The organism is Gluconobacter albidus (assembly GCF_002723915.1).
In the GTDB taxonomy this organism is placed as follows: Bacteria; Pseudomonadota; Alphaproteobacteria; order Acetobacterales; family Acetobacteraceae; genus Gluconobacter; species Gluconobacter albidus.
The window spans coordinates 171,373-283,991 of sequence record NZ_BEWL01000003.1 but is presented as its reverse complement, the minus strand read 5'-3'; the positions used below and the strand labels follow the sequence as shown (position 1 = coordinate 283,991).

105 protein-coding genes and 2 tRNA genes (1 of these 107 running past the window's edge) are annotated in these 112,619 nt (G+C 62.1%); 60 read left to right on the top strand and 47 right to left on the bottom strand.

What is annotated here, in order from left to right:
• Positions 1–2 precede the first annotated feature (2 nt).
• The gene (pstS, locus tag GAL01_RS06430; protein ID WP_062029221.1) at positions 3–1,031 is read left to right on the top strand and encodes a phosphate ABC transporter substrate-binding protein PstS; all 1,029 of its coding nucleotides are present in this window, start codon (positions 3–5) and stop codon (positions 1,029–1,031) included.
• 148 nt (positions 1,032–1,179) lie between these two features.
• Positions 1,180–2,427, top strand: coding sequence for a multidrug effflux MFS transporter (locus GAL01_RS06425; protein WP_062029219.1), 1,248 nt, complete (start codon positions 1,180–1,182; stop codon positions 2,425–2,427).
• A gap of 54 nt (positions 2,428–2,481) precedes the next feature.
• Here GAL01_RS06425 and GAL01_RS15660 read toward each other — a convergent pair whose 3' ends face one another.
• Together GAL01_RS15660 and GAL01_RS06420 are read right to left on the bottom strand one after the other, a co-directional pair.
• Positions 2,482–2,619, bottom strand: a complete 138-nt coding sequence (locus GAL01_RS15660; protein ID WP_156474507.1) for a hypothetical protein — start codon at positions 2,617–2,619, stop codon at positions 2,482–2,484.
• Between the two features lie 283 nt (positions 2,620–2,902).
• Complete coding sequence (locus tag GAL01_RS06420) at positions 2,903–3,400, bottom strand: DUF2721 domain-containing protein (RefSeq protein WP_062029217.1); 498 nt, start codon at positions 3,398–3,400, stop codon at positions 2,903–2,905.
• A gap of 138 nt (positions 3,401–3,538) precedes the next feature.
• Here GAL01_RS06420 and GAL01_RS06415 point away from each other — a divergent pair, with 138 nt between their 5' ends.
• Entirely contained in the window at positions 3,539–4,396 is an 858-nt protein-coding gene (locus GAL01_RS06415) for a creatininase family protein (RefSeq protein ID WP_062029215.1), read from the top strand.
• Positions 4,393–5,619: a YncE family protein gene (locus GAL01_RS06410; RefSeq protein ID WP_062029213.1), complete on the top strand. Its 1,227-nt coding sequence runs from the start codon at positions 4,393–4,395 to the stop codon at positions 5,617–5,619. The genes GAL01_RS06415 and GAL01_RS06410 overlap by 4 nt, the downstream gene beginning before the upstream one ends.
• Positions 5,620–5,658: 39 nt before the next feature.
• Here the strand turns inward: GAL01_RS06410 and GAL01_RS06405 are convergent, their stop codons facing one another.
• From GAL01_RS06405 to GAL01_RS06385, 5 genes are all read right to left on the bottom strand, one after another.
• A complete protein-coding gene (locus GAL01_RS06405; protein WP_062029211.1) occupies positions 5,659–6,399 on the bottom strand; it encodes an RNase A-like domain-containing protein in 741 nt (246 codons plus the stop codon).
• 2 nt (positions 6,400–6,401) lie between these two features.
• On the bottom strand, positions 6,402–6,626 hold the full coding sequence (locus GAL01_RS06400) for a hypothetical protein (protein ID WP_062029209.1): 225 nt from the start codon (positions 6,624–6,626) through the stop codon (positions 6,402–6,404).
• Between the two features lie 15 nt (positions 6,627–6,641).
• On the bottom strand, positions 6,642–6,950 hold the full coding sequence (locus GAL01_RS06395) for a hypothetical protein (protein WP_062029207.1): 309 nt from the start codon (positions 6,948–6,950) through the stop codon (positions 6,642–6,644).
• 222 nt (positions 6,951–7,172) lie between these two features.
• Complete coding sequence (locus tag GAL01_RS06390; RefSeq protein ID WP_082790681.1) at positions 7,173–9,572, bottom strand: mechanosensitive ion channel family protein; 2,400 nt, start codon at positions 9,570–9,572, stop codon at positions 7,173–7,175.
• Positions 9,573–9,735: 163 nt separating this feature from the next.
• Positions 9,736–10,125, bottom strand: a complete 390-nt coding sequence (locus tag GAL01_RS06385) for a winged helix-turn-helix transcriptional regulator (RefSeq protein ID WP_062029205.1) — start codon at positions 10,123–10,125, stop codon at positions 9,736–9,738.
• Between the two features lie 151 nt (positions 10,126–10,276).
• Here GAL01_RS06385 and GAL01_RS06380 point away from each other — a divergent pair, with 151 nt between their 5' ends.
• The 3 genes from GAL01_RS06380 (at position 10,277) to GAL01_RS06370 (ending at position 13,849) form a co-directional block, all read left to right on the top strand.
• The gene (locus GAL01_RS06380) at positions 10,277–11,341 is read left to right on the top strand and encodes an SDR family oxidoreductase (RefSeq protein ID WP_062029265.1); all 1,065 of its coding nucleotides are present in this window, start codon (positions 10,277–10,279) and stop codon (positions 11,339–11,341) included.
• A gap of 126 nt (positions 11,342–11,467) precedes the next feature.
• On the top strand, positions 11,468–13,579 hold the full coding sequence (locus GAL01_RS06375; RefSeq protein ID WP_082790685.1) for a protein-disulfide reductase DsbD family protein: 2,112 nt from the start codon (positions 11,468–11,470) through the stop codon (positions 13,577–13,579).
• A gap of 36 nt (positions 13,580–13,615) precedes the next feature.
• Positions 13,616–13,849: a hypothetical protein gene (locus GAL01_RS06370; protein WP_099253142.1), complete on the top strand. Its 234-nt coding sequence runs from the start codon at positions 13,616–13,618 to the stop codon at positions 13,847–13,849.
• A gap of 157 nt (positions 13,850–14,006) precedes the next feature.
• Here the strand turns inward: GAL01_RS06370 and GAL01_RS06365 are convergent, their stop codons facing one another.
• From GAL01_RS06365 to GAL01_RS06355, 3 genes are all read right to left on the bottom strand, one after another.
• Complete coding sequence (locus GAL01_RS06365) at positions 14,007–14,537, bottom strand: cupin domain-containing protein (RefSeq protein WP_082790680.1); 531 nt, start codon at positions 14,535–14,537, stop codon at positions 14,007–14,009.
• A 100-nt stretch (positions 14,538–14,637) separates the two neighbouring features.
• Positions 14,638–16,992, bottom strand: coding sequence for a TonB-dependent receptor (locus GAL01_RS06360; protein WP_062029199.1), 2,355 nt, complete (start codon positions 16,990–16,992; stop codon positions 14,638–14,640).
• Positions 16,993–17,184: 192 nt separating this feature from the next.
• Positions 17,185–18,108: a LysR family transcriptional regulator gene (locus GAL01_RS06355; protein WP_062029197.1), complete on the bottom strand. Its 924-nt coding sequence runs from the start codon at positions 18,106–18,108 to the stop codon at positions 17,185–17,187.
• Positions 18,109–18,282: 174 nt separating this feature from the next.
• On the opposite strand from GAL01_RS06355, the gene GAL01_RS06350 reads away from it, so the two are divergent.
• The 5 genes from GAL01_RS06350 to GAL01_RS06330 are packed head-to-tail and all read left to right on the top strand — an operon-like array spanning position 18,283 to position 22,920.
• Positions 18,283–19,743, top strand: coding sequence for a SidA/IucD/PvdA family monooxygenase (locus GAL01_RS06350; protein WP_062029261.1), 1,461 nt, complete (start codon positions 18,283–18,285; stop codon positions 19,741–19,743).
• A gap of 14 nt (positions 19,744–19,757) precedes the next feature.
• Positions 19,758–20,657, top strand: coding sequence for an allantoinase PuuE (puuE, locus tag GAL01_RS06345; protein WP_062029195.1), 900 nt, complete (start codon positions 19,758–19,760; stop codon positions 20,655–20,657).
• Positions 20,654–21,178, top strand: coding sequence for a 2-oxo-4-hydroxy-4-carboxy-5-ureidoimidazoline decarboxylase (uraD, locus tag GAL01_RS06340; protein ID WP_062029193.1), 525 nt, complete (start codon positions 20,654–20,656; stop codon positions 21,176–21,178). Before puuE ends, uraD begins: the two co-directional genes overlap by 4 nt.
• Positions 21,175–21,507 (top strand): hydroxyisourate hydrolase, encoded by a 333-nt coding sequence (uraH, locus tag GAL01_RS06335; protein ID WP_062029191.1) that lies wholly within the window; start codon positions 21,175–21,177, stop codon positions 21,505–21,507. The genes uraD and uraH overlap by 4 nt, the downstream gene beginning before the upstream one ends.
• A 9-nt stretch (positions 21,508–21,516) precedes the next feature.
• Entirely contained in the window at positions 21,517–22,920 is a 1,404-nt protein-coding gene (locus GAL01_RS06330; protein ID WP_062029189.1) for a nucleobase:cation symporter-2 family protein, read from the top strand.
• Between the two features lie 119 nt (positions 22,921–23,039).
• Here GAL01_RS06330 and GAL01_RS06325 read toward each other — a convergent pair whose 3' ends face one another.
• From GAL01_RS06325 to GAL01_RS06310, 4 genes are all read right to left on the bottom strand, one after another.
• Positions 23,040–24,017 (bottom strand): DUF3034 family protein, encoded by a 978-nt coding sequence (locus GAL01_RS06325; protein WP_062029186.1) that lies wholly within the window; start codon positions 24,015–24,017, stop codon positions 23,040–23,042.
• 178 nt (positions 24,018–24,195) lie between these two features.
• A complete protein-coding gene (gene guaD / locus GAL01_RS06320) occupies positions 24,196–25,548 on the bottom strand; it encodes a guanine deaminase (protein WP_169926405.1) in 1,353 nt (450 codons plus the stop codon).
• A 10-nt stretch (positions 25,549–25,558) separates the two neighbouring features.
• Entirely contained in the window at positions 25,559–26,800 is a 1,242-nt protein-coding gene (locus tag GAL01_RS06315) for a DUF6056 family protein (protein ID WP_062029184.1), read from the bottom strand.
• Entirely contained in the window at positions 26,784–27,269 is a 486-nt protein-coding gene (locus GAL01_RS06310) for a hypothetical protein (protein ID WP_062029182.1), read from the bottom strand. The genes GAL01_RS06315 and GAL01_RS06310 overlap by 17 nt, the downstream gene beginning before the upstream one ends.
• Positions 27,270–27,436: 167 nt before the next feature.
• On the opposite strand from GAL01_RS06310, the gene trhO reads away from it, so the two are divergent.
• On the top strand, positions 27,437–28,378 hold the full coding sequence (trhO, locus tag GAL01_RS06305; protein ID WP_062029180.1) for an oxygen-dependent tRNA uridine(34) hydroxylase TrhO: 942 nt from the start codon (positions 27,437–27,439) through the stop codon (positions 28,376–28,378).
• Between the two features lie 45 nt (positions 28,379–28,423).
• On the opposite strand, the gene GAL01_RS06300 is transcribed toward trhO, so the two are convergent.
• Complete coding sequence (locus GAL01_RS06300) at positions 28,424–29,065, bottom strand: TrmH family RNA methyltransferase (protein ID WP_255308574.1); 642 nt, start codon at positions 29,063–29,065, stop codon at positions 28,424–28,426.
• A gap of 241 nt (positions 29,066–29,306) precedes the next feature.
• Here GAL01_RS06300 and GAL01_RS06295 point away from each other — a divergent pair, with 241 nt between their 5' ends.
• Positions 29,307–29,741 (top strand): hypothetical protein, encoded by a 435-nt coding sequence (locus tag GAL01_RS06295; protein ID WP_062031078.1) that lies wholly within the window; start codon positions 29,307–29,309, stop codon positions 29,739–29,741.
• Between the two features lie 30 nt (positions 29,742–29,771).
• Here GAL01_RS06295 and uvrA read toward each other — a convergent pair whose 3' ends face one another.
• Complete coding sequence (gene uvrA, locus GAL01_RS06290) at positions 29,772–32,816, bottom strand: excinuclease ABC subunit UvrA (protein ID WP_062031080.1); 3,045 nt, start codon at positions 32,814–32,816, stop codon at positions 29,772–29,774.
• A gap of 132 nt (positions 32,817–32,948) precedes the next feature.
• Here uvrA and ssb point away from each other — a divergent pair, with 132 nt between their 5' ends.
• Positions 32,949–33,548, top strand: a complete 600-nt coding sequence (ssb, locus tag GAL01_RS06285; protein WP_062031082.1) for a single-stranded DNA-binding protein — start codon at positions 32,949–32,951, stop codon at positions 33,546–33,548.
• A gap of 140 nt (positions 33,549–33,688) precedes the next feature.
• Here the strand turns inward: ssb and GAL01_RS06280 are convergent, their stop codons facing one another.
• Positions 33,689–36,766 carry a Hint domain-containing protein gene (locus GAL01_RS06280; RefSeq protein WP_062031254.1) on the bottom strand — a complete coding sequence of 1,026 codons (3,078 nt, stop codon included), beginning with the start codon at positions 36,764–36,766 and terminating at the stop codon, positions 33,689–33,691.
• Between the two features lie 287 nt (positions 36,767–37,053).
• On the opposite strand from GAL01_RS06280, the gene gyrA reads away from it, so the two are divergent.
• From gyrA to GAL01_RS06265, 3 genes are read left to right on the top strand one after another with little or no spacing between them, the layout of a single operon-like run.
• The gene (gene gyrA / locus GAL01_RS06275; RefSeq protein ID WP_082790755.1) at positions 37,054–39,852 is read left to right on the top strand and encodes a DNA gyrase subunit A; all 2,799 of its coding nucleotides are present in this window, start codon (positions 37,054–37,056) and stop codon (positions 39,850–39,852) included.
• Positions 39,833–40,363: a pantetheine-phosphate adenylyltransferase gene (gene coaD, locus GAL01_RS06270; RefSeq protein WP_062031083.1), complete on the top strand. Its 531-nt coding sequence runs from the start codon at positions 39,833–39,835 to the stop codon at positions 40,361–40,363. The genes gyrA and coaD overlap by 20 nt, the downstream gene beginning before the upstream one ends.
• 31 nt (positions 40,364–40,394) lie before the next feature.
• On the top strand, positions 40,395–40,880 hold the full coding sequence (locus tag GAL01_RS06265) for a peptidylprolyl isomerase (RefSeq protein ID WP_062031085.1): 486 nt from the start codon (positions 40,395–40,397) through the stop codon (positions 40,878–40,880).
• 151 nt (positions 40,881–41,031) lie between these two features.
• Here the strand turns inward: GAL01_RS06265 and GAL01_RS06260 are convergent, their stop codons facing one another.
• A complete protein-coding gene (locus GAL01_RS06260; protein WP_062031086.1) occupies positions 41,032–43,674 on the bottom strand; it encodes a TonB-dependent receptor plug domain-containing protein in 2,643 nt (880 codons plus the stop codon).
• A 343-nt stretch (positions 43,675–44,017) separates the two neighbouring features.
• On the bottom strand, positions 44,018–44,440 hold the full coding sequence (gene arfB, locus GAL01_RS06255; RefSeq protein ID WP_062031087.1) for an alternative ribosome rescue aminoacyl-tRNA hydrolase ArfB: 423 nt from the start codon (positions 44,438–44,440) through the stop codon (positions 44,018–44,020).
• A 171-nt stretch (positions 44,441–44,611) separates the two neighbouring features.
• Between arfB and GAL01_RS06250 the strand changes: the two genes are divergently transcribed.
• Positions 44,612–44,687, top strand: a tRNA-Lys gene (locus tag GAL01_RS06250).
• 111 nt (positions 44,688–44,798) lie between these two features.
• Positions 44,799–44,960 (top strand): hypothetical protein, encoded by a 162-nt coding sequence (locus GAL01_RS15655; RefSeq protein ID WP_167369322.1) that lies wholly within the window; start codon positions 44,799–44,801, stop codon positions 44,958–44,960.
• 22 nt (positions 44,961–44,982) lie between these two features.
• Here GAL01_RS15655 and GAL01_RS06245 read toward each other — a convergent pair whose 3' ends face one another.
• Positions 44,983–47,637, bottom strand: a complete 2,655-nt coding sequence (locus tag GAL01_RS06245; RefSeq protein WP_062031088.1) for a 2-oxoglutarate dehydrogenase E1 component — start codon at positions 47,635–47,637, stop codon at positions 44,983–44,985.
• Between the two features lie 129 nt (positions 47,638–47,766).
• Positions 47,767–48,729: an alpha/beta hydrolase gene (locus GAL01_RS06240; protein ID WP_062031262.1), complete on the bottom strand. Its 963-nt coding sequence runs from the start codon at positions 48,727–48,729 to the stop codon at positions 47,767–47,769.
• A 175-nt stretch (positions 48,730–48,904) separates the two neighbouring features.
• On the opposite strand from GAL01_RS06240, the gene GAL01_RS06235 reads away from it, so the two are divergent.
• The 4 genes from GAL01_RS06235 (at position 48,905) to GAL01_RS06220 (ending at position 51,922) form a co-directional block, all read left to right on the top strand.
• Positions 48,905–49,228, top strand: coding sequence for a hypothetical protein (locus GAL01_RS06235; protein ID WP_062031266.1), 324 nt, complete (start codon positions 48,905–48,907; stop codon positions 49,226–49,228).
• Positions 49,229–49,308: 80 nt separating this feature from the next.
• Complete coding sequence (locus tag GAL01_RS06230; RefSeq protein ID WP_062031091.1) at positions 49,309–49,947, top strand: 2OG-Fe(II) oxygenase family protein; 639 nt, start codon at positions 49,309–49,311, stop codon at positions 49,945–49,947.
• Positions 49,948–49,970: 23 nt separating this feature from the next.
• On the top strand, positions 49,971–51,038 hold the full coding sequence (locus tag GAL01_RS06225; RefSeq protein WP_062031092.1) for an aspartate-semialdehyde dehydrogenase: 1,068 nt from the start codon (positions 49,971–49,973) through the stop codon (positions 51,036–51,038).
• Positions 51,035–51,922 carry an N-acetylmuramic acid 6-phosphate etherase gene (locus tag GAL01_RS06220; RefSeq protein ID WP_062031094.1) on the top strand — a complete coding sequence of 296 codons (888 nt, stop codon included), beginning with the start codon at positions 51,035–51,037 and terminating at the stop codon, positions 51,920–51,922. Before GAL01_RS06225 ends, GAL01_RS06220 begins: the two co-directional genes overlap by 4 nt.
• Before the next feature lie 78 nt (positions 51,923–52,000).
• Here GAL01_RS06220 and GAL01_RS06215 read toward each other — a convergent pair whose 3' ends face one another.
• A complete protein-coding gene (locus GAL01_RS06215) occupies positions 52,001–52,423 on the bottom strand; it encodes a host attachment protein (protein WP_062031097.1) in 423 nt (140 codons plus the stop codon).
• A 458-nt stretch (positions 52,424–52,881) separates the two neighbouring features.
• Between GAL01_RS06215 and hemH the strand changes: the two genes are divergently transcribed.
• Both hemH and GAL01_RS06205 read left to right on the top strand, forming a co-directional pair.
• On the top strand, positions 52,882–53,913 hold the full coding sequence (gene hemH / locus GAL01_RS06210; RefSeq protein WP_062031271.1) for a ferrochelatase: 1,032 nt from the start codon (positions 52,882–52,884) through the stop codon (positions 53,911–53,913).
• Positions 53,914–54,303: 390 nt separating this feature from the next.
• Positions 54,304–55,614: a glycoside hydrolase family 68 protein gene (locus tag GAL01_RS06205; protein ID WP_062106689.1), complete on the top strand. Its 1,311-nt coding sequence runs from the start codon at positions 54,304–54,306 to the stop codon at positions 55,612–55,614.
• A gap of 128 nt (positions 55,615–55,742) precedes the next feature.
• Here the strand turns inward: GAL01_RS06205 and GAL01_RS06200 are convergent.
• The 7 genes from GAL01_RS06200 to metK form a co-directional block, all read right to left on the bottom strand.
• A tRNA-Pro gene (locus GAL01_RS06200) sits at positions 55,743–55,819 on the bottom strand.
• Positions 55,820–55,879: 60 nt separating this feature from the next.
• Complete coding sequence (lepB, locus tag GAL01_RS06195) at positions 55,880–56,599, bottom strand: signal peptidase I (protein ID WP_062031099.1); 720 nt, start codon at positions 56,597–56,599, stop codon at positions 55,880–55,882.
• A 136-nt stretch (positions 56,600–56,735) separates the two neighbouring features.
• On the bottom strand, positions 56,736–57,641 hold the full coding sequence (locus GAL01_RS06190; protein ID WP_062031101.1) for an FAD-binding protein: 906 nt from the start codon (positions 57,639–57,641) through the stop codon (positions 56,736–56,738).
• A complete protein-coding gene (locus GAL01_RS06185; protein ID WP_062031103.1) occupies positions 57,641–58,390 on the bottom strand; it encodes an electron transfer flavoprotein subunit beta/FixA family protein in 750 nt (249 codons plus the stop codon). The genes GAL01_RS06190 and GAL01_RS06185 overlap by 1 nt, the downstream gene beginning before the upstream one ends.
• Before the next feature lie 106 nt (positions 58,391–58,496).
• Entirely contained in the window at positions 58,497–60,137 is a 1,641-nt protein-coding gene (locus GAL01_RS06180) for an electron transfer flavoprotein-ubiquinone oxidoreductase (protein WP_062031105.1), read from the bottom strand.
• Positions 60,138–60,186: 49 nt separating this feature from the next.
• Positions 60,187–60,882 (bottom strand): tRNA (guanine(46)-N(7))-methyltransferase TrmB, encoded by a 696-nt coding sequence (trmB, locus tag GAL01_RS06175; protein ID WP_082790757.1) that lies wholly within the window; start codon positions 60,880–60,882, stop codon positions 60,187–60,189.
• A 15-nt stretch (positions 60,883–60,897) separates the two neighbouring features.
• Positions 60,898–62,082: a methionine adenosyltransferase gene (metK, locus tag GAL01_RS06170; protein WP_062031109.1), complete on the bottom strand. Its 1,185-nt coding sequence runs from the start codon at positions 62,080–62,082 to the stop codon at positions 60,898–60,900.
• Between the two features lie 323 nt (positions 62,083–62,405).
• Between metK and GAL01_RS06165 the strand changes: the two genes are divergently transcribed.
• A complete protein-coding gene (locus GAL01_RS06165; protein WP_062031111.1) occupies positions 62,406–63,194 on the top strand; it encodes an SDR family NAD(P)-dependent oxidoreductase in 789 nt (262 codons plus the stop codon).
• Between the two features lie 78 nt (positions 63,195–63,272).
• On the opposite strand, the gene dapB is transcribed toward GAL01_RS06165, so the two are convergent.
• Positions 63,273–64,019 (bottom strand): 4-hydroxy-tetrahydrodipicolinate reductase, encoded by a 747-nt coding sequence (gene dapB / locus GAL01_RS06160; protein WP_062031113.1) that lies wholly within the window; start codon positions 64,017–64,019, stop codon positions 63,273–63,275.
• A gap of 24 nt (positions 64,020–64,043) precedes the next feature.
• Entirely contained in the window at positions 64,044–64,481 is a 438-nt protein-coding gene (locus tag GAL01_RS06155; RefSeq protein ID WP_082790758.1) for a winged helix-turn-helix transcriptional regulator, read from the bottom strand.
• 91 nt (positions 64,482–64,572) lie between these two features.
• On the opposite strand from GAL01_RS06155, the gene GAL01_RS06150 reads away from it, so the two are divergent.
• On the top strand, positions 64,573–65,178 hold the full coding sequence (locus tag GAL01_RS06150) for an FMN-dependent NADH-azoreductase (RefSeq protein ID WP_062031114.1): 606 nt from the start codon (positions 64,573–64,575) through the stop codon (positions 65,176–65,178).
• Positions 65,179–65,369: 191 nt separating this feature from the next.
• Positions 65,370–66,224, top strand: a complete 855-nt coding sequence (aroE, locus tag GAL01_RS06145) for a shikimate dehydrogenase (RefSeq protein ID WP_062031116.1) — start codon at positions 65,370–65,372, stop codon at positions 66,222–66,224.
• A 59-nt stretch (positions 66,225–66,283) separates the two neighbouring features.
• Here the strand turns inward: aroE and dnaJ are convergent, their stop codons facing one another.
• A complete protein-coding gene (dnaJ, locus tag GAL01_RS06140) occupies positions 66,284–67,426 on the bottom strand; it encodes a molecular chaperone DnaJ (protein WP_062031118.1) in 1,143 nt (380 codons plus the stop codon).
• Positions 67,427–67,571: 145 nt separating this feature from the next.
• Entirely contained in the window at positions 67,572–69,476 is a 1,905-nt protein-coding gene (dnaK, locus tag GAL01_RS06135; RefSeq protein ID WP_062031120.1) for a molecular chaperone DnaK, read from the bottom strand.
• Between the two features lie 270 nt (positions 69,477–69,746).
• Between dnaK and GAL01_RS06130 the strand changes: the two genes are divergently transcribed.
• The 8 genes from GAL01_RS06130 (at position 69,747) to murA (ending at position 78,084) form a co-directional block, all read left to right on the top strand.
• Complete coding sequence (locus GAL01_RS06130; RefSeq protein WP_174694453.1) at positions 69,747–70,901, top strand: hypothetical protein; 1,155 nt, start codon at positions 69,747–69,749, stop codon at positions 70,899–70,901.
• A gap of 151 nt (positions 70,902–71,052) precedes the next feature.
• Positions 71,053–71,433, top strand: coding sequence for a hypothetical protein (locus GAL01_RS06125; protein WP_062031122.1), 381 nt, complete (start codon positions 71,053–71,055; stop codon positions 71,431–71,433).
• Positions 71,433–73,652 carry a pyrroloquinoline quinone-dependent dehydrogenase gene (locus GAL01_RS06120; RefSeq protein WP_062031124.1) on the top strand — a complete coding sequence of 740 codons (2,220 nt, stop codon included), beginning with the start codon at positions 71,433–71,435 and terminating at the stop codon, positions 73,650–73,652. The genes GAL01_RS06125 and GAL01_RS06120 overlap by 1 nt, the downstream gene beginning before the upstream one ends.
• Positions 73,653–73,844: 192 nt before the next feature.
• Complete coding sequence (locus GAL01_RS06115) at positions 73,845–75,029, top strand: glycosyltransferase family 4 protein (RefSeq protein ID WP_062031126.1); 1,185 nt, start codon at positions 73,845–73,847, stop codon at positions 75,027–75,029.
• Entirely contained in the window at positions 75,019–75,198 is a 180-nt protein-coding gene (locus tag GAL01_RS06110) for a hypothetical protein (RefSeq protein WP_062031128.1), read from the top strand. The genes GAL01_RS06115 and GAL01_RS06110 overlap by 11 nt, the downstream gene beginning before the upstream one ends.
• Positions 75,199–75,222: 24 nt before the next feature.
• Positions 75,223–76,131: a DMT family transporter gene (locus GAL01_RS06105; protein ID WP_062031131.1), complete on the top strand. Its 909-nt coding sequence runs from the start codon at positions 75,223–75,225 to the stop codon at positions 76,129–76,131.
• A 94-nt stretch (positions 76,132–76,225) separates the two neighbouring features.
• Positions 76,226–76,777, top strand: a complete 552-nt coding sequence (gene dcd / locus GAL01_RS06100) for a dCTP deaminase (RefSeq protein ID WP_062031134.1) — start codon at positions 76,226–76,228, stop codon at positions 76,775–76,777.
• A 50-nt stretch (positions 76,778–76,827) separates the two neighbouring features.
• A complete protein-coding gene (gene murA, locus GAL01_RS06095) occupies positions 76,828–78,084 on the top strand; it encodes a UDP-N-acetylglucosamine 1-carboxyvinyltransferase (RefSeq protein WP_062031137.1) in 1,257 nt (418 codons plus the stop codon).
• An 85-nt stretch (positions 78,085–78,169) separates the two neighbouring features.
• On the opposite strand, the gene GAL01_RS06090 is transcribed toward murA, so the two are convergent.
• Positions 78,170–79,645, bottom strand: a complete 1,476-nt coding sequence (locus GAL01_RS06090) for a mannitol dehydrogenase family protein (RefSeq protein WP_062031140.1) — start codon at positions 79,643–79,645, stop codon at positions 78,170–78,172.
• 220 nt (positions 79,646–79,865) lie between these two features.
• Here GAL01_RS06090 and GAL01_RS06085 point away from each other — a divergent pair, with 220 nt between their 5' ends.
• Positions 79,866–80,342: a GAF domain-containing protein gene (locus GAL01_RS06085; RefSeq protein ID WP_062031287.1), complete on the top strand. Its 477-nt coding sequence runs from the start codon at positions 79,866–79,868 to the stop codon at positions 80,340–80,342.
• A 37-nt stretch (positions 80,343–80,379) separates the two neighbouring features.
• Here the strand turns inward: GAL01_RS06085 and GAL01_RS06080 are convergent, their stop codons facing one another.
• The 3 genes from GAL01_RS06080 to dinB all read right to left on the bottom strand — a co-directional run bounded on the left by GAL01_RS06080 (position 80,380) and on the right by dinB (position 83,368).
• Entirely contained in the window at positions 80,380–80,934 is a 555-nt protein-coding gene (locus tag GAL01_RS06080) for an LOG family protein (protein ID WP_062031290.1), read from the bottom strand.
• A 32-nt stretch (positions 80,935–80,966) separates the two neighbouring features.
• On the bottom strand, positions 80,967–82,160 hold the full coding sequence (locus tag GAL01_RS06075) for an MFS transporter (protein ID WP_062031143.1): 1,194 nt from the start codon (positions 82,158–82,160) through the stop codon (positions 80,967–80,969).
• 116 nt (positions 82,161–82,276) lie between these two features.
• Positions 82,277–83,368, bottom strand: coding sequence for a DNA polymerase IV (gene dinB, locus GAL01_RS06070; protein WP_062031147.1), 1,092 nt, complete (start codon positions 83,366–83,368; stop codon positions 82,277–82,279).
• Between the two features lie 50 nt (positions 83,369–83,418).
• Here dinB and GAL01_RS06065 point away from each other — a divergent pair, with 50 nt between their 5' ends.
• Positions 83,419–84,009, top strand: a complete 591-nt coding sequence (locus GAL01_RS06065) for an NUDIX domain-containing protein (protein WP_062031151.1) — start codon at positions 83,419–83,421, stop codon at positions 84,007–84,009.
• A 66-nt stretch (positions 84,010–84,075) separates the two neighbouring features.
• Positions 84,076–84,600 (top strand): hypothetical protein, encoded by a 525-nt coding sequence (locus tag GAL01_RS06060; protein WP_145995607.1) that lies wholly within the window; start codon positions 84,076–84,078, stop codon positions 84,598–84,600.
• Between the two features lie 3 nt (positions 84,601–84,603).
• On the opposite strand, the gene GAL01_RS06055 is transcribed toward GAL01_RS06060, so the two are convergent.
• The 3 genes from GAL01_RS06055 to GAL01_RS06045 all read right to left on the bottom strand — a co-directional run bounded on the left by GAL01_RS06055 (position 84,604) and on the right by GAL01_RS06045 (position 86,217).
• A complete protein-coding gene (locus GAL01_RS06055) occupies positions 84,604–84,897 on the bottom strand; it encodes a putative quinol monooxygenase (protein ID WP_062031158.1) in 294 nt (97 codons plus the stop codon).
• An 81-nt stretch (positions 84,898–84,978) separates the two neighbouring features.
• Positions 84,979–85,356, bottom strand: a complete 378-nt coding sequence (locus GAL01_RS06050) for a hypothetical protein (RefSeq protein ID WP_062031162.1) — start codon at positions 85,354–85,356, stop codon at positions 84,979–84,981.
• Positions 85,357–85,407: 51 nt separating this feature from the next.
• Entirely contained in the window at positions 85,408–86,217 is an 810-nt protein-coding gene (locus tag GAL01_RS06045) for a PadR family transcriptional regulator (RefSeq protein ID WP_197458988.1), read from the bottom strand.
• Between the two features lie 190 nt (positions 86,218–86,407).
• Here GAL01_RS06045 and GAL01_RS06040 point away from each other — a divergent pair, with 190 nt between their 5' ends.
• The 13 genes from GAL01_RS06040 to GAL01_RS05980 all read left to right on the top strand — a co-directional run bounded on the left by GAL01_RS06040 (position 86,408) and on the right by GAL01_RS05980 (position 99,480).
• The gene (locus GAL01_RS06040; RefSeq protein ID WP_255308573.1) at positions 86,408–87,118 is read left to right on the top strand and encodes a TVP38/TMEM64 family protein; all 711 of its coding nucleotides are present in this window, start codon (positions 86,408–86,410) and stop codon (positions 87,116–87,118) included.
• 51 nt (positions 87,119–87,169) lie between these two features.
• On the top strand, positions 87,170–88,438 hold the full coding sequence (locus GAL01_RS06035) for a multidrug effflux MFS transporter (protein ID WP_062031170.1): 1,269 nt from the start codon (positions 87,170–87,172) through the stop codon (positions 88,436–88,438).
• A 13-nt stretch (positions 88,439–88,451) separates the two neighbouring features.
• Positions 88,452–88,802 carry a response regulator gene (locus GAL01_RS06030; protein WP_062031175.1) on the top strand — a complete coding sequence of 117 codons (351 nt, stop codon included), beginning with the start codon at positions 88,452–88,454 and terminating at the stop codon, positions 88,800–88,802.
• Positions 88,803–88,891: 89 nt separating this feature from the next.
• Positions 88,892–89,431, top strand: coding sequence for an adenine phosphoribosyltransferase (locus tag GAL01_RS06025; RefSeq protein ID WP_062031179.1), 540 nt, complete (start codon positions 88,892–88,894; stop codon positions 89,429–89,431).
• A gap of 23 nt (positions 89,432–89,454) precedes the next feature.
• Entirely contained in the window at positions 89,455–90,285 is an 831-nt protein-coding gene (locus GAL01_RS06020) for an NADPH-dependent oxidoreductase (RefSeq protein WP_062031184.1), read from the top strand.
• A 130-nt stretch (positions 90,286–90,415) separates the two neighbouring features.
• Positions 90,416–92,926 carry an ATP-dependent helicase HrpB gene (hrpB, locus tag GAL01_RS06015; protein WP_169926407.1) on the top strand — a complete coding sequence of 837 codons (2,511 nt, stop codon included), beginning with the start codon at positions 90,416–90,418 and terminating at the stop codon, positions 92,924–92,926.
• A 75-nt stretch (positions 92,927–93,001) separates the two neighbouring features.
• Positions 93,002–94,258, top strand: coding sequence for a S1C family serine protease (locus GAL01_RS06010; RefSeq protein ID WP_062031186.1), 1,257 nt, complete (start codon positions 93,002–93,004; stop codon positions 94,256–94,258).
• Positions 94,251–94,460 (top strand): hypothetical protein, encoded by a 210-nt coding sequence (locus GAL01_RS06005; protein WP_062031189.1) that lies wholly within the window; start codon positions 94,251–94,253, stop codon positions 94,458–94,460. Before GAL01_RS06010 ends, GAL01_RS06005 begins: the two co-directional genes overlap by 8 nt.
• A 101-nt stretch (positions 94,461–94,561) precedes the next feature.
• Positions 94,562–95,242: a winged helix-turn-helix domain-containing protein gene (locus GAL01_RS06000; protein WP_011252400.1), complete on the top strand. Its 681-nt coding sequence runs from the start codon at positions 94,562–94,564 to the stop codon at positions 95,240–95,242.
• A 6-nt stretch (positions 95,243–95,248) separates the two neighbouring features.
• Positions 95,249–96,667, top strand: coding sequence for a HAMP domain-containing sensor histidine kinase (locus GAL01_RS05995; protein ID WP_062031192.1), 1,419 nt, complete (start codon positions 95,249–95,251; stop codon positions 96,665–96,667).
• Positions 96,668–96,725: 58 nt separating this feature from the next.
• Positions 96,726–97,070 (top strand): hypothetical protein, encoded by a 345-nt coding sequence (locus GAL01_RS05990; RefSeq protein ID WP_062031196.1) that lies wholly within the window; start codon positions 96,726–96,728, stop codon positions 97,068–97,070.
• Between the two features lie 58 nt (positions 97,071–97,128).
• Entirely contained in the window at positions 97,129–97,866 is a 738-nt protein-coding gene (locus GAL01_RS05985; protein ID WP_062031201.1) for an SIMPL domain-containing protein, read from the top strand.
• A 99-nt stretch (positions 97,867–97,965) separates the two neighbouring features.
• Positions 97,966–99,480, top strand: a complete 1,515-nt coding sequence (locus GAL01_RS05980; RefSeq protein ID WP_062031206.1) for a tetratricopeptide repeat protein — start codon at positions 97,966–97,968, stop codon at positions 99,478–99,480.
• Between the two features lie 78 nt (positions 99,481–99,558).
• Here GAL01_RS05980 and infC read toward each other — a convergent pair whose 3' ends face one another.
• The 5 genes from infC to GAL01_RS05955 form a co-directional block, all read right to left on the bottom strand.
• A complete protein-coding gene (gene infC / locus GAL01_RS05975) occupies positions 99,559–100,080 on the bottom strand; it encodes a translation initiation factor IF-3 (protein WP_011252394.1) in 522 nt (173 codons plus the stop codon).
• 153 nt (positions 100,081–100,233) lie between these two features.
• A complete protein-coding gene (gene thrS / locus GAL01_RS05970) occupies positions 100,234–102,171 on the bottom strand; it encodes a threonine--tRNA ligase (RefSeq protein ID WP_062031208.1) in 1,938 nt (645 codons plus the stop codon).
• Positions 102,172–102,284: 113 nt separating this feature from the next.
• Positions 102,285–103,340 (bottom strand): glycosyltransferase family 2 protein, encoded by a 1,056-nt coding sequence (locus tag GAL01_RS05965; protein WP_062031210.1) that lies wholly within the window; start codon positions 103,338–103,340, stop codon positions 102,285–102,287.
• Positions 103,337–104,257 carry a glycosyltransferase family 9 protein gene (locus tag GAL01_RS05960; RefSeq protein WP_062031213.1) on the bottom strand — a complete coding sequence of 307 codons (921 nt, stop codon included), beginning with the start codon at positions 104,255–104,257 and terminating at the stop codon, positions 103,337–103,339. Before GAL01_RS05960 ends, GAL01_RS05965 begins: the two co-directional genes overlap by 4 nt.
• Positions 104,258–104,337: 80 nt before the next feature.
• A complete protein-coding gene (locus GAL01_RS05955; protein ID WP_174694452.1) occupies positions 104,338–105,003 on the bottom strand; it encodes a nucleotide exchange factor GrpE in 666 nt (221 codons plus the stop codon).
• A gap of 162 nt (positions 105,004–105,165) precedes the next feature.
• Here GAL01_RS05955 and GAL01_RS05950 point away from each other — a divergent pair, with 162 nt between their 5' ends.
• Positions 105,166–105,936 (top strand): response regulator transcription factor, encoded by a 771-nt coding sequence (locus GAL01_RS05950; RefSeq protein ID WP_062031216.1) that lies wholly within the window; start codon positions 105,166–105,168, stop codon positions 105,934–105,936.
• A gap of 156 nt (positions 105,937–106,092) precedes the next feature.
• Positions 106,093–107,793 (top strand): stimulus-sensing domain-containing protein, encoded by a 1,701-nt coding sequence (locus tag GAL01_RS05945; RefSeq protein ID WP_373317668.1) that lies wholly within the window; start codon positions 106,093–106,095, stop codon positions 107,791–107,793.
• A 134-nt stretch (positions 107,794–107,927) separates the two neighbouring features.
• Here the strand turns inward: GAL01_RS05945 and GAL01_RS05940 are convergent, their stop codons facing one another.
• Entirely contained in the window at positions 107,928–108,299 is a 372-nt protein-coding gene (locus tag GAL01_RS05940) for a UrcA family protein (protein WP_062031220.1), read from the bottom strand.
• Between the two features lie 169 nt (positions 108,300–108,468).
• Positions 108,469–108,819, bottom strand: coding sequence for a RidA family protein (locus GAL01_RS05935; protein WP_062031224.1), 351 nt, complete (start codon positions 108,817–108,819; stop codon positions 108,469–108,471).
• A 92-nt stretch (positions 108,820–108,911) separates the two neighbouring features.
• Here GAL01_RS05935 and GAL01_RS05930 point away from each other — a divergent pair, with 92 nt between their 5' ends.
• The 5 genes in view from GAL01_RS05930 to ptsP are tightly spaced (at most 47 nt apart) and all read left to right on the top strand, a layout consistent with a single transcriptional unit that may run on beyond the window.
• Positions 108,912–109,373: an HPr kinase/phosphorylase gene (locus GAL01_RS05930; RefSeq protein WP_082790760.1), complete on the top strand. Its 462-nt coding sequence runs from the start codon at positions 108,912–108,914 to the stop codon at positions 109,371–109,373.
• A 47-nt stretch (positions 109,374–109,420) separates the two neighbouring features.
• Positions 109,421–110,401 carry an RNase adapter RapZ gene (rapZ, locus tag GAL01_RS05925; RefSeq protein WP_062031228.1) on the top strand — a complete coding sequence of 327 codons (981 nt, stop codon included), beginning with the start codon at positions 109,421–109,423 and terminating at the stop codon, positions 110,399–110,401.
• The gene (locus tag GAL01_RS05920; RefSeq protein ID WP_062031232.1) at positions 110,398–110,838 is read left to right on the top strand and encodes a PTS sugar transporter subunit IIA; all 441 of its coding nucleotides are present in this window, start codon (positions 110,398–110,400) and stop codon (positions 110,836–110,838) included. The genes rapZ and GAL01_RS05920 overlap by 4 nt, the downstream gene beginning before the upstream one ends.
• Before the next feature lie 14 nt (positions 110,839–110,852).
• Positions 110,853–111,143, top strand: a complete 291-nt coding sequence (locus tag GAL01_RS05915; protein WP_062031235.1) for an HPr family phosphocarrier protein — start codon at positions 110,853–110,855, stop codon at positions 111,141–111,143.
• Positions 111,121–112,619, top strand: partial view of a phosphoenolpyruvate--protein phosphotransferase gene (gene ptsP, locus GAL01_RS05910; protein ID WP_062031239.1) — the 5' portion only. Its footprint extends 379 nt past the window's final position; only the first 1,499 of its 1,878 coding nucleotides appear in the window; it begins with the start codon at positions 111,121–111,123; the stop codon falls past the right edge of the window. The genes GAL01_RS05915 and ptsP overlap by 23 nt, the downstream gene beginning before the upstream one ends.

Genomic DNA, 112,619 nt, shown 5'->3' with positions numbered 1-112,619 from the left:
CCATGATCAAGAGCAGAGCTCCGCTATTCGGTCTTCTCGTCGCCACGGCCCTTGGCACTGTTGCCATGACCCCGTTCGTGTCGTCGGCGCAGGCTGCGGACATCACTGGCGCAGGATCCAGCTTCGCCGCACCGATCTATGGTGCATGGGGCACGGCTGCCAAGAGCCAGGCTGGTATTTCCGTGAACTACCAGAGCGTGGGGTCCAGCGCCGGTCAGGATCAGGTCATCGCCCGTACGGTTGATTTCGGGGCGTCCGACAAGCCGATGAACGGCGAGCGTCTGGCCAAGGAAAAGCTGTACCAGTTCCCGACCGTCATGAGCGGCATCGTGGTTGTGGCGAACGTGCCGGGTCTGGCTCCGGGCCAGCTCCGTCTCGATGGTCCGACGCTGGCCGCGCTGTATGACGGTGAGATCACGACCTGGGATGACGACCGCATCAAGGCCCTGAACCCGGGTCTGAAGCTGCCGGATACGGATGTGGCTCCGATCCACCGCGCCGATGGTTCTGGCACGAGCTTCGTGTTCACGTCCTATCTGTCGCAGGTTTCTCCGACCTGGAAGCAGAAGCTTGGTGCCGGCACGTCCATCGCCTGGCCGGGCGGTTCGGGTGCACGTGGCAATGATGGCATTGCCGCCATGGTGCGTCAGACCGAGGGTGGCATTGGTTATGTCGAGTATTCCTATGCCGCGCAGAACCACCTGAACATTGCCAGCATGAAGAACCACAGCGGTGCTTTCGTAACGCCGACGCTGGCCAGCTTCACGGAAGCCGCCAAGGCTGCCGACTGGGTTCATGCCGATCATTATGCCGTGAACCTGCTGGACACGGATGGCGCGTCTTCCTGGCCGATCGTGACGGCGACGTTCGTTCTGGTGCCGGTTGATGCGGTGCAGAAGGAGTCCGGCAAGGCCGTTCGTGACTTCTTTACCTGGGGTTTCCAGCATGGCGATGCGGACAATGCCCGCCTTGACTATGTCGGTCTGCCGCAGAGTGTGAAGACGGACATTCTGGCCAACTGGCCGAAGTAAGTCCTGCGTCTGTATCCGTAATGACGGGCCGGCCCTGAATTTCAGGGCTGGTCAGTCAGGATAAAAAGGCGTTGAGTATGGAACGGGCTTCTCCTGTGCGGGAGAGGCCCGTTTTCTGTTTTCCGCTCTGTTTAGTCATGGTGCCTGCGTGTCCGTTACGTCGCTTTCCGAACAGACGTCCCCACAGGGGATGAATGGCCTGACCCGGGTGCTGATCGGTATGGTCTTTATTCTGGGGCCTGTTTCGACGGATATGTATCTTCCGGCGTTTCCGGCGCTGGAGCATGATCTGGGGCATGGGGCGGGATCCGCGCAGCTGACGCTGACGGCGTGGCTGGCAGGGCTGGCGATCGGGCAGTTCACGCTTGGGCCGCTCTGCGACCGGTACGGGCGCAAGCTGCCGCTGATGTGTGGACTTGTGGTGTATGCCCTTGCCTCGGTCGGGCTGGCGCTGACGACCAGTTTTCACATGTTCTGCGCACTGCGCTTTGTGGCGGCTCTGGGAGGTGCGATCAGTTCCGTGGCGCCACGGGCAATGGTGCGCGATGTCGCGACCGGCTCGGCGGGTGTGAAGCTCATGTCGCAACTGATGCTGATTTTTGGTCTGGGGCCTCTGCTGGCGCCGTCGATCGGGAGTTTTCTGCTGGACTGGGGAAGCTGGCGGCTGATTTTCTGGGCGAATGTCGTTTTCGGCGTCGTGATGTTCTTCTGCACGTTGTTTCTGCTGCCCGAGACATTGCCCCTGGACCGGCGTTTTGCGTTGCCGGTCAGCGGGATGGTGGCGCGTTACCGGGATCTGCTGCGCGAGCCACTGTTCTGTTCTGCGGTGATGGTCGTGAGTTTTGCGACCTTCACGATGTTTGCCTATCTGTCGAATGCGCCGGCGCTGTTTGAGAACATTCTGCATTTCTCGCCGCATCTGTTCGCCATTTTCTTCGGGCTGAACGGGATCGGCTTTATCATTGGTTCGCAGGTGAATGCGAAGCTGGCGAACCGTTTCCTGTTCACGCGGGTGATGGAGACAGCGATGCTGGCGGTTCTGCTGTTCTGTGCGCTGGCGGTGGTGGTGTGTCTGAGCGGATTTGCGGGGCCGCAGAATCCGTGGATTTTGTGTGCGCTGATCTGGTGCACGACATTTTCGCTGGGGTTCATCGGACCGAATGCGGGCATTCTGGCGCTGACGCATCATGGGCATCAGGCGGGCGCGGCTTCGGCGCTGATGGGAACGATGAACTGGACGATCGCTGGTCTGGCGGGCGTGATGATGTCGTTTCTGCCGACGCACTGGGTCGGGTCGACATCGGTCGGAATGCTGGTGGGGATCAGCTTCTGCTGGCTGTGCGATCTGTGGCGCCGCCGGCTGGATCCGCAATCCTATCTGTCTGTCCGGCAATAAGAGCCGGAGCGGGACGCCCGGCGCGAGGCCGGGCTTGTCCCGAGAAGACTGTGATCAGCTCTCGGAAACGCGGTCAGCAGCAACCGTAGCGATCATCAGGGCGCCGATCATCGGAACGAAGGCAACCATCGAGAACTGTGCGAGAAGGCTGGTGGGAAGGCCGATCAGGTGGATCAGGGTCATGGACGTCATCTGGAAAATCTCCGTGTGGTTCTGTGTGCCGTTTTGCGGCGTGCAGCGGGAGAAACTCCAGAATCGGTGTCAGAAGCAACAAATACAGATGCAGGGTCAGACCTGCATTTCCTGCATAAATGCTTTTTAAACTTTCGCCTTCTTTGCGGAGGGAGTGATTTTGTTACGAATTCGCGATTATTTCAGCGCGAATAAAGTGATGCGAGATCCGGGGTGTTGCCCGGATTTCTTTCGGGAAACAGTACCATTCCCGGTGGTTTTTGAAATAAAATTGCGTGACGGCTTATTCCGCGTCGAGGCTCAGATCGCTGTCGTGGCGCAGTCCGTGCCAGCTCAGGAGGGTGTCGGCGAGGAAGAACATGAGCGATCCGACGGTGCAGGCGAGAGCTATGCCAAAAAACGCCAGCAGCCATGCCGAGGTCGAAGCATCGCGAAGGGAGCCTACAAACAGCGCCATGGCCGCGCCGCAGGTGGAGGCGCCGCCGATCCCGTTCAGGAGAATCGCGGCGTCCAGAACGAAGACCCGACGGTGCAGGCGGGCCTGCTGGTTGCGCAGGCGGGCGGGCGTGTCGATGGGATCGACGGGGGTATCGTCCGTTTTCGGGGTACCGAGTTTCTTGCGGACGTCTTCAAGGTGGTCCGTGACGCGGGCCAGACGGGTGTTGAAGACGTTGATGAGGGTGCCGATGCCGGAGAGCATGAAAACGGGCGTGAGCGCGACCTGGATCAGGTGGGCGGCGCTGTCGACAGGATCGGGATCGTAGGAAATCGGAAAAGGCATGATGTCTTATACTGCATGATGCGTTTGCGAAAAGACCGGCGTGTTCTGAAAGGGCCGCTTTGGAAACGCCGCCTCTGGAACAGGAAGGGGAAGATGGGGTAGGGAAGGGCAGCCATTGCCAGAGGTGTTCCGGCCCTGATGTTCAACCTGCTTCGCCTGTCGTGTCGTTCTGCCCTGTTCTGTGTGGGGATCGGGCTGTCTGCGGGTTTCGCACAGGCGCAGGGTGTGGCCGGGGGGGGCGCGCACTGCACCGGGCTTGCGCTTCAGGCCGAGTTTGCGTGCCGGAGCTGGACCGAGGTGGCGCAGGATGTGAAGACGGGGACTGATACCGTCATTATCCCTGTCGGCGGGACCGAGCAGAGCGGGCCTTATATTGCGGTCGGCAAGCATAATGTGCGGGCTGAGGTTCTGGCGGATACGATTGCGGTTCAGGCCGGGCATACGCTGGTGGCGCCTGTTGTGGCCTATGTGCCGGAGGGCTCGACGAGCCCGCGCACGTCTCACATGAAGTTTCCGGGCACGATTTCCGTGCCGCCTGCCGTGTTCGAAGGGCTGCTCAAGGGCGCTGCGGAGAGTTTCCGCGTTCAGGGTTTCCGGCGCATCGTGCTTCTGGGCGATCATGGTGGGTACCAGTCTTTCATGGCGCAGGTGGCGCAGGAACTGAACCGGGCCTGGAAGGGTCAGGCCGCCGTGCTTTATGTGCGCGATTATTATGAAGTCGTGCCCCATCACTATGCCGATGCCCTGCGTGCGCAGGGTTATGGCGCGGAAGTGGGGCTTCATGCGGAGCTGAGCGATACGTCGCTGATGCTGGCGGTTGATCCGTCGCTTGTGCGTCAGGATGCGTTGCGCAAGGCTTCGAAACCGGGTGTGGCCGAGGGCGTCTATGGTGGCGATCCGCGGCGGGCATCGGCCGAACTCGGCAGGATCGGCACGGACATGCAGATCCGGACCGCGGTTGCGGCAATCCAGTCTTTTCAAAGGAGCCATCCATGACATTCAAGACTCCTCTTCTGGTGGCGATGACGCTGCTGGGAGCTGCCGCGGCCCATGCGCAGGAATATTCCCCGAGTGCGCCGATGGTGCCGGTTCCGGCCGATGCGTCCGCGCCGGTCGCGGCTTCGGCCCCCGTTGCGGCGTCCGGCATCCAGACGATTCCGGGTATGCCGCCGGTGATTGATCCGAAGAACATCTACAGCGAGACGACCCCGTCCCATATTTCGCCGGCGATCGCGCAGGACCCGGCGCGCGTTTATGTGCCAAACCTGCGCGGGGACAGCGTTTCCGTTATTGATCCGGCGTCTTTTCAGGTTGTGGACACGTTCCCGGTCGGGCATTCGCCGCAGCATGTGGTGCCGTCCTGGGATCTGCGGACGCTGTGGGTGACGAATAACAGCGAAGGCCGTCCGGACGGGTCGCTCACGCCGATCAATCCGGCGACGGCCAAGCCGGGCCCGTCCATTGCCGTGGATGATCCGTACAACATGTATTTCACGCCGGACGGGAAATACGCGATTACGGTGGCCGAGGCGCACAAGCGTCTGGACTTCCGCGATCCGCACACGATGGAGCTGAAGGGCTCGGTTGAGACGCCGGAATGCAAGGGCGTCAATCACGCCGATTTCTCCATTGATGGGAAATACGCGATCTTCACCTGCGAGTTCGGCGGTTATGTCGCCAAGGTCGATACGGTGAACCTGAAGATGATCGGGATGCTGAAGCTGTCCAAAGGCGGGATGCCGCAGGACATTCTGACGGCGCCGGATGGTCACAAGTTCTATGTCGCGGACATGATGGCGGATGGTGTGTTCGTTGTGGATGGGGATTCCTTCAAGGAAACCGGCTTCATCCCGACGGGTATCGGCACGCATGGCCTGTATCCGAGCCGTGATGGCAAGGTGATGTATGTCGCCAATCGCGGATCACATCGCATTCATGGTCCGAAACACGGGCCGGGTGGCGTGTCGATCATCGATTTTGCGACGGACAAGGTCATCAAGACCTGGATGATCCCCGGTGGCGGCAGCCCGGACATGGGCAATGTCAGCGCGGACGGCAAGCTGCTCTGGCTGTCGGGCCGGTTCGACGATGTGGTCTATGCGATCGATACCGATACGGGTGCGATGCGCAAGATCCCGGTCGGCGCGGAGCCGCATGGCCTGACGGTCTGGCCGCAGCCGGGACGCTACAGCGTCGGCCATACGGGGATTTTGCGGTAAGGTTTGAAAAGGGGGAGCGGTCTGCTCCCCCTTTTTTTGTCAGGCGTAGATCCTGATGGTCTCGATGTAATAGGCCATTCCGCGGAGTTCGCGCTTGGTCAGGGTGACGGACAGTGTTTTGCCGGGTGTCGGGCGGCGATCCTGCTCCGTGATGACGATGCCGACGCCTTCGGGAAAATCCTGCTCGAAGCTCTCGCGCATGCCGTCAGGTGCTTCGGCACGCCATGCGTCGATTGAATTCCCATTGCTCTGAAGCGTCTGGAGGATGGCACGCTCTGCGTCTTCCTTTGTGTGGAAGAAAGAAACAGACCGGAGTTTTTCGTAGGTAAATCGCTCTTCGATGTCGGCGTCTGTCAGGGCGATATGCCGCTCCATAACGTAGCCTCCGAGCTGGCGGTCTGAAGTGTCCGGCCAGGGAGGAGGTCCGATTTCGAGGCTCTTTAACAGGGCTGTCCAGAAATCGCGGAGGCTGGGAAACGGGGCCGAATGTTCCGGGAGCCAGGTAGTCTGGTCATTGAACCGGGCGACCGGATCGAAAGCGATCAGAGCCCGGGTGACCCGGGCCAGATCGGTATCGTTGCAGGCCAGCAGGGTTCCGAGTTCGCGGATGGCGGCGGCCCGGGTGAGGAAAGTCCGGGTCTCCGTCACGTCCTGAATAACGTCCATCAGGGTTTCGCCGAATGTGTCGACATCCTCCCCGAACGGACCGGCGCCGTAGCTGGCCAGTTGTGGAAAGAGGCGGCGACATTCCCGATCCGGCAGGTCTGATGGGATGGTCATTCTTATTGGCTCGGGGATTTTCTGGTGAACATGCGGTCGATTGCGGGGCCGATGAAATAGCCGATGATTCCGGTGATCAGGACGGAGGGCCAGGCCCAGCCGGCGTAATCCTTGAAGAAATCCTGATTTTCCAGATAGGTCATCACGGCGATGTCGATCAGGACGAGGGTCCACAATGTCGTGGACAGGAAGGGCTGCAGCCAGGCGTGGCGGATTGTGCGGGTCATGGGTGTCTCTCCGGCTTACGAGATCGAGACGTGGAAGACGAAGATCATCCCGCAGATGAAGGCGCCGAACAGCGGCAGCCAGCAGGTGTGCAGGTGGTTGTGGTTGTCCATGTAAGAGTAGGCCAGCGCAAGTGCGACATAGACATGCGCGAAGACGAGGCCAAGGACCATGCCGATGAAGCGCTTTTTCAGAACCTGCTCTTCCTGACGGTTCTTTTCGGCGAGAGCGGCGGGATCGGGCCGGTCCATGGGGGTTTCGGAGGCGGCCGTGAGGGGCGTCTGATCGGGGGCTGACGGCTCTGGTGAGACCAGGACAAGAGACATCGCTGGATTCCTTGGCATGATCCTCGCCGATCGGCGGGCGATGCGGGGCCGCGGGAGGATCGGGCCGGGAAATCGTCTGCGGGGAACCGGGAGGAGGGTTCTCGATAATGTGGGGGCAGAATGAGCCTGTCCGCACGGCAATGCAAGACTTTATTTAAATGATTAAGAATTGAGGTGTCCGGTCGTGGAAAACCGGCTCCCGGGTCAGGAGCCGGTTCCGGATCAGGTCTGGTTGGGGGCGTCGTTGGCCGGGATGGGCAGCGGGGCGTCCGTGGTGATGCGCATGGCGTTGCCGGGGGGCGTCGTGAAGTAGGACGTGCCGGTGTAGAACTTGATGCTGGCGGCGGCGAGCTGGTTGGTGATGCGGCGGTAGAACTCGCGCTTGACCTTCCATTTCATCATCGGTGCCGTGCGGAAGCTGCCGAGGAGGGTGGCGCCGCCGCTGTCGCTGTTATCCACGCCCAGATCGTTATAGTCCGACAGGATCATGGGGCCGAAGACGGCGTCGTCTCGCATGTCCTTGAGGGTTTTTGTCATGATGGCTGTCACGCGCGGCAGGTCTTCGGACAGGTCGAGCTGCTGTTTGACGATGACCTGGTTGTAGCCGCGGGCGGTGTTGGCGATGGAGGAGACGGACGAGAACGGGATGATGTGAAGGTCGCCGTTGATGTCGCGGACCTTCACAGTGCGGATCGAGAGGTTTTCCACCGTTCCCGAAACGCCGCCGGTCGTGACCCAGTCACCGACCTGGATGGCATCTTCGACGAGCATGAAGAAGCCCGTGATGAAGTCCTTGACCAGGCTCTGCGAACCGAAGGCGATGGCGGCACCCATGATGCCTGCACCGGTGAGCAGCGGGGTGACGTTGATGCCGATCTGCGAGAGGGTCGTGACTGCGACGATGATGATGATGATGGCCAGCAGGACGGTGCGGATGATGGGCAGGACCGTGCGGAGGCGGGTGGCGCGGGAGAGCTGGTCCGAAGTTTCGAAACGGGTGAGCTGCTGGCTGAGGAAGGCGTTGATGATTTCCCAGATCGTGACCGCGATGCTCAGGGCGACGAGCATGGTCAGGACGGCGTCGAGCAGGTGGCGGCCGACGGCGTTTTTCATGAAGAAGCCGAACGTGGGCAGGCCCCAAGCTTCGGTCATGGCGATCAGGGTCAGGAAGAGAATGGCGCCGGTCAGGATGCGGCGGGCGAAGGGGTAATAGCGGTCGGCGCGTTTCTGGATGTCGGGGAAGCGTTCGGTCAGGACGGGATTGATGCGGAAGAAGCGGTCCTGAAGGCCGTAAGCGAGCACGGCGATCAGGCGGGAGGCGACGAGAATGCCGATCGTGATGCCGGTGGTGTCGAGAATCCAGCGATAGCCACCCGGAAGATGGGCGGCCCAGACGATCCAGAGGGAGGCATCGAGGAACATGGCCGGGACCCACCACAGGCGCGTGATGGCGACAATGAAGGTCCACATCGCGGTGTCGGGGACGGCGCGCGGCTGAAGCGCGCTGCTGACGAGGTGTCGGACTCGCCAGATGAAGACGGCGATCAGAATATGTTCGATCAGGATTATGCCGCGGATCATCGCATCCGTGCCGCGGGGCGAGAGATTGAACTGGCTGCCCAGTGTGGACAGGCAGAAGACGATGGCGGGGGCTGCGACCAGCACGTTCCACCAGCGGGTCAGCAGGAAGGCTGTGGCGTCCGTGGCGGGCAGGAGGCGGATCGTGGGGGAGCGGGGCGCGAATCCGGTTTCGACGAAAAGATAGAGAATCCGGGCGGCGGCGTAGCAGTTGGCGAGCGTCATGATGACGTTGTCGGTCTTGGTGCTCCAGGGGAGGACAAGAACGGCCAGATAGGCGACGGCCAGAAAGACGAGAACCGGGATGGCCTTCAGGGCGAAATGCCCCAGCGCGTAAGGGACGCGGGACAGGAAGCGCAGGGTTTCGACCTGACGCCGCTGGTCGGCGGCGCGGGTTTCGCTGGAGCCGTCGACGATGGGGTCATGGGCGGCGGCGTCTTCGTCCGCGAGGGTGTTGCGCTGCTCCCGGTTTTCGGCGTTCTGGGTCAGCTGGACCAGCGGCTTGTGCAGGCTCAGGGCGACAATCCGCTCCAGGGCCACGCCACAGAGCATGACCACGAGGCCGCCTGCGAAGGCGTGAAGGATTGTGGTGCGGGTATCGGCTGAAGCGAGGGTCGTGTGGGCCCAGTGACCGACAATGCCGAGGTCGCTGAACAGGCCGAGGAAGTTGTGCAGATAGCCCAGCGCCTGCAGGCGGATGCTGCTCAGGCCGGTGTGGATGTCGGGTGGGACGTCGGCGACGGTTTTGGCGGGGGCGGCTTTCGCAGGGGCTGCGGCAGGAGCTGCTGCGGGAGCTGCGACCGGCAGGCCGCGGGCCATCAGGTCAAGGGTGTGGGTGAAGGCGTCCCGTTCCTTGGGATTGTTCAGGACGTTGAGGAGTTGCTGCGCTTCCTGCTGGCTGAGGGGATGGGCGCTGTCGGCGGCTTTTGCCGGCAGGAGGGGCGTCAGAAGGCCGAGGAGCAGAAAGAGGCAGAGGCCGAGGACGGCGCGTCCGGTTCGCGGGTGGGGTGAGGCGGACGGCTCGGGACGGGGGATCGACGGCATCGCTCTGTTGGGTCCTTGATGTTACGCGGGGATGTTACGCGGTGGAATTACGGTGTCTGGGGCGGGATGTGAGGCCTGCGCCGGGTGGTCCGCCGAGGGCGGTTGTTGTGTGCGAACATGGCACAGGGTGGCAGCCCTGTCCTACCCTCTTCCTGCGGGTGTTTTATTCGGACAGGGGCATGTCGTCGGGCATCAGCCGGTCGAGGGCCTCGGCGTTTCTGATGGCCCAGTGATAGAGAAGCTCCACGGGTTCCACGAAGGTCTGACCCAGATCCGTCAGGCTGTAATCGACATGGGGTGGCATGATCTGCCGGACGTTGCGGCGGATGAGGCCCTGCGTTTCGAGCTCGCGCAGGGTCTGGGTCATCATTTTTTTCGACAGGCCGGGGATGCTGCGCTGGAGCTTTCCGGGACGTGCCGTGCCGCCCAGAAGATGCAGCGTGTGCAGGATCATGGTGGTCCATTTTCCGCTGAAAAGCCTCAGGATCCGGCGGGGCGCGCAGTCTTCGGCAAAAGGCGCCTGACGGTAGTGTTCGGGCAGCGGCGGGGTCATGGAGTGGGCACCTTCTGGTCACCAGGGCACGAAAAGGTGCCGTCTGGCGGAAATGCGGATGGTCTTCCAGATGTGGAGCAGACCCTGTTTTCTGCAAAGGAAAAATCCCATGACATCTTCTGTTCCTGCCATGGTGCCGTCTGGAGTAGCACTGGCCCGGACCGCGCTGGTCGTCGGGGCGACCGGTATTGTTGGCCAGAACATTGTGGCGCGTCTCGTGGCCGAAGGCTGGACCGTGCATGGTCTGGCGCGGAGGCCGCGTCATGACATGGCGGGCGTGCTGCCGGTTGAGGCCGATCTTCTGGATCTGCCAGCGCTGACCCATGCGCTGCGGGATCTGCGGCCGAGCCATGTGTTTTTCTGCTCCTGGCTGCGTCAGGAGACGGAAGAAGAGAACTGCCGCGTCAATTCCGCGATGATCCGCAATGTGTTCGCCGCTCTGCCGGAGCCGGGACTTCTGGCTCATGCGGCGCTGACGACGGGCATGAAGCATTATCTTGGTCCGTTCGAATCCTATGCGTCCGGCGAGCCGCCGGTGACGCCGTTCCGCGAAGACGCACCCCGGCTGGATCTGCCGAATTTCTATTACGATCAGGAAGACGCGCTTTATGAAGCCGCCGCACGACACGGGTTTTCGTGGAGTGTGCATCGTCCGCATACGGTGATCGGCTATGCGGTTGGCAATGCGATGAACATGGGCAGCACGCTTGCGGTCTATGCGACGATCTGCCGCGAGACCGGGCGGCCTTTCGTTTTTCCGGGATCTCCCGTGCAGTGGAACGCCCTGACGGATCTGACCGATGCGCGGCAACTGGCGCGGCAGCTTTTCTGGGCCTCGACCGAGGCGGGGGGACGCAATCAGGCGTTCAATATCGTGAACGGGGATGTGTTCCGCTGGAAATGGCTCTGGCCGCGTCTGGCGGAATGGTTCGGAATCGAGGCTGCGCCGTATCCCGGCCATGCGACGTCCCTCGAAGAGACGCTTGCGGGGGATGCGGCGCTCTGGGAACGGATTGCCGCAGAATACGGGCTTGCGGAAAGCCGGATCGAACGGCTGGCTTCGGCCTGGCATACGGATGCCGATCTGGGGCGGCCGGTCGAATGTGTGACGGATATCAGCAAAAGCCGCCTCGCAGGCTTTGCGGGATATCAGTACACGCCGGACTCTTTCACCGATCTGTTCACGAGGCTGCGGGCTGAGAAGCTGATCCCGTAACACGGGGTTTGCAGGGCCTTTCGGTTTCACAACCGGAAGGGTCCTGCTTTTCGTTTCAGTCAGTGATATGGTGAAGGCTGTCTTCTGAAAACGTGGAATGAGCCTGTCTTGCATCGAATGTTCAGCATGTCGGCCCTGCTCCTGGCAGGGGTTCTGGGTCTGGGATCCGTGTCCGCGCGGGCGGCGGAAAGCGCGCCGGTTGCGTCCGCGAACGATACCGCGACGCTTGTCACGGATCGCGATGCGGTCGGGCCGGACCAGCATCTTCGGGTCGGGCTCCGGCTTCAGCTCAAGCCGGGCTGGCATACGTACTGGATCAATCCGGGCGATGCCGGGGACACGCCGACGCTGGATGTGACGGCGGACGGGGATGCGACGGGCAAGGGCGGTCCGATCCACTGGCCGGTGCCGGTGCGGATCAGTGAGGGCGGCCTCATGTCCTATGCCTATGTCAATGAGGTGACGCTGCCCGAGGAGCTGGTTCTCAAGGGTTCCGGCGGGACAACGCTGCATGCCCATGCGGAATGGCTTGTCTGTGCGCAGGTCTGCATTCCGGAGAGCGGTGATTTCACACTGACGCTGCCGGCTTCGACCGGTGATGTGTCGGAAGGCGGGGCGCAGGCGGACCTGTTCCGCAAGGCGGAAGCTGCAACGCCGGTGGCGTCGCCGTTTGCGGCCAGCGTGTCGGCGGCCAATGGTTCTGCGGGCGGCGTGCTGACCCTTTCGGGCAAGGGGCTGTCTGCGGCGTCCGTGTCGCAGGCGTGGTTCCTGCCGCAGGATGGGGGCGTGATTGATCAGGTCGCGGAACAGCCGCTGCATGTCTCTGATGGCCAGCTGACGCTCGGGCTGAAATTCCTGAAAGCGGCGCATCGGGACAAGCCGCTTGTGGGCGTGGTCGTGCTCAAGGATACGGCGGGGCAGGAAAGCCCGTTGCAGATCGAGGCGCGGCCGGTTGGGGGGGCTGCTGCTGCGGCTCCTGTGCAGGCGGATGCGGCACCGGCTTCTGATGTGCCGACGGGCGCGGGTTGGCTGCGGGTTCTGCTCTTTGCGTTTGTGGGCGGGCTGATCCTGAACCTGATGCCGTGTGTGTTTCCGGTTCTGGCGATGAAGGCGCTGTCTCTGGCGAAGATGGGCGGTGCCGGACGGGGGGCGCAGCTTCAGAGCGCACTGTTCTACACGCTGGGCGTGACGGGAGCGTTCGCGGCGCTGGGCATTGTCATGATCGGGCTGCGTCTGGCCGGGTCTGCGGCGGGATGGGGCTTTCAGTTCCAGTCGCCGGGATTTGTGGTGGGCGTGTGCTGGCTGCTGTTCCTGATGGGGCTGAACCTGCTTGGTGTGTTTGAAGTCAGCGCCGGGCGTCTGGGTCAGGTGCAGACGGGCGGCGGTCGGAGCGGGGACATGATGACGGGCCTGCTGGCGGTTATTGTGGCGACGCCCTGCACGGCGCCGTTCATGGGCGTTGCCATTGCCGGGGCTCTGGGTGGGCCGCCGGTGATGGGGGTTCTGGTGTTCCTGTCGATGGGGCTTGGGCTGGCATTTCCGTATATTCTCGTGGCCGGTGTTCCGGGTGTGGCATCGCGGATGCCGAAGCCGGGGGCCTGGATGGGTATTCTCAAGCAGGTTCTGGCGTTTCCGCTGTTTGCGACCTGCGTATGGCTGCTCTGGGTGGCGGCAATTCAGCGGGGCGTGACGTTTGTGGCGCTGACGGCCGGGGGCGTTGTGCTTCTGGGGTTTGCGGGCTGGATTTATGGTGTTGGGCAGCGTCGGTCCATGCTGGAGGGCGGCCGTGGGACGGTGGCGTTCTGCCGGATCGTGGCTGTGCTGTGTGTTGTGGTTTGTGGGGCCGCGCTGGCGCAGGGGCTGCGGGCCGCGCCTGCTCCTGTGGTTACGGGCGCTTCGGAGGCCGGGATCGAGCCGTTCTCGGAGGCGCGTCTGGCCGAGCTTCGGGCGCAGGGCAAGCCGGTGTTCATCGACATGACGGCGTCATGGTGCATCACCTGCATGGTCAATGAGCGTGTGGCGCTGGATGTGCCATCCGTTCAGCAGGCGTTCCGGGACCGAAAGATCGTGTTCCTCAAGGGGGACTGGACGAACCGCAATGCGGCGATCGGTGCGTTCCTCAAGGCGCATGGGCGCGATGGTGTGCCGTTCTATATCTATTATGCGCCGCATCAGGATGGCGTTGTGCTGCCGCAGATCCTGACGCCGGGCATCGTGCTCTCGACGATCGGGAAATGATGTCAGGGCAATGAGACAGGCTCGGGAGGAATGGTCATGAAGACATGGGTGTTTCTTCCGGGACTGTTTCTGACTGCGCTGATGCCTGTCCTTGGTGTGGCGCAGATTCCCCCGACAAATCCGTTCAATGCCGTGAAGATCCTGCCGGGAAACCTGTTCGGGACGCAGGGCGCGGCAGGTTCGGGGACGGGCGAAGAAATTCGCGTTATGGGACATCGCCGGGCTCCGCCGGTTTTTTTTCGCCTCCCCGATCGTGACCCGCTACTTTGAAGACGGTCATACGGAGAGCCGGGTCACCCTTTGGAAGGGTATGACGGCTCATCTGAAATTTGGGCGGGATCTGGATCATGATCCCGTCACAGGCACCAATACGTCGCGGTTTGGCGAGGCCTATGCCACGTCCTCGCCGTTGTGGCCGCGATAGGGCTTAGCGCCCCGTGTTGCGCGGGTCGTCCTGCGGGTTGACGTAGGCCATGCTGAACGGCCCCGTTCCTGAAACCTGAAGCACGGCGCCCTGGCTTCCCGCCTTGATGGCATGGGGTACGTTGACCGGCAGATGGACAAAGCCACCCGGTCCGAGCGCGCGCCGCTGCGTCGTGGCGATGTTCTGTCCTACGAAATGCTGGATGTTGCCGCTGATGACGGTCAGCATTTCGTCCAGATTATGGGTGTGGGGAGGGATGAACGATCCGGCGGGCATCATGACCCGCAGCGTAAAGGGGCCGGGTTTTGTGGTGTCACCGGTCAGGATGGCGATTTTCGTTCCGTGCGGGAACATGGGGGGCGCGGGCTGCCAGGTGACGGCATCCGAACCCTCAATGATCGTTACGCCGGGGTTGTCCTGCGGGGTTTCGGTCGGGATGGGGGCGGCGTGAGCGACCGAAAAGAGCGTAAGCGCTGCGCCGAGAAGCAGGGCCGAACTGGCGGACTGTTTTCTGGAAATCATGCCAAAGGGCATTGGGGGTCTCCTCCGTTCCACAGGGATGTGGGGCCGTGTTGCGGGAACGCAGCGGAGGAGACGTGGTTTTGGGACGAGGCGCGTGCCCCGTCCCTTCCCGTCAGAAGGCGGTGGAGACCGTTCCGGTCATGGTGAAGCGCGGGGAGACCATGAAGGAGTTTCCGTAGCCGGTATAGGGCGCCAGATTGCCGCTGTGGACCGTGCTGGGGTCCCGGGCGCTGTAGACCGCGCCCATGGCGCCGGTGCGGACGATGGAGCCGGTGAGGTTGGTGAAGTTCAGGCGGAAGGTCGGGGACTGCGCGAACATGAAGGGCTTGAAGTGATAGCCCATCGAGAGCGTGTCGGTGACGTAGCCCGGAATGCGCTGGTCGCCCGCGATGCTGACGGATTGCGGGCCGGTATAGTGGACCGAGCCATTCGCGAAGAAGCCCTTGTAGGTGTAGGTCAGCCCGAAATTCGCGATGACATGCGGGGCCATGACGGCCTGCGTGCCCTTGGAGTGCAGCATCGTGTTCAGATACGGATCGAAGACGTTGCTGTCCTGTGAGGCGTGCAGGTATTCGACGGAGGCGTAGGGGCTGAAGCCGTGGATCGGGCGTGCAGCGACCATGACGTCGAAGCCGCGCATCTGCTGGCTGCCGATATTGAACGGCTTGTAGCTGTTCATGCCCACATACTGGTCCACGATGCGGTTCGTGACGTTGTAGTTGAAGAACGCAACGTCCGCGATGATGTGGTCGTCGTGGTAGCGGTAGCCGAGTTCTTCCTTGATGGAATACTGGTTCTTGGGGATCGCGACGCTGGTGTAGAGCCAGCCGAGGTCGACTGCGCTGGGCTGGCGGTAGTCGCCTTCCACGTTCAGGTAGACCTGGCTGTGGTTATCAATGCGGTAGCCGATCGAAAGCTGCGGCAACGGTGCTGTGCGGTTCGCTTCCTGACGGCCGTAATAGTCCTTGTTCCAGATGTTCGTCATGACGAACTTGAACCCGGCGTCCACCGTCAGGTGGTCATTGAAATACTTGGCCGTGTCATGCACGAACAGGGACTGGATTTCGTAACCGGCCGTCTGTTTGTCGCCGGCGGAAATCTGGTACGCGGCCCAGTTGGGGCTTGGTGCGTTGCCGTCCGCCATCTGGTAGCTGGTGGGGTAGGACTGGATCGTCTGGGTGTTTTCATACCAGTAGCCGACCGAGAACGTGTTGTGGCGGTCGATTTCCCAGTTGAGTTTCGCGACCGTACCGACCGAGCGGTATTCGTTCTGCAGGAAGTAGTTCGTCAGGCCGCGCGTGGCACCGGTGGCATCGGTCGTGGTGCCGCCCGGAGACGCGTCCCAGCCCTGTCCGAAGCTGAAATAGGGGTGGATGTCGAGCGACAGGCGTGAGGGCAGCGCGATATGGACCGGAGCCGAGATGAAGATCTGGTTCCAGTGATCGTTGTTGTTGCCCCAGTAGTTGTTGCTCTTGCGATCGTCCGTGCGACCGTAGCCCTGTCCGGTGTGCTTGTAGCGGAAGAACTGGTCAGAGGTGGGGTAGTTGTCGATGATGAAGTCGGCGGAGTTCCAGGACAGGAAGAACTTGGCGTTGGAGCCGTTATGCCAGTCTTTCTGGAGGCCGAAATCAATGTGTTTGCGCTGGTTGGTTCCGGCACCCATCCATGAGCGGGCATGGGTGTTGGAAAACGAGAAATAGCCGCGTACGCCGCTATGGCCGATTTCGCCGGATTCGAGGCGCAGGAACTCGCGCGAGAGGTTGTTGGTGCCGTAAGAGAAGTCGATCAGGCCGCCGCGCTTTTGCGAAGGGGTGCGTGTTTCCTCGTTCATGACGCCACCGGCGGCGGACATGACGGGCAGATCCGTCGCCGAGGAGCCGGGCGTGACGCTGACGCTCTCGACATTTTCGGAATCGACGTTTTCGCTCAGATATTTTGCCGCCGCTGCCGGGGCGCCGTCCACCAGAAGGCCCATGTCGAGATCCGTCAGGCCGCGGGACTGGATCTGTCCGCCTTCCATGCCTGACGAATCCGGCGTCGTGACATTGAGGCTCGGCAGGTTCTGGATCAGGTCGAGCGCCGTGCTGGTCGGCGCGCGCATGTCGATGAATTCCTTGGTGACGGTCTGCACCGCATGGGGGGCGGTTTCGACGCGCATCATACCACCACCGCCGTTCAGGGCGCGGCGCGAGGACGTGACGGAGACCGTTTCGGCAGCCGAGGCATCAAGGGCGTGGGCGCGGGGCGCTGCGGTTGCACGCGAGGGTGTCCGGGCCGTTTTTGGAGTATTGCGGCTGGAGGTCTGATGGCGCGGCGTGTGGTGTTTCGAGGGCTGTGCGGCGCGGGCTGGCGTTGCGAAGGCGGCGAGCACGCTGCCGGCAAGGCAGGTGACCGCAAGGAGCTGACGTCTGTAGCCCAGTGAGCCAGAGCGTGATCCGGAGCCGCGGGACTGATGGTTGTCTTTCATGCTGCCGGGCTCCTGGTCTGTTGGAAAGAAAGGTTCACTTTGGAAACGGTATTTATTCGAAACGTGGATGTAAAACGGATGGCCTATCTCCATCAAAGATAAAATGCAGACCGGGGCATTGCCGTTTTTAGGTTGGTGCAAAAATGTGACAGTCTATGTCTCCCGTATGACGCGGTTTTTCGGGGCTGGAAATCAGGACGCGGGGTGGGGCTGTGTGGCGGGGGAGAGGAACTCTTTTTCGAGTTCGGAAATCACCAGTCGGGCGGCGCCGGAAAGCTGCCGGGAATGGTCCACGCACAGCGCGAGCGTCAGAGGCGCGAGATCGTGGTTGGAAATCGGGATGAAGGCCAGTTCACCGCGCGTGACCTCTTCCATGACGTCGAGCGCGCTGAGGATGCCGAGGCCGATGCCTTCCCGGACCAGAGACTTGATCATCTGGATATTGTCGGAGGATGCGGCGGCGTGAATGTCGAGATTGCTGTCGATCTGAAGAATTTCGATCTGGCGGTGCAGGGCGAGCGGGGGCTCGGGCATGATCATGGGATAATTCATCGCCAGACTGAAACGGGCGTTTTTGCGTTCGGCGACGGGATGGTTCGGCAGGCAGACGAAGCCGAGCGGAAAGTCCTTGTGCGCGCGGACCAGAAGGCCGCGGGCATGGGTCGGGTTAAGCAGCAGAGCGAGATCGACCGAACCGCCGATCAGGGTGTCCTGGATGCGGCTGTTGTCGAGAACATGGGTGCAGATGGTAATGCCGGGATGGGTCGTGCGCATGGCGCGGAGAAGGCGGGGAAGGAAGCCACGGGTCAGGGCGTCGGGGACCGCGATATCCACCTGTCCCCGGCGCAGGCCGCGCATATCCTCGATCTGGACGCACATATTGGTCAGGTCCCGCGACCACTGTTTGCCGTGCGCATAAAGCAGTTCGCCGGTTGCCGTCAGGCGCAGGCCGGTGGGCAGACGCTCGAACAGCGGCGTGCCGAGGGATTCCTCGCCCTGAAGGATCTGCCGGTCGATGGCGGAGGCGGCGATGCGCAGATGTTCGGAGGCGCGGCGGATGGAGCCGTGCTGGGCGACGGCGAGGAAGTAGCGCAGGAAGCGTGAGAAGACAGGCATGGAAGAACTGCTCTCTTTTTGCGAACGGGAGGAGCGTTTTTATGGAGTATACGACCTTGAGGCGGTGTGAAACTATCCCGGCCGACAGGTGACCTGTCGCTTTTGTTGCGGAAAGACACTCCGGCACCCACCGGAGACTGCCCTGTCCGTGCCGGTTCTTTGGGGTTTGACCACATGACATCCACCGTTTCTCCCGTCGATGCTCCGGCTATGGAGGCTTTGGCTGCCCTTTCGGGGCGTGTGCGGGAGGATCTGGCGAAAATCCGTTATGCGACGGGCAACTGGAGCCTGACGCAGGACCGGGACGGGGAAGCGGTTCTGGATGTGGCGATCATCGGTGCGGGGCAGGGGGGCATCACGTCATGCTTCGGGCTGCGGCGGCAGGGTGTGACCAATGTGCAGGTCTTTGAAAAAGCGGCGAAAGGCGGCGAAGGTCCGTGGGTGACGTTTGCACGCATGATCACGCTGCGCACGCCCCGGCATGTCACCGGGCCGGATCTGGGCATTCCCAGCCTTACGCCCCAATCCTGGTTCGAGGCGCGGTATGGCGCGAAGGCCTGGGAAGATCTGGACAAGATTTCCCGCCATGACTGGCAGGCCTATCTGGACTGGGTGCGGCAGACGCTCGACATTCCGGTCGTGAACGATCAGGAACTCGTGCATGTCGGCTGGGACGAGGGGCTGCTGCGGCTGACGTTCCGCAATGCGGCCGGTCAGGAGACGGTGCGTCTGGCGCGGCGGATGGTTCTGGCGACGGGCATTGAAGGCGGGGGGACGTGGCATGTGCCGTCCTTCATTTCCGAGACGCTGCCGAAATCCGTTTATGCGCACACGCATGAAGACATTGATTTTGAAGCCCTGAAGGGCAAGCGGATTGGTGTTCTGGGGGCCGGGGCCTCCGCGTTCGACAATGCGGCGACGGCGCTGGAAAAGGGCGCGGGTCGGGTGGATCTGTGCCTGCGTCGGGCAAAGATCCCGGCCATCAATCCGTATCGCTGGATGGAAAACGCGGGCTTTCTGGCGCATTTCTCGGAACTGCCGGACCTGACGCGCTGGCGTTTCATGCGGCAGATTTACAGCCTGAACCAGCCACCGCCGCAGGACACGTTCTGGCGCTGCCGCCGTCATGAAAACTTCGCCTTCCATCCCGGAACGCCCTGGACGGCAACGCGGATGGATGGCGACGAGATCGTGGTGACGACGCCGCAGGGCGAGATGCGCTTCGATTTCCTGATTATCGGGACAGGGTTCACGATCGACCTGTCGCAGCGTCCGGAAACGCGGGATTTTGCGTCTTCGGTTCTGTTGTGGCGCGATCATTTCACGCCGCCCGCCGGGGAAGACAGTGCGCTTCTGGGGAGCCATCCTTACCTGGGTGCGCGGTTCCAGTTCCTGCCGAAGGAGGCGTCTGATCCCAAAGCGCCGATGCTGGCGGCGATCTACAATTTCACGTTCGGGGCCATGCCGAGCATGGGGCTTTCGGGCGCGTCCATCAGCGGGATGCGTTTTGGCGTGGAGAAGCTGGCGCGGGGCATTGCGCGCGATCTGTTCGTCGAGGACGGCGACAGGCATCTGGCGAGCCTGCTGGCCTATGACACGGAAGAACTCGTCAGCCTCGATCCGCCGGTGCTTTGAGAAGGGAAACGCCCATGACGCAGGACAGCTACCCGCGGGACATGATCGGCTATGGCCGCACGCCGCCTGATGCAAAATGGCCGAATGGCGCGCGCATCGCCGTGCAGTTCGTCATCAATTACGAGGAAGGGGCGGAGAATTCGGTTCTGCATGGGGATGCGGGATCGGAAGCATTCCTGTCCGAAATGGTGGGTACGAAATCCATTATCGGCGCGCGCTGTGCGCAGATGGAGAGCCTGTACGAATATGGCAGCCGGGCCGGGTTCTGGCGGCTGCGGCGTCTGTTCGATGAAGCCGGGATGCCGGTGACGGTGTTTGGTGTGGCGAAGGCTCTGGCCCGTAATCCGGATGCGGTGGCGGCCATGAAGGAGAGCGGCTGGGAAATTGCGTCCCACGGTCTGCGCTGGATTGATTATCAGGATTTCCCCGAGGACGTGGAGCGGGCGCATATCCGCGAGGCGATTGCGCTGCATACCGAAGTGACGGGGGAGCGGCCGCTGGGCTGGTATCAGGGGCGTACTAGCCCGAACACGGCGAGTCTGGTCGCGGAGGAAGGCGGGTTTGTTTACGACGCCGATTCCTATGCGGATGACCTGCCGTATTATGACCGGACCCACGGCCGGGCGCAGCTGATCGTGCCCTACACGCTCGATGCGAATGACATGAAGTTCGCGGCGCTCAACGGCTTTACGGAAGGCGAGCAGTTCTTCGTCTATCTGCGCGATGCGTTTGACATGCTGTACCGCGAGGGCGGCCGGATGATGTCGATCGGGCTGCATTGCCGTCTGGCGGGCAAGCCAGCGCGGGCGCTGGGGCTGCTGAAATTTCTGGAGCATATCCGCAAGCATGAGGATGTGTGGGTGGCGACGCGGCTGGATATCGCGCGGCACTGGCAGTCTGTGCATCCGGCATGAAGATTTCGGACGTCAATGCGCTGTCAGCCGAGGCGTTTGTTGCGCAGTTCGGTGGGCTTTACGAACATTCGCCCTGGGTGGCGGAAGGGGCGTTGAAGGCGCGGCCTTTTGCGGATGTGGATGCGATGCTGTCCGCGTTTGCGCAGGTTGTGCGGTCTGCGGGGGCGGAGGCACAGCTTGCATTGGTGCGAGCGCATCCGGAGCTGGGGCATCGGGCCGGAATTGATCCGGATCTGACGGAACATTCCGCATCAGAACAGGCTTCGGCGGGTCTGGATCGGCTGACGCCTGCGGAATATGAGCGGTTCCGGGGGCTGAATGACGCGTATCGCGCGCGGTTTTCCATGCCGTTCGTGATCTGCGTGCGCAAGGTCGCTGCACCCGGAAAAGCGGCGAAAACCGTGATTATGGATGAAATGGAGCGCCGTCTGGCTGGCGCTCCCGAACAGGAACTGACCGAGGCGCTGACGCAGATTGATGCGATTGCAGGGCTTCGTCTGAAGGATCTGGTGACGGCATGAGTTCTCTGTCCACGCATGTTCTCGATACGGTGTCCGGCAAGCCTGCCGCGGGTGTGAGCCTGCGTCTGTTACAGGAGGATCGGGTTCTGTTTGAAGGTCAGACGAATGCGGACGGGCGTTGCCCGGAGCTGCGGGATGTTGCAGTTTCGAAAGGGACGTATTGTCTGGAATTCCGGATTGGCGATTACTTCCGCAAAGGCGGGCAGGTTCTGTCTGATCCGCCGTTTCTGGATGTGGTGCCGATCGTGTTCGGGCTGGCGGCGGAAACACATGCACATGTGCCGCTGCTGGCGGCGCCGTTCGGATATTCCACCTATCGCGGAAGCTGAGGGCTTTTCATGACTGCCGAGAATGCCGCGATGACCGGTCTGCATCCCGTTGACGAGAAACTGCCGGTCTGGCGGCTTGGGGCCTATGGGTTGCAGCATGTGCTGGCGTTCTATTCGGCGGCGGTCATTGTCCCGATCCTTGTGGCGGGGGCGCTGCATCTGCCGCGCGAGACGCTGATCCATCTGATTGATGCGGATCTGTTCACCTGCGGTATTGCCTCGCTGCTTCAGGCAGTAGGGTTCGGGCCGGTTGGGGTTCGGCTGCCGCTGTTGCAGGGTGTGACGTTCACCGCCGTGGGGCCGATGATTGCCATTGGCTCTGCCGTGGGCGGCGGGACGCCGGGGCTGTTGTCCATTTACGGGTCGGTCATCGTGGCGGGGTTCGTGACGTTGCTGATGGCGCGGCATTTCGCCGGGCTGGTGCGGTTTTTCCCGCCCGTCGTGACGGGGTCCATCATTCTCATCATCGGTCTGGCGCTGTTGCCGGTGGCGGCGAATGATATTGTCTCGGGGGCCAGTCCGTCCGTGATGCAGGACCATGTTCCGTTGCGGAGCATCTGGTATGGGCTGGGGACGCTGGCGTCCATTCTGGTGATCCAGCGGCTGTTTCGCGGGTTTATTGCCACGATTGCCGTACTGATCGGGCTTGTGCTCGGGACGGTGGTGGCCTGGATACTGGGCGATGCGAATTTCGGGGAGGTGTCGTCCGCGCCGCTTCTGTCCATCACGCATCCCTTCTATTTCGGGATGCCGACGTTTCATCCGGTCTCGATCCTGTCGATGGTGATCGTCATGACGATTTCCATGATCGAGACGATCGGCAACGTCTATGCGACCGGTGAAATCGTGGACAAGCCGATCACGTCCGAAGACATCGCCCGCACGCTTCGGGCTGATGGAATCGCGACCATGCTGGGCGGCGTGCTCAACTCGTTTCCCTATACGTGCTTTGCCGAAAATGTCGGGCTGGTGCGGATGACGGCGGTGAAGAGCCGCTGGGTCGTGGCGGCGGCGGCGGTCATCATGATGCTGCTGGGCTGTCTGCCGCGTCTGGGTGCGCTGGTGGCTGCGGTGCCGCTTCCGGTTTTGGGTGGTGCTGCGCTGGCGATGTTCGCAACCGTGGCTGTGGTGGGTGTGCAGACGCTCTCGCGGGTGGATTTCAACCGGCAGAGCAATGTCATTATTGTGGGGACCAGCATCGGGCTGAGTATGCTTGCGACGGCGCAGCCGCATATCTCCGATACGTTTCCGATGTGGGCGAAGATCGTGTTTGGAAGCGGGATTACGCTTGGATCGCTGTCGGCGATTTCACTGCATCTGATTTTCAATGTGAAGCGGACGATTCATGAGGCAACGCATGCGACGGATGTTCCGCGTGAAGCGCTGATTGACGAGCGTATTAGGGAAGGGTGAGGCTCAGGGCTCTGCCCTGAAACCCGCCAAAGGCCGGGGACCTCTGGACACCGATTCATGTAATCAGGGTGCAGGGATCGAGATCCCTGCCGGGTCCGGGCAGCGCCCGGAACGCCCAGTCAGAAACCGGTCTGGGCAGAAAAATAAAAGCCCGTCTGGTTTTTGAACGTTGCGATCGTGCCAAGTGACACATAGGCGAGCGTGATGTTCAGGTGCTTGTTGATGAAATAGCTGGTGTAGACGTCAAACCAGTTGCTTTCGTCGGTGAAGCGCTGGTTACGGGGCTTGGTGCGGTATTCCACGCCGACGATGAGGCCGGGCAGGAAGGGCGGCAGATAGCCGAGAGAGCCTTCGAACTGCGGGTGGTAGCTGTTGTCGAGGTCGCCGCCGAAGCCGATGATGCCCCACTGGTTGCCCTTGGTGAAGCGGACGGTGGTGTCGATCAGGATACCCACTTTGGGAAACAGCTTGGTGACGGCGAGATAGGCGTCTGCGCCATCGGTGTGTTTTGAGCCGACCATGTGGATGATGCGGCCGTCGCTGTCATGCTTGTACATGGCGCCGATGGCGACCTGCGGGATCAGGGTATTGTCAGCGACATGGCCGAAAAGACGGACTTTTGCGCCTGCGACGTCGAGGTCGAACTGGTAGCCGTTGCCGATGCCGAGTTTGGCGCCTGTGGCACGGGTCTGGAAGAAATTATGGGTGTAGGAAAGCTCGACGCGGTCGAAAAGACCGATCGAGGCACCGACGTTCTGGTCCCAGTAATTGGTGAGGTTCACATAGCTGTAGTGAAAGGCCATGCCTGCGCTCTTGTTGCTGCCATAGCCGCTGATGGTGGCCCAGCTTGCGAGGCCGCCGCCGCTTGAGCCTTCAAGAGACGTCATGCCGCCAGTGCCGATGGCGCGCTGTCCGTCGAAGAGCGTGCGGAACATGGACTTGCTGTTGCCGTCATTGCCCAGGGTGACCTGCGGGGCATTGGCAGTGTCGTCTGCGGCATGTGCTTTGTGCGCGGGGATGAGGGGGGTGAGGGACAGGACCGCGGTCAGGGACATCAGGGAACGGAAAGCCTGCGCGGAGGAAGAAGAACGGTGCATGGGTCCTGCTTTTAGGTCGCGAGCCCGAGGGTGAGCCAGGAGTATTCTCGCAGGTTAAATACTGCCGTCAGTATGACTGTGGAAATACTGACAAATAATTAAGATGGCCCCGCAATTTTGAAAAAATTCAGTGTCAAAAGATGGCATGGCTGTTTTCGCGCTGTGTGCGCCCCTGGTGTTACGGTGCGCTGCGCTGGTGACGGAGTTCCCCCGCGACATAGGTGGCGGCGATGCTGCGGTCGTCGCCCAGCATGGTGAGGGCGAACAGGCGGTCGGCGAGGGTTTCGGCTGTCTGCGCGCGGATCCGGCCCAGAGGCGTGGCGGCGGGATCGAAGACGCAGAGATCGGCGTAGAGACCGGGCCGGATGCTGCCGATTTTGTCCTGAAGGCCGAGGGACTGTGCGCCTCCCGCCGTGGCGAGCCAGAGCCCCTGCGCGGGATGGAGTTTCGTCTGGAGCCCCTGCGCGACCTTGTAGGCGTCGGACAGGACCTGAAGCAGCGACAGGGACGGCCCGGCGCCGATGTCGCTGCCGATGCCGACGCGCACGCGGCGTTCGGGTTTGAGGGCTTCAAAAAGCGGAAAGGAGCCGCTGCCGAGAAACTGGTTTGAGCCGGGACAGTGCGCGATGGAGCAGCCGGTGTCGTGACAGCGCTGGAAATCGGCTTCTTCGGCATGGACGGCGTGGGCGAGGATGGCGCGGGGGCGCAGGAGACCGGCCTTGTCGTACACGTCCAGATAGGAGCTGCGATCGGGGAAAAGTTCGCGGACCCAGGCGATTTCGGAGCGGTTTTCGAGCAGATGCGTCTGCATGAACAGGTCGGGCTTTGTGGTGAGAAGGGCGCCTGCGAGATCGAGCTGTTCGGGGGTGCTGGTGGGGGCGAAGCGGGGGGTGACGGCGTAGAGCTGGCGTCCGCGATTGTGCCACCGCGCGATGAGATCCGCGGACTGGTCGTAGCCGCTCTGGGCGGTGTCGCGCAGATTTTCCGGGGCGTTGCGGTCCATCAAGACCTTGCCTGCGATCATGCAGGTATTGAGGCGCTCGGATTCCTCGAAGAAGGCATCCACGGACTGGGGGTGGACCGTGCAGTACACGGCGGCCGTCGTGGTGCCGACGCGCAGAAGCTCGTTCAGGAACTGCCGGGCAACAGTGCGGGCATAGGTGATGTCGGCGTAGCGGGCTTCGGCGGGGAAGACGTAGTTTTCCAGCCATTGCAGAAGCTGTTCGCCATAGGAGGCGATGACCGGGAGCTGCGGGTAATGGACATGGGTGTCGATCATGCCGGCGGAAATCAGCATGTTGGGGTAGTGGTCGAGAGGCGTTCCGGCGGGGATGGTGTCGCGCAGGATGTCCCAGGGGCCGGCGGCGGTGATGCGGCCGTTTTCAGTCAGGATCAGGCCATCGGGCTCGTGATGCAGGGCGTCCATGGGATCGGTGGTGAAGGGATCGGCATGGAAGGTCAGAAAGGGGCCGCGGATGGCCCGGTGGGAAATGGTGTGGGAACTGGCGTGGGGAGTGCTGCGCTGGGTCATGGAAAATACTTTATCGCAGGAAACGCGCCTGTGTCTGCGTCAGGAGGGTGTGGATCAGGCCGCAGGTATAGAGGAGCAGCGTCAGGTCCAGCACGAGGAGGATGCGATGGCTGGAAGCGTAGATTGTGGGGGACAGGCCCGTCAGGATCGTGATGATGAACCCTCCGGTCAGGAAGGACAGGAGGGTGGCGGCGTTTTTCAGGGACAGGGCGCACCACAGGATTGAGACGAACAGGCACAGCGTGAGGAAAAACGCGACATAGGTGTTGAGAGAGACCCAGTTCAGATCATAGAGGAACCGGTCGCAGCGCAGGGGCCCGAGCAGGTGTGTGGGAAGCATGAGCAGGAGACCCAGCAGCATCACGCCCATGGCGGCCATATCCTGAAAGCCCCGGTTCTGTTTGACGACCGCCAGAAAGCAGAGGGACAGCACGAGGGCTGCGAGAAGGATGTGGTTGTCCGGGCCAATGCTGGTGCGGTGGATGCGGTCAAGGGCGAGGGAGAGTTTTTGAAGGGTGTCGTATTGGGGGAATTCCGGCAGCCAGTTGCCGATTTCCGCAATATAGCGGCGTCCGTTTCCGGGGGCGGCGAGGACGATGGCCGAGAGGATGGCGGCGAGCGTCAGGTAGAGGGCGCTGTAAAGAGAAACCGTTCGGCGGCCCAGGGCGGACAGAGCTGTGGAAATAACTGTGCAGAACAGCAGGAGCAGGGAGGACTGTTCGATCGAGCAGCCGATGGGCAGGGCTGCAAGCGACAGGAGACGCATCGTGTTTCCAGCCTCGTTCTGCCGCAGAAACACGCTGATCGAGAAAAAGGCGAAGGAGACCGGGAGCAGGTAATTGTAGAAGCCTGAGAGCCAGTAAACGGACTCTTCCGTGACCTCGTGCGGGAGGAGCAGGAAGAGCCCCATGACGAGCGGGATTCCGAAAGCGGGTTTCAGGGATGAGCGCAGGGTGCAGGACCAGATGGCATAGGCCAGAAGAACCGCGCAGAACGGGATGAGGAGTTTCCAGAAGAGCGCATAGCGGATGGTTTCAGCCAGTGCGGCCTCGATGACGACCCGGCCGGACCATGTCATGTAGCGCATGTGCAGGAAGGACAGCAGGCTCCGGTGATCAAGGGCATGGCGGAACATGTCGTTGTCGATGAAAATCGACCGGTTGATGTGGGCGTCGATCCAGAAAGTCGCGATCAGGAGGAAGGCGATGAAGGCGCCGTTGCGCAGGAGCGTCGTTTTAAGAGCGGCAGACATGCGACATCCTGTAGAGCGTGTGTCCTGCGATGATGTTCAGATGGATATGTGGCGTTATCCCGGCCGGAATGCGGGCGATGGCGGTGAAGCCGTACCGGTTGTGAAACGCATTGCCGTCCGTATGGGTGGCGTGTGCGATATCGGGTCGCTCCTGAAGCCTGTAGGGAATGGACACTTCCTGTGCTCCGTCTCCAGCCGTGAGGAGGAAAGATGATTTGGGGCCGGGCCAGAGATCTGACAGGACCCAGCCGGAAACGGAGATGAATTTCGGGGTGATGTGACAGGTCTCCACGCGGGCTTTCATGGAGGAGGCGTCTGCGGAGGTGAAACTGTCCGGACTGAAGGTTCTGTGTGCCGTCCAGGCGTGGCAGATGGCCAGCGTCAGAAGAAGTGAGAGGCTTATCCCGAGCACAAAGGCATGGGTCTTCAGACGCACGAGGCTCTGATGCAGGGCATCGGGTATCTTCATTGGTCTGCTCTGGCCGTTCGGGAGGTTCTCTGTCTGCCATCCGGGCAGCAGCCTGTCCATGCGGCCTTTCGGGCTGGCATCCCGGCTTTGGCCCTGATATTTCCGGGGCTGTCTCTTTCATCCGATCGCGGCTGTGTCTGCGGTCCCGGTCGCCGGATCCCTGCCCCATGTCCGATAGTCTCGAGCCGATCCGTATTGTCGCGCTGTATCATTTCACGCCGTTCGCCGACCCCGCCGCATTGCGGGAGCCGTTGCTGGAATTGTGCGAGCGTGAGGGGATCAGGGGGATTCTGCTTTTGGCGCGCGAAGGGATCAACGGCACGATTGCCGGGACGGACGAGGGTATGGAGCGCGTGATGGCGCATATCCGCGCGCTTCCGGGCTGTGCGGACCTGGAAAGCAAGGATTCCCGCGCGCCTGAACTGCCGTTCCGCCGCATGAAGGTGCGGCCGAAAAAGGAAATCGTCACGATGGGCGAGCCGGATATCGACCCGCTTCAGGGTGTGGGGCGGTATGTGGCGCCGGAAGACTGGAACGCGCTGATTTCCGATCCCGATACGATCCTGATTGATACGCGCAACGATTATGAAGTGGCGATCGGGACGTTCAAAGGCGCGGAAGACCCCAAAACGAAATCCTTCCGCGAATTTCCGGAATGGTTTCGTAAACGGCGGCAGGAACTGGAAGCGGAAGGCCGTCTGCCGAAGATTGCCATGTTCTGTACGGGCGGTATCCGCTGCGAAAAATCAACGTCCTTTGCGCGGGCGGAGGGTGTGGACGAGGTCTATCATCTCAAGGGCGGTATTCTGAAATATCTGGAGACCGTGCCTGAGGAAGAGAGCCTGTGGGAAGGCGAGTGCTTCGTGTTTGACCAGCGTGTGTCGGTGAAGCATGGGCTGGAGATCGGGACACATGATGTCTGCCATGCCTGCCGTCGGCCACTGAATGCGCATGACAAAGCCTCGCCTCTGTTCGTGCAAGGTGTGTCGTGCCCGCATTGCCATAACGAACGCACGGAAGAGCAGCGCCACCGTTATGCCGAGCGTGAGCGGCAGGAAGCGCTGGCTCAGGCGCGGCGGGCCGGGCATCTGGGTGTTCGCCAGAAGTAAGTGTGGATGGGCGGGGGAGCGAAGATACTCTCGCTGAAAGGGCTTCTAGCTTTCCCCGACGAGCAAAGCGGGAGTAGGATTTTCCCGAGAAGTGCGAAGCCTGTTGCGGGATTGATATTGTCGACGCTGTTTTGTTATCTCGTACAAAACAATCCCGGAACTCGTGCCCAGATTGAGACTTTCGATCATTCCAAACATGGGAATGGAGACGCATTGTCGGCTTCGTTGGGCGGCGAGGTCGCTAATCCCTTTTGTTTCACTTCCGAACCAGACTGCCAGCTTGGCATGTTCGGTAAAATCGCCTTCGTCCAACAAAATATTGGACATGCCTTGTCGATGGGGTGATGTGACAATCGAGACGAAGTGGTTTTTTTCCAAATGTGCAAGACACTCTTCTGTGCTGCCGAAGCGTTTTACGAATGTCCATTTGACGGCGGAAACCGATAGCTTCGAGAGTTTTGGTTCGGTACGCAACTCATTCCAGTCGTCCGAGAGAACCCCACGAGGGTCAATGACGTACACTTTTTCTGCGCCGAAAGCGTTCACGTTCCGGATGACGGTTCCTATATTTCGTGGGTTTTCCGGGTCTTCGATGACAACGATAAGGTTTTTGCACCGGAAGTCTCGTATCGCATCCGCTCTTTTCCGGGCGCGTGATTTATCTGTCTGTTTGCGTTCGATCGTCACACTCAAGCCCCCACCGTACGGGCACCATATCTAGCGACGATGTCGGTTGGTGTCCAAAGCCCGGATCATGATGCATGGTCCTCCAGTAATGGAAGGCCATGCATCATGATCTGTCGTCTTTTCAGTGTACTTTGAAAGACACGGCCCGGTTCAGGCTTTGGTCTTGTTATGTGATCCGGCGGGGTGGCCTGTTCAAGCAACGGCAAGCCGAGGCCATGCTATTTCCGAAAGGTCAATTTCAATGATCCGCGTTGTTCTCAGCCTGCTTTTTGCTGTCTTTATCGGTGGCACTGCATTCGCGGGCGCCAGGCCGGAAACGTTGGAGGAGTTGACCCATAACCTCAACATTGTGCTCAACGAGGAGCTTGATGGAAAGGCATCGCTCAACGGACGGCTGATCGTGCGCGTCGAGCGTGCCTCGATCTGCAAGTCGGCGGTCTGGACACAGAGCAACGGCGTCGGATCGCCATTGCGGCGTGACCTGCTGGAGTGGGACAAGATGTTCAATGACAATCCTTGGATTGATGCCCGGTTTCATTATTGGAAGTTCGTCTATGCCGATCATCGGATCAGCGATGTCATCTCCTTACCTCTGACAGAACATCCGGACCGTTTTGACGATACGGCAACTATCAACCTCCTGTCGTGCCAACCCAGGCCTCATCATCGCCAGTGACGATGCCTGGGTCCGGCGATCCGACCGGGTTCAGGCTTCGGTCTTGTTGCGGGACCCCGCGGGGCGGCCTCTGGTTTTCTTTTCGGGAGCTTTTTCGGCCGCCTTGTCCTTGGCGGCTTTTGCCTTTTTTGCGGCTGTGCGTTCGGCTTTTGGTGGCGGCAGGCTGGCGGCGAGCATGGCCTGTGTGACCTTGGTGGCCGTGACTTTGCGCGGCTGTCTTGCGCCCGGTGCGTTCAGCAGCGGCGCCAGGAAGCGGCCGGTATGGCTGGCCTTGCAGGCCGCGATGTCTTCCGGTGTTCCGGCCGCGACGACCTGACCGCCGCCGTCACCGCCTTCGGGGCCGATATCAATCAGCCAGTCGGCCGTCTTGATGACTTCCAGATTATGCTCGATCACCAGCACCGTATTGCCCTGATCGACGAGGGTGTGGAGCACTTCGAGCAGCTTGCGGACGTCTTCCGTGTGCAGGCCGGTTGTGGGTTCGTCGAGGATATAGACCGTGCGGCCCGTGGCGCGCTTGGCCAGTTCCTTTGAAAGCTTGACGCGCTGGGCCTCACCGCCCGAAAGCGTTGTGGCCTGCTGGCCGAGGGCGACATAGCCCAGCCCGACCTGTTGCAGGATGGCGAGGCGGTCGCGGATTTTCGGAGCAGCCTGGAAATACGGCAGGGCCTCGTCCACGGTCATGGCCAGCACGTCCGCAATGGATTTGCCGCGGAACTTCACATCCAGCGTTTCGCGGTTGTAGCGCGCGCCCTTGCAGGTGTCGCAGGTCACGTACACGTCCGGCAGGAAGTGCATCTCGATCTTGAGAACACCATCGCCCTGACAGGCTTCGCAGCGGCCGCCCTTCACGTTGAAGGAGAAGCGGCCCGGCTTGTAACCACGCGCCTTGGACTCGGGCAGTTCGGCGAACCAGTCGCGGATCGGGGCGAACAGGTCCGTATAGGTCGCGGGGTTGGAGCGCGGGGTGCGGCCGATCGGGGACTGGTCGATCTCGATGATCTTGTCGAGATTGTCCACGCCTTCCAGACGGTCATAGGGCAGCGGCGTCTGGCTCGATTTCATGAGCTGGCGGGACAGCGCCTTATACAGCGTGTCGATGACCAGCGTGGATTTGCCGCCACCGGAAACACCCGTGACGGCGATGAAGGTGCCGAGTGGGAAATCGACGGTCAGATCCTTGAGGTTGTTGCCGCGTGCGCCGTGCAGGGTGAGCATGCCGCTGGGCTTGCGGCGTTCGGTCGGGACGGGAATGACCTTGCGGCCTGACAGATAGGCGCCGGTGATGCTGTTGGGGTTTTTGGCGACCTCGGCCGGGGTGCCGACGGCAATGACTTCGCCGCCGAGTTTGCCTGCACCCGGTCCCATGTCGATCAGGTAGTCGGCGGCGCGGATGGCGTCTTCGTCATGTTCGACGACGATGACGGTGTTGCCGAGGCGCTTGAGGCGTTCGAGCGTGCCGAGCAGGCGTTCGTTGTCGCGCTGGTGCAGGCCGATGGAAGGTTCGTCCAGCACATACAGAACGCCCGTCAGGCCCGAACCGATCTGCGATGCCAGACGGATGCGCTGGCTTTCACCACCCGACAGGGTTGCGGAGCCGCGCGAGAGGGTGAGGTAGTCCAGCCCGACATCGTCGAGGAAGTGCAGACGGTCGGTGATTTCGCGCAGGATACGACGGGCGATTTCGGCGCGCTGGGGCGTGAGGGTCGCTTCCACGGTGGAGAACCAGTCGAGCGCCTTGCGGATCGGCATGTCCGAGGCTTCGGCGATGTTGAGGTCCTTGACCTTCACGCACAGCGCCTCGGGTTTGAGGCGTGCGCCGTGGCAGGCATGGCAGGGTTTTTCGGACTGATAGCGCGACAGTTCTTCGCGCACCCACATGCTGTCCGTCTGGGCCATGCGGCGGCGCAGGTTCTTTAGCACGCCTTCGAACGGTTTGGTGACGATATGGACCTTCCCGCCATCGGTATAGGGAATGTCGATCGGCTCTTTCGAACCGTTGATGATGAGGTCACGCGTAGCGGGCTGGAGGTCGGACCAGGGCGTGTTCATGTCATCGCCGCAATGGCGGGCGAGGGCGGCGAGCGTCTGGTCATACCAGTCCGTGCTCGCACCCTTCCAGGGGGCGATGGCGCCTTCGGCCAGCGTCAGGCTGTCATCCGGGACAATCAGGTTTTCGTCGAAATGGGTTTCGGTGCCGATACCGTCACAAACCGGGCAGGCGCCCATCGGGGCGTTGAAGGAGAACAGGCGCGGCTCGATCTCCTCGATTGTGAAGCCGGAGACGGGGCAGGCGAAGCGAGACGAGAAGACGACATGCGCCGGGGCTTCCTTCTCGCCTGCACGTTTGACTTCCTCGGCATAGGCCAGGCCGTCCGAGAGTTCGAGGGCGGTTTCGAAGCTGTCGGCGAGGCGCGATTCGAGACCGTCCTTGACGACGATCCGGTCCACGACGACCTCAACGGTGTGGCGCGTCTTGCGGTTCAGCTCCGGGGCCTCGGCGATTTCGTAGAGTTCGCCGTCGATCTTCACGCGGGTGAAGCCCTTGCGGGTCAGTTCGGCGAGTTCGCGCTTGCAGTCGCCCTTGCGGTCCCGCACGACGGGTGCGAGCAGCATCAGGCGCATGCCGTCCGGCATCCCCATGATGCGGTCCACCATCTGGCTGACGGTCTGCGCCTCGATCGGCAGGCCGGTCGCGGGGGAATAGGGGATGCCCACGCGCGCCCAGAGCAGGCGCATGTAGTCGTGAATTTCCGTGATCGTGCCCACGGTCGAGCGCGGGTTCTTGGACGTGGTTTTCTGTTCGATCGAGATGGCCGGGGAGAGGCCTTCGATGGAGTCCACATCCGGCTTGCCCATCAGTTCAAGGAACTGGCGGGCATAGGCGGACAGGCTCTCCACATAGCGTCGCTGGCCTTCGGCATAGATCGTGTCGAAAGCCAGTGAGGATTTTCCGGAGCCTGAGAGGCCCGTGATGATCGTCAGGGAATCCCGCGGGATCGTGGCGTCGATGTTCTTGAGATTATGGGCGCGGGCCCCACGGACGCGGATCGAATGATTGTCTGGAAAGCTCACGGAGACCCCGGAATGTGGAGAAAAGGCAGTTGTGAGATCAAACGCGCTTGAATGGCGTTGGATTGTTCCCCATTAGATGGGAACTTACGCACGTATGAAAAGAACAATTCGAGAAAATTGGTTGGGACGGGAATGGCAGGCAGCGTCAACAAGGTGATTCTGGTCGGGAATCTGGGCAAGGACCCGGAAGTCCGCAACACGCAGTCGGGGTCTAAGATCGTCAACCTGACCGTTGCGACGTCAGACACCTGGAACGATCGTCAGTCGGGCGAGCGCAAGGAGCGCACCGAGTGGCATCGCGTGGTGATCTTCAACGAGCGGACGGCTGATGTTGCCGAGCGGTTCCTGCGCAAGGGGCGCAAGGTCTATATCGAGGGCGAACTTCGCACCCGCAAATGGACCGACCAGTCCGGCCAGGAAAAATATACGACCGAAGTCGTGATCGACCGCTTCCGGGGTGATCTGGTGCTGATCGACAGCAATCGCAGCGGTGGCGGCGATGATGGCGGTTTTGACAACGGTGGCGGCTATGGCGGTGGCAACGGCGGCGGCAATGGTGGTGGCTTCGGGGGAGGAAGCCGTGGCGGTTCTGCTGGCGGTTCGGGCGGCGGCTTTGGCGGCGGTTCCCGTGGAAATGCCGGCGGGGCTTCCGGCGGCGGTCGTTCGGGTGGCAGCAACGGTGGCTGGGACGCCCCGCCGGACAACGACCTGGACGATGAAATCCCGTTCTGAGTTCAGGGCGGATTTCGGTTCGCGGATGTAAAAAGCCCCCGGATGCCCAGGCATTCGGGGGCTTTTTTATGTGATGCAGACAAGAAAAAAGCCCCATCCTCGGAAGGATGAGGCTTTTTGCCGTTTCAGATTAACTGGCTTCAGGCCGTCAGAGCTGTTTCTTCTGCAGACGTCGTCACCAGATAGGGGCCTGCGGCCAGGATCTGGATGGCGAGCATGCCGAGGCTGTTCGGCTGACGGGCCGTCAGGGGCAGCATGGCGTTGCCGTTCGTCCAGCGGACAGGGGTGTTTTCCTGAACATCCCAGCCGCTGAGGTCTGCGTCCGTCAGGTGCTGGTCGATGCGGATCGTTTTGCCCGAGTCGAACAGCGTGACTTCACCCACCAGAACGCCGAGCTGGCGACGGTCGTCGACGAACGGTCCGACCGTTTCGCTCGGGCTGGACGTGCGGGACACGATGCGAACGCCTGTCACGTCGGACGGGATCATGAACATTGTGCGGCCGTTGGCGCTGCGGACCTGATGGATGGTCTGGCCAGTGCTGGCGACGAGGTACAGGCCGGCGTCTTCAGTCAGGGTCGGAGCGACGACCGTGTTCTCAAGGCCTGCTGCGATGGCGCGGGCTTCGATTTCGCGGAAGATCGGCTCGACCACGTCCCGGCTGACGGACAGCGGGGCTGCTGCGTCGTCATTCCAGTTGCGCTCGCGGCCACCCAGCGAAACGACGCTGCCGTCCTGACGGAAGGACTGGCGGTTGCCGGTGTCGAGGTAGCTTTCCGTCAGCATGCCGTCTGCCATGATGACCGAGTGTTCGGCCGTTTCTACATGGAAGTAGTCATAGACGGCGATGGTGCGGTCATAGACCACCGAGCGGCCATTCACGAGCATACGGGCCGGAATGAAACCGCCATTGATGAACAGGCAGTGTTCCGGCGTGACCAGCATGTCCTTGTAAGGCACGCCTTCAGCGAGTGCGCCCTGCATGATGCGGACCGGGTAACCGGCTTCCGCATCGGCCAGACCGGCCTTGGCGATCATGTGGGAGCGGCCGGCCCAGGTGACGGTGCGCTCGACGGTTTCGCCGTTCACGAATGCCAGAACCGTGCTGCCGAGGCGTAGGGTTTCGACAGCTACATCGCCTTCCGGCGTGCGGATCATGCTGCCTGCGAGGAAGCAAGGGCCTTCAGCTATGGCTTCGATAATAAAAAAGCCTGCCTCTGAATCTTCCGCAAGAAAGCCAGTGCTGCCGTCTTGGACGATTGTGGCGTTGGTTCTGGGAACAAAGCCGTTTGACATATGAAGGTCGCCGAATGTCAGCAGGCGACCGTCAGCCAGCGTGATCTGAAGCGTATAGGAGCCATCAGCGTTCGGCGTGTAGGTGGCAGCCGTTGGAGCGGAAGACACACCGGAGATGCCGAAATGCGTGTTGGAGGACACGCCATTGATCACGACGCCCTGGGCATTCGGCGAGTCGGTGTGCAGCAGGCCGTTGGCCTGAACATACACCGTGTTGACCGTGTTCGGATCAACATTGATGGTGTTGATGTTTTCGCCCGGGGACAGGAACAGGCTGCTGTCCTGCGAGAGGTTGAGCGTACCGCCGGAAACGGAGATCGGGTTAGTGGCAGCGCCCAGCGTGGCGTTGATCAGGTTGATCGTGCCAGCATTGTTGACGTTGTTTGTGTCGAACACGACGTTGTTGTTATTGTTCATGATCGTAATAACGCCGCCGTCACGATTTGCAGTGACGCCGCCAAGTTCAACCTTGGCTTCAGTATTAATTACGATTGTGCCACTGTTCTCGAAACCGGACGTCGCGAAGACGTAGCCGCTATAAGTGCTGTCGGCCTGTGCAGTGATTTCCAGCGTACTGTTTTCCCAGACGCTAAGGCTGCGGATCTGGTTATAGGACGGCGCGTTGGCGACGACGATGTTTGGCGTGGTGTTGCCGACATAGCCGACGTTGACGTCAGCATTCTGCTCGCTCTGCGGAACGGCGTTGCCGCTGAAGGAATTGCCGGACGTATCAACGACATTGCCGACACCGTCATACAGCGTCCAGTTCTTCGGATCGTACCAGTCGCCACCCGTCGCGGAACCGGTCCAGCGCCATATGTTGTCATGGGTATGATAGCTGACGGCGTTGCTGCTGTACTGCGACGTGTCGCCACCGGCTGCGGCCGCTGCGGCTGCCGTTGCGGCAAGCTGCTCGTGCAGGTCGCTGGTGACATAGGAGGCCGGAGCCGTTGCAGTGCCAGCGTCTTCGATGAGCCAGCCGTTCGAGCCGTCCTGGACGATCGTGGCCTGTGCAGCAGGCGTATAGCCGTCTGCGACGTTGACCGTCGGGTAGGTGATGGCGTGGCCGTTATCGAGGGTGATCGTCAGCGTGTAGGAGCCGTCGGTGTTGGCTTCATACGTGGCGGAGACCGGCTTGGAGGAGCCGCTCAGGATGCCGAAATGAGTGTTCTCGGAAACGCCGTTGATGACGGTGTTCTGGACGGAGCCACTGCTGTTGGAGAAACGGTCGTTGACATACAGTGTGTTGACGGTTGCCGGGTCGACGTTGATCGTGGAACCTTCGCCGTACAGGTTCGCAATGAGCGTGCTGTTCTGCTGAAGGTTGATCGTGCCGCCGGAAACGCTGATGGGCGTTGCAAGGGTGCCAAGCGTCGAGTTGACGAGGTTGAGCGTGCCGTTGTTCAGCTGCGCGTCATCAAGCGTCACATTGCCGTCGTTGTTCAGGATCGTCAGGGTTCCGTTACCGGATGTCACGCCGCCGAGCTCGACCTGAGACGGGGTATCAATGATAAGGGTGCCGTAATTCTCAAAGCCAGCCGTTGCGAAAACATTACCGTTTCCGCCCTGAGCGGTGATCTTCAGGGTACTGTTCTGCCAAATGCTGAGGCTGCGGATCTGGTTGTAGAGAACGGCATTGGACACGACGACGTTCGGCGTGGTGTTGCCATAATAACCGACGTTGACGTCAGCGTTCTGTTCGCTCTGGGGAAGGGGAATGCCGCTGAAGGAGGCGGAAGACGTATCAACCGGCTGACCGGCATCCGTCAGGACCCAGTTGCCGGGATCGGTCCAGTCGCCGCCCGTTGCGGGACCAACCCAGTGCCAGGAATAATCGTGCTGGTGGTAGCTGGTTTCGCCAGTGTTGTAGCTGGCGTTGTCACTGCCGGCGGGCGTGATGTCGTCGGTGGTCGTATCGGCCATGATCAGATCTTTCCGAAAAATTTCCGGCACGGACTCGCCGGAGTGTGTTTGAGAATTGCTAACGGATTCGATTACTGTTCGCAAGTTAATAAGGTGTAAATAGCTGTCGCACTTTCGAACGATTTTGTCATTTTTTTGTGTGAATGATTTTTTTTGCAAGACCTGTGCAAAGCAGACCCGGAACGACGTCAATGCGTTCTGGAGTGCCGCCCCTGAGTGCCGGGTGTGGCGTGATGGCGACGCATGCGGTATGCTGGGAAAACCGAATTCTAGTGTGGTGACCTGTCTTGACCGAGCTGACCGAGCCGACTGATCTGACCCCTTCCGGCCGTCTTCCTGTGACGATCGAGGAGGAAATGCGCTCCTCCTATCTGGCTTATGCGATGTCCGTGATCGTATCGCGTGCACTGCCGGATGTGCGGGATGGTCTGAAGCCGGTTCATCGCCGTATTCTCTATGCCATGCGCGAAAGCGGCTTCACGGCCGACAAGCCCTATCGCAAGTCCGCGCGTGCGGTTGGTGACGTGATGGGTAAATACCATCCGCATGGTGACAGCTCGATTTATGACGCCATGGTCCGGATGGCGCAGCACTGGTCGATGCGCGTCAAGCTGATCGACGGCCAGGGCAATTTCGGATCGGTCGATGGCGATAGCCCGGCCGCCATGCGTTACACCGAGGCCCGTCTGGCCAAGGCGTCGTCCTTCCTGCTGGACGATATCGACCGCGACACTGTCGATTTCCAGCCGAACTATGACGAGAGCGAGAACGAGCCGAAGGTTCTGCCGGCGGTCTTCCCGAACCTGCTTGTCAATGGCGCGGCCGGTATTGCCGTGGGCATGGCGACCAATATTCCGCCGCATAATCCGGGTGAGGTGATTGACGCCACGCTGGCGATGATTGCCAACCCGGACATCGAACTCGACGAGCTGATGCAGATCATCCCGGGGCCGGATTTTCCGACGGGCAGCATCATCATGGGGCGCAGCGGCATCCGCCGTGCCTATGAGACGGGCCGCGGGTCCATTCCGGTGCGGGCACGTGCCGAGATCGAGGAAATCCGCAAGGACCGTCAGGCCATCATCATCACCGAGATCCCGTATCAGGTGAACAAGGCCACGTTGCAGGAAAAGATCGCCGATCTGGTCCGGGCCAAGGAAATCGAAGGCATTTCCGACATCCGCGACGAGTCCGACCGGTCGGGAATGCGTGTCGTCATCGAGCTCAAGCGCGATGCGACGCCGGATGTGGTTCTGAACCAGCTCTACCGTTTCACGCAGCTTCAGACGTCCTTCAGTGCCAACATGCTGGCGCTGGACGATGGCAAGCCGCGGACGATGGGGTTGAAGGACATTCTGGAAGCCTTCCTGCGCTTCCGTGAGGAAGTCATCCTGCGCCGCGCCCGGTTCGATCTGAACAAGGCGCGCGACCGCGGGCATCTGCTGGTCGGTCTCGTTCTGGCTGTTGCGAATATCGACGAGGTCATTGCGCTGATCCGTGCGGCCCCGGATGCTGCAACGGCGCGTGAATCGCTGATGGCGCGCGAGTGGGATGCGTCTGAAGTCATTCCGCTGCTCGAGCTGATCCACGACGAAGGCAATGTCATCATCAATGGCAAGGTTCGTCTGACGGAAGCGCAGGCACGCGGTATTCTTGAGTTGCGCCTGCAGCGCCTGACGGGTCTGGAGCGCGAGAAGATCCAGGGAGAGCTGGGGGACGTCGCCGTCAAGATCGGCGAACTGCTCCAGATCATCGAGAGCCGCCCGCGCCGCATGGAAGTCATGCGCGAGGAGCTTCTGGCGGCCCGTGCGGAAGTTGCGACCCCGCGTGCGACGGAAATTTCCGATGCGCTCGGCGACCAGACGGATGAAAGCCTGATCGAGCCGGGGCAGATGGTTGTGACCATCACGCGCGACGGCTTCATCAAGCGGACCCCGCTGGAAGTTTTCCGGTCGCAGAACCGGGGTGGTCGTGGTCGGACGGCCTCGGGGCGTCGCGGCGATGACGTGATCATCCGCAGCTTCAACGCGCATACGCATCAGTGGGTGATGTTCTTCTCCTCCGGCGGCAAGGCCTACCGGATGAAGGTCTGGCATCTGCCGGAAGCCGCGCCGACCGCCAAGGGCCGTGCGCTGGTCAACCTGCTGCCGGAACTGGGAACGGATTCCATCACGGCCGTTCTGCCGCTGCCGCAGGATGAGGAGCTGTGGGACGACCTGCACCTCGCCTTCGCAACGGCCAGCGGCAATGTGCGCCGGAACCGTCTGAGCGATTTCCGCAATATCCGTGCCTCTGGCCTGATCGCCATGAAGCTCGACGAGGGGGATTCCCTCATCGGTGTGGCCACGTGTCGGGAAGGTCAGGATGTGTTCCTGGCGACGAAGAACGCGCGCTGCATCCGCTTCCAGATCACGGACGAGACGCTGCGCGTGTTTGCCGGCCGTGGTAGCACGGGCGTGCGTGGCATCCGTCTGGGTGACGGGGATGCGGTGATTTCGCTGTGCATCCTCAACCATGTGGATGCCAGCGTCGAAGAGCGTTCGGCCTATCTGCGGATGGCCAATGCCAAGCGTCGTGCCGAAAATGCGGCCCTGGACGACAGTGCCGAAGACGAGACGGTGTCTGGTGACGAGGAAACCGTCGAAATCACCGGCGATCTGACGCAGGAGCGTTTCGAGGAACTGGAACAGCAGGAAGAAATCCTCCTGACCGTTACCGATGGCGGCTATGGCCGTCGTTCCTCGGCCTATGATTACCGCGTTTCTGGCCGTGGCGGTCAGGGCATCACCAATATGACCTTCTCCGCGAACCGTCGCGGCAAGGAAGTGGTGGGCACGCTGCCGACGCTTGATGGCACGGACGTCATGCTGGTTACGGATACCGGGCGTCTGATCCGTCTGCCGGTCTCGCAGGTCCGCGTCATGGCGCGTCAGGCCAGCGGTGTGACGCTGTTCCGCCTGAATGACAGCGAAACCGTTATCTGTGTCTTCCCGGTTCTGGAAGATGACACGGAAGAGGGCGATGCCGACGAGACTGTGGTCTCTGAAGCTCCCGCCGCAGGTGACGATGCTGCACCTGACGCCTGAGGCGCGGACGGATCCGCGTGTCGGGTTTTATCCCGGCACGTTCGATCCGGTCACGTTCGGGCATCTGGACATCATCCATCGGGCCTCTGCGCTGTTCGACCGGCTGCTGGTCGGGGTGGCGGTCAATGAAGGCAAGCAGCCGCTTCTGGATCTGGAGGCGCGGCTCTCGGCTCTGCGGCATGAGGTGGACAAACTGCCGCATGGGGAGCGGATCGAGGTTGTTGGCTTCGATACGCTTCTGGTGGATGCCGTGCGTCAGGCGGGCGCGGGCACGGTTGTGCGCGGCCTTCGGTCCGGGGGCGACTTCGATTATGAGAGTCAGCTTTCTGGCGCATTGCGTCGTCTGGCCCCGGAAATCGAGACGGTTTTCCTGCTCTCTTCCGAAGAACATCGCAGCACGGCCAGCCGTATCGTGAAGGAAATCGCGCGGTTGGGGGGAGATATTTCACCCTTCGTCAGCGAAGATGTTGCACATATCGTCTTGTCGAAACTGGGCCGAGGGCCGACATAGGAACCTTCAACGATTTCTGGAAGGTTCCAAGATGTCCGATACTGCAGTGCCCGACGGCAACAAGCTGGTTTTCGAGCTCAAGACTGGCAAGGTGGTCATCGAGCTGCGCCCCGATCTGGCGCCTCTGGCTGCCGAGCGCCTCAAGCTGCTGGCCAGCGAGGGGTTTTATGATGGCGTGAAGTTCCATCGTGTGATCGAAGGCTTCATGGCGCAGGGCGGCGATCCGACGGGAACCGGCACGAGCGGCAGCTCCTATCCGGATCTCAAGGCCGAGTTCACGAATGCCGCCAAGTTCGAGCGTGGCACGGTCGGCATGGCCCGCACGATGGCCCCGAACTCCGCCAACAGCCAGTTCTTCATCATGTTCGCCGCCAGCCCGCATCTGAACGGTCAGTACACGATCGTCGGTCAGGTCACGGAAGGCATGGAATATGTGGACCAGCTCAAGCGCGGTTCCGGCGCGGGTGGGGTGGTCAAGGACCCCGACACCATCGTCAAGGCGTATGTCGAAGCCTGAATCCTGCCTGAAAGCGGAATTCAGAAAGGCCGGTGCAGTGATGCGCCGGCTTTTTTTGTTGGGTTTTCCTGACAGCGTCAGCCCCGTTTCATAAAGAAAAAGGCGCCCTGTAACGGGACGCCTTTCCTGTGGAGGGATCTGAGGGAGGGTTTCAGAAGCTGGCGTTGATCCGGCCGTAATAGTAACCGCCGGTGATGGGGACCTGCAGCGAGAACTGGTCGTAGATCTGGGCGCCGCGGGAGTTGTTGATCTGCGGAACGCGACGGGGGCGGACGTTGAAGACGTTGTTCGCACCGAGCGCCAGATGCCAGTGGCTGTTGAAGCGGTAGCCGACTTCGATATCAGTCAGCCAGCGCGGCGTATTCTTGAACTGCGCAAAACAGCTGTTGGAATAGGCCAGCTTGCCGCCGCTCGGGCAGGTGAGCGTCTTGTCCGTCCAGTCAGAGTAGGTCAGCATGTCCGTGGTCTCGCCGTAGCGGGTCTGACGCACGTTGAGGTCCCATTTCCCGATCGTATAAAACGCGTTCAGGATGATCTTGCTGCGCGGATAGGCGGTCGTGATGTAGCCGATGTTCTGCGCGTTCAGCAGTGGATTGCCGTTGGTGTCCGTTCCGTTGTGGTGCAGACGCGTCCGGTTCAGGTCCAGCGCCATGCTGAGGTTGAGGTTGCCAGCATTGTGGAAGCGGAACATGTAGTCCGCCTTGATGTCGAGACCCTGCGTGCGGGTGCTGGCGCCGTTGGTCATGTAATAGGCGGAGACGTTGTCGAGCGTGATGCTGTTCAGAGGCAGGGAGTATCCCATGGCTTCGATGGCATCGACGGCGGGCTGACCATTGACGGTACCACCGCCTACGATCCGGTCACGCAGATTGATCTGATACACGTCTGCTTCGACGTGGAAGTTCTTCACGGGCTCCAGGACGATGCCACCGCTGGCGCTGACGGAGCGTTCCGGCTTCAGGGCGCTGGCGCCGAGAATGCGGGCGGCCGTTGAGTTGACGGGCAGAAGACCGGAGGCGCCGGTCGGGTCCACGTTCATGGCGCTGTAGTGCTGTTCGGCCAGTGTGGGCGCGCGGAAGCCGGTGCTGATCGTGCCACGGATCGCAATGCGCTTGCTCACGTCATAGCGGGTCGAGACCTTGCCGTTTTCCGTGTTGCCGACATCCGTGTAGTGCTCGAATCGTCCTGCGAAATCGAGATCCCAGTGCGGGAGCGGGTGGAAGTCGCCATCGACATAGGCGGCCCAGATATCACGGCTCCAGTTGCCGGCGCTGTTGGGGCCAAGACCGGCATAGCCCTGCGTGCCACCCAGTTCATAGGAGGGCGGGGTGCCTGCCTTGATTTCATAGGTTTCGAGGCGGTGTTCGCCGCCGAAGGCCAGCGTCATGGGCACGACGTTGGCGATATTGAAGTGACGGCGGAAGTCCAGATTGTTGGTCCACTGTGCCATGCGATAGGTTTCGGCACGCGTCGTATTGGGGGACCAGCCGCAGCCATCGGTCGAATAATAGGACGAGCTCGGGTCGGTTGAGCACGTGCTGGCGAGCATGCCGGTATTGGCGGTGTTCTTGTTGCCAATCTTGTTGCCATCGGCGCCGTATGTGGTGCTCAGATCCCAGTCAAAGCCCAGGAAGTTGTCTCCCTTGAGGCCCAGCGTGGCGGCGTAGTCGTTTTCTTCCGACGTTTCGAGCGGGGAGAAGCCCGCCGGATACATGCTGGGCGCGATGACGGGCGTGCGGTAGTTTTCATATGCTTCGCCGTGGCGGTGCATATAGGTGATGAGGCCGTAGAAATTCACGCCTTCGGTGATGGTCTTGCCAAAGTCGATGGCGAGGCTTTCGCGGGTTTCTTCCGGCGTGCTCATGATCTTGTTGGAATTGGTCGGCACGTTCATCGCATTCGGAACGATACCGTTATAGTAGCCCGTTGTGGTGGCGTTGGTGGGCCAGCTTCCGATCAGGCGGTGATCCTTTGCGCCGACGACCATGTGATCCGTGTGATAGACTTCGCCGCTGAGGTGCAGGTAGCCGTCACTGCCCCATTTCACGCCGCCATCAGCGCCGACCTTGTACTGCCAGCCGTCGCCATTATAGGCGTTTGCGCCGGTCTGCACGGTGGTCTGCATGCCGTGGGCCTGCTTTTTGGTGATGATGTTCACCACACCGGCAATCGCGTCCGAGCCGTACATCGCGGCCGCGCCGTCTTCAAGCACTTCGATGTGGTCGATGGCATTTGCGGGGATCGTGTTCAGATCGGCGCCGGTGGAGCCGAACTGCGGACCCGCGTCGGCTGTGATGTTTGCGGTGTTGTGGCGGCGCTTGCCGTCCACCAGAACCAGCACTTCGTTCGGGCCGAGACCGCGCATCTGGATGGAAGATGTCAAGGCCGCAGAATCCGCGCCCATCGCCACCACGTTGATGGAAGCATAGGTCCGGGTCAGGGCGTCCGAGAGGTTCAGCATGCCGGAACGGCGGAGCGTCGCGGCAGAGACCACGGTGACGGGGGACGTGCTTTCGCGGGCCTTGCGGTTCGTCGCGTGGGTGCCTGTGGTGACGTTGATCGTCTCGGCTTCACCCGCGAAGTTAACTTCGGTCTTTTTCTTGCGCGGTGCGGCAGTCGCCGTCTTCGCGACTGGAGCGCTGGCGGGGTGTGCGGTTGCGTGAGTGCTGCTGCCGGTCCGGGCAGTGTGATGACGGACAGGGTGAGTGGTTGTTGTCGCGGCAAGAGCGGACATACACGGCATGACGGAAACGGCTGTTGTTACAAGCAGGGAGATGCGGTGCCGGGATTTCATTATTACTCTTTGTACCTCCATAAGACACCGCCCTTGGGTTCAGAGGGGGGTTCAGGAGAGTAATGATAAAAACTCGTTACATGAAAGTAGCAAAAACGATTTCTGAAACAGTTTTTCTTCCTGTTGCAGGTTGGCAACAAAGAGGTTTTACGGTCCGGATTAGGGGAATGAAATTTCTGGCAGGTGCTTTTCGGAGAAATATAGTTTTGTTTGTTTCACTGTGTGTGAGAAGGGCAGTTTGCTAGCTCTGTTTTATGTTATTTGATCGTATCGGATATGGTTGGCGGGCATAAGAAAGCTGCGGCCGTTCCTGTTCGGTAACGGGCGCTGTCGATCATTCAGATCAGTCGTCCAGACGCACTGTCCGGTTGCGTTTGATGCCTGCCCGGTGGGACTTCCCATCCAGACGCCGCTGTCTGGCGGCTTTTCCGGGGCGTGTGGCGACGCGGAACGCCGGACGATGGGCGGCTTTCCGGATCAGTTCCGCCAGACGTTCGATGGCGTCTTCGCGGTTACGCTGCTGTGTCCGGAAGCGACGGGCGGTGATGATGATTTCACCATTCTGCGTGGCCCGGCTGCCAGCCAGTTCGATCAGGCGGGTTCTGATCCGGTCTGGCAGGGCGGGAGATCGTGCGGCGTCGAAGCGGAGCTGGGCGGCCGTCGCCACCTTGTTGACGTTCTGCCCGCCGGGACCTGACGCCAGAATATAGGTCACCTTCAGTTCGTCGTCTTCGAGTGCGAGACCGGGAAGAATCTGGATTGGCATCTGTTTCTTCCTTTCCGGGCTGAGAAGCGGCGTCTGGGATGTGGAGGTAGAACGTGGGGCGCCCATAGCCTCTTTTGCGGGGAGAAGCCATGTCTGGAGAAATGTTGGACCTGTTTTTCGCGGCTGTGAGGTTGACGCCCTTATGGGTTGTGGGGTAGCCAGCGTGCGGATGAACCGGTAGCTCAGTTGGTAGAGCATTCGACTTTTAATCGAATGGTCCTGGGTTCGAGTCCCAGCCGGTTCACCATTTTTCCTGAAAAGAGCAGATGTAGTTGCGACCGGTGGCGATCCACTGGTGGTCTGTCGGGATTTTGCGGCTTATGATGTCGTAACAGGCTGACATGCAAGGAAAATGCTGATGACGCGGGTTCGGATTGGGATAGCGCTTGGACTTCTGGCGGCGCTGGCGGCGTGTGGGCCGGATTATGGCGGGCAGGGGTCGCGGCAGTTCCGTGGTGACGGTTATGGCAATGTAGGCGCGGGCCGCAGCAGCTATGGCTATCAGGGCGGCCCGACCTGAGGTTTCCCCTTTTCGGGGCGGTTCAGGACAGGGCGTCCTGAACCAGTTTTTCCTGCTGGGCGGCATGGACGCCCGGTAGTCCGGTTGCGGGAGAAGCGGCGCTGTCGCGGCCTGCATAGTCCGGGCGCTGGACCCGATGTCCGCAGGCGCGCAGGGCGCGTTCGATGCGACGGTCCACGAAAATCCAGGCTCCGTTGTTGAGAGGCTCTTCCTGGCACCACAGGACCTGTTCTGCGTCCGGATGGCGGGCGAGCTGCTCCATCAGAGCATGGTGTGGGAACGGATAGAGCTGTTCCAGGCGGATGATGGCGACGTCGTCACGGTTCTGGCGCGCGCGTTCGGCGATCAGATCGTAATAGACCTTGCCGGTGCACAGGATGATGCGGCGTGCGCCCTCTTCCTTGGCCGGGTCTGCGATGACGGGCTGGAAACGGGTGTGTGGCCCCATCTCGTCCAGCATGGACACCGCATCCTTGTTCCGGAGCAGGGATTTGGGCGTGAAAACGACCAGCGGCTTGCGGCAGCGGCGCGCGATCTGGCGGCGCAGGGCGTGGAAGTAGTTTGCGGGTGTGGTGATGTTGCACACGCGCATGTTGTTTTCAGCGCAGAGCTGAAGAATGCGCTCGGGGCGGGCTGAGGAATGTTCCGGGCCCCCACCTTCATAGCCGTGCGGCAGAAGCAGGGTCAGGCCGGACGTCCGCAGCCACTTGGTTTCGCCCGAGGCGATGAACTGGTCGAGGATGATCTGTGCGCCGTTGGTGAAATCGCCGAACTGCGCTTCCCACAGAACCAGAGCTTCGGGATTTCCAAGGGAATAGCCGTATTCGAAGCCGAGAACGGCATATTCCGAGAGTGGTGAGTTCCAGATGTTCAGCGGGGCCTGATGGGGCGCGATATGGGTCAGGGGCGTGTCTTCGCGGCCTGTGTCCTGATCGAACAGCACGGCGTGACGCTGGCTGAACGTGCCGCGGCGGCTGTCCTGTCCGGACAGGCGGACGGGATGGCCGTCCATGGACAGGGTGCCGAAAGCGAGAGCCTCGGCGGTCGCCCAGTCGAGCGGGCCGCCATCAGCCACCGCCTTACCGCGCGCCGTGATCTGGCGGGCCAGACGCGGATGAACGGCCAAGCCTTCCGGAATCGTGCCGATGGCGTCCCCGACGTCGCGTAGACGCCGGAGCGGTACGCCGGTCATGGGCTGGATGCGGTCCTGCTCGTCCTGCAGGCGTGTCGGGTCTTCGGGGCCGTCGAGCCAGTCCGTGCTGTTGGGGTGATAGGTCTTGGAGGTTTCGAACTGCTCTTCCAGACGGTTCTGGAAGTGGTTCCACATCTCCTCGACCTCGGCTTCGGTCATGACGCCAGTGCGAACCAGATGCCGGGCGTAAAGACTGCGCGTCGTGGGGCGGGACTGGATGGCGTGGACCATCGCGGGCTGCGTGAAGGCGGGTTCGTCGGCTTCATTATGGCCGTGACGGCGATAGCAGACCACGTCCAGCACGATGTCGGACTGGAAGGTGCGGCGCCATTCATGCGCCAGAAAGGCACAGCGGGAGACAGCTTCGGGATCGTCGCCATTGACGTGCAGGATCGGGGCCTGAACGGATTTGGCGATGTCGGTGTTGTGGATGCCGGAATGGGCGTCGGACTGGACGGTGGTGAAGCCGATCTGGTTGTTGATGATGACGTGGACCGTGCCGCCAGTCCGGTAGCCTTCCAGCTTCGAGAGGCTGAGGGTTTCGTACACGACGCCCTGACCGGCGAAGGCGGCGTCGCCGTGGACGAGAATGCCCAGATGGTGCTGGCGGTCGTGGTCCTTTTCGCGATCCTGGTCGGCGCGGACGCGGCCGAGCACGACGGGGTCCACCGCTTCCAGATGTGACGGGTTGGGCAGAAGCGAGATGCGGACGGTATGGCCCGCATGTTCGAGCGTCGTGGCGGTGCCGAGATGGTATTTCACATCGCCCGAGCCCTGAATGGTGTCGGGCTTGAAGGACGCGCCGGCGAATTCGCTGAAAATGGCGGCAAACGGCTTGCGCAGGATGTTGGCCATCACGTTCAGACGGCCGCGATGGGGCATGCCGAGCGAGACGGAGCGCACGTCGTCCTGTGCGGCGGCATCAATCAGGGTGCGCAGAGCGACGATGACGCTTTCGCCGCCTTCAAGGCCAAAACGACGCATGCCCATGAAGCGCTTCTGGCAGAACTGCTCGAAGGCTTCGGCGCGGGTCAGGGCGAGGAGGAGGCGCTTCTGGTCCAGCGACGGGCCGGGAACCGGCGTCTCCAGACGGTCGATCCACCACTGGCGCTGGGCGGGGTCCTGAAGATGCATGAACTCGGCGGCCGTGGTGCCGCAATAGGCACGGCGCAGGCGGGCAATCAGGTCCCGGTCGGCTCCGGGCGGGTTCAGTTCGGCAATGTCGGGAACGGGTGCCAGGCCGAGCGGGTCCAGCTTTGCGATGGCATGTCCGCGCAGGCGATAGGCGAATTTCAGGCTTTCGGCGCTGGCGTCGGTCTGCTCTGTTGTTTCCGCGGGCAGGCGGTCGGAGCCAAGGGTTTCGAACAGGGAGGCGAAGGCCGTGTCCACGGAGGCCGGGTCATGCTGCCAGCGTGCGTGCAGTTCCGCCAGATAGACGGTGTTTTCGCCGTTGATGGCGTCCCGGTCATCGCGATGGTCGCCCATGAACTCGTTCTCCTGTGTCCCCGGCTCCTGTGACCTGTACCAGGGAGCAGGGGGACGTGTCTTTTGGTCGTGCACTCTAGCGGATTGGCCGAACAGGGCCAATTTCCGTTTGTTTCGCGTTCTGCCTGTTCAGAGACCGAAGCCGCGTTTCATGGCGTCGATACGGCGTGCGATGGAGCGGGTGGCGACCGGGGTGTCTGTCTGGTCGAAGATATGGCAGGCGCCGGGCACGATTTCCAGTTCTACCGAAACGCCCTGATGGATCAGGCGCTGCGCGTAGGCGAGGTCTTCGTCCAGAAACAGGTCTAGGGCGCCGACGGACAGATAGACGGGGGGAAGACCGGACAGGTCCGTGGCGCGGGCGGGTGCGGCGTAGGGCGAGACGTCCGCCGCGCCGGGCGCTACGGGATTGAGGAGGGCCGCCCACATGAAGGTGTTGCTGGTGCGGGTCCACAGGAACTCGCCCCCGACCGGGGAGGCGTCGGGCTGACCTGTCGTCGTGCGGTCGTCGAGCACGGGGTAGACGAGATTCTGGAACAGGAGGGTCGGGCCTTCGCGGTCACGCGTCAGGAGGGCCAGCCCCGCAGCGAGGCCGCCGCCTGCGCTTTCACCGGTCAGGCCAATGCGGGCGGGATCAATCCCCAGTGTGTTGGCGTTGCGCGTGATCCAGCACAGCGTCGTGTAGGCATCCTCGATGGCCGCCGGAAAGGGATGTTCGGGGGTGAGGCGGTAATCCGGGGAGAGGACCACGCAGTCCAGATCCTGAGCGAACTGGCAGAGCTGGGTGGCGGTGAGCTCGGGCTGGCCAGCGAAATAACCGCCGCCATGCAGGTGCAGGAGGACCGGGCGTGGCGCTGCGGCGTCCTTGCGAGGGCGGACGCTCAGGAGGCGGATGGCGGGCGCGGTGTCCGTGGCGGGAATGGTCAGCCGTTCAAGGATGACGGGATAGTCTTCAGCCTGAAGGAAAGACTGTCCGGCGGCCTGTTCCAGCCCGTCGCGGAAGGCGGGGAGGGAGTCGGGCGAGAGATCGACGGTGGGGATCTCTTCAAGGAGCGGGAGGAGTTCAGGGAGGACGAGGGGCCGGGTGTTCATGAGTGTCACCTTGCACTGGGGAGGCAGGAAAACCATCTGTACGCCCAGTGGTCGGACGGCTTGAAGGCAAAAATCTGTTCGTCCCGCCACAAAGTTGCCGCAACTTTTAATGCCCGAGAGTCGTCTTGTTAACCGACCGGTCCTGAGCCGGCCTTGTTGGATGGGAGTTTCGCTGATGCGTGCTCTGCTGTTTCTTGCAGTTCTGACGGGAAGTGGTCTTGCGTTGACAGGTTTGTCGGCGGGAGCGCAGGAGCCGCGTCGGGACAACCTGTCCGCACATTCCGTTCTGGCGAAGGATGCGGGGCAGTCGGGAGTGGATCACCGGACGCTGGAATGCCGGACGGATCCGCGCCTGCTTCATACCGTGTGGGATGGACGGATCTCGTCCCTGCCAGGGCCGCATGTCTGCATGGGCGGTGCGAACCGCCTGGGGGCAGGATATGTCCGTTATCTGGCGACGAGCCGGATGGTCCGGGCGCATAAGCCGCTGCGGGGGTAATATTCTTTCGTAAAAGGCAGGTCTCACATGTGTGGAATAGGCCTTGTCGCCGGCGTGGGCCGCGTCTAGCCTTCCGCGCCATGAGCAGGATTTCTCTTGATTATGATGCGTTCGAGAGCGCGCCGGTTGCGGAAAAACCGTTTCCGCATCTGGTGGTGCCGCATTTCATTGGCAACGATGATCTGAAGGCGGTTGTCTCCGATCTGCCGGAAATGAAATCCGGTGGTTCGTTCCCGCCGGAAGCCCTGAAGCTGACGCCACGTGTTGCGGGCATGATTGCGGAATTGCAGGGGCCGAAGCTCAAGGCGCTGGTGGCGGAGAAATTCAGGCTGGATCTGGCGGATGCGCCGACCATGCTGACGGTCCGCGGCCGCACGCGGGAAAAAGACGGGCGCATCCATCGGGATTCCGAGGCCAAGCTCGTCACGATCCTGCTGTATCTCAATCCGCGCGGGGAGGACTGGGCCTCGCGCGATGGCTGTCTGCGGCTGCTGAACGGGCCGGATGATGTCGAGGATTTCGATGTTGAGGTGACGCCCGCCGAAGGGACGCTTCTGGTGTTTCCGAACGGTCCGGCCACCTGGCACGGGCACCGGCAGTTTGTCGGAACGCGCTATGCGATCCAGCTCAACTATATGGCGACGGGGCGCAAGGCCCGCTACGAACTGCGGCGGCACCGTCTGTCGGCGCTTTTAAAGCGTCTGCCCTTTTCGGGCTGATTTTCAGGGAACGGGAAAAGATCATGGGTTATCGGGTTGCGGTTGTTGGCGCCACGGGTGCGGTGGGGCGTGAACTGCTGCGAATTCTGGCGGAGCGGGAATTTCCGGTCGATGAGGTTGTGGCGCTGGCCTCGCCGCGTTCGGCAGGGCGCGAGATTTCCTTTGGGGACAAGACCGTCCTGAAGGTTCAGAACCTCGAGACGTTCGACTTCAAGGGCTGGGATATTGCGCTGTTCTCGCCGGGCGGGGCGGTTTCGGCCGTTTATGCACCCAAGGCTGCGGCTGCCGGATGCGTCGTGATCGACAACACGTCCCATTTCCGCATGGAGCCGGGCGTGCCCCTGATCGTGCCGGAAGTGAACGCGGCGGCGATTGGCAAGGCGAGCCGGGGCATCATCGCCAACCCGAACTGCTCAACCGCACAGATGCTCGTGGCGCTCAAGCCGCTGCATGACCTGTTCCGCATCAAGCGCATCGTGGTCTCGACCTATCAGGCCGTTTCAGGCGCGGGCAAGGACGGGATGGACGAGCTGTTCGCCCAGACCAAGGGCACCTTCGTCAACGATCCGCCGACGGTCGCGCAGTTCACCAAGCAGATTGCCTTCAACGTCATTCCTCATATCGACCGTTTCATGGACGACGGTGCGACCAAGGAAGAATGGAAGATGGCCGTCGAAACCCGCAAGATCATGGACCCGGACATCAAGGTTCTGGCGACCTGTGTGCGCGTCCCGGTGTTCATCGGTCACTCCGAGGCCATCAGCATTGAATGCGAGAAGCCGGTTGATCTGAAGAAGGCCCGCGAGGCGCTGCGCAAGGCGCCGGGTGTGATTCTGCGGGACGAGCGCGAGGATGGTGGTTACGTCACGCCGATCGAATGTGTGGGCGAGGATGCGACTTATGTGTCCCGCCTGCGGATTGATCCGTCTGTCGAGAATGGTCTGGCGCTGTGGTGTGTGTCCGACAATCTGCGCAAGGGTGCGGCCCTCAATGCGGTCCAGATTGCGGAAAGCATTGTCGCGCAGGGACTTCTGAAGGACGGCCAGCTTTTCCGTCGCAATGAAATTCCGGATGAAGACGAGTCCGAATGACGGCGTCGCGCACGGAGACGGTTCTCGCGGCCAATGAAGATATCGAGCGCCTGCCGCTCGATGCCCTGCTGGACCGGCTTCTGACGTCGCAGAAGGCGGCTCTGGATCGGGTGGGTGAAGCCTTGCCGTCCATCGAGCTCGCTGTTGAGGCGGCTGTCCCTAGGCTTCAGGCCGGGGGGCGGCTGGTCTATGCGGGGGCCGGGACGTCAGGGCGGATCGGATTGCAGGATGGCGTGGAACTGACGCCGACCTTTGGTGTGGCGCCGGAGAAGCTGGTTCTGCTGCTGGCCGGTGGGGCAGGGGCGACGACACAGGCGGCGGAAGGTGCGGAAGACCGGGAAGATCAGGCACGGCTTGATCTGCTGGACTATTACCCGGCTGCGCAGGACGTGGTGATCGGCGTCGCGGCGAGCGGCAACACGCCTTATACATGCGCCGTTGTTCAGCTTGGACGGGAAGTCGGAGCCCTGACGATCGGCGTAAGTGGCAATCCGGAGTCGCGCCTGTTGCGGGAAGCGGAGTTGGGGATCTGCATTCCGACGGGAGCCGAGGTTCTGGCGGGTTCGACGCGTATGGCCGCCGGGACGGCGCAGAAAGTCACGCTGAACCTGTTTTCCACCGCGCTGATGACGCGTCTGGGGCATGTCTATCGTGGGCGCATGGTGGACATGCGCATCAGCAACGAGAAGCTTCAGGCCCGCGCGGAACGGATGGTCATGGAACTGGCCGGAGGAACGGCCGAAGAGGCACGGGACGCCCTGAGGCTTGTGCAGGGAAATACGAAACGGGCCGTTCTGCTGCGGCACGGTGTGGCTCTGGCGGAAATTGAACCGCTTCTGGAGCGGTGTCAGGGGCATCTGCATCTTGCGCTCGCCGGACTCTAAGGGCGGCGCAATCGGGATGAGAAGGCCCCGTATCACGTGAGAGGCCATTCGAGGGCCTCTCACGTGATCTGATCGGAATCAGACGGAAGCGAGTTCGGCCCAGCCTGTTTCCGGGCGGTCGAGATGCTTCAGCAGGTCGTGATCCGGCGTATTGACTAGATCCTTGACCAGCGTTTTGAAGAGCTTCTTGCTGGTCGGCTTGTCGAGATGCTCGCGGATTTCATGCGAAGCCTGCGCCGGAGCGACAAGCAGGATGCCTTCGACGTCGCGGCTCTGTGCGGCCTTGTTGATATGGCCGGCCAGATCGCGGGTGAAGTGCACCTTGAGCTGTTCGTGCGGGTTTTCGTGCGGTGCCTTGATGGAGGAGACGTCTTTTTCCGCGCTGGACCCCTTGTGCAGGTCAAAGGTTTCGATGGTGCGGAGCTGCGACCCTTCAAGCCGCAGGAAACGGGCTTTTTCGCCGTCAGCGACAACGTAAATGACGGGGTCCTGTGTAGCCATCTCTGGAAATCCTTAATCAAAATCGGACGATGCGTCTGTAACAGTTCTGAGGTGGGATGGTTGCCTGTGTCTGCCAAGGTGGTGCAGAGTCGTATTCGATCAAGTTATTGAAAAAAGGAGAATATTTTCATTTTTTTGAATGTTTTTTGAAGAATTCCGATTTTTTTCTTGAAATGCGGAAGAGATGTGCCCAATCTCTGAATTGAGCTTACCGGAAAATCTTTTCCAAAGGCTCAAAGGAGGCAAGTATGGCTCTGACGAATACTCTTCTGCCGTATGTTGGTCCGATGGCTGCCGTTGTTGCGGTGTTCGCCTATACTTTGCTGCAAGGGACCCGGAAACCGGATGTTTCCTATGCGAAAGTAAGGCACCGACGATAGCGTCCCGCAAGGGACGCGTATCCCCGGACGTTTTCCCTCTTTACCTGAATGCGTGCCCGGTTCCACAGTGAGGGCACCATGGCTTTCTTACATAAAACCCCCCGCATTACTCCTCCGCCGGAAGGCAGGACGGGTGTTCTTCTGATCAATCTGGGTACGCCTGACGATACAGGCTATTTCTCAGTCAGAAGATATCTGAGCGAGTTTCTCTCTGACCGTCGCGTCATCGAGAGTCCTCCCCTGATCTGGCAGCCCATTCTTCAGGGCATCATCCTGACAAAACGTCCTTTTGCCAGCGGCGCCAATTATGCGCGGATCTGGGACCGGGACGAGAATGCATCCCCCTTGCGGGTCTATACCCGTCGGCAGGCTGAAGGGCTTGCTGCGCGCCTTAAAGCCGATGGCGTGCCAGTGGAATGGGGAATGCGTTATGGCCGCCCTTCCGTTGCAAAAGCGCTGGAAAGCCTGATGGATCAGGGTTGTGACCGGATCGTTAGCATTGCGCTTTATCCGCAGTATTCCGCAACCACGACCGCCACGGCCAACGACCAGCTTTTCCGTGCGCTCATGCGTCTGCGACGCCAGCCCGCCGTTCTGACGGTTCCGTCTTTTCCGGATCATCCTGCTTTCATCCGCGCGCTTGAGACGTCCGTTCAGGATACGCTGGCGGGACTGACCTTCAAGCCGCAGCAGATCGTTGCGTCGTTTCATGGTCTTCCCAAAACCTGCATCGAAAAGGGCGATACGTATCGGGACGAATGTGAGCGGACGATCGCCGGACTGCGGACGGCTCTGGGACTGAGTGAGGCGCAGATGCCCCTGACGTTCCAGTCCCGCTTCGGGCCGCTTGAATGGATCCAGCCCTATACGGCGCCTTTCGTCAAAGCCCTTCCGTCACAGGGAATTACGAAGATTGCCGTTATCATGCCTGGTTTCATGACGGACTGCATCGAAACGCTGGATGAAATCGGGAACGAGCTCCGGGAAGAATTCATGGAAGCAGGGGGAGAGGAGTTTGCGCTCGTGCCCTGTCTGAACGACTCGAAAGGCGCGATTGATCTTCTGGAAGAGCTTTCGCGATCCGCGCTGGCCGGTTTTCAGCGCGGCTGAGTTCTGCGGCCTTCAGGTTCCTTTAAAAAACCCACCTGATAGCAGGTGGGTTTTTTTATGAATCGGAGCCTGCAAAGGCAGATGGAAATTTTCTGCTTGCATTGCGCGCAGCTTTTTCCTATAACTGTGGCACTGAGCCATGAAACGTAATTGATTGCTCGTTAAAAACTCAATTTCAGGTTAAAGAATTTTGAAAAGGCTGCTTTCGCAAGAAGCAGCCTTTTTTGTTGCGCATTTCAGAAACAAGACATGTTTTTCTGCGTAGAAATTTTGGCTCAGTGCAGAGTTTAATTCTTCTTTTCATACGGCTCTCCAGCATCCGGACCTGAAACAGGGTTTCGGATGCTGGCGTGCGTCTGGTTCTTTTCTTTTTCAGCTACAGGAAAACTCATGAACGCTGTTTCCAGCACGCAAAGCGCAGTCCAGTCGGGTTCGCGCTGGACGATCGCTGATGCGATGAAGATCCGTGCCGATGATCCGACGACGACCATGCCGGTCATCGACTACGCATTTCCCGTCATCGATTCCGATGTGTGGCAGTGGGACACCTGGCTGCTGCGCGACATTCACGGCAAGACCGTGACCTTCAAGGGCTGGTACGTCATGTTCGCCCTCGTTGCCGATCGTGCCGCCACGGGCGATACGACCGAGGGCTGGCACAGCCGCAACAACTATTCCTATATCGGCTACTACTACAGCCGCACCGGCAATGGCGCGGACTGGAAGTTCGGTGGCCGTGTCATTAAGGAAGGCGCCAACTCCCGCAGTTGGGAATGGTCCGGTTGTGCCGTTATGCGCGAGAACAGCGCCAATACGGTCGATCTGTTCTATACCTCCGTCAACGATACGCCGTCCGAGTCTGTTCCGTCCTACACGACGGGCCGCATTCTGGCAGATGCCACGGGCGTCTGGTTCGAGGGCTTCGATGTCTGCACGGACATGTTCCAGGCAGACGGCGTGAACTACGCCAACATTGTCGAAGACGCCTACTGGGATTTCCGCGATCCGCATATCTTCCGCAATCCTGACGACAACCAGATCTATGCCCTGTTTGAAGGCAATGTTCCGGGTATGCGCGGGAACTTCACCATCGGTTCCGACGAGATGGGTCCGGTTCCGCCTGCCACGACCGTTCCGGCTGGTGCGCAGTATGGCGCGGCTGCCATCGGCATTGCCCGCCTGACATCCGACTCCACGCGGGGTGATTTCTCCAAATGGGAAATGCTGCCGGCCCTCGTTACGGCGCTTGGCGTCAATGACCAGACGGAACGCCCGCATGTCGTCTTCCAGGACGGTCTGACCTATCTGTTCACGATCTCCCATCACTCCACCTTCACCGGCAACAGCACGGGTCCGGATGGTGTGTATGGTTTCGTGTCCCGGAACGGTATTTTCGGTCCGTATGCACCGCTGAACGGTTCGGGCCTTGTACTGGGTAACCCGTCTGCTGCTCCGTACGAGACCTACTCGCACTTCGTCGATCCTGCCGGTTACGTGCAGTCCTTCATTGATACCCTGCCGCAGCCCGGTTCGGCTGACCCGCAGGACCCGGCGACCTATCGCATCGGTGGCACACTCGCACCGACCGTGAAGATCGTCCTCGAAGGTGAGCGGACCTATCTGACGGAAGTCCACGCTTACGGGCAGGTTTATGCCCAGGGCGTCTGGCCGACCTCTTCGGCCTTTGACAAGCGTTCCTGAGGCCGTTTTGCCCTCTCCCGAAAGGGGGAGGGCATTTTTTTGCGTTTCAGGTTCTGAATTTCAGACGCAGAAACGCGCTGGCCTGTGGGCCTGAAACAGTTTTGGCGATTTCTGAAAAAATTATCGGCTGGTCGGAGTGAGAGGATTCGAACCTCCGGCCCCTGCGTCCCGAACACAGTGCTCTACCAGGCTGAGCTACACTCCGGCCGACGGCGCTTCTCCTACAGGGGTTAACGCTTTCCTGCAAGAGGGCACGGACGAAAAATCAGAGAACGAGCGCCGTTCTGCCGATATCCCGCCATGACCACAGGACGGCGCGGGCCTGCCCCTGAAGGTTCCAGACGGGAAGGAGCCCGACGCCCCCGTCCGCTACGCTGACGCGCGAGTCGGCGGAGTTGTCACGGTTGTCGCCCATAACGAACAGATGGTTGGGCGGAATGGTGAAGGGGGCAATGTTGTCCAGGTCTCCGTCCTGCGACATTTTGAGAATGTTGTGGCGGATGTTTCCCGGCAGGGTTTCTTCATAGCGTTCTGCCGCACGCCAGACGTTCTTTCGGCTTTCCTCGCGGGTTGGTCCCATGTCTTTCCATGGAAGCACCGTTCCGTTCAGGATGACCCGGCCATGCACCAGAGCCACCGTGTCGCCCGGTAGTCCGATGACGCGTTTGACCCATGTCTGGTGCAGGTTGGCGGGTGCGCGGAACACGACCACGTCGCCGCGATGGGGCAGGCGTCCGAACAGGCGGCTGTCCGTTTCGGCAGAGGGCTTCAGCAACGTCCCGAACGGCAGATTGGCCGTGCTGAGGCCGTAGGACGGGACGATGACGCCGATCTGGTCGCCGATCCGCAGTGTCGGCTCCATGGAGGCCGAAGGCACGATGTAAGCGGCGGCAAGAGCGCTGTGAATGGTCAGGAAGCCCAGAAGGACGGGCAGGCAGGACAGGATGTCGCGGGCAAGCTGGCGCAGGGTTGGGATGCGGGTCATGATGAGGGTCTCCGTGCCCGACAGAGTGCCGCATGGGGGCCGGAGTGCCAGTTAAACCTGCGTCAGATCCTGTCATGAAAAAAGGGGCGTCCCGTCATGGGGCGCCCCTTTTTTGTCGTTTCAGGCGAACGGTGCCTTACAGCGCTTTTTCGAGCGTCGGGAGGACCTCGAACAGATCACCCACGATGCCGTAATCGGCGACCTTGAAAATCGGCGCTTCCGGATCGGTGTTGATGGCCACGATGACGCGGCTGTCCTTCATGCCAGCCAGATGCTGGATCGCACCCGACAGACCGACGGCGATGTAGAGTTCCGGCGCCACGATCTTGCCGGTCTGGCCGACCTGCATTTCGTTGGGGGCAAAACCGGAATCCACGGCCGCACGGGACGCGCCGATGGCGGCGTTCAACTTGTCGGCGATGGGTTCGAGCAGCTTGAAGTTCGCAGCGTCTTTCAGGCCCTTGCCACCGGAAATCACCACGCGGGCAGATTCCAGCTCCGGACGATCGGATGCCGAAAGTTCGACCTTCACGAAAACGGACTTCTCGCTGGCCGGAGCTTCGATTGTCTCAACCGTGGCGGACCCACCTTCGGCAGCAACCGGATCGAAATTGGAGCCGCGGACCGTCAGCACCTTGATGCTGTCGGAAGAGCGGACCGTCGCCAGTGCGTTGCCGGCATAGATCGGGCGCACGAAGGTGTCGGCGTCCTTGATCTCGACCACATCGGGGATGGGCTGCACGTCCAGCAGGCCCGCCAGACGCGGCAGGATGTTTTTGCCGGTGGCGGAGGCTGCAGCCAGAATATGGCTGTAGTCTTTCGCGCGGGCAGCCAGCAGATCGGCGGCGGGCTCGGCCAGATCGTTGACCAGACCCGGAACGCTGAGGACGCGCGTCACACCCGGCAGGGCGGCAGCGGCCTGTGCGCCGTCTCCGAACACGATGGCATCGACGGCACCGAAGCGGGAGGCAGCGGCAACAGCCGAACGGGAAGCCTGACGGACCGCGCCGTTTTCGACTTCAACCAGAACAAGAGCGGTCATCAGATCACCTTCGCTTCTGTCTTGAGCTTCTCGACCAGTTCGGCCGCGCTGTTCACTTTCACGCCTTCCTTGCGCTCGGCGGGTTCGGCCACCGAGACCACCGTCAGGCGCGACGCCGTATCGACGCCGAGGCTGTCGATTTCGACCGTCTCAAGCGGCTTCTTGCGGGCCTTCATGATGTTCGGAAGGGACGCATAGCGCGGCTCGTTGAGGCGCAGATCCGCCGTCACCACGGCCGGGAGCGTGAGGGACACGACTTCCGTGCCGCCGTCGATCTCGCGGGCGACTTCGATACGGCCATCGGCAACCGTCACCGCACTCGCGAACGTGCCCTGCGGCCAGCCGAGCTTTGCGGCCAGGATCTGGCCCGTGGCGTTCATGTCGTCGTCGATCGCCTGCTTGCCCATGCAGATCAGGCCAGCCTCTTCGCGCGTGGCGATCGCCTTGAGCACGTTGGCCACGGCGCGCGGCTCAAGCGTGTCGTCGGTGCGGACGAGGATGGCGCGGTCTGCACCCATCGCCATGGCCGTACGCAGCACGTCCTGAGCGGCCTGTGCGCCGACGGTCACGACCACGACTTCCTTGGCCGCGCCTTTTTCACGAAGGCGCACTGCTTCTTCGACTGCGATTTCGTCGAACGGATTCATGGACATTTTCACGCCCTGCGTTTCGACACCGCTGCCATCGGCCGCTACACGTACCTTGACGTTGTAATCGACCACCCGTTTGACTGGGACCAGAACTTTCATCGTCATCTTTCGCTGCTGTCGCCGCCACAAAAACGGGCGCCACCGTAGCGGGACTGACCGGAAAAGTCACATTCCGCTCTGGCCGTGCCCTTTTGCGGGAAGAAAATTACATCCCGACCGGATAGTTCGGACCGCCGCCGCCTTCGGGCGTGCACCAGTCGATGTTCTGCGTCGGGTCCTTGATGTCGCAGGTCTTGCAGTGCACGCAGTTCTGGGCGTTGATCCGGAGCTGCCAGGCATTTTCGCCCGTCTGTTCCTGTTCATATACACCGGCCGGGCAATAACGGCTTTCGGGCGAATCGAACACGTCGTGATTGACGGTCTGCCAGACGGACTCGTTGCGGAGTTTGAGGTGAACCGGCTGGTTCTCCTCGTGATTCGTGCTGCTCAGGAAGACCGAACTGACGCGATCGAAGGTGATCTTCCCGTCGGGCTTGGGATAGTCGATTTTCGTGCACACCGAAGCGGGACGCAGCGTCTCGTTATCGGCATGTGGGTGATGCAGCGTCCAGGGGGCACGGCCGCGCAGGATCATGCTGTCGATGCCGGCATAGAGCGCGCCGAGCTTCATGCCCCATTTCGCGAAGGCCGGGCGGATGTTGCGGACGTCGCGCAGTTCGGACCATAGCCAGGACTGCTGGACGCGCGCCGTCATGCTGGCGGCTTCCTTCCTGTCCTTTTCCAGAGCCTCGGCCACGGCCTCAGCCGCGATCATACCGGATTTCATGGCCGTATGCGTGCCCTTGATCTTGGGCACGTTCAGGAAGCCTGCCGAATCGCCAGCCAGAACGCCGCCGGGGAAAGTCAGGCGCGGAATGGACTGGAAGCCGCCTTCCGACAGGGCTCGTGCGCCGTAGATCAGGCGCTTGCCGCCTTCGAAATGCTCCCGGAAGGCCGGGTGCAGCTTGGTCCGCTGCATTTCTTCGAACGGGGACAGATAGGTGTTGGCGTAATCGAGGCCGGTCACGAAGCCAAAGCTGACCAGATTTTCCCCGAAATGATAGAGCCAGGCCCCGCCATAGGTGTGATCGTCGAGCGGCCAGCCGAAACTGTGCTGCACGAGGCCCGGACGATGCTTTTCCGCCGGGATTTCCCAGACTTCCTTGACGCCGAGGCCATAGGTCTGCGGCTCCACGCCCTTGCGGAGGCCGAAACGCTTCATGGCGTGGCCGGTGAGGGAACCGCGGGCGCCTTCGGTCAGGATGGTCTGCTTTGCGCGCAGGATCATGCCGGGCGTGAAGTTCGGCCCGTGTTCGCCATTGCGTTCGATACCCATATCGCCCGTGATGACGCCAGCGACGTGGTCATTTTCGATAAACAGTTCCGCGCCCGAGAAGCCCGGATAGATTTCCACGCCCAGAGCCTCGGCCTGCTCGCCGAGCCAGCGGCAGACTTCGCCAAGCGAGACAATATAGTTCCCGTGATTGGCCATCTGCGGCATCACGCGGTCCAGATACGGAACGGCGAAGGAGCGCGTTTCGGTGAGGAACAGCATCCGCTCTTCCGTCACCTGCGTCCGCAGGGGGGCGTCCAGATCGCGCCAGTTCGGCAGAAGTTCATCGAGCGTGCGGGGCTCGATAACGGCGCCCGAAACGATATGGGCGCCGATCTCGCTGCCTTTTTCGATCAGGCAGACGCCCGCATCCGGCATCAGCTGTTTCAGGCGGATCGCGGCGGACAGACCGGCGGGACCGCCACCGACCACCACGACATCGAATTCCATTTCTTCGCGTTCGATCTGGGTCATGATGTCAGGAAACTCGCTGAATAACTGGGATAAGGGTTTGGCGTGGGTTTCAGGGACGGCGCGTGAAAGTCCAGTAGAACGGCACGCGCCCTTCGCGGAAGGCCTTGGCTTCATAGCGTGTGGGCGACCAGCCTTCGGGACGTTCCTTGGCCGGGGGCGGCGCATCGAACAGGTCCTGCCTGCCCATCACCTCCGTGACCCATTCCTGATAGACGGGATGGTCACTGGCGACGCGCCAGATGGCGCCGGGTTTCAGAACGCGGTGCATCTGCTTGATGTTTTCCGGATGCACGAAGCGGCGCTTGGCGTGCCGGGCCTTGGGCCACGGGTCCGGGAACATCAGATACGCCCGGTCCAGACACGCATCGGGCATGTCCTTGAGCAGCAGGCGGGCATCTTCGGCCCAGATGCGGAAATGGGGAGGCGGCGTGGCCGTGTCTTCCTCGCCTTCGGGCACGAGGCGCGACAGCAGGGAGCACAGGCCGTTCTCGAAGACCTCGGAGGCGATATAGCCGACATCCGGATTCAGTTCGGCCTGACCGACGGCATGTTCGCCACCGCCAAAACCGATTTCGAGAAAAACGCGCGAGACCGCATCGGAGAATCCCGCAGCGGGATTCTCCGGTGAGGTGAAGGAGAGCCGGGGCAGCGCCTTCTCAAGAAGGTGCTGCTGCCGGGCCCGGAGCGGATGGCCGCGTTGACGGCCGTAAAGCCGCTCCGGCTGGGGTTTGAGAGACTCGACCAGGGGTTTTCTGCCAGATTACCGGTTGAGGGCGCCACGCAGCGTGGTGACCAGATCCGTCTGCTCCCAGGTGAAGTTGTCCAGAACCGGATCCGGCGCACGACCGAAATGGCCGTAAGCGGAGGTCGGAACATAGATCGGACGGTTCAGGCGCAGATGCTTGCGGATGCCGCGCGGGGACAGGTCCACAACCTCGTTGAGGATCGCACCCAGACGGGCTTCGTCCACGTCCTTGCCCGTGCCGTCGAGGTCAACATAGACCGAGAGCGGCTTGGACACGCCGATGGCGTAGCTGAGCTGGATCGTGCAGCGGTCGGCAAGGCCGGCAGCCACGACGTTCTTGGCAAGGTAACGTGCGGCATAGGCTGCCGAACGGTCCACCTTCGTGGGGTCCTTGCCGGAGAATGCGCCACCACCATGCGGGGCTGCGCCACCATAGGTGTCGACGATGATCTTGCGGCCCGTGAGACCTGCGTCGCCGTCCGGTCCGCCGATGACGAAGTTGCCGGTCGGGTTCACGTAGAACTCGTCTTCCGGGCAGTTCCAGCCTTCGGGCAGGATGCCGTTGACCACGTCGCGAAGCGTCTCGCGGATCGTGTTCTGGCTCATGCCTTCGACATGCTGCGTGGAGATCACGACGGACGTGACGCCAACGGGCTTGCCGTCGACATAACGCAGCGTGACCTGACTCTTGGCATCCGGCAGAAGGCCGACGCCACGGGCGTCGCCGCTCTTGCGGTAGTCGCGGATGCGCTCGAGGATCGTCTGCGCATAGAACAGCGGTGCAGGCATCAGGTGTTCGGTTTCGCGCGTGGCGTAGCCGAACATGATGCCCTGATCGCCAGCGCCCTCATCCTTGTCACCGGCGCTGTCAACGCCCTGGGCGATGTCAGCGGACTGTGCGTGCAGATAGGAGGTGATTTCGGCCTTCTTCCAGGAGAAACCTTCCTGGTCGTAGCCGATGTCCTTGATGGCTTCACGGGCGCGGTCGATCAGCGTGTCCTCGACCTCTTTGGGGCCGCGGACTTCACCGGCCAGGACGACGCGGTTGGTGGTGACCAGCGTCTCACAGGCAACACGCGCTTCCGGATCGGCCTGCAGATAGGCGTCCAGAACGGTATCGGAAATGCGGTCCGCCACCTTGTCGGGATGGCCTTCGGAAACGGACTCGGATGTGAAAAGGAAATCGCCGTGATTGCGCACTCAGGGACCTCGCAGGGAATGAGTGGTGAGAAGGGCCACAGCGTGCCTTGGCAGGCGGACTGTGGCATTCAGGGAGGGGACGGCTTGGCGGAATTGGACGCAAGGGTCAAGGGGCCGTGTGAGGTCTGAACGCGGTTTTCTGCGGAAAAGTCCCGAAAATCAGCCTGAAATTACAAAAAAACCGGACAGAAATTACGAAAAAGAGAGCGCAGGCCCCCGTTTCATTTTTCAACGACACCGTTCATGCTGCGTTTACAGCTCCGTAACCGGCATTGCCTGTCAGGGTACGGTTGTGGGCAAACAGGGAATTTGAGGCGTTTGGAATGTCGAATCAGTTTAGCGGTAAAGTTTGTCTCGTCACCGGTGCCGGTGGCAATATCGGTCTTGCGACCGCCCTCCGTCTGGCTGGGGAAGGGACGGCCATCGCCCTGCTGGACATGAACCGGGAAGCTCTGGAAAAGGCGGAAGCCGCCGTCCGTGAAAAGGGCGTCGAAGCCCGCTCCTATGTCTGTAACGTGACGTCCGAAGAGGCCGTGACCGAGACTGTGGACGCCGTGGTCCGGGATTTCGGGAAGATCGACTTCCTGTTCAACAATGCCGGGTATCAGGGTGCGTTCGCCCCTGTTCAGGATTATCCGTCCGAGGATTTTGCGCGCGTGCTGACGATCAACGTCACCGGCGCCTTCCATGTCCTCAAGGCCGTCACGCGCCAGATGATCGCGCAAAACTACGGTCGTGTCGTCAACACGGCCAGCATGGCTGGTGTGAAGGGGCCGCCGAACATGGCCGCCTACGGTGCCTCCAAGGGTGCCATCATCGCCCTGACCGAAACCGCCGCGCTGGATCTCGCGCCCTACAATATCCGCGTGAACGCCATCAGCCCCGGCTATATGGGTCCCGGCTTCATGTGGGAGCGTCAGGTCGAGCTTCAGGCCAAGGTCGGAAGCCAGTATTTCTCCACCGACCCCAAGGTGGTGTCCGAGCAGATGATCGGCAGCGTGCCGATGCGCCGTTATGGCGACATCAACGAAATCCCTGGCGTGGTGGCGTTTCTGCTGGGGGACGATTCCAGCTTCATGACGGGTGTGAACCTGCCGATTGCCGGAGGTTGATTACTGGCGGTTGATTGGGGGAGTCCGGGCTCTGCCCGGACCCGGCGGGGATCTTGATCCCTGCACCCTGTTTTAGGTTCAGGGTTTTAAGGCGTCTGCCATTGTGTAGAGGCCTGCAGGGCGTCCGGCGAGCCATTTTGCGGCGAGCAGGGCGCCTCTGGCGAAGACCCTCCGGTCCAGTGCGCGGTGGGACAGGGTAATCTGTTCGTCCGCCGCCATCAGGACCAGGTCATGTTCGCCCACGATCTGCCCGCCCCGCAGGGAGGCAAATCCGATCGCCCCATTCGGGCGCAGACCGTTCTGGTCGGTCCGGGCCACGTCTTCGAGCGCGACTCCACGCCCTTCCGCTACGGCCTTTCCGATCGCCAGTGCCGTGCCGGATGGCGCGTCCAGTTTCTGGCGGTGATGGACCTCCAGAATTTCCGCATCATAATCCGGCAGTCCCGCGCCAAGCTGCCGGGCCAGTTCCAGAAACAGCGTCAGTGCGGGTGAGAAATTGGCGGCCTGAAGGACGGGAATATGCTGCGCCGCCGCGTTCACGGCGTCCTGCGCGCCCTGGTCGAGCCCGGTGGTTCCCAGAACCCATGCACATCCGGTCTGCGCGAAGGCCGCCGCATGGGCCGGGACCGTCGTGGCGTGGCTGACATCAATCACCACATCGCAGTTCTTCGCGAGCGTGGCAGGGTCGGTCGTGATGTTGCGCGAAGCATCTGCCGTGCGGGACAGGCCGCCTGTGAGGGCAGTTCCGGCCTCTTCGGCGCAGAGTGTTCCAAGCCGGCCCGTAATGCCGGCGATACCAATGCGGGGAGCGGAAATCAGGGTCATGGTCGGTCCATCAGAACGGAAAAATCAGATGTTGGCGTCTAGCCGGGCGTCAAAACGGCTGCGGGCGGCCTCGATTTCGGGTCGGTTGGACAGCGCCCACTGACCGAAGGCCTCCGTCAGCGTCCACAGCGATTCTCCGAGCGTCGTGAGTTCATAATCCACGCGCGGCGGAGTCGTCGGGGTGACGGTCCGCAGGACGAGGCCGTCGCGCTCCAGATTACGCAGGGTGAGCGTCAGCATCCGCTGCGAAATCCCGTCGATCGTACGGCGCAGTTCGCTGAAACGGTGCGGCCCGCGTCCGAGCGATTTGACGATCAGGATGCTCCACTTGTCCGTCGTGCGCGCAAGAATGGAGCGGATGACGGCGCAGGCATCCCCGTTCTGCGAGCAGTCCAGAGCGGCCGTATTCGGCCCTGCGGATGGCTTGGGGGGAGAAACGGTATCACTGACGCGAACATCCATGTGCCTATGGCTCCGGAATGTGCCTTCTTGCGGCGGGGTTCAAAGGTTCCTTATCTGGTGCTGGTTACGATCAGGAACCGGAAAGATCAAAATGAAACTTCTTCACATCGATTCCAGCATTCTCGGTGACAGCTCTGCCAGCCGTCAGGTCAGCGCCGCCGCTGTCGCCCAGTTCCGCAAGAAAGACCCGTCCGTCGAGGTCATTTCCCTCGATCTCGCCAGCGATCCGCTGCCGCATCTGGATGTCGAAGCGCTGTCCTGGCTGGGCAAAGAGCTGACGCCGGATGTGTCGGCCCGTCCCGAACTGGTCGCCAGCGCAAAGGCTCTGAATGATTTCAAGGCGGCGGATGTCGTCGTCATCGGCGTGCCGATGTACAACCTGTCGATTCCCAGCCAGCTCAAATCCTGGATCGACCGCATTATGGTGGCGGGTCAGACCTTCCGCTATGGCGCGGGTGGGATCGAGGGTCTGGCCAAGGGCAAGGCAGTTGTGCTCGCCGTGGCGCGTGGCGGCCTGTATGGCGAAGGCTCGCCCGCAGCGTCCTTCGAGCATCAGCTCAGCTATCTGAAATCTGTCTTCACCATGATCGGCATTACGGACATCACCGTGATTGAAGCCGAGGGTCTCGCCACGAATGGCGGTGCCGACCGTGCCCGTATTCTGTCGGACGCGGAACAGAAAGCCAGCGCGCTCTAAGGTCTTCTGGCTCTCCGGCCGGTCGTTTTTTTTACAAGGCGATCGGCCGGAGTTTAGGGTCGGAGTTTCAGTATCGGGCATGGCCCGGAGGCGTCCGGAAAATCAAGATTTCCGGAAAGTGAATGGACCTTTTGCGCGTCCGTGCGTCATGTCGTGTGAACGCAAGACTGCACAGATCCGAGGAGCCTTTCATGAGCCAGCAGAATTTCCGCAGCATCCTGACGGGATCGTTCTCGACACCCTGCGATGACAACCCCACCGTTGCCATGATCGAGGCGGCCTACCGGCACCACGATATTGATGCCCGCTACATTAACTGCGACGTCAAGGCCGAGGGTCTGAAGGACGCTGTGGCGGGTGCGCGGGCCATGGAATGGGTCGGGTTCAACTGTTCCCTGCCGCACAAGGTCGCGGTGATCGAGCATCTGGACGAAGTTGCCGAATCTGCCCGGATCATCGGAGCCGTGAACTGCGTCTCCATCCGTGATGGCCGTCTGATCGGCGACAATACGGACGGCAAGGGCTTTCTGGCCTCTCTCAAAAAGGTCACGGACCCATCCGGCAAGAAGGTCCTGCTTCTGGGGGCAGGTGGTGCCGCGCGCGCCATCGCCGTGGAACTGGGTCTGGCCTCCGCCGCCCATATCACCGTCATGAACCGCGACCCGAAGAAAGCCGAAACCATCGCTGTCCTCGTTCGGGACAACACGTCGGCCAAGGCGGACGTTCAGGCCTGGGAGGGTGACGCCAGTGTGCCGGAGGACGTGGACATCCTGATCAACGCGACGTCCATCGGTCTGGGGGATTCCGAAACTATGCCCCCGCTGAAGGTCGAGACCCTGCGCAAGGGGTTGATCGTCGCTGATGTGATCCCGAACCCGCCCAGAACGCGCCTGCTGCGCGAAGCGGAAGGCAAGGGCTGCACCGTGCTGGACGGGCTCGGGATGCTGGTTAATCAGGGCGTGATCGGCGTGGAGCACTGGCTGGGCAAGACGCTGGATGCCGGGGTGATGGAAAAGACCCTGAAGGATATTTTCGGCGCGGCCTGACATAAAAAACCCCGGTGCCTTCAGGGAGGGCACCGGGGTTTTTCGTGAGCCTGAAAAGATCAGCGGCCGTCGAAGAAGTCGCGGACCTTGGCGAAGAAACCACTGCTTTCGGGGCTGCCCTTGGCGTGGTCGTCCCCGGCTTCCTTCTCGAATTCTTCAAGAAGCTCGCGCTGGCGCTTCGTCAGATGGCTCGGCGTTTCGACCGAGACCTGAATATACATGTCCCCACGGGCCGAGGAGCGCAGGACCGAGAAACCCTTGCCGCGAAGACGGAACGTCTCGCCCGTCTGGGTTCCGGCAGGGATACGGACCTTGCTGCGGCCACCATCCACAACCGGTACTTCCACTTCCGTGCCCAGAGCCGCCTGCGTCATGCGCAGCGGAACGCGGCAGTAGATGTTCGCGCCGTCGCGCTGGAAAATGTCATGCGACAGGACGGAAATGTGGACATACAGATCGCCCGGCTGCACGCCTTCACCGCCAGCTTCGCCCTTGCCCGCCATGCGGATGCGGGTGCCATCCTCGACGCCGGCGGGGATGTCGATGCTGATGGTCTCGGTCTTCGCCTGCGTTCCCGTGCCGTGACAGACCTTGCACGGATTGGCGACAGTCCGTCCCGAACCATGACAGGTCGGGCAGGGGCGCTCGACGAGGAAAAAGCCCTGCTGCGCCCGGACCTTCCCCGCGCCGTGACAGGTCGGACATGTGGTGCTGCCCGCCTTGGGATCGGCCGAACCCGAACCGTGGCAGGATTCGCAGGCCACGCGGGTGCGGACCTCGACATCCTTCTTCACGCCCGTGAAGGCTTCCATCAGTGTGATTTCGACCTGAACCTGGACATCCGCCCCGGTCCGGCGTCCACCACCCCGACGGCCGCCCATCATGTCTCCGAACATCTGGTCGAAGATGTCGCCCAGACCGCCTGCACCGGCAAAACCACCGCCGAAGCCGCCGCCCATTCCGCCCATGCCACCTTCGAAGGCATCATGGCCGTACTGGTCATAGGCGGCGCGCTTCTGCGCGTCCTTCAGGACATCATAGGCTTCGTTGATTTCCTTGAACTTCTGCTCGGCGGCATCATCCCCCGGATTACGGTCGGGGTGAAAGCGCATGGCCTGTTTGCGGAAGGCTTTTTTCAGCTCGTCCGGCGAGGCCGTGCGGGAGACTTCGAGGGATTCGTAATAGTCGATTCTGGTGGCCATGTTCGGTCCTTAGGGGGCGTTCCGGAAGGCGGTCCCTGTTATGGGCCGGAAAAACAAGAATGGCGCCCACCCCCTTGCGGGAACGGGCGCCCTCGGAAAACAGGGCCGGACGGAGCGTTCGGCTCCATCCGGGAAAGTCACCCGATCAGTTCTTCTTGTGGTCGTCTTCGAGGTCTTCGAAGTCGGCATCGACGACGTTGTCGTCCTTCTTTTCGGCTTCCGGAGCAGCAGCGCCTTCAGCACCCTGACCGGCCTGATAGACAGCCTGACCAACCTTCATGGCAGCCTGCGTCAGCTTGTCGCTGGCAGCCTTCAGGGCCTCGAGGTTGTCGCCACCCAGAGCTTCGCGGGCTTCGGCAATAGCGGCTTCCGCTTCGGACTTGTCAGCCGCCGGAACCTTGTCGCCACCTTCGGTGATGGACTTCTCGGTCTGGTGGATGAGGCCTTCCGTGCTGTTGCGCAGCTCGACCAGCTCACGCTTGGCCTTGTCGGCGGTCGCATTGGCTTCCGCGTCCTTGACCATGCGGTCGATGTCGGAGTCAGACAGACCGCCAGAGGCCTGGATCTTGATCTGCTGTTCCTTGTTCGTGGCCTTGTCCTTGGCGGACACGTTCACGATGCCGTTGGCGTCGATGTCGAAGGTGACTTCGATCTGCGGCATGCCGCGTGGCGCCGGGGCAATGCCCTGAAGGTCGAAGTTGCCCAGCAGCTTGTTATCAGCCGCCATCTCACGCTCGCCCTGATAGACCTTGATGGTCACGGCGTTCTGGTTGTCTTCGGCCGTGGAGAAGGTCTGGCTCTTCTTGGTCGGGATCGTCGTGTTGCGGTCGATCAGACGGGTGAACACGCCACCCAGCGTTTCGATACCCAGCGACAGCGGCGTCACGTCGAGGAGCAGGACGTCCTTGACGTCACCCTTCAGAACAGCGCCCTGAACGGCAGCACCGATGGCAACCACTTCGTCCGGATTGACGTTACGGGCCGGTTCCTTGCCAAAGAATTCCTTAACCGTTTCGATGACCTTCGGCATACGCGTCATGCCGCCAACGAGAATGACTTCGTCGATCTCGCTCGGGGAGACGGACGCATCCTTGATGGCTGCACGGCACGGGCCGAGCGTACGCTGCACCAGATCATCGACGAGGCTTTCCAGCTTGGCGCGGGACAGCTTGACGACGAGGTGCTTCGGACCGGAGGCATCAGCCGTGATGAACGGCAGGTTGATCTCGGTCTCCTTGGAGGAGGACAGCTCGATCTTGGCCTTCTCGGCGGCTTCCTTGAGGCGCTGCAGGGCGAGTTTGTCGCCACGCAGGTCGATGCCCTGCTCTTTCTTGAACTCGTCAGCCAGGAAGCCGATGATGCGGTTGTCGAAGTCTTCACCGCCCAGGAACGTATCACCGTTCGTGGACTTCACTTCGATCACGCCGTCGGAGATCTCGAGGATGGAGACGTCGAACGTGCCACCACCAAGGTCATACACGGCCACCGTGCCGGAGTCGCGCTTGCCAAGGCCATAGGCGAGGGCTGCTGCGGTCGGCTCGTTGATGATACGCAGAACTTCGAGGCCGGCGATCTTGCCAGCGTCACGCGTGGCCTGACGCTGGGCGTCGTTGAAGTAGGCCGGAACCGTGATGACGGCCTGGGAGACGGTCTCGCCGAGATAGCTTTCGGCGGTTTCCTTCATCTTGCCCAGAACATAGGCTGCGATCTGCGACGGAGCATACTTCTCGCCGCGGGCTTCGACCCATGCGTCGCCGTTATCGCCACGGACGATGCCGTACGGCACCATTTCCTTGTCCTTCTGGACGGTCGGGTCGTCGTAACGACGGCCGATCAGACGCTTGACGGCGTAGAGGGTGTTGGCGGGGTTGGTCACAGCCTGACGCTTCGCGGCCTGTCCGACGAGACGCTCACCCTTGTCGGTGAAAGCGACCATGGACGGCGTCGTGCGGGCGCCTTCGCTGTTTTCGATCACCTTGGTTTCATCACCCTCGCGTACGGCAACGCAGGAGTTGGTGGTACCAAGGTCAATGCCAATGACTTTGCTCATGTAAAATCAGTCCTCTCAGCGGTCCGTCCCGGCCCTGTGAGGCACCGGATCGAACCCTATTGACGTCCCCAGACCCTCACGGGCCTGTGTTTCGACTACTGATCTAGGCAAGGCTGGAAGGTGTTTCAAGCACTTCGACGACACATTTCGTCGAGAATCTTGTCCCGCCGGGTCCTGAAAGGAAAGATGGCGGTTTCAGATATGCGCATCGCCCTTTAGTAAGGTCGGGCCTTCCGCTTTGCCTGCCAATGGGACAGTCTTCACACAGCCATGCCGAATCATTCCTACTTTCGTGCCACGCTGCTGGCTGTCCTGACCTGTTTTTCCGTAACCGGGCTGTCTGCCTGTGGCCCGATGGGGCCGGGAAAGCTGCGCAATGACCAGCTCGAATATTCCCGTGCGCTGGGGGATACCCAGAAGCACGAGATGCTGCTCAACATCGTGCGGCTGCGGTATGCCGATCCGCCGACCTTCCTCGATACGACACAGGTGATTGCGGGTTACAGCGTTTCCAAGAGCGTCAGCGGCGGTTTCTATGCCTATCCGGCGACGGCCGTGGGAAACTACCTGTTCGGGACAGGCACGATGTCGATGGGGGAAAGCCCGACTTTCACCTATCAGCCCGTGACGGGCCAGCAATACGCCGAGAACGTGGTCCGGCCGATCTCGCCAACCGTCATCATGCCTCTCAGCCTTGGCGGTCTGCCGATCGACACGCTGCTGCGTCTGACGGCGCAGTCCATTGACGGCCTCTCCAATGTGCGCGGCCTTGGTGCGGGGCCGTTTGGTGGCGGGTCCGTGCGGTTCTATCTGCTGCTGCATGACCTGAGGCAGCTTCAGGTCGCGGGGGCCATGACCATCCGGATCACGACCGATCCTCCGACACCGCCGGACAGCAAGAAGACCGGTGGAAAATCAGACGGTAATGGCGGAGGCAACGGCGGTGGGCCCGGTTCCGAACGCTCCTATCTTGTCCTGACATCCACCTCTGAAAGCAATCTGCTCGCCATTCAGGCGGAAGTGCGCCGTCTGCTGCATCTCGATCCGACGGCGGAAGAAGCCGAGATCGTTTACGGGCCTTATCCCAAACATCCAGGCCAGATTGCGATCCTGACGCGCTCGATGCTCGCGATGTTGACGCAGCTCGCTTATGAGGTCGAGGTTCCGGAAGACGACATCAAGGCTGGTCGCACACCGCCGACGATCGGTCAGGTCGGAATCGAGAACCGGCCGGAAGTCGTGATCCATTCGGGCAAGGAAGAGCCTGACGGTTCCTATGCTGCCGTCAGTTATCACAACGCATGGTTCTGGATCAGCGACCGGGATTTCCAGAGCAAACTGGCCTTTACGATGGTGCAGGTTCTGGCGGCTCTTGCGGCGACCAACCATACGGGCGGAGCGGTTGTCACGATTCCGGCTGGGTAATAGGAATAACGTTTATTTGAATTCACCGAAATGGAACTGTATTCGAACACGGTTTTGTTAGAGTGGAATACGGGAATATTGAAAAAGAGCCGTAGCTTTCCTGAAAGTCTGCAATTACCGTCCGGGGTATCAGTGCAGGAGGCTTTCACCGATGCCAAATACTTATGGCAACAGGACCCTGACCGAGTGGCTCACGCTCGTGCTCGGGGTTGTTATCGTTCTGGTGGGGCTGTTCTTTGTTATCGGCGGGGCTCAACTCGCGATGCTGGGCGGCTCCGTCTATTATCTGATCTGCGGCGTTCTGCTGGTTGCCAGCGGCGTGTTTATGGTTCTGGGGCGCACCCTCGGCGCATTCCTCTATCTGGGCGCTCTTGCCTACACCTGGGTCTGGTCGCTGTGGGAAGTGGGCTTCAGCCCGGTTGATCTTCTGCCGCGTGATTTCGGCCCGACGCTCCTGGGTATCCTTGTCGTTCTCACCCTTCCGGTTCTCCGTCGACTGGAAACCCGTCGCACCCTGAGGGGAGCCGTCTGATGCGCAGATCCCATCTTCTCGCCACCGCAGCCTGCGTGACGCTGGCCTGCGCGCCGCTGGCCGCCAATGCTCAGTTCGCTCCCGCAGGGAGTGGCGGTTCGCCGACCGCGACCGTTCCCGGCCCCGGCAATGCCGACGAACCGACGGCAACGACTCCCGCCGGTACGAGCCGTTTCTCCGGCCCGTCTCCCTATGCGCCTCAAGCTCCGGGCGTGAATGCCGCTAACCTGCCGGATATCGGGTCCATGGATCCGAACGACGTTCCGCAGATGGCGCCGCAGCAGAGTGCTGCTCCCGCGCAGGGGGACTGGTCCGCCTATGGTCGCGATGACAGTCAGACGCGTTATTCGCCGCTGTCGGAAATCACGCCGCAGAATGCCGACCAGCTCAAGGTGGCTTTCGTCTATCACACCGGCAGCTATCCGCGTCCGGGACAGACGAACAAATGGGCTGCCGAAACCACACCGATCAAGGTGGGTGACGGGCTCTATATGTGTTCGGCACAGAACGACATCATGAAGCTCGACCCGGCGACGGGCAAAGAGATCTGGCGCCACAACATCAACGAGAAATACGAAGCCATTCCCTACACCGCCGCGTGTAAGGGCGTGACGTATTTCACGTCGTCGCAGGTGCCGGAAGGCCAGCCCTGCCACAACCGTATTCTCGAAGGCACGCTTGATATGCGTCTGATCGCGGTTGATGCCGCGACCGGCAATCTGTGCGAGGGCTTCGGGCATGGCGGTCAGGTCAACCTGATGCAGGGCATGGGCGAGTCTGTCCCCGGTTTCGTGTCCATGACGACGCCGCCGCCGATCGTGAACGGTGTGGTCGTGGTCAACCACGAAGTCCTCGACGGTCAGCGCCGCTGGGCGCCGTCGGGCGTGATCCGTGGTTATGACGCCGAAAGCGGCAAGTTCCTGTGGGCCTGGGATGTGAACAATCCCAACGATCACAGCCAGCCGACCGGCAACAACCATTACAGCCGTGGTACGCCGAACTCCTGGGCTGCGATGACGGGCGACAATGCGCTCGGCCTCGTTTACGTTCCGACCGGAAACTCGGCTTCGGACTATTACAGTGCGCTGCGTAGCCCTGAAGAAAACAAGGTGTCTTCCGCAGTTGTCGCCATCGACGTAAAGACGGGCGCGCCGCGCTGGGTCTTCCAGACGGCTCACAAAGACGTCTGGGACTATGACATCGGCTCGCAGGCGACGCTGATGGACATGCCTGGTGCCGACGGTCAGACCGTTCCTGCGCTGATCATGCCGACCAAGCGCGGCCAGACCTTCGTGCTGGATCGTCGTGACGGCAAGCCCATTCTGCCGGTCGAGGAGCGTCCTGCTCCGTCGCCGGGCGTGATCCCGGGTGATCCGCGTTCGCCGACGCAGCCCTGGTCTACGGGAATGCCGGCCCTGCGCGTGCCGGACCTGAAAGAGACGGACATGTGGGGCATGTCTCCGCTTGACCAGCTCTTCTGCCGTATCAAGTTCCGCCGCGCGAACTATACGGGTGAGTTCACCGTGCCGAGCGTCGACAAGCCGTGGATCGAATATCCTGGCTATAACGGCGGCAGCGACTGGGGCTCCATGTCCTATGATCCGCAAAGTGGCATCCTGATTGCGAACTGGAACATCACCCCGATGTATGACCAGCTCGTAACCCGCAAGAAGGCCGACCAGCTTGGCCTGATGCCGATCGACGACCCGAACTACAAGCCGGGTGGCGGTGGAGCCGAAGGTAACGGCGCCATGGACGGCACGCCTTACGGCATCGTCGTGACCCCGTTCTGGAACCAGTATACGGGCATGATGTGCAACCGTCCGCCCTACGGCATGATCACGGCCATCGACATGAAGCACGGTCAGAAGGTGCTGTGGCAGCATCCGCTGGGAACGGCCCGTGCCAATGGTCCGTGGGGTCTGCCGACAGGTCTGCCTTGGGAAATCGGCACACCGAACAATGGTGGTTCGGTTGTGACGGCTGGTGGTCTGGTGTTCATCGCGGCGGCTACGGATAACCAGATCCGCGCCATCGACGAACACACGGGCAAGGTGGTCTGGAGCGCGGTCCTGCCGGGCGGCGGACAGGCCAACCCGATGACTTATGAAGCCAATGGTCACCAGTACGTCGCCATCATGGCAGGTGGTCACCACTTCATGATGACGCCGGTCAGCGATCAGCTGGTCGTTTACGCCCTGCCCGATCACAAGGGCTGACAAAACCGGGGGCTGAGGCTCCCGATGCAAGACGCAGGGGTGGTTTTCGTGCCGGAAATGGCACGGGAGCCACCCCTTTGTCGTTTCGAGGGGCGGTTTTTCCATTTTTCGGGTGGGAAGGGGATGCAGACCCGGCTACAGGCTGTTTTCGTCTGAAAATATTCTTCCCGGAACAGGCCCCGCAGAACCGTCATGACCGACCGCTCCCCCGTCATCCTTCAGGTTCTTCCGGCGCTGGGCACCGGCGGTCTGGAGCGCGGGGCTGTCGAGATCGCGGCGGCAATCACGCAAGGCGGCGGCACGGCACTCATAGCCTCGCGTCCCGGTCGGCTTCTGGTGCAACTGCGTCATGCGGGCGGTCGGCATATCGAGCTGGACCTGAAGAAAAAATCGCCTGTCGCCGTGCTGCGCCGGGCGCGGGATCTTCAGGCGCTCATCCGCAGCGAAGGTGTGGATCTGGTCCATGCGCGCTCCCGGATTCCAGCCTGGGCAGCATGGATTGCCTGCCGTCGCGAAAACATCCCGCTCGTGACGACATGGCACGGCGTGCATGAGGCGAAATGGCTGGGCAAAAAGCTCTATAATTCCGTGTTGGCGCGCGGCGCGCGGGTCATTGCCATTTCCGAGTTCATCGCCCGCCGTCTGCGCAGCGAATACGCCGTGCCGGAGAATCGCCTGCGCGTCATTCCGCGCGGCGCGGATCTGCGGGAGTTTACACCCGGCGCAATCTCCGGTGAGCGCGTGCAGAAACTGGCTGATGCCTGGCGCGTGCCTGCGGAAGCAAAAATCATTCTCATGCCCGCGCGGCTGACGGCATGGAAAGGTCAGGGCGTTCTGCTTGAGGCGCTGGGCCTGCTACGCTCGAAGATGGGCACGGGATGGATCTGCGTTCTGGCAGGCCCGGAGAACGACCGGAAGTTCTCCCGCAGGCTGCAACAGCAGGTGCGGGAACTCGGGCTTGAAGACCATGTCCGGTTCGCCGGAACCTGCACCGACATGCCTGCGGCCTGCGAGCTGGCAAGCGTTGTCGTGGCGCCATCGCTCCGGCCCGAGCCGTTCGGACGCACTCTGGTGGAAGCGCAGATGATGGGCTGCCCGGTGATCGGCACGGCACAGGGCGCGATGATGGAGACAATCCTGCCCGGCGAGACGGGTCTGGTGGTGCCACCCGATGATGCGGACGCTCTGGCCGACGCCTTGAAAAGCGTGCTGGAAACAGGCGAAGACGCGCTGGACTGGCTGGCGGAAAAGGCCCGTGCCCATGCCATTGCCAACTATACGACGGCGCTGATGCAGGCCCGGACGCTGGGCGTTTATGACGAACTTCTGGGCACCCGTCTGCGGACGGTATTCGAGGAACAGGACCATGACCGGTAAGGACGCAAAACCCGCGGAGCAGATCATCCGCGATCGGGCTGCCGCCGCAAAGGAAGAACGCGAAAGCCGCGAGGCCAAAGCGCTCCGCGCCAATCTGATGCGTCGCAAACAGCAGCAGCGCGCGCGGCCTCAGGACGAGTCTGCCTCATCCGCTTCTGATGATCGCTGAGCGCCGGTGAAACGCAGTTTTCCCATGCCGTCCCCGCAGGAACTGGCGCTGACGGGTGTGACGGTGCTGTGGGGCGGGACGTTCCTCGTGCTGCATATCGCCATGCAGCATTGCGGACCGCGCTTTTTCGTTTTCGTCCGTTTCATGATGGCGGCGGTGTTCGTCGGGCTTCTGGCCGGACGGAAGCTGCTGGATTTCAACCGGCGGGAGATCCGGGCCGGGGCCTTGATCGGAATTGCCCTGGCGACCGGCTATATGTTGCAGAGCGCGGGTCTGCACGACATCACCAGCAGCCGCTCCGCCTTTATCACGGCGCTTTACGTTCCGCTGGTGCCGATCTTTCAGTGGGCGTTTCTGCGCAAGGCGCCGCATCTGATGAGCTGGCTTGGAATCGGGCTGGCTTTTGCGGGGCTGGTCTGTCTGGCGGGTCCGGCGGCGCTATCGCTGTCTTTCGGGCACGGAGATCTGCTGACGCTGTTTGCGGCCATCGCCATTGCGGTCGAGATCGTCCTCATCAGCCTTTATGCGCGGGGTGTGGACAGCCTGCGCGTAACGGTCATGCAGCTTTTTGCGGGCAGTCTGTTCGCGGGGCTGATGGTTCCGGTCTCGGGGGAAGCGCTTCCGGCCTTTTCATGGGTCTGGATCGCCTGCGCGCTGGCTCTGGGAGGGCTGAGTGCGCTGGTGCAGGTTGTGATGAACTGGGCGCAGAAATCCGTCTCCCCGACCAAGGCGGCGGTGATCTATGCCGGAGAGCCGGTCTGGGGTGGGCTGGTCGGCTGGCTGGCGGGAGACAGTCTGCCTCCCGCAACGCTGCTGGGGGCCGTTCTGATCGTGGGGGGCGTGCTGACCAGCGAACTGCGCCCGCAATGGCTGGAAGCGCTGCTGGGCCGCTCGTCACAAGCACTCACCAAAACAGACGCTCACGAAAAATGACCGATCTGACACATTGCGTGATCGGGCGTCGCTCGCTAGAGCAGGTGGGTTAGACGCACGGCGATTTCTGTCGCCCCCGCCCAGGAGTGCCTTCATGCCCATCATGCCCGACACATGGATCCGCCAGATGGCCCGTGAAAAAGGCATGATCGAGCCGTTCGTGGAGGCCCAGAAGCGCGAGGGCGTCATTTCCTTCGGCCTGTCGTCCTATGGCTATGACGCGCGCGTGGCCGATGAATTCAAAATCTTCACGGATGTGGACAGCGCCATCGTCGATCCGAAGAATTTCGCGTCCAACAGTTTCGTGACCCGCACGGGTGACATCACCATCCCGCCCAACAGCTTCGCACTGGCGCATACGGTCGAGTATTTCCGCATCCCGCGTGACACGCTGGTGGTGTGCCTCGGCAAGTCCACTTATGCGCGCTGCGGCATCATCGTGAATGTCACGCCGCTGGAGCCAGAATGGGAAGGGCAGGTCACGATCGAGATCAGCAACACCACGCCGCTGCCCGCGCGAATCTACGCGAACGAGGGCATCTGCCAGTTCCTGTTCTTTCAGGGCGCCAGCCCCTGCGAGGTCAGCTACGCCGACCGTGCCGGAAAATACATGCGCCAGTCCGGCGTCACCACGCCCCGCCTCTAACGCCCCATTCGAGCCCCGCTTCTCAAGGCCTGTTTCTCAAGGATCGCACCATGGACCGTTTCATCATTCGCGGTGGCCGCCGCCTGACAGGCGAAATCGAGATCGGGGGGGCCAAGAACTCCGGCCTCAAGCTCATGGTCGCCGGGCTTCTGACGTCCGAGCGGCTGGTGCTGTCCAATGTGCCGGGCATCGCCGACATCAAGACGATGCGCGATCTGCTGCTGGGGCTGGGCATCACTGTCGAGGATGCCGGGCCGCGCACGCTGTCCATCGGCGGCGAAATCGGCTCCGTCGAGGCGCCCTATGACATCGTCTCCAAGATGCGCGCCTCCATTCTGGTTCTCGGCCCGCTTCTGGCGCGGGCCCGTGAGGCGAAGGTCTCGCTGCCCGGTGGCTGCGCCATTGGAACGCGCCCGGTCGACATGCATCTCAAGGGGCTTGAGACGCTCGGCGCCGTGATCCGGCTGGAAAACGGCTATATCAATGCGACTGCTCCGGACGGGCTGAAGGGTGACCGGATCATCCTGCCGTTTGCCAGTGTGGGCGCGACCGAGAACCTGCTGATGGCCGCGACGCTCGCGAAGGGGCGCACCCATATCGTTAACGCCGCGCGTGAGCCGGAAATCAGCGATCTGGTGCATTGCCTCAACGCGATGGGCGCGCAGATCACGGGCGAAGGCTCGGGCACGCTGGTCATTGACGGTGTGGAGAAGCTGCACGGCGCGCATTACGCCGTCATGCCGGACCGCATCGAGTGCGGCACCTATGCCTGCGCGGCTGGTATCACGGGCGGCGATCTGCTGCTCGTGGGCGGACGGGCCGATGATCTGGGCTCCGTAATCCGTACGCTTGAAGAAACGGGCGTCGAGGTTGTGGAAGAGGCGCGCGGCCTGCGGGTCCGTCGCAGCGGGACGCTGCAGGGCGTGGACATCATGACCGAGCCGTATCCCGGTTTCCCGACGGACATGCAGGCGCAGTTCATGGCGATGCTGTCCGTGGCGGAAGGGGCCTCCATGATCACAGAGACGATCTTCGAGAACCGCTTCATGCATGTTCCGGAACTCAACCGGATGGGCGCGCGCGTGAACGTGCATGGCCGCTCGGCCATTATCCGTGGCGTGTCGAAGCTGTCGGGTGCGCCGGTCATGGCAACCGATCTGCGGGCGTCCTTCTCGCTGATCCTCGCGGGTCTGGCAGCAGAAGGCGAGACGCAGCTCAGCCGCATCTATCATCTGGACCGGGGTTATGAAGGCGTGGACCGCAAGCTTGCAGCCTGCGGTGCCGATATCGCCCGCGTCTCGGACTGACAGGTCTGAAAGTTTTTGGGTTCCGCCTTTTTGAAAAAAGGCGGAGGTCTTTGAAGCTTTTTGAAAAAAGCTTCACCAAAAACTTTTATCCGTTTGCGACCAGATCCTTCAGGACGGCTGCGGTGCCGTGTGTTTTCAGGTCTTCGCGTGTCTGGATGAAGCGCGTGAGGAACTCGGCGGAGTCTCCAAGGCCCCATCCGGCGAATACGGTCATGTCCAGCGCTCTGGCCGGGTTCGGATCCAGCGCAAGTGCGCGGTCTTCGGCGCTCAGGCGGGGTTCGGTGACGGCGAAACTGGCCTGCACGTCGTCGCGGCCCACCAGATAGGCACAGTAACAGGCGAGAACGAAGGCGATCCGGCGCGGGTCCTGAGCGTTTTTCAGAACGTCTTCCGCCGTGGCGCGCAGGAAGACCGGCAGCTTGGATGTGCTGTCCGACGTGATGCGAAGAAGCTGGTCGCTGACGGCATGGTTGCGGAACCGCTCCAGAAGCAGGGCGGCATAGTCCGACAGGCTGATGCCCGGAGGGGCCGTCAGTTGTGGTGAGACGTCGTGGCGCAGGAACTGCTCCAGCAGGGCAGCGAGATGTTCGTCGCCCATCGCTTCATCGACCAGCCGGTATCCCATCAGCACGCCGGGCAGGGCCAGCATGGAATGGGATGCGTTCAGCATCCGCAGCTTGACCTGTTCGTAAGGCTCGACATCGTCCGTGAACAGGACGCCGACCTGCTCCCACGCTGGGCGTCCGGTGGGGAAATTGTCTTCCACGACCCACTGGATGAAGTCTTCGCAGAAAACCGGAACGCGGTCTTCAATGCCGCTCTGGGCGTTCAGCCGCGCCACGTCGGCAGGATGAACAGCCGGGGTGATGCGATCGACCATGCAGGACGGGAAGGCCACTTCGGCTTCGATCCACGCCGCCAGTTCCGCATCCCGCAGACGGGCGAAGGCCAGCACGGCATTGCGGGCAACATCGCCATTCGCGGGCACGTTGTCGCAGGACAGAATGGTGAAGGGCGCGATCCCGGCGTCACGGCGCTGGCGCAGGGCTTCGGTCATCATACCGAAGGCCGTCTGCGGGACCGGGCGGTGCAGGTCTTCGGCGATGGTAGGGTGCTCGGTCATGAACCGGCCCGCCTCGTCCATGTAATAGCCGCCTTCGGTGATGGTCAGGCTGACGATGCGGATGGCGGGGTCCGTCAGGCGCTTCAGAGCGGCTTCGCGGTCGGCGGGGGCATGGATGTATTCGACCAGCGACTTGACGACGCGGACCGTATCGGGACGGTTCGGCGGGCAGGCGCGCAGGGTGTAGAGGCCGTCCTGTGCGTGCAGGGCTTCAGCCTTTGCCACTTCGCCGGGAAGGTCCATCAGGCCCATGCCCACGATGCCCCAGTCGGACTGCCCCGGAAGGGCCAGCGCGCGGTCCGTATAGACGGCCTGATGGGCGCGGTGGAAGTTGCCGACACTGAGATGGACAATGCCAGGTGTCACCGCCTCCCGATCGTAGGGCGAGGTCAGGATGGAGTCCGGCAGAGTCGGGAGGGTCTGGGATGTCAGGATCATGGAAAGGATCTTTCAGACGAAAGGACCGGCTTCTTTTAGAAGTCTCTTCATTGGAGGAAACTGTTTTTGTATTGTGTGAATTATTTCTAATAATTCTCCCGGACCCGAGAGCATTACGGGAAATGAACACTTTCCATTAAAAATGGCGTCCTTTCGCGTTTTTTCTGATCTGACCTATAACTGCAGCCCTAATCTTTCGTTTTTGCAGGACTGTCTTTTCATGAGTGCTCCCATCCATCGCCTGAGCGTTGACGAGCTTGTTCCGATGGTGCGGTCCGTCGTGTCGACCGAGACGGACATGATCGCCAACATGGCCAATATCGCGGCCCTGCTGTTCGAGGCCCTGCCGCAGATCAACTGGGCCGGGTTCTATCTCTGGAAAGAGGCTGAAAAGCAGCTTGTGCTGGGGCCGTTTCAGGGGCGGCTGGCGTGCACGCGCATTCCGCTGGGCCGGGGTGTGTGCGGGGCGGTCGCGCAGAGCCGCGAGACACTCGTGGTGCCGGACGTCCACGCGTTTCCGGGCCATATCGCCTGTGATGCGGCATCGGAGTCGGAAATCGTGCTGCCGGTCGTGGCGGGTGGCGCCCTCGTAGGCGTGCTGGACATCGACAGCCCGGTGAAAGACCGGTTTACGGACGCGGACCGTGTGCGGCTGGAAGAGATTGTCAGTCTGCTGGTGGCGACGCTGGAGGGGTGAGCGGGGACGGGCCCCGCTTCGGAACTCAGGCCAGAACTCAGGCCGGGACGTTGACGGAGAGGTGTTCCATCAGTTCCGGCACGTCCTGCACAACCGTGAACAGACGGCGGGCGGACGGGTCCGCAAAACCCTGATCGACGGCCGCATTCAGCGTGTCGACCAGTGATGTGGCCCAGCCGCCGATATTGACGATATAGATCGGCTCCTGATGCAGGCCGAGCTGCTTCCAGGTCATGATTTCCATCAGTTCGTCGAACGTGCCGAGGCCACCGGGAATGATGGCGTAGGCGTCGGAGAGTTCGAACATGCGGGCCTTGCGGGTGTGCATGTCGGGTGTGACTTCAAGCTGCGTGACGCCCTTGTGCATGACTTCGCGGGCGTGGAGGAATTCGGGAATGACGCCGATGACCCGGCCGCCGGCCTGAAGGGCTGCATCGGCGACTGTGCCCATCAGCCCGACATGGCCGCCGCCATAGACCAGTGTGATTCCGTGTCGCGCCAAAGCCGTTCCGATTTCTTTTGCCCCTTCGGCGTAAACGGGGGAGTTGCCGAAGCGGGAGCCACAGAAGACGGCGCAGGAACGAATGGTCATGTCGGGTCCGTGTATGTTGAAACGAAGATCTGTCACGAAATCCGGCGGCCCAGCGAACGGCTGATCAGCACACCGCCCAGACAGCAGACTGCGGTGGTGGCGAACATTGTTCTGTAGCCCGCGAACTCGATGACCTGTCCAAGAAACAGCCCCGAGAAGGCGATGGCAAGATCAATGAAGATGGAATAGGCGCCCAGAGCGGCTCCACGGTTCTCTGGACCCGCGCTGTTGACGGCCAGAACGCCGAGTGCGGGGAAGAGCAGAGAGAAGCCCGCTCCCGTCAGCGCGGCCCCGACGAGGGCTGCGAACGGCGTCTGGAACAGGCCGAGCGTGGCGAGTCCCAACGCCTCCACCAGCAGCGAGACGATCGCTACGAACACGCCTCCACGCAGGGCGATCTGCGAGGCGAAGAAAAAGCGGATGACGACGAAAATGAATCCGAAAACTGCCAGCGCGGTGGCGGCGCCCTCCCAGTGCAGGACGGAATAGTACAGGGCCAGGAACGACGAAATGGCGCCAAATCCAATGGACCCTGCCGCCAGTGCCGATCCATGCGGCAGGACGAGTCTGAGGGCGCGTGCGAAGGCAATGGGTTTGCTGGTCGCCGGGAGGGGTTGGACCGCAGGATAAAATCCGATGATCGCAAGGCCGAACAGGGGTAGGACGACCGAAAGGATGCCGACCGAGACGAGCCCGCCATAAGGTGCGGCCAACAGGGAAAGTTTTGCCCCGACCGGCGCGCCCAGCGCGATTCCGCCATAGGAGCAGATGCCGTTCCACGAAATGGCGATGGCCGTGTTTTCTGCCCCGGCGCGACGGATGTTCCAGACGATTACCCCGGTCGCGGCCCAGCTTTCCGCCCAGCCCAGCAGCAGGCGGCTGGACAGCAGAACCCCCAGGGACAGCAGCGGCGTTGCGGCGAGAAGCCCAGACCCCGCCAGCAGCAGCCCCGACAGAACGCAGGTTACGAGTCCACCGATGACGACGGGTTTGGGGCCGATCCGGTCCACCAGTCGTCCGGCGGAGGGGCGCGCCGCGAAGGTCGCGAAATACTGGAGAGAGAAGGTGAGGCCCGCCACGGTGGTGCTGTAACCCAGGGCCTGATGGACGAAAATCGTCAGGACGGCATTGGGCAGGCCGATCACGATATAGACCAGCAGATTGAACAGGACGACGGCAAGAACGCGTTTCGTCGGTGAGGCCGCCGACGTTTCCTGCGCGGTCATGGCTCTGCTCTCCTGAGGCTTGTCTGTGAAAAGATCTCTCATGGCATAGGCCAGATGACAGGTGCCGTCACGAGGGCGCCCCTGTCTTTGCGTCATAAATTCCGCGTGGAGAGCGCTTATGAAGGGTCAGGCGCGTCGCGGAACAGGAGTTCCATCTGGTCGCACTGCGTGGTTGCGGGGGCATGAAAACCCGAAAGCGTCAGGCCCAGCAGACGCACACCCGGCACAAAAGGAAACAGCGGCGCCATGAGAGTCTGCCCCGTTTGCAGCAGGACCTCTTCGGACGGAACTGGAGCGGGCAGGGTGCGGGCGCGGGTAATCTGGCGGAAATCGGCGTATTTGACCTTCAGCGTTACGGTCCGGGCCTGAAGGTCGCGGCGTTGCAGACTGCCCCACAGCTTGGCGGCGATCTGCGTCAGGGCCATGTGTGCGTCGGTTTCGGAGGTCAGATCCTGAAGATAGGTCTGTTCGGTTCCGAGGGATTTGCGCTCCCGGTTCACAACGACGGGACGATGATCAATGCCGCGTGAGATGCCGTAATAGAAGGCCGCCGCCTTGCCGAAATGCCGGGTCAGGGTCTCGATGTCGTGTGTCCGCAGATCCGCGCCTGTCTCGATCCCGAGCGCGCGCATTTTTCGGGCGGTGGCGGGGCCGATGCCGTGAAAGGCGTCCACGGGCAGCGCTGCGACGAAATCCGGCCCCATGGCGGGCGTGATGACGAACAGCCCGTCGGGCTTGCGGTAATCCGAAGCCAACTTGGCCAGAAAGCGGTTGTAGGACACGCCAGCCGAGGCGGTCAGGCCGGTTTCGGCGTGGATATCCGCGCGGATGCGGTCCGCGACCAGCGTGGCGGAGCCATAGGCGCCCAGATGGTCCGTCAGGTCCAGATAGGCCTCATCGAGCGACAACGGCTGGATCAGCGGTGTGTAGCGGGAGAAAATGTCATGAATCTGGGCCGAAACAGCCCGATAGACGTCAAAGCGTCCGGGGACGAACACAAGCTCCGGGCACAGACGTTTGGCCGTGACTGACGGCATGGCCGAGCGGACTCCGAACCGCCGGGCCTCGTAGCTTGCGGCGGCCACCACGCCCCGCGCCTCGCCCCGCCCGACTGCGAGCGGACGGCCACGCAGGGAGGGGGCGTCCCGCTGTTCGACAGACGCGTAAAATGCGTCCATGTCGATATGCACGATCCGGCGTTGCTCCATGATGCGAGTGTCGCCGATTCGGAAGAACGAAACAAGATCAGGATCCGTCCATGAGCTCCGATAACAGCCCCGGGAAAACTCTCGAAGAGGCCCGCAGGGACGCCGGTTTCCAGACGCTTTCGACCCGGCTGGCCTACAGCAATCCCTGGACCGCGCTGCGTGAGGACATCATCGTCCATCCCAACGGAAAGCAGGGCCTTTATGGCATCGTGGAGCGGGGCGAGTTCGTCGTGATCCTGCCGCTGCATTCCGACGGGAAGGTTACGCTGATCCAGCAGTTCCGCTACCCGGTGGGGGAACGGCTGCTGGAGCTTCCGATGGGCATGTGGGAGACGAAAGAGAACGTCGATCCGGTCGAACTCGCCCTGGGCGAGCTGCGCGAGGAAACCGGACTGCGCGCCGGCGAGATGATCCATGTCGGCACCATGTATCAGGGCGCCGGATACTCGAATCAGAAGGGGCACGTCTTTCTTGCCCGCAATCTGACGCGTGGCGAGACGGAGCTTGAGGCGACGGAAGAGGACATCACCTGCCACGACATGACTCTTGAGGCGTTCGAGAGCATGATCCGCGATGGTGAACTGAAATGCATGGTCTCGCTGGCCGCGTTCGCCCTGATCCGGGCAAAAGGCCTGATCTGAGGCAACCTGCCCGGAAATTGCGGAACCCGGGGCCTCTCTGGGGCGCTATCAGAGGCCGAGAACATCATGAAGGTCCCGATGGTCGACACCGCATCGCCGTCCCCTGATACCAGCCAGATCATCGCACGCGGGCATCCGACCGATAACGAGCTTCTTGCTTTTTATCGCTCGGAAATCCGGTTTGAGACCGAGGTCGTGAATGGACGTCTTCAGGCCCTTCTGGGGTCGCAGGCCTTTCTGGTCATTGCCTATGCGACGGCCATGACCGGCTCTACGAAACGGTGGGGCGACAGCATGGTGCTTCTGCTGCCGCCCCTGTTTTCGCTACTGGGGTTCGTGCTGGCGCTGATGGCGCTGCCGGGCATCCGTGCGGCTTATGCCGCGATCGGGAAATGGGAGGGCAAACAGCGCCATCTGCACATCCGCAGCCCGGACCTGACCGATTTTACCCTGGCCCCGAACGAGGACGAAACCCGCGACATGATGCGTCGCGCACAGCGCGGGGCCCTGTTCGCCCATCAGGCCCCGTTCATTTTCATGATCGCCTGGGCGATTTTCGGGTTCATCCCGTTCTATCTGTATCTGAAATAGCGGTCAGACGACTTCGTCCAGAAAAACGACCTCCGATCCGCCGCCTTCAACCAGCGGGGTGATTGTCTGGTTGAAGACCTTGCCGTGCTCGGTGGCCATATGGGCGGCAAAGGCCGCATCGTCCCGGTAGGTTTCTTCCACATGGAACAGGTCGGGGTCTGAGGCGAGCGTATAGACCTTGAAACGCTCGCAGCCGGGTTCGGCGCGGACGTCTTTTGCCAGCGCCGTCAGCAGGCCGCGCAGGGTTTCGCGCTGTCCGGGAAGGGCCTTGAGCGTGGCGTAGAGGGTCTTGGGCATGGCGGAGAGCCTTGTGGTGGTTGATGATGTCGCACCTTGCCCCCCCGAAGCCCGGTCCGCAAAGGCAAAGCTCTGTGAGGATCAGGGCTTTTCCAGCAGCGTCTTGCAGCGCATCCACGACATGCGGTCCCGGAAGACGAACAGGACGTAATAATCCAGCTCGCGGCTGCGGGTTTTCGTGGTGCGGGTATAGAAGGGATAGACGTCGAACGGCCCCTGAAGCCCGGCAGGAGCAGGCTCCGACGGCAGGACGCAGGTGACGCGGAACAGCGGCATATAAACCGCATCATCGCCGGGATTGCGCCGGACATGCCAGAGGTTGCGACGGAATTTCCTCAGCCGTTCCGGCAGAAGGAACACCATCGACTTTTCGATGAATCCCGCCCCGAACTGCGCCGGCCGGTAATAGCGCATGTCCTCGGGCATGTTGCAGAAATTGGGATGGTCCTGAACGATCATGGACCATCCTTTACGGCATCGGTGCAGGCGTTGGGAGAGGTGCGCCGCGCCTTATTCGCCCGAGGCCTCGTTGCTTGGAGCCTTGTCGGAGGCAGGGTTTGCGATCTCCGCTGCCGCACGGTTGAGGATCGCCACGATCCGCCGCAGTTCGTCCGCATCCGCGCCACGGCGGGACTTCAGGGCGGATTTCAAGGCAAAACGCGCATCATGAAAGGCCTGCCCCAAGGTGGGGTCGAGGTCGTTGACGCCGGTGAAAGCCTCGCGGACATCCGCCATGCGGGCGCCGATGCGGCTCAGGACGTCGAGGATGCGGGCTGCTTCCTCACTGTGGGCCTCGTGATGGGCTTTTCCCTCGTCCGTCAGGCTGTAGAGCTTGCGGTTGCCGTCCTGCGTGACGGCGGCAAGGCCGGTTTCCTCAAGATAGGTGAGGGAGGGATAGATCACGCCGGGGCTGGGCTTGTAGAATCCGCCCGAACGCTCTTCGAGGCGCCGGATCAGCTCATAGCCGTGGGCAGGGGCTTCCGCGAGCAAAGCGAGGATGACGAGCTGAAGCTCATCCGCCGTCAGCTTGCGGCCGCGTGTGAAGTCTTCGCCGCCGAGATCGCCGCCAAAGCCTCTTCCGAAGCGCCCGCCAAAACGTCCGCCTCCCATGCCGCCGCCACGTCCGCCATGTCGGTGTCCGAAGCCGCCTTCGCCGCGGTCCATGCCCCGGTGACGACCACCCCGTTTCTCATTGGGCCGTTCGCCGCGGTCTTTCCGGTCGTCGCCTTCCGCGACGGGTCGCCCCCTGCCGAAGAAGCCTCCACGATGATTGCCGCCATGACGGTCCGTGCTGAAAAAATCTGTCTTACGTCTGAACATTATGTTCTCCTATTCGATATATCGAACGATATAGTATCTTAAGATATATCTGCAAGGGGAAAATGCAGCCGGATGATTTTTCCGGATGCCGCTCCTTCGGCAGCAACCGCGCAGGCATGAACGCGTGTTTACGGTCCGGGCCATAGCCGCGGCGGCCTGCGGCTGGTATCGGGCAGGAATGGGTAGCCCGATGTCTCTCCCCCCCGATCCGGACCTGCGCCGCACATTGCGGCAGATCGTTCCGTGGCGTGCCGCGCTGACGATCGGCGCGATGCTGGTGCTGGTGGCAGCACTCCAGCGGCTGCCGTTCATCCATCATCTTCTGGAAAATGCTCCGCACTGGCGTGAGACGCCGGGCGCGCCGCTGTGGTTCCTGCTGCTGGCCGTGCCCTACAGCGCGTGCGGCCTGCCGCGTCAGGCACTGTGCGTGGCGGCGGGGCTGGCCTTTGGATTATGGGGCGGGCTTGTCCTGTGTTCGCTGGCCTATATGCTGGGGGCGGCTCTGGCGTATGGCTGGGCGCGGCTTCTGGCCCCGGCGGCGTTCCGGGCGCGGTTGCATGACAGGCTGGAAGCGGATTATGCCGCCCTGGCCCGCACGCTCCATGCAAAGCCCTTCCGGGCGGTGCTGACGCTGCGGCTGATGCCTGTGGGGTCGGCCCTGCTGGTTTCGACGGCGGCGGGGCTGTTTGAACTGCCGTTGCTGCCGTTCTCGGTCGCGACCTTTCTGGGCGGACTGCCGCAGACGCTGATTTTCGTTCTGGTCGGGTCCGGGACGCGGATCGGGCATGTCCTTCAGTTGGGGCTTGCGGGAATCCTGTTCGTCGTGTCGGGTGTGCTGGGCGCTGTTCTGCTGCGTCAGCATGGCCGGGAACAGGATGCACGGGAACAGGACGCACCCTGACCACACCATCAGACCATCAATCCGCAACCTGAAGTGAACAGGCAGACGCGCATGACAGACCAGACCATGAGATTCAGACGGGGAGATTCCCTGCCCGCATGGCTTCCGGTTCTGCTGGGAATTTTTACGGCTGTCGGGCCGGTCTCGACGGATGTCTATCTTCCGGCTCTCCCCGAAATGGAGCGCCAGCTTCACACGGCGGCGGGTTCGGGCAGTGCGACCATGGCGGCCTGGGTGATCGGGCTGGCCATCGGGCAGATCAGCATCGGCCCGATCTCGGACCGCTTCGGCCGTCGCTGGCCGCTGCTGATCGGCATGCTGGGTTATACGCTCGGCGAAATCGGCTGTGCGATGGCGCCCAGCATGACGTTCCTGTGCCTGTGCCGTGTTTTTTCCGCCATCATGGCTTCCGCCGGACTTGTGGTGCCGAATGCGTGCATCCGGGATCTGACGGAAGGGGACGAATCGTCAAAAATGATGTCCCGGCTGATCGTCATTCAGGGCACCGTGCCGATCCTTGCCCCCATGCTGGGCGGTTTTGCGCTGAAATTCGTGGACTGGCGCATGATCTTCTGGGCCACGGCCGTCTATGGCGGGCTCTGCACCCTCCTGCTGATGACGGTCTTTCCCGAAACACTGGACCCGCAGGACCGCCGGGATCTGCGTCCGATTTCCATCATCGAACGCTACACCTATATCCTGCGGACCCGCAGCTTCATCACGAATGGTCTGGTCTGGAGCTTTCTGGGATTCGTGACCTTTACCTACCTCACGGCGGCGCCCATGCTGTTCGAGGACGTGTTCGGAATGTCGCCGTTCCATTACGGCATGCTGTTCGGGTTATTCGCGATCTGCATGATCGGGGCGTCCGCCATCAACGGGCAGCTTGTGGGGCGTGTCAGTACGGGCAGGATGCTGTTTTCCGCGCTGGGGATCAGTCTGGCCGGGTGTGCGGTTCTGCTTCTGCTGGCGCTGGTCTCGAACTACGATCTCGATCCGCAGGGGCATATCAAGGCGATGTTCCTGTGGCCGCTCATCGTAGCCCTTGTCATCACCATGGCGCCCACGGGCGTCATCGGGCCGAATGCCATGGTCGGCGCGCTGTCCGAACAGTCCGACCGTGCCGGTTCGGCCTCGGCGCTGGCTGGCACGATGCAGTATCTTTTCGGCGCCGTGGCGAGCGCACTGTTCGGACTGATGCCGTCCGGGACGGCCGTTCCGATGGCGATCTTCATGACGTTTGCCTTCGTTGCCGCCATGGGATTTGCCCTGCTGCGGCCCCGCCTGCCGGTCACTGCGGAACCTCCGCGCCATTCCTGAGGAAACATCCGTCATGAAAGCTCTGCTTGTCGAAGATGACGCCGCCATCGCGCTAGTGGTCGAGACGGTTCTCCAGCGGGAAGGCTGGACGGTCCGGCATGTTCTGGACGGTCTTGCGGCTCTGGAAGGGGACGGGGCGCCGGATCTTCTGGTGACGGACCTCAACCTGCCTGGCGCCAGAAACGGGCTGGAAATCGCGCATCTGCTGCGGGAGCGCAGCCCGCAGATGGCCGTCGTACTCATGTCCGGAGATTATGAAGACCGCGACACGGCCCCGCACGGCATGGCCGTGCTGCCCAAACCGTTCCGCAGGGCCGGGCTTCTGGCAGCCATCGCACAGGCGACGGACGCAATCCGCACCTGAGGCCGGACCTGAACCCGGGGGTTGAGTTGGGGGGGAGACTCCCCTACATGCCGCGCTGTTTGCCATGATCAGATGAAAGCCGTGCCACCATGTCGTTTCAGGATCCCCAGCCGCTCGATCTCAAGAGTTACATCCGCGAAATTCCGGATTTTCCGAAGCCGGGCATCCTGTTCTACGATATCTCGACCCTGATCCGCTCTCCGGACGCCTGGCAGGTCGCCACCGCGCGTCTGGCCCGTGCGATCGCCGCCTGGCAGCCCGATATGCTGGCCGGAATCGAGAGCCGCGGCTTCCTGACCGCCGCTCCGCTCGCGCTGCGTCTGGGCTGTGGTTTTACGATGCTGCGCAAGCCGGGCAAGCTGCCGGGCAAGACCATTTCCCTGAAATACGGCCTCGAATATGGCGAGGACGAGCTGCACATCCAGGCAGACGCCATCAAACCGGGCCAGCGCGTCGTGGTGCTGGACGATCTTCTGGCGACGGGTGGCACGCTGGCGGCATCCGTTGATCTTCTGCGCAAGGTGGGCGCTGAGGTCGTAGGTGCGTCCGTGCTGATCGAGCTTGCGGATCTGAAGGGCCGTGACAAACTGGACGTTCCGCTGAACGCTCTGATGACGTACGACGAGTAAGGCGACGAATAAGGGATCACGATATGTCGGGCACCTCTTCCGAAAGGATTTCCGCACTGTGGCAGACACGGTACCGCACGCCGGCGCCGGAAACCCTGCCGGACAATGCGGTGCTCGACCTGCTGCTGTCGCATCATTCGGTCCGGGCCTATCTGCCGGATGCCCTGCCCGAAGGAACGCTGGAGGCCGGAATTGCGGCGGCGTCCTCGGCTGCGACCTCCAGCAATCTTCAGGTCTGGTCCGTCGTGGCCGTCGAGAACCCGGAGACGCGGGCCAGACTCGCCGAACTGTGCGGTGGCCAGAAGCATATCGAAGTCGCCCCGCTGTTCCTCGCATGGATCGTGGATCTGTCCCGGCTGGAGCGGATCGCCAATCTGGCAGGGACGGGGCACGAGGCGCTCGACTATGAGGAAATCTTCCTCATGGCGACGCTCGATACCGGCATTGCGGCCCAGAACGCCGTCACGGCCTTCGAGTCCCTCGGGCTGGGCACGGTCTATATCGGCGGCCTGCGCAACCATCCCGAAGAGGTGGCACGCCTCCTGTCCCTGCCGCCGCGTTCGGTGGCGGTGGTGGGGCTCTGTGTGGGCCAGCCCGATCCCGCAGCCCAGAACGGCCACAAACCACGTCTGGGGCAGGACGTGGTTCTGCACCGCGAGCGCTACAGCACGGAGACCGAGGCTGAAGGCATCGCGGTCTATGACCGGGTGGCGGACGACTACCAGAAGGAACAGGGCCTGTCGTCGCGCGCCTGGTCGGAAACGGTGGCCAGTCGTGTCGACAGCTTCAAGGGCCTGAGCGGCCGTCACGTCATGCGCACGGTGCTGCACAAACTCGGTTTTTCGTTGCGGTAAGAAGATACAGAGGAAAGTTTTTGGGTTCCGCCGTTTTTCAAAAAGGCGGAGAACGTCGAAGCTTTTTTCAAAAAGCTTCACCAAAAACTTTCAAATTGCTGGCTATCGTTGTCAGTGCGGGGGCTGTGTTCTGACCTTCATTCTTCCTCCCGAACTTCCCGTCACGGCGATCCTGCCGGAGCTTCGGGCGACGTTGCAGACGCAGCCTAACGCCGTTCTCGTCGCGCCTCCGGGTGCGGGCAAGACGACGCTGACGCCGCTTGCGCTTCTGGACGCGCCATGGCTGGGAGCGCAGCGTCTGATTCTCGTGGAGCCGCGCCGCGTGGCGGTGCGTGGGGCGGCCTCGCGCATGGCGTCGTCGCTGGGTGAAAAGCCGGGCGGCATCGTGGGATTCCGCACGCGTACTGATTCCACAATGTCCGCCAGAACGCGCATCGAGGTCGTGACCGAGGGTCTGCTTCTGCGCCGTCTGCTGACCGATCCGCTGCTGGATGGTGTGGGTGCGGTGCTGTTCGATGAAGTGCATGAACGCTCGCTCGATCTGGATGCGGCGCTGGCGTTCTGTCTGGACATGCAACGCGAAATGAGGCCGGATCTGCGGATTCTGGCCATGTCGGCCACGCCCGATGGCCGGGCGTTCACGACGCTGATGAACGCCCCGCTGATCGAGAGCGAAGGCCGCCAGTTCCCCATCGACATCCGCCATACCCGCGATATTCCCCACATGCGGGACCTGCCGGAAGCCTGCGCCCGCGCGATCCGTCAGGCGCTGGTAGAAGAAGACGGCGATATTCTCGCGTTCCTGCCCGGCGTTGGCGAAATCCGCCGCACTCAGGCGCTGCTGGACGGCACAGTCCCCGTTTTCCCGCTGCACGGCGAACAGACGACCGAAGATCAGGACCGCGCCATCGCGCCGTCTGACACGCGCCGCGTCGTGCTCGCGACGTCCATTGCCGAGACGTCCGTCACGGTTTCGGGCGTGCGGATTGTTGTGGATGGTGGTCTGCGTCGTGCCCCGCGGCTTGATCCGAATACGGGCCTGTCGCGGCTGGAAACGCTGAAGATTTCCCGCGCCACCGCCACCCAGCGCGCAGGCCGTGCGGGGCGGCAGTCTCCGGGCATTGCCATCCGCCTGTGGTCGGAGATGACGCAGCGTAGTCTGCGCCCGCAGGACGCGCCGGAAATTCTCGTGGCCGATCTGACGGATTTCGCGCTTGTCACCGCCGCCTGGCAGGAGGTCATGGGAACGGCTCCCGACAGCCTGCCGCTGCTGGACACGCCGCCTGCCGGCGTTCTGGCCGGCGGGCGCGAACTGCTGCGTGAACTCGGTGCGCTGGATGATGCCAACCGCATTACGGCGCTTGGCAAACGCATGGCGTCCCTCGGCACGCATCCGCGTCTGGCCGCGATGCTGTGCGCGGCCCGGACCCTGCCGGAGCGCGTGACGGCGGCCTGTCTGGCGGCTCTGTTGGAAGAGCGCGATCCGCTTCGTCCACGCCCGAACCGCCCGTCCGGTCCTGCCCAAGGAAATACGTCAGGGGCCGATATCCGCGTACGCTTCGCCCTGTTCGAGCGCGATGACCCGCGCGCGGACCGGGCCAGCCTGTTCCATATGCGTCAGTCCGCAAAGCGCTTCCTGCGCCGGATGGGAGAGCGGGACGTGCCGCTCATCCCGCTGCCGGATCATGCGGGCGCGCTGCTGGCCGCCGGTTTTCCGGATCGTGTGGCGCAGGCGGCGGGTGAGCTCGGGCGTTTTCGTCTGGCGGGCGGGGGCAGTGCCCGCGTCTCGGCCAATGATCCGCTGGCGCGCGAGAAACTGCTGGCCGGGGCGGCGTTCCATACGCGCACTTCAACGGAAATCACGCTCGCCGCCCCGCTGGATGCCGAAAACCTGCCCCGGACCCTTCTGGACCGGACCCGCGAGCAGGTCGAGACGACGCTGGACGGGACATCCGGCCGCATCATCGCCCGTCGCAGGCTCCGTCTGGGGGCGCTGGTCCTGCGGGACCGCAATGGCGAGATCAGCCCCGAGGAAGCGCAGACCCTGCTGATGCAGCAGATCGCCGCGACTCCGGCGCAGGCCCTGACCTGGACGGAGGCCGGGCGTCAGTTTCAGGCCCGCGTGGCCCATGCCCGCGCGACCTATGCGCCGCATCTGCCGGACCTGTCCGATGGGGGGCTGGCGGCGTCTCTGGAATGGCTGGAGCCGTATCTTGCGGGATGTGACCGGCTCGCGCAGGTCAGGGCGCTGGACCTGCTGTCCATCCTGCGCGCGCGGCTGGACTATGCTGATCTGTCCGCGCTGGACCGCAAGCTGCCGCCGCGTCTGACGCTGAAGGCCAGCACGCACGATATCGACTATACCGGCGCGGTTCCTACGGTTTCCGCCCGCGCGCAGGCCTTTTACGGGACGGCCCGGACGCCGGAACTTGCGGATGGACAGCTTGCCCTGCAATGCGCGCTGCTGTCCCCAGCCGGACGTCCGCAGGCGATCACGGCGGATCTGGAAGGCTTCTGGAAAGGGAGCTGGGCCGATATGCGCCGGGACATGCGCGGCCGTTATCCCCGCCATGACTGGCCTGAGGACCCCGCAACGGCAGAGCCGCCGAAACCGCGTTCGAAATCTCAGCAGGGGCGCTGAATCGTCAGGATCTTGGGATGTGGAACAATTCTGTGTTAGCAGCTTTGATATGACGATGTTCCTGTCCTGTTTCCCATGAACCGCACCCTGCAGGCTGCTGCAATCGGTGCCGGAACGGCCACTGTGGTGACGGTGGGGCTGATGCTGGCCCTGCGCGGTCATGGCAACAGCCCGCAGAGCGTTGCACATCCCGTGGAACAGCCGCAGAAACCCGCGGCCATGCCGGTCCCCGCGCCGAAACTGCTTCCGACCATCATCCCCGACCGCACCGTCGCGGGCGAGAACACGGACGCGCATGGCATCCCTACACAACCCGCCGTCGTCCCGGCTCCGGCCCCCGCTTTGCCGCCGCTTCTGGTCAAATACGGACCGCTGAGTTTCGCCCCCCTGGTGCGGCAGGTGATCCCGGCCGTCGTCAACATCGCCATCACCCAGAACAGCCCCGACGGCCACGACCATATCCCGCCCCAGATCCGCGGCACGCCACTGGAAAAGCGCTACCGGGACCGGATGAAACGCCAGCAGGAAGAAATGGTCGGCGCGGGATCGGGCTTCATAGTCGATCCGTCCGGGATCATCGTGACCAACCGCCATGTCGTGGGCGGGGCGGACAAGGTTGTGGTCTCGCTGTCCAACGGGCATGAAATGCCGGCGCGTCTGCTCGGGGCCGATCCGCTGACGGATATTGCCGTCATCAAGGTCGATAGTCCCGAGCCGCTTCCGCATGTCACCTGGGGCGACAGCCAGCAGACCGATATCGGGGACTGGATTCTCGTCGCGGGCAATCCGTTCGGGTTCGGATCGTCCGTCACGGCGGGAATTGTCTCGGCGGTCGGGCGCGATCTGGGGATCGGGTCGCTTGACGACTTCATCCAGCTTGATGCCCCGATCAATCCGGGAAATTCGGGCGGTCCGGCCTTCAACATGCGCGGACAGGTCGTGGCCGTGAATGCTGCCATCGTAACGCCTGCAGGCGGGTCTGTGGGGATTGGCTTTGGTATCCCGTCCGAAATCGTGGCGCCGATCGTCGCGGAAATAGAGGCGACGGGCCATGCCGAACATGGCTGGCTCGGCATTACGCTCGATGATGGCGATACGGCCATTGGGATTGCGGGTGTCGACAATGGGGGCCCGGCCCAGAAGGGCGGTCTGCGGCGCGGCGATATCGTGACTCAGGTGGACAATGTTCCCGTCACCAGCGCGCGGATGCTTCTGCGGAGTATCGCGGCGGCGCGTCCGGGCGTGGTTCTGAGTTTTCGGATCCAGCGCGGCAAACAGTCTCTGACGCTGCCCATCCATATCGGTCCGCGTCCGCAGGATGCGGATGACTGAGCCACTTCGCAGGTCAGTCTGCCTGTGCGGTCTGGTCCTGCTGGCCGGGCTTGCCGGATGCAGTCCCGTGCCGCCGTCACGGGGGCAGAGCGGTTATCGCGACGGGCTTTCCGAGGCCTCCCCGTTCTCATGGGGGCCGATCAGCGCCTCGTCCCTGCGCGACGCGCAGCAGGATGCGTTTGACAACGCAATTCCCCGCTAGGCAGCCCGTTCTGTAACAACGGCGTTTGACGGCGCCCTTCAAGCCGGTATTCTTTCCTAAAGGGAACGGCAAGACTGCGTTCGGAAGGAAGAGAGACAACGATGCGTATCCTGCTGGTCGAGGATGATCCGACGGTCCGTGCTTTCGTGCTCAAGGGGTTGCGGGAAGCCGGGCATGTCGTTGATGAAGCGGATAACGGCAAGGACGGCCTGTTTCTGGCCGTCAGCGAGAACTATGACGTCGTGATCCTGGACCGGATGCTGCCAGGCGGCATCGACGGTCTGCGGATTCTCGAAACCCTGCGCGGTCAGAAGAATGCAACGCCCGTCCTGCTGCTCTCGGCGCTGGCGGATGTGGACGAGCGCGTTGCGGGTCTCAAGGCCGGCGGCGATGACTACATGACCAAGCCCTTCGCCTTCTCCGAGCTTCTGGCGCGTGTCGAGGCGCTGGGCCGTCGTGGCCGTCCGGAAAGCGCGCCACAGACGCGGCTTGTGGTGGGCGATCTGGAAATGGATCTGCTGTCCCGCACCGTCAAACGTGGCGGCGAGAAGATCGACCTTCAGCCCCGTGAGTTTCGCCTTCTGGAATTCCTGATCCGTCATGCCGGGCAGGTCGTGACCCGCACCATGCTGCTCGAGCGCGTGTGGGACTATCATTTCGACCCGCAGACCAACGTGATCGACGTGCATGTCTCGCGCCTGCGGCAGAAGGTGGACAAGCCGTTCGACAAGCCCATGATCCACACGATCCGCAATGCGGGCTATATCCTGCGGGCGGACTGATTGGGAATGCTGCTGCGCAAGGTCCGCTGTTTCTGGCTGCTCCTGAAACGGCGCCTGCGCTGGCCGGTCCGTTCGGCCGGGCTGAACTTCGCGCTGGCCTACGGGCTGGTGTTCGTGATTTCGGCCGGGGCATTCCTGTCCTTCATCTGGTGGAACACGACCGGACAGCTCGACCGTCAGGTGGAGCTTGCGGTGCAGGTCGATGCCGCCGATCTCTCCCATCGCTGGGCGCAGGGCGGCCCGCCCGCGCTCAGCCTCGCCATTCAGGACCGGCTGGACCAGAATGTCGATGATGACGAGCTGTATCTCTTGGTCGGCCCCGACGGTCGCAAATTTGCCGGAAACCTGCCGGGCTGGCCGGTCGTCATCAGCCAGATGGACCAGTTTTATGAGCTGGCCATCAAGCGCGACGGCTTTCGCACCAATGCCAAGATGCACGCCTATGCCCTGACGCAGGGGTTTCGGATGATCGTGGGGCGCGATGTCCGCGGGCGTCAGCTCGTCCGGCACGTTCTGACCGATACGCTGATCTGGGCCTGGGTCATGGTCTCTTTACTGGCGGCAGGCGGGGCGCTGGCGATCCGCAGGATTTTCCGGCAGGTCGTCCGCTCCATCGCGCGCACGACGGCGGCGGTGGCGCAGGGCGATCTGAGTCAGCGTATCCCCCTCACGGGCAATGAAACCGATCTGGTGGCGCAGACCGTCAACACCATGCTCGAGCGGATCAACCGCCTGATGGATGGCGTCAAACAGGTCTCCAACGCCATTGCACACGACTTGCGCACACCGATTGCCCGTGCCCGCGCCCGGCTCGAGGACGCCAATCGTACCGCGACCTCCGCCGGGGAACTTCATGCCGCGATCGACCGTGCGGTTACGGATCTCGACCGGGTGACGTCGATTTTCGAGGCCCTGCTGCGGATTGCGCAGCTTGAGGCGGGCGCGAGGCGGGCGGCTTTCACGCTTCTGGATGTCCGCTCCCTGCTCGATGGACTGAGCGAACTCTATGAGGCGTCTGTTGAGGACGCCGGGCTGCGACTGGTCTTCAGGGCCGGGACCGTGCCGCCTGTGAATGGCGATCCGCATCTGCTGCAACAGGCCGTGGCCAATCTGCTGGACAATGCCATCAAGTTCGCACCGCCCGACACGGCCATTACCCTGTCGGTGGACATGCGTGGCGATCGTCTGGCCATTACTGTTGCGGATCAGGGGCCGGGGATGAGCGAGGACGATCTGGGGCGAGCTTCCGAGCGGTTCTTCCGGGCCGAAACGGCTCGTAACACGCCGGGAGCCGGGCTTGGTCTGTCGCTCGTACAGGCTGTCATGAGTCTGCATGGGGGTGCGCTTGAACTGAAAAACGGGGATCAGGGCCTGTCCGCGACCCTGCTCCTGCCGGTCGTGCCACCCGTCGCAAAGGCTGCATGACGGAAGTTTCATGCCAGCCCCACCCTGCGCTTAGCTGGAATGGGCTAGACAGTCCGTAATGCGCTTTTTCCTCCCTTCGCCGGTGCTGCTCCCGGCCTTCTGTCTGCTCGGCTGTCTGGCCGCGTCGCCGGTCCTGCATCCGGTGCAGCACCAGCCGTCCGGGCGGTCAGATGATGCGATTTCGGTGACGTCCGAGACGGCGGAATACTGTGCGCGGCTTCGCAAAAGCGTGGATGGCGAACTGGCCGCTCCTCCCGCCGCCATTGCGCTGGGGATGATGGAAGACGCGCGTCATCTGCGCGCGCAGGGAAGCCTTCTTTGTGCACAGGGGCATGTCCGGGCGGGGATCGAACGCCTGCGTCGGGCGTTGGTCCTGCTGAAACACGCCCCGGAGCCGCGCTGACGCGCTTTGCTGATAGTTTTCGGGGCATTCCATACGATACCTGCTTTCAGGAGATCCGATGATCCGTCTTTCCTCCCTGATCCGGCCAGCCCCGTTTCTGGTGGCTGCTCTGGCCGTGTCTCCGCTCGCCCTTTCCGGGACGTTCTCCACAGCACAGGCCGCTGACATGCCCCAGACAACGCCACAGACAACGACCCAGCTTGATTTCAGTGTGACCGGCAATGCCCATGCCGCGCCAACGGAACTGACGGTCCGCCTGTCCGTCCGCTCTGACAGTCCGTCCGCCGCGACGGCCCAGAAGGACGTAAACACCCGCATGGCCGCTGCCCTGAAACTGGCGGGAGGTCAGGCGGGAATCGAAGCGAAGGCGGGGGGATACTCCATTTACGAGAACACGCCTGAGCACGCGCCCAAAAGCTGGACGGCCCGGCAGGAGCTTGAGCTCAGCGGCAAGGACTCCGTGCAGCTTCTCGCGCTGGCCGGGCAACTCCAGTCGCAGTCCCTGATGCTGGAAGGGATGGACTGGTCTCTGGATGACGCCACCCGTGAACAGCTTCTGAAAGATGCCCGGACGACGGCCCTCAAACAGGTCCGCCAGCAGGCGGAGCAGAGCGCACAGACGCTGGGTCTGCGCCTCGTGCGCCTGAAGGAGGTTCGCATTTCATCTCAGGAGCCGGGCCCGCGTCCCGTCATGCTCATGGCTGCCCGTATGGCCGATTCCGCACCACCGCAACGCAGCCCGGATGAACAGACCCTTCGCGTGAATGTCTTCGTACAGGCGGAACTGTCGCAGTAATGTTTCTGCCGCGGGAGCGGCCTCTGTCAGGGTGTAAAAGAGAAGGATTTTAAGGGTTTCTTAGGGAGCTTTCGCTACCACGAAAAAAAAGGAGCCCTCATGCCCAATTCTTTCCGTTTGCTGGCACAGGACATTATCGCTCTGGCAGATGCGGGCGACGTATCCGCTGCATTCGAAAAGCTGAACGAAGGTGTCCAGACGCTTCCTGAAGAACCGCATTCCGCATTTCTGGCGGGATGTCTGTATGAGCGCCTCAGGGACTGGCAACAGGCACGGCGCTTTTACCTCCAGAGCCTGCATCTGGACGTCAACGCCCCGAGGATCTGGCATCGTCTGGGAATTGTTTGTCTGGAAGCAGGCGATCTGGACGGAGCGGAGCGGGCGCTGAAGGTCGCCATCCAGCAAAAACCGTCCGAGGCGCCGTATTACGTCGATCTGAGCCTGGTTCAGGCCCGCAAGGGCGCGTTCGATGCGGCCCTTGAGAACGCCATAACCGGCGATTCCCTCTGTCCGGACCATGTTCCGGCCATCAATAATATTGCCCATGCGCTTCAGTGCCTTGGGCGGAGCGAAGAATCGCTTCCCTATTATGACCGGGCCATTGCTCTTGCGCCGGAAAACGGCGTCTGTCGTTTCGGACGGGCCGTCAGTCTTCTGAAGATCGGAAATTTCGAGGCCGGATGGCGGGAGTATGAATGGCGCTGGCGGTGCTGCCAGATGCCGCGCACGGATCTTTCCGTCCCGCTATGGGACGGGGAGGACCTGACGGGCCGGACCATTCTGATCCATCACGAACAGGGCTATGGCGATACGCTCCAGTTCATCCGTTTTGTGCCCCTGCTCAAGGCGCTGGGGGCGACGACCGTGGTGCAGGTTCCGCCCTCGCTTGTCAGACTTCTGGAGCGGATGGACGGCATTGACAGGGTGATCACGACGCTTGATCCGTCATTGCCTCTGGATCTGCACTGCCCGCTTGTCGGCCTGCCGATGCGCCTGGGTCTGACACCGGACACGGCGCCGGAATGTCCGTATCTGTCCGTGCCCGTCGAGGAACAGGAGCGTGTGGGCGGTGCTTTGCGGCAGAGCGTGGTGCAGACCCCCCGGCAGCCCGAACTGATTGTCGGGCTGGTCTGGAACGGTGACCCCCGACCTCATGATTTCGTCGCCACGCAGGTGGACCGGCGCCGGAGTGTCCCGCTGGAGAAACTCGCTCCCCTGATGGATGTGGAGGGAATCCGGTTCGTCAGTTTTCAGCTTGGTGCCGCGAAAAACCAGATTGTCGAAACCGGCCTGCCCGTGATCGACGTCACGGACGGGATTGTGGATTTCGCGGACACGGCGGCCCGGCTTTATGGCGTGGACCTGCTGATCAGCGTAGATACATCCATGGTGCATCTGGCTGGCGGACTCGGCCTGCCGGTCTGGATGATTTCACGCAGCGATGCGTGCTGGCGCTGGGGCGAAACCGGTTCGACAACGCCGTGGTATCCCAGCATGCGGATTTTCCGTCAGCCGCGTTCGGGAGACTGGGAGACGCCGGCGGTCGAGATTGCGGGCATGCTGCGGCAGTTCGTTGCACTGTACCGCACGAACCTTGCGGCCGAGGCGGCCTGAAGCACAGGCCATAAAAAAAACCGGCCGCTTCCCGAAAAGGAGGCGGCCGGTTTTCCATTCGCAGGATGAAAGCCCCCTTTAGCGGGGCGCAATCACCATCAGCATCTGGCGGTTTTCAAGGCGGGGCATCTGCTCCACCTTCGCCTTTTCTTCGACTTCCTGCCGGATACGCTCAAGCATCTTGATACCCAGCTCCTGATGGGCCATTTCGCGGCCCTTGAAGCGCAGGGAAATCTTGACCTTGTCGCCTTCGTCAAGAAAGCTGTGAATAGCCTTGAGCTTGGTCTGGAAGTCATGCTCGCCCGTACCGGGACGAACCTTCACTTCCTTGATCTCAATGACCTTCTGCTTTTTGCGGGCTTCGTTCTTCTTCTTCTGCTGCTCATACTTGAACTTGCCGTAGTCGAGAATCTTCACGACAGGAGGAACAGCGGTCGGGCTGATTTCCAGAAGGTCGAGACCCACCGAAAAAGCGCGCATCAGGGCATCCCGGGTCGTCATGACGCCCTGCATTTCGCCTTCTTCGTCAATCAGACGAACCTGCGGAACACGGATTTCCTCGTTGACGCGCGGTCCTTCACGGGTTGGCGCGGCCTGCATCGGCGGTCTAGCTATGGTCAGCTCCTGTCATCAGTTTCGGTCGGGTCCGGTAGCCTGCATCCGCCTTCACGAAGAAAGGCGGGATACGGCCAGTTCCGATCCCGTTCCTTCTGCACATAGTCCTGCCTTACGCCCGGTGCAAGGGGATTACGTTCAATCCTTTGTCGCGCGTGCGATGTCGGGGGCCTGCGCCTCTTTCGCAAGAGCCGCAACGGCCTCGTCGAGCGAGAGAATTTCCTGCGTCGCGCCGCCCAGACGCCGCATGGCGACCTTGCGTTCCTCGGCTTCGCGACGACCCACCACAAGGATGACCGGAACGCGCGCCAGGCTGTGTTCGCGGATCTTGGCGTTGATCTTGTCGCTGCGGATGTCGGTCTCGACCTGGAGTCCCGCGGCCTTGAGGGTCGCGGCGACTTCGTTGGCATAATCGCCAGCGTCGGAGACGATGGACGCCACAACAACCTGCGTGGGTGCCAGCCAGAGCGGGAACTTGCCGGCATACTGCTCGATCAGGATACCGATGAAGCGCTCAAAACTGCCGAGAATCGCGCGATGCAGCATGACCGGACGATGACGGTTGCTGTCCTCGCCGATGTAAGAGGCGTCCAGACGCTCCGGCAGAACGTAATCCACCTGAAGCGTGCCGCACTGCCAGTCACGACCGATGGCATCCGTCAGCACGAATTCGAGCTTCGGACCGTAGAACGCGCCTTCGCCCGGATTGTATTCGTACTCGACGCCCGCGATCTCGCAGGCTTTCTTGAGCGAGCCTTCCGCACGATCCCAGACCTCGTCCGAACCCGCACGCGTTTCCGGACGGTCGGAGAACTTCACGCGGAAGCTCTCGAATCCGAGATCCGTGTAAACTTCGGCCAGCATCTTCACGAATTTCGCGGTTTCGTCCGCGATCTGGTCGTCCGTGCAGAAAATATGGGCGTCGTCCTGCGTGAAGCCGCGCACGCGCATGATGCCGTGCAGCGCGCCCGACGGTTCATAACGGTGACAGGCGCCGAATTCCGCCATCCGCAGCGGCAGCTCACGATAGGAGCGCAGGCCGTGACGGAAGATCTGCACGTGGCACGGGCAGTTCATGGGCTTGAGTGCGAGGGTCTTGTCTTCGTCCTCGACGGTCGCGATGAACATGTTCTCGCGATACTTGTCCCAGTGGCCCGAAGCCTCCCAGAGCGCGCGGTCCACGAGCTGCGGGGTGCGGACTTCCTCGTAGTTGTTCCGCTCCTGCGCACGGCGCATGTAGTCCTGAAGGACCGTGTAGAGGCGCCAGCCCTTGCGGTGCCAGAAGATCTGTCCGACGGCTTCTTCCTGAATGTGGAAGAGGTCCATTTCGCGCCCGATGCGGCGATGATCGCGCTTCTCGGCTTCCTCAAGGCGCAGGAGATGGGCGTCCAGCTCCTTCTTGTCGCGCCAGGCAGTGCCGTAAATGCGGGTCAGCATGGGGTTGCGATGGTCGCCGCGCCAGTAAGCGCCAGCCACGCGCATCAGCTTGAACGCCGTGCCGACATCGCCGGTGGTGCGCAGATGCGGGCCACGGCACAGGTCGAGCCATTCGCCCTGACGGTAGATCGAGATCTGCTCGTCTTCCGGCAGGTCCTGAATGAGCTGCGCCTTGAAGTCCTCGCCCTTCTCTTCGAAGAAGCGGATGGCTTCGTCACGGTCCCAGACCTCGCGGACGAACGGCGTGTTGGCCGCCACAATCTCGCGCATCTTTTCTTCGATGGCCGGGAAGTCTTCCGGGGTGAACGGCTTCTCGCGAGAGAAATCGTAATAGAACCCGTCCTTGATGCTCGGCCCGATCGTGACCTGCGTTTCAGGCCACAGGGACTGCACGGCTTCGGCCAGAACATGCGCCGCGTCATGGCGGATCATTTCCAGCGCGTCCTCATCCTTGCGGGTGACGAACTTTACGGACGCATCACTGCTGATTTTGGTGCTGATATCGACGGGCTTGCCGTCCACTTCCATCGCCATGGCGGCCTTGGCGAGGCCCGGTCCGATGGAGGCGGCGATCGTCGTGCCCGTCACCGTCCCGTCGAATGTGCGGACGCTTCCGTCGGGGAGTGTGATGGCGGGCATGGAGATCGCTCCTGTGCGAGTGGGAACGGCAGATCGCTCTGCCGAAAAATGAACGGGTAAATGGCCTCAATCCCCGTCCCGCCGCAACCCCCAGACGGACAGTCGGACCGTTTTCAGGTCGCTTTGTCCATCCGCAGCACGAGCGCAGGCCCATCATGGGGATCGGGCTGCCGCCCTTCGTCCCATCCGAGCGTGACATAATGGATGAGGGGCCAGATCCCGTAATAGTCGTCCTGCGTCACATCCGGGTTGCTTTGGGCATAATACAGCGGATCGAAAACCCGATACTCGTGCTGTTGCCCGTCATCGCGTGCCCGATGGGCCACAAAGCCGGACGGGATGCTGAGGGGAGGGTGCGGAACGCTCTCTCCCATGCCGAGCAGGATGTCCGGATCGACACCCAGATCCCGAAAGCGCTGCGCGATCATGGGCGCATACAGATCCGGCGTCAGGCTGTAACTGGCGAGAAAGTCCTGATAGCTGGCGTTGAAATAATAATGCAGATGCGTACCGTCTTTGGGATGTTCAGGCTGTGCGCCGGTGTCCGTGGCGGTCAGTTTCTGGCGGGCGAAACGACGGATGTCTTCGTAGTCCGGCCGGTTGTGCAGATGCAGATACACGAAAGGCGTGCGGACATAACGGTTGGGATAAATGCTCTGCGGGTTGTGAAAGCCGCGGTCCAGACTGACGATCGTATGCGCCCGGAACAGACCGCGCCGGACAATCTGGGGCCGGTAGTAATCCGGTGCTTCCGGCACGTTCAGCAGCAGGCGTTCGGTGATGAAGGTCGCGTTTTCCTGCTTCAGATAGTCGAACTGCCGTCGAATAACGTCCGGGTCGAGCGAAAGCTGGTCCAGAAAAACCGTCAGGAACTCGTCGCAGTCCAGCGGGACGGCAAAATCGTAGGACTCTTCTGCATCCCACTGACGGATGATGTTGGCGATGACCTCGCCTTTGTGCAGGAAATCGCTGTGCGATGCGTGATCGCGGATGATCCGCACGCCCTTTTCCTCATACCGGCTCTGGATCTCCAGAACGGCGGGGTCAGTCGAACCATTGTCGATCACGGTCAGGCTGGGAAAACCGAAAATTGCCGCGTGCCACAGAATCCACGGCTCCAGCAGGGTCGCCTCGTTCTTCTGCATCATGACGCAGCGGATTCGGGTCATCGGGACAGCAGGGCGTCCATGCAGGTCTCGACCCGTTCTACGGGCAGCATCGCCAGATCAGGCACCACGATCAGCTCCGTCCGGCCTGCCGTAGGGGTGAGGGGTGCCGTCAGGCGCGGATCGCTGTCCGGGCCGAAAAGCGTGAGGCAGGGTGTGTCCATCGCGGCGGCCAGATGCATCGGGCCGGTGTCGTTGCCGATCACGAGGCAGGCGCGGTCGAGTACGCCCGCGAGTTCGACCATCGTGGTCTGGCCCGTCAGGTCGAGGGCCGCTGGGCAGACGCGCAGGATGTCCTGGGCCAAATGCGCTTCGGTCCGGGTTCCTGCGATGACCGGACGGATGCCCTTCGCGGCAAGGGATTTTGCAATTTCGGCAAAGCGGGCGCTGGGCCATCTTTTCTGGGGGCGGTGAGGGGCTGCGCCCGGTACCAGAACGGCATAGGGGGCAGCAATGTCCGGCCCATAGCCCTGAAGCCAGCGCGGAACACTGCGCGGCAGGGGGGTAACCCCGGCGTCATGCAGTTGGTCGTCGAGCCGGGCCAGCGTGTGCATGGCGTTGCGCGACGGATTGCCGTGCGGATGGCAGCAGCCGTCGGAAATGCCAGACCAGTTCGCGGGCTGTCCTGCGAGGCGGAAATAGGTTTTGGACCGTCCCGAAGTCTGAAGATCGAAGACCCGGTCATAGCCGCGCAGCTTGCGCGACAGGCGCCACAGCCCCGGCAGATTGCCCATCGACGGGCGGTCATCCGTGAGGACTTCGTCGAACCATGGCGCGGCGCGGGCCAGATCCACGAAAGGCGCGGTCGTCAGAAGGTTCAGCGTGGCGTGGGGGAAGGCAGCCCGGATGGACGCGAAAGCGCTGAAAGCCTGAACGAAATCGCCCAGCGCGCCGAGCTTTATGACAAGTATGCGACTCATGAGCCAACTTTAGCAGGGTGTTGCGGAACGCCAACCGTTCCCGGCTGGCGTTCCGCAAAGAAAATCGACCCTGTGGCCAATCAGGCCGTGGTGTCGACGCCCTGCGGTGCTGCAGCCGGTTCGCCCTTGGCGACCACGACCATGGCGGGCTTCAGCAGGCGGCCCTTGAGCAGCCATGCCGGCGTCCAGGCCTGCATGACATGGCCTGACGGATGCTGGTCGGACGGCTGTTCCGCCATCGCCTGATGCAGGTTGGCGTCGAACGGCTTGCCGGTAGGGTCTTCGCAGGTGATGCCGTTGCGTTCGAGAATGCCGAGGAACGAACGCTGTGTGCCCTCGATTCCCTCGCGCAGCTTCGTGATGAGGATGTCCTCACCTTCCGTCTTCGCGGGCAGGGAGGCCAGACCGCGCTCGAGATTGTCGGCGGCTTCCACCACGTCGCGGGCGAATTTCTGGATGGCGTACTGGCGCGCATCCTCGATGTCGCGCTTGGCGCGGGCGCGGATGTTCTGGCTTTCGGCCTCGGAACGGACCCAGCGGTCCTTGAGTTCCGCAACCTGGGCTTCAAGAGCCTCGATCCGGGCTTCGGGAGTCGTCTCTTCCAGCTTTTCTCCGCCAGTTTCGTTCATGCCCGGCGTTTCGTGGCCGGAGGTCTCGACGCCCTGTTCAGGCACGTCGTGGGCCGTTTCCGGCGAGGCGTTGTGGTCTGTCATGTCACGACCTTCTTTGGTGGGACGGGCCATCATGCGGCCCCGTTCTTCTTCAGGAGATAACGCTGATTGTCCTAAAGACAAGGGTTGCGCCGTCGCATAACGACGCATCATGTCATTGAAAAGCCTATTTTCCGCCATCATGGATCATGGGTTATAGGTAAAAAGCCGCAACAGTTCTCAGCAGACGGACCCCTCATGGAGACGCCCCGAACCCCCTACGCGCCGCCCGCGCCTGCCTCGCAGACGCCGCCCGGAGCTTCCGCCGCGCCGATCATCGCGCTGGTGGACGATGACCGGAACATTCTCGCGTCCGTTCAGATGACGCTCGAAGCCGAAGGATTTACCGTCCACACCTATACCGATGGCGAAAGCGCGCTACAGGGCATCACCTCGCGCCCGGTCAGCCTTGCGGTGCTGGATGTGAAAATGCCGCGCATGGATGGCATGGAGCTGCTCCAGCGCCTGCGGTCGCGCTCGAACCTGCCGGTCATTTTCCTGACGTCCAAGGACGAGGAGCTGGATCAGCTCATGGGCCTGCGTCTGGGGGCTGACGACTACATCACCAAGCCCTTCTCCCAGCGTCTGCTGATCGAGCGCATCCGCGCCCTGCTGCGCCGTCAGGATGCCAGCCGGGCCGAGGCCACGGGTGTGGCAGCCGTCGGCTCCGCCATCGTGCGGGGCAAGCTCTCGCTGGACGAAACGCGCCATCAGTGCCTGTGGGACGGACAGGACATTGCGCTCACGGTCACGGAATTCCTGCTGGTCAAGGCTCTGGCCCTGCGTCCGGGGATGGTGAAGTCGCGCGACCAGCTCATTGATGCCGCCTATGGCGACAATATCTATGTCGATGACCGCACGATCGACAGCCACATCAAGCGCGTCCGCAAGAAGTTCCGTCAGGTGGACGACGAGTTCAACCAGATCGAGACGCTGTACGGCATCGGCTACCGCTACCGGGACGAGTAAGCGCGCGTGGATGATGATTCGGGGGCTTTTCCGACAGGCCATATTCTCGATGCCGACCGGCTGGAACAGGGCCGGGACCGGCGGCGTGCCGAATCGGCCCGGGCTGCTCTGCGGGCGGGGCTGGGCGAGTCCCTGCGGAAGGTCGGCGCAAAGATCTTGAAGCGCCTGCGCCCGCGGCGGGCTTCGGAAATCTCGCTATCGCGGCGGCGTCTGGCGTCCCCGCTTCTGGTGCGGATCCTGCTGCTGAACGCCCTGCCGCTCGCTCTTCTGGCCGTCACGCTGCTGTTTCTGGACCAGTTCCAGAATGGGCTTTTGGAAACCGACGTCAACGCCCTGCGTGAACAGGCGCATATCTATGCAGGTGCCCTTGGCCAGTCCGCTGTGCGGGTGAACGCGCACGGGCCGGGCCATCCCGCGCCCGGGGGTAATCTGGAGCTGGATGTCGCGCAGGCCCGGCCGCTTCTGGCCAGCCTGACCGAGCCGAGTCCGAATGCTCACGCCCTGCTGTTCGATCCGGATGGCAAGCTTGTCGTGGACAGCCGTACGGCCTCTCGCCGCAAACAGGACCATGCGCTCCCCGACCCCGTCGATGGCACGCCGTGGCAGCCGCCGCGCAACAATATTCTGGAAAGTTTCTACGACTGGCTGCTGTCGCTCCTGCCGCTGACCTCCAGCGAGGAAGTCACGCTCGACACCAACGATACCGCCATGGACGGCCCGCATGATGCCCGGCCGCTCCAGTCACAGGCCGAGCTGCCGCCCTTTATCCGACGGACAAAAGACCATCAGCTTGTCGTGACGGTGGTGGAGCCGGTCGTGCGTGATGGCGTGACGGTCGGGGAAATCCAGCTGACGCGCCATGCGCCAGAAGTGGACCGCACGCTGTTCGCTGTCCGGTCCTCGATCCTGTCGCTGGTTCTGGCGGCGCTTGTCGTGACAGTGCTGCTGTCGTGGTATCTGTCGCTCACGATCGCCCGCCCGCTCCTGACGCTGGCGCGGGCGTCCAACGACATGCGCGAAACGGATGGCCGCAAGGACCTGGTGCCCGAGCGGCTGTTGATCCGTCGGGACGAGATTGGCGTTCTGGCCCGCTCGCTCCGGGGCAGTGCGCTGGCGCTCTGGGCGCGGATGGATGACATCGAACGCTTCGCCGCTGATGTGAGTCACGAAATCAAGAACCCGCTGTCCTCCATCCGCTCCGCTATCGAGACGTTGCCGCGTATCCAGATCGCCGAGCGTCGCGAACGGCTGATGGGAATCATAAACAGTGACGTCAAACGGCTTGACCGCCTGATTACCGACATTTCCGACGCCAGCCGGATTGATGCAGAGCTGTCCCGCGTGCGCCCCGAGCCCGTTTCGGTCGTGGCGCTCCTGTCCATCCTCGCGGAAATGCACCAGACCACCCGCCGGGAAAACGACCCTGTGCTTCGGCTGGACGTCCGCGATCAGGACCCGCCGCTCAAGGCGCTGGCCGTGGAGGACCGTCTGGTTCAGGTGTTGCGCAACCTGATTGGCAATGCGGTCTCGTTCTCACCGCCGAAGGGCATCATCGCCTTGCATGCCAGTGCGCGCGATATTGCCGGGAGCGGGCCCGGGACGGGGAGCGTGGTGGAAATCACCATTACCGATCAGGGCCCTGGCATTCCGCCCGGAAAGCTCGACAGCATTTTCGACCGTTTCTATTCAGAGCGGCCCCAGACCGAGAACTTCGGCCAGCATTCCGGCCTCGGGCTCGCGATCAGCCGGCAGATCATTCACGCCCTGCGCGGCAATCTGTTCGCCGAGAACCGGATGGATCCGTCCGGTGCGATCCGGGGTGCCTGTTTCGTGGTGCGGCTCCCCCGCGCGTCCTGATGCTGCCAGCCGTGCAGCGCTCTGGACGCTGATCGCTGGCTCCGGGGACAGGCCCGCAATCGCGCCCGGAACAAGGGCCGCCGCAAAAGGCAGCGCCAGAACCAGGGCCGCAAAGGCGGGCCGGGACACGGGTCTCACTTCCCGGCGGAAAGGGCGAGGAGCACATGGCCGTTCTGATGGCCGCTCTGATGAAGGGTGCGCTGCTGGTCCCGGAGGGCGTAGAGATCCTCGTGGGCGCGGGAGAACGCGTCCTGCTCGCAGTCGGCGCCATCGCTGTCCACCAGCCAGTTGTCCTGAATGAGCTTCTGGCAGACGGCATGGGAGGCCCGGGCAATCTTCTTGTTGGCGATTGTCCAGTCCCGCGTGGTCGTGAGGTCCAGCGACGAGAGGTCGATTTCCGTGCTGGTCGTACCGATCCCGGTGGGAGCGGCATCAGCGGCCTGAAGCGGCAGGGCAACGCTGGCTGTGGAGAGCGCGCAGAGCAGCAGAGTGGAAAAACGGATCATGGCACGACGTTCCTGAAGTCAGTTCCGACGCTGATTGCGTCTGGAAATCTTCAATGCAGGAAGCGTGCCAGTTTTTATTTTCGCTCAGAAAAATTCGATTTCATAAGGATTGAAAACGAATTATTTCGATAAAATTACAAAATACGCCATGGAGTGGCGTATTATCCCATTATTCGTGTGGCGTAGCAGTCAGGCTGAGGGCGATGCGTTGTTCGGGAAGGGGAAAACGCTGTACGATCCGCAGAGTCAGTGCGGGTTTTGCCGCACCCAAAGCCTCATTCAGGGCTGCCTGGCACTGGCTGAAGGTTTGCCCCTCGCGGATCATCGCCGCGACATGCCGGGTGTGGTTCAGCGTGAGGCCATGATCGGCCAGCGCCAGAGAAATGGCCGAGAGTGCCGCCTGACATTCATCCGCCAGCCGTCCGGGGCGATCCCCTTCCGGGCTGAAGCCGCTGAAATCGGTGCAGGTGACCTCGTCTCCATGTACGGTGACGGTCGGGGAAGGGGAGGATGCGCCCATGGTGGTTCGGACTCCTGATCCATGTCAGAGGTCCGTCATGCCCCTGTCCGGCTCAAGGTCTTAGTCTGCTCCCGAGGAGGTCGCAATCCGTCATGTCCGTCCCGCCATCCCTGTCTGAAGGTTCGGTCCATGCAAGTTGTGTGGCGTGGAGCGGGGCGGGTGTCCTGATTTCAGGGCCATCTGGCTCGGGGAAATCGGAACTGGCCCTGCGGCTGATGGACGCGGGTTTTGACCTCGTGGCGGATGACCGCGTGCTGCTCGATGGCGCGGTCGCCTCGGCCCCGGCGCGGCTTGCGGGACTGATCGAAGTCCGGGGCGTGGGAATTTTACGGACACCTTTTGTCACGAAGGTGCCAGTGAGTTTGCGGGTGTGTCTGGGGCAGGGACAGCCGCGTCTTCCCGAGGCGTGTCGGGATCCCTGGACGGGGGCGGTGATGCTGTCTCTGGAGCCCGGTTTTCCGGGAACGGTGGCGCGGATCAGGGCGGCTCTCAAGGCCTGTTGCGGCTCTTACGAGTGGGTCGCAGGGGCTGGAGAAAATGTTGAAGAAATGTGAAGATGTGAAATAGTTCCGTACCGAAAGAAAAAAGGCTAGAGTGTGGCATGGCATCGGCGAACCATCCCGAGTCTGGCTCCTTATCCGGCTATGGTCACGGGTCCCGTCGGATCCTGATCGTGACGGGTCTGTCCGGGGCGGGAAAATCATCCATATTGCGGGTTCTGGAAGATCTGGGTCACGAGGTCGTGGATAACCCACCCCTGAACCTGATCCAGGCGCTCGCCTCACGCGCCGGACAGAATCTGGCCATCGGGATCGATGTCCGCAGCCGCGGGTTCGAAGCCTCCCGCGTTCTCGAAGAACTGGAGCGCCTTCGCCTCCTGCCCGACTGTGTGGTGCAGCTTCTCTACGCCACCGCCGAGCCTGAAATCCTCCTGCGCCGCTTTACCGCCACGCGTCGCCGCCATCCGCTGGTCACCAGCGGCACTATCCTTCCCGGAATCGAACAGGAAACCGCCCTTCTGGCCCCCCTGCGCGCCAATGCGGATCTGGTCATCGACACGTCCGACCTGCCCTCGCCGGAGCTGCGCCAGCTGATCGAGACGCGCTTTGGCAGCGCGCACGGAGACGGGCTGACGGTTGCACTGATGTCCTTTGCCTATCCGTCGGGTCTGCCGCGCGAAGCGGACATGGTTTTCGATGCGCGTTTCCTGCGTAATCCGCATTATGATCCGCTCCTCCAGCCCATGACCGGACTGGATGAGGCAGTGGTGCAGTACGTGAAGTCAGACCCGGCCTATCCCGCGTTTTTCGGACATATCCAGAGCCTGCTGGAGCTCGTGCTTCCCCGTTTCGTCGCGGAAGGCAAGAAATATGCCACCATCGCCATCGGATGCAGCGGCGGGCGCCACCGTTCGGTGACGATCGTGGAAGAACTGGCCCGTATTCTCCCCAAAGCCATGCCGGTCGGGCCGATGATGGTGCTGCACCGCGAACTCGCCCGCAAAGGCTTGGCCCCCCGGCGCTGGGCCGTCCCCCCGCAGGACCCGTCACAGGATCTTTCTTTACAGGACAGAACGGTATGATCGGACTGATGCTGATAACGCATGGGCGTCTTGGCGATGTCCTGCTGGAAACGCTGGTCCATGTCGTGGGTCCGCAGACGCAGGTCGGTGTTGTCGGCGTCGCGGATGACGATGATCCCGCCATGCTGCGCCCGGCGGCCGAGCGCCTGCTCCAGCGCCTCGATACTGGCGATGGCGTCTTGGTGCTGACCGATATTTTCGGAAGTTCGCCCTCCAATCTGGCGCTGTCGCTGCGGGAGCCGGGGCATGTCGAGGTCGTGTCGGGCGTGAATGTGCCGATGCTGGTCAAGCTGGCGAAAACGCGCCGCGATCTGGATCTTGCAGGCTGCGTGGAAAAGGCCACAATGGCGGGGCGGAAGTATATCGCCGTGGCGTCACAGCTTCCCGCTCCCTGCCTCCATGGAGGGCCGCGTGCCTGTACGCTGCCGGTTCATTGAATCGAGTTCGCTGAATGAGTGATACGACCCTGTCCGTTCCGCCGCGCACTGTCAGCATCGTCAACCATCTGGGCCTTCATGCCCGACCTGCCGCCAAGATCGTGACCACTGCCGAGCGTTTCGATGCCGAGACCACGATTGCCCATGGCTCCAATGTCGTCTCCGCCCTGTCAATCATGGGTCTGATGATGCTGGGGGCTGGGGAAGGACAGAGCGTTACGCTCCGTGCGCACGGGCCTCAGGCGGTCGAGGCGCTCGACGCTCTGCAAGCCCTGATCGCGGATGGATTTGGTGAGCGTGACTGAAGCTCCACCCCGGCGCCGCTCTTCCCGGCCGTCCCGCCGCAGCGCATCGTCCAGTACGTTCCTTCAGGGCAAGGCCATCACGCCCGGTATGGCGCTCGGTCCCGCCGGACGTGTTGAGGAACTTCCCCTTCCCGACATCACCGAACGCTACAGCGCCATCGGGCCGGAGGCGGAGAACGTCCGTCTGGACGAAGCCATCGCCCGGGCGTTCCACCAGATCGAGAAGATGCGTGACCGGCTGGTCGGCCTGCCGGAAGAGGGCCGGGCGGAAATTGCCTCCCTTCTGACGGTCTATGAACGCATGCTCGGCCCATCGCGGCTGGTGCGTCAGGTGCGGGAGCGGATTGCGGGTGAGGGGCTCTGTGCGGAGGCGGCCGTTTCGGACGTCACGGAGGAGCTGGCGGCGCAGGTCTCGCGCATGGCGGAGGCCGTGGCGCGGGAGAACAGCGCACAGGACGCCGACGCCAATCTGCGTCTCGCGGGTGAGTTCGAGGAAGTCGGGCGTCGCCTGATGCGGAACCTGACCGGAATTTCCTACCGCGCTTTTTCCAGCCTGCCTCCCGGCTCCGTCCTGGTGGCGGAGCAGCTTCGGCCGGCCGATGTCGCCATGATCGACCCCGCGCGCATCGCGGCGGTCGTCACGCAGGGCGGGGGCGGGGCGGACCACACTGCGATCCTGCTGCGCGCGCTTGATATTCCTGCCATCCTCGCCGTGCCGAACCTCATGGCGCAGGTTCAGGAAGGCGAGATGCTGGTCGTGGACGGGCATCTGGGGACCGTCACGCTGTCGCCCAACGACACCGAACTGCGTCTGGCGGCGGAAGCCGCGCAGCGCGAAGTCAGGGAAAAGCGGGCGTTCGGGCGGCTCAAGCGCCTGCCAGCCCAGCTTCAGAGCGGCGAGGACATCGAGCTTGCGGCCAATCTGGAACTGCCGGCGGAAATGCCGATGCTCCTGCGCAACGGCGCGAAGGGCATTGGCCTGCTGCGTAGCGAGTTCCTGTTCGGCGAACGCGAGGACCTGCCGGACGAAGACGGCCAGACCGACGCCTATCGTGCCATCGTGCAGGCCATGGACGGCCGCCCGGTAACGATACGCGTGCTGGACTGGGGGGGCGAGAAAGGCCGGGCCTGCATGCGCAGGCTGGGTCTGGCGGAGCAGGTCGCGGATGGTGGAAATCCTGCGCTGGGCCTGAGGGGCGTACGTCTGCTTCTGCGGGTGCCGGACGTGCTGGAGACGCAGTTCGCCGCGATCCTGCGGGCTGCCGAACCCGAAGCGGGTGTGGCCATCGGGCCGGTGCGGATTCTGTTGCCCATGGTGACGTCCGCCGACGAAATCGTGGCAGCGCGGGAGATTTATGACCGTGTCGTACGGCGGCTCAGGCGCAAGGGCCATACCCTGCCCGATCCGCTGCCGCCGCTGGGAATCATGATCGAAACCCCCGCCGCGGCACTCACGGTGGATACACTGGCCCGGCA

Bases quoted from the DNA above. Each gene is read 5' to 3' on its own strand.
- pstS (WP_062029221.1), top strand. From the start codon at position 3: ATGATCAAGAGCAGAGCTCCGCTATTCGGTCTTCTCGTCGCCACGGCC.
- GAL01_RS15660 (WP_156474507.1), bottom strand. From the start codon at position 2,619: ATGACGTCCATGACCCTGATCCACCTGATCGGCCTTCCCACCAGCCTT.
- GAL01_RS06420 (WP_062029217.1), bottom strand. From the start codon at position 3,400: ATGCCTTTTCCGATTTCCTACGATCCCGATCCTGTCGACAGCGCCGCC.
- GAL01_RS06415 (WP_062029215.1), top strand. From the start codon at position 3,539: ATGTTCAACCTGCTTCGCCTGTCGTGTCGTTCTGCCCTGTTCTGTGTG.
- GAL01_RS06410 (WP_062029213.1), top strand. From the start codon at position 4,393: ATGACATTCAAGACTCCTCTTCTGGTGGCGATGACGCTGCTGGGAGCT.
- GAL01_RS06405 (WP_062029211.1), bottom strand. From the start codon at position 6,399: ATGACCATCCCATCAGACCTGCCGGATCGGGAATGTCGCCGCCTCTTT.
- GAL01_RS06400 (WP_062029209.1), bottom strand. From the start codon at position 6,626: ATGACCCGCACAATCCGCCACGCCTGGCTGCAGCCCTTCCTGTCCACG.
- GAL01_RS06395 (WP_062029207.1), bottom strand. From the start codon at position 6,950: ATGTCTCTTGTCCTGGTCTCACCAGAGCCGTCAGCCCCCGATCAGACG.
- GAL01_RS06390 (WP_082790681.1), bottom strand. From the start codon at position 9,572: ATGCCGTCGATCCCCCGTCCCGAGCCGTCCGCCTCACCCCACCCGCGA.
- GAL01_RS06385 (WP_062029205.1), bottom strand. From the start codon at position 10,125: ATGACCCCGCCGCTGCCCGAACACTACCGTCAGGCGCCTTTTGCCGAA.
- GAL01_RS06375 (WP_082790685.1), top strand. From the start codon at position 11,468: ATGTCGGCCCTGCTCCTGGCAGGGGTTCTGGGTCTGGGATCCGTGTCC.
- GAL01_RS06370 (WP_099253142.1), top strand. From the start codon at position 13,616: ATGAAGACATGGGTGTTTCTTCCGGGACTGTTTCTGACTGCGCTGATG.
- GAL01_RS06365 (WP_082790680.1), bottom strand. From the start codon at position 14,537: ATGCCCTTTGGCATGATTTCCAGAAAACAGTCCGCCAGTTCGGCCCTG.
- GAL01_RS06360 (WP_062029199.1), bottom strand. From the start codon at position 16,992: ATGAAAGACAACCATCAGTCCCGCGGCTCCGGATCACGCTCTGGCTCA.
- GAL01_RS06355 (WP_062029197.1), bottom strand. From the start codon at position 18,108: ATGCCTGTCTTCTCACGCTTCCTGCGCTACTTCCTCGCCGTCGCCCAG.
- GAL01_RS06350 (WP_062029261.1), top strand. From the start codon at position 18,283: ATGACATCCACCGTTTCTCCCGTCGATGCTCCGGCTATGGAGGCTTTG.
- puuE (WP_062029195.1), top strand. From the start codon at position 19,758: ATGACGCAGGACAGCTACCCGCGGGACATGATCGGCTATGGCCGCACG.
- uraD (WP_062029193.1), top strand. From the start codon at position 20,654: ATGAAGATTTCGGACGTCAATGCGCTGTCAGCCGAGGCGTTTGTTGCG.
- uraH (WP_062029191.1), top strand. From the start codon at position 21,175: ATGAGTTCTCTGTCCACGCATGTTCTCGATACGGTGTCCGGCAAGCCT.
- GAL01_RS06330 (WP_062029189.1), top strand. From the start codon at position 21,517: ATGACTGCCGAGAATGCCGCGATGACCGGTCTGCATCCCGTTGACGAG.
- GAL01_RS06325 (WP_062029186.1), bottom strand. From the start codon at position 24,017: ATGCACCGTTCTTCTTCCTCCGCGCAGGCTTTCCGTTCCCTGATGTCC.
- guaD (WP_169926405.1), bottom strand. From the start codon at position 25,548: ATGACCCAGCGCAGCACTCCCCACGCCAGTTCCCACACCATTTCCCAC.
- GAL01_RS06315 (WP_062029184.1), bottom strand. From the start codon at position 26,800: ATGTCTGCCGCTCTTAAAACGACGCTCCTGCGCAACGGCGCCTTCATC.
- GAL01_RS06310 (WP_062029182.1), bottom strand. From the start codon at position 27,269: ATGAAGATACCCGATGCCCTGCATCAGAGCCTCGTGCGTCTGAAGACC.
- trhO (WP_062029180.1), top strand. From the start codon at position 27,437: ATGTCCGATAGTCTCGAGCCGATCCGTATTGTCGCGCTGTATCATTTC.
- GAL01_RS06295 (WP_062031078.1), top strand. From the start codon at position 29,307: ATGATCCGCGTTGTTCTCAGCCTGCTTTTTGCTGTCTTTATCGGTGGC.
- ssb (WP_062031082.1), top strand. From the start codon at position 32,949: ATGGCAGGCAGCGTCAACAAGGTGATTCTGGTCGGGAATCTGGGCAAG.
- GAL01_RS06280 (WP_062031254.1), bottom strand. From the start codon at position 36,766: ATGGCCGATACGACCACCGACGACATCACGCCCGCCGGCAGTGACAAC.
- coaD (WP_062031083.1), top strand. From the start codon at position 39,833: ATGCTGCACCTGACGCCTGAGGCGCGGACGGATCCGCGTGTCGGGTTT.
- GAL01_RS06265 (WP_062031085.1), top strand. From the start codon at position 40,395: ATGTCCGATACTGCAGTGCCCGACGGCAACAAGCTGGTTTTCGAGCTC.
- GAL01_RS06260 (WP_062031086.1), bottom strand. From the start codon at position 43,674: ATGAAATCCCGGCACCGCATCTCCCTGCTTGTAACAACAGCCGTTTCC.
- arfB (WP_062031087.1), bottom strand. From the start codon at position 44,440: ATGCCAATCCAGATTCTTCCCGGTCTCGCACTCGAAGACGACGAACTG.
- GAL01_RS15655 (WP_167369322.1), top strand. From the start codon at position 44,799: ATGACGCGGGTTCGGATTGGGATAGCGCTTGGACTTCTGGCGGCGCTG.
- GAL01_RS06245 (WP_062031088.1), bottom strand. From the start codon at position 47,637: ATGGGCGACCATCGCGATGACCGGGACGCCATCAACGGCGAAAACACC.
- GAL01_RS06240 (WP_062031262.1), bottom strand. From the start codon at position 48,729: ATGAACACCCGGCCCCTCGTCCTCCCTGAACTCCTCCCGCTCCTTGAA.
- GAL01_RS06235 (WP_062031266.1), top strand. From the start codon at position 48,905: ATGCGTGCTCTGCTGTTTCTTGCAGTTCTGACGGGAAGTGGTCTTGCG.
- GAL01_RS06230 (WP_062031091.1), top strand. From the start codon at position 49,309: ATGAGCAGGATTTCTCTTGATTATGATGCGTTCGAGAGCGCGCCGGTT.
- GAL01_RS06225 (WP_062031092.1), top strand. From the start codon at position 49,971: ATGGGTTATCGGGTTGCGGTTGTTGGCGCCACGGGTGCGGTGGGGCGT.
- GAL01_RS06220 (WP_062031094.1), top strand. From the start codon at position 51,035: ATGACGGCGTCGCGCACGGAGACGGTTCTCGCGGCCAATGAAGATATC.
- GAL01_RS06215 (WP_062031097.1), bottom strand. From the start codon at position 52,423: ATGGCTACACAGGACCCCGTCATTTACGTTGTCGCTGACGGCGAAAAA.
- hemH (WP_062031271.1), top strand. From the start codon at position 52,882: ATGGCTTTCTTACATAAAACCCCCCGCATTACTCCTCCGCCGGAAGGC.
- GAL01_RS06205 (WP_062106689.1), top strand. From the start codon at position 54,304: ATGAACGCTGTTTCCAGCACGCAAAGCGCAGTCCAGTCGGGTTCGCGC.
- lepB (WP_062031099.1), bottom strand. From the start codon at position 56,599: ATGACCCGCATCCCAACCCTGCGCCAGCTTGCCCGCGACATCCTGTCC.
- GAL01_RS06190 (WP_062031101.1), bottom strand. From the start codon at position 57,641: ATGACCGCTCTTGTTCTGGTTGAAGTCGAAAACGGCGCGGTCCGTCAG.
- GAL01_RS06185 (WP_062031103.1), bottom strand. From the start codon at position 58,390: ATGAAAGTTCTGGTCCCAGTCAAACGGGTGGTCGATTACAACGTCAAG.
- GAL01_RS06180 (WP_062031105.1), bottom strand. From the start codon at position 60,137: ATGACCCAGATCGAACGCGAAGAAATGGAATTCGATGTCGTGGTGGTC.
- GAL01_RS06165 (WP_062031111.1), top strand. From the start codon at position 62,406: ATGTCGAATCAGTTTAGCGGTAAAGTTTGTCTCGTCACCGGTGCCGGT.
- dapB (WP_062031113.1), bottom strand. From the start codon at position 64,019: ATGACCCTGATTTCCGCTCCCCGCATTGGTATCGCCGGCATTACGGGC.
- GAL01_RS06155 (WP_082790758.1), bottom strand. From the start codon at position 64,481: ATGGATGTTCGCGTCAGTGATACCGTTTCTCCCCCCAAGCCATCCGCA.
- GAL01_RS06150 (WP_062031114.1), top strand. From the start codon at position 64,573: ATGAAACTTCTTCACATCGATTCCAGCATTCTCGGTGACAGCTCTGCC.
- aroE (WP_062031116.1), top strand. From the start codon at position 65,370: ATGAGCCAGCAGAATTTCCGCAGCATCCTGACGGGATCGTTCTCGACA.
- dnaJ (WP_062031118.1), bottom strand. From the start codon at position 67,426: ATGGCCACCAGAATCGACTATTACGAATCCCTCGAAGTCTCCCGCACG.
- dnaK (WP_062031120.1), bottom strand. From the start codon at position 69,476: ATGAGCAAAGTCATTGGCATTGACCTTGGTACCACCAACTCCTGCGTT.
- GAL01_RS06130 (WP_174694453.1), top strand. From the start codon at position 69,747: ATGCCGAATCATTCCTACTTTCGTGCCACGCTGCTGGCTGTCCTGACC.
- GAL01_RS06125 (WP_062031122.1), top strand. From the start codon at position 71,053: ATGCCAAATACTTATGGCAACAGGACCCTGACCGAGTGGCTCACGCTC.
- GAL01_RS06120 (WP_062031124.1), top strand. From the start codon at position 71,433: ATGCGCAGATCCCATCTTCTCGCCACCGCAGCCTGCGTGACGCTGGCC.
- GAL01_RS06115 (WP_062031126.1), top strand. From the start codon at position 73,845: ATGACCGACCGCTCCCCCGTCATCCTTCAGGTTCTTCCGGCGCTGGGC.
- GAL01_RS06110 (WP_062031128.1), top strand. From the start codon at position 75,019: ATGACCGGTAAGGACGCAAAACCCGCGGAGCAGATCATCCGCGATCGG.
- GAL01_RS06105 (WP_062031131.1), top strand. From the start codon at position 75,223: ATGCCGTCCCCGCAGGAACTGGCGCTGACGGGTGTGACGGTGCTGTGG.
- dcd (WP_062031134.1), top strand. From the start codon at position 76,226: ATGCCCATCATGCCCGACACATGGATCCGCCAGATGGCCCGTGAAAAA.
- murA (WP_062031137.1), top strand. From the start codon at position 76,828: ATGGACCGTTTCATCATTCGCGGTGGCCGCCGCCTGACAGGCGAAATC.
- GAL01_RS06090 (WP_062031140.1), bottom strand. From the start codon at position 79,645: ATGATCCTGACATCCCAGACCCTCCCGACTCTGCCGGACTCCATCCTG.
- GAL01_RS06085 (WP_062031287.1), top strand. From the start codon at position 79,866: ATGAGTGCTCCCATCCATCGCCTGAGCGTTGACGAGCTTGTTCCGATG.
- GAL01_RS06080 (WP_062031290.1), bottom strand. From the start codon at position 80,934: ATGACCATTCGTTCCTGCGCCGTCTTCTGTGGCTCCCGCTTCGGCAAC.
- GAL01_RS06075 (WP_062031143.1), bottom strand. From the start codon at position 82,160: ATGACCGCGCAGGAAACGTCGGCGGCCTCACCGACGAAACGCGTTCTT.
- dinB (WP_062031147.1), bottom strand. From the start codon at position 83,368: ATGGAGCAACGCCGGATCGTGCATATCGACATGGACGCATTTTACGCG.
- GAL01_RS06065 (WP_062031151.1), top strand. From the start codon at position 83,419: ATGAGCTCCGATAACAGCCCCGGGAAAACTCTCGAAGAGGCCCGCAGG.
- GAL01_RS06060 (WP_145995607.1), top strand. From the start codon at position 84,076: ATGAAGGTCCCGATGGTCGACACCGCATCGCCGTCCCCTGATACCAGC.
- GAL01_RS06055 (WP_062031158.1), bottom strand. From the start codon at position 84,897: ATGCCCAAGACCCTCTACGCCACGCTCAAGGCCCTTCCCGGACAGCGC.
- GAL01_RS06050 (WP_062031162.1), bottom strand. From the start codon at position 85,356: ATGATCGTTCAGGACCATCCCAATTTCTGCAACATGCCCGAGGACATG.
- GAL01_RS06045 (WP_197458988.1), bottom strand. From the start codon at position 86,217: ATGTTCAGACGTAAGACAGATTTTTTCAGCACGGACCGTCATGGCGGC.
- GAL01_RS06040 (WP_255308573.1), top strand. From the start codon at position 86,408: ATGTCTCTCCCCCCCGATCCGGACCTGCGCCGCACATTGCGGCAGATC.
- GAL01_RS06035 (WP_062031170.1), top strand. From the start codon at position 87,170: ATGACAGACCAGACCATGAGATTCAGACGGGGAGATTCCCTGCCCGCA.
- GAL01_RS06030 (WP_062031175.1), top strand. From the start codon at position 88,452: ATGAAAGCTCTGCTTGTCGAAGATGACGCCGCCATCGCGCTAGTGGTC.
- GAL01_RS06025 (WP_062031179.1), top strand. From the start codon at position 88,892: ATGTCGTTTCAGGATCCCCAGCCGCTCGATCTCAAGAGTTACATCCGC.
- GAL01_RS06020 (WP_062031184.1), top strand. From the start codon at position 89,455: ATGTCGGGCACCTCTTCCGAAAGGATTTCCGCACTGTGGCAGACACGG.
- GAL01_RS06010 (WP_062031186.1), top strand. From the start codon at position 93,002: ATGAACCGCACCCTGCAGGCTGCTGCAATCGGTGCCGGAACGGCCACT.
- GAL01_RS06005 (WP_062031189.1), top strand. From the start codon at position 94,251: ATGACTGAGCCACTTCGCAGGTCAGTCTGCCTGTGCGGTCTGGTCCTG.
- GAL01_RS06000 (WP_011252400.1), top strand. From the start codon at position 94,562: ATGCGTATCCTGCTGGTCGAGGATGATCCGACGGTCCGTGCTTTCGTG.
- GAL01_RS05995 (WP_062031192.1), top strand. From the start codon at position 95,249: ATGCTGCTGCGCAAGGTCCGCTGTTTCTGGCTGCTCCTGAAACGGCGC.
- GAL01_RS05990 (WP_062031196.1), top strand. From the start codon at position 96,726: ATGCGCTTTTTCCTCCCTTCGCCGGTGCTGCTCCCGGCCTTCTGTCTG.
- GAL01_RS05985 (WP_062031201.1), top strand. From the start codon at position 97,129: ATGATCCGTCTTTCCTCCCTGATCCGGCCAGCCCCGTTTCTGGTGGCT.
- GAL01_RS05980 (WP_062031206.1), top strand. From the start codon at position 97,966: ATGCCCAATTCTTTCCGTTTGCTGGCACAGGACATTATCGCTCTGGCA.
- infC (WP_011252394.1), bottom strand. From the start codon at position 100,080: ATGCAGGCCGCGCCAACCCGTGAAGGACCGCGCGTCAACGAGGAAATC.
- thrS (WP_062031208.1), bottom strand. From the start codon at position 102,171: ATGCCCGCCATCACACTCCCCGACGGAAGCGTCCGCACATTCGACGGG.
- GAL01_RS05965 (WP_062031210.1), bottom strand. From the start codon at position 103,340: ATGACCCGAATCCGCTGCGTCATGATGCAGAAGAACGAGGCGACCCTG.
- GAL01_RS05960 (WP_062031213.1), bottom strand. From the start codon at position 104,257: ATGAGTCGCATACTTGTCATAAAGCTCGGCGCGCTGGGCGATTTCGTT.
- GAL01_RS05955 (WP_174694452.1), bottom strand. From the start codon at position 105,003: ATGATGGCCCGTCCCACCAAAGAAGGTCGTGACATGACAGACCACAAC.
- GAL01_RS05950 (WP_062031216.1), top strand. From the start codon at position 105,166: ATGGAGACGCCCCGAACCCCCTACGCGCCGCCCGCGCCTGCCTCGCAG.
- GAL01_RS05940 (WP_062031220.1), bottom strand. From the start codon at position 108,299: ATGATCCGTTTTTCCACTCTGCTGCTCTGCGCGCTCTCCACAGCCAGC.
- GAL01_RS05935 (WP_062031224.1), bottom strand. From the start codon at position 108,819: ATGGGCGCATCCTCCCCTTCCCCGACCGTCACCGTACATGGAGACGAG.
- GAL01_RS05930 (WP_082790760.1), top strand. From the start codon at position 108,912: ATGTCCGTCCCGCCATCCCTGTCTGAAGGTTCGGTCCATGCAAGTTGT.
- rapZ (WP_062031228.1), top strand. From the start codon at position 109,421: ATGGCATCGGCGAACCATCCCGAGTCTGGCTCCTTATCCGGCTATGGT.
- GAL01_RS05920 (WP_062031232.1), top strand. From the start codon at position 110,398: ATGATCGGACTGATGCTGATAACGCATGGGCGTCTTGGCGATGTCCTG.
- GAL01_RS05915 (WP_062031235.1), top strand. From the start codon at position 110,853: ATGAGTGATACGACCCTGTCCGTTCCGCCGCGCACTGTCAGCATCGTC.